The 115,343-nt window shown below is 59.9% G+C and carries 100 protein-coding genes and 4 tRNA genes (2 of these 104 cut by a window edge); 67 read left to right on the plus strand and 37 right to left on the minus strand.

Features of this window, described 5'->3' with window-relative positions; all coding sequences use genetic code 11:
• Positions 1-1,094, minus strand: partial view of a helicase-related protein gene (locus J8Z04_RS06180; protein ID WP_232086319.1) — the beginning only. It extends 1,513 nt beyond the left edge of the window; only the first 1,094 of its 2,607 coding nucleotides appear in the window; the start codon lies at positions 1,092-1,094; the stop codon falls past the left edge of the window.
• Positions 1,095-1,193: 99 nt separating this feature from the next.
• On the opposite strand from J8Z04_RS06180, the gene J8Z04_RS06185 reads away from it, so the two are divergent.
• The 4 genes from J8Z04_RS06185 (at position 1,194) to J8Z04_RS06200 (ending at position 4,801) form a co-directional block, all read left to right on the plus strand.
• On the plus strand, positions 1,194-2,600 hold the full coding sequence (locus J8Z04_RS06185) for a leucyl aminopeptidase family protein (RefSeq protein WP_192848069.1): 1,407 nt from the start codon (positions 1,194-1,196) through the stop codon (positions 2,598-2,600).
• 240 nt (positions 2,601-2,840) lie between these two features.
• Positions 2,841-3,242, plus strand: a complete 402-nt coding sequence (locus tag J8Z04_RS06190; protein ID WP_043561353.1) for a MarR family transcriptional regulator — start codon at positions 2,841-2,843, stop codon at positions 3,240-3,242.
• A gap of 4 nt (positions 3,243-3,246) precedes the next feature.
• Complete coding sequence (locus J8Z04_RS06195; RefSeq protein WP_227656582.1) at positions 3,247-4,401, plus strand: DegT/DnrJ/EryC1/StrS family aminotransferase; 1,155 nt, start codon at positions 3,247-3,249, stop codon at positions 4,399-4,401.
• Positions 4,385-4,801, plus strand: a complete 417-nt coding sequence (locus J8Z04_RS06200; RefSeq protein ID WP_043560501.1) for a hypothetical protein — start codon at positions 4,385-4,387, stop codon at positions 4,799-4,801. The genes J8Z04_RS06195 and J8Z04_RS06200 overlap by 17 nt, the downstream gene beginning before the upstream one ends.
• A gap of 12 nt (positions 4,802-4,813) precedes the next feature.
• Here the strand turns inward: J8Z04_RS06200 and J8Z04_RS06205 are convergent, their stop codons facing one another.
• Together J8Z04_RS06205 and J8Z04_RS06210 are read right to left on the minus strand one after the other, a co-directional pair.
• Positions 4,814-6,016, minus strand: coding sequence for an AI-2E family transporter (locus tag J8Z04_RS06205; protein ID WP_192848070.1), 1,203 nt, complete (start codon positions 6,014-6,016; stop codon positions 4,814-4,816).
• A gap of 70 nt (positions 6,017-6,086) precedes the next feature.
• Positions 6,087-8,003 carry an ATP-binding cassette domain-containing protein gene (locus tag J8Z04_RS06210; RefSeq protein WP_192848071.1) on the minus strand — a complete coding sequence of 639 codons (1,917 nt, stop codon included), beginning with the start codon at positions 8,001-8,003 and terminating at the stop codon, positions 6,087-6,089.
• Between the two features lie 112 nt (positions 8,004-8,115).
• On the opposite strand from J8Z04_RS06210, the gene ndk reads away from it, so the two are divergent.
• Positions 8,116-8,538, plus strand: coding sequence for a nucleoside-diphosphate kinase (gene ndk, locus J8Z04_RS06215; protein WP_043560494.1), 423 nt, complete (start codon positions 8,116-8,118; stop codon positions 8,536-8,538).
• A 96-nt stretch (positions 8,539-8,634) separates the two neighbouring features.
• Here ndk and purN read toward each other — a convergent pair whose 3' ends face one another.
• Together purN and purM are read right to left on the minus strand one after the other, a co-directional pair.
• The gene (gene purN / locus J8Z04_RS06220; protein WP_081563055.1) at positions 8,635-9,225 is read right to left on the minus strand and encodes a phosphoribosylglycinamide formyltransferase; all 591 of its coding nucleotides are present in this window, start codon (positions 9,223-9,225) and stop codon (positions 8,635-8,637) included.
• A gap of 7 nt (positions 9,226-9,232) precedes the next feature.
• Positions 9,233-10,291 (minus strand): phosphoribosylformylglycinamidine cyclo-ligase, encoded by a 1,059-nt coding sequence (gene purM / locus J8Z04_RS06225; protein ID WP_192848072.1) that lies wholly within the window; start codon positions 10,289-10,291, stop codon positions 9,233-9,235.
• Between the two features lie 171 nt (positions 10,292-10,462).
• On the opposite strand from purM, the gene J8Z04_RS06230 reads away from it, so the two are divergent.
• From J8Z04_RS06230 to J8Z04_RS06240, 3 genes are all read left to right on the plus strand, one after another.
• Positions 10,463-11,173, plus strand: a complete 711-nt coding sequence (locus J8Z04_RS06230) for a DnaA/Hda family protein (protein WP_081563056.1) — start codon at positions 10,463-10,465, stop codon at positions 11,171-11,173.
• Positions 11,174-11,425: 252 nt separating this feature from the next.
• On the plus strand, positions 11,426-13,543 hold the full coding sequence (locus J8Z04_RS06235) for an RNA degradosome polyphosphate kinase (protein ID WP_232086320.1): 2,118 nt from the start codon (positions 11,426-11,428) through the stop codon (positions 13,541-13,543).
• Between the two features lie 2 nt (positions 13,544-13,545).
• Positions 13,546-15,057 carry a Ppx/GppA family phosphatase gene (locus J8Z04_RS06240; RefSeq protein ID WP_081563057.1) on the plus strand — a complete coding sequence of 504 codons (1,512 nt, stop codon included), beginning with the start codon at positions 13,546-13,548 and terminating at the stop codon, positions 15,055-15,057.
• A gap of 203 nt (positions 15,058-15,260) precedes the next feature.
• Here the strand turns inward: J8Z04_RS06240 and J8Z04_RS06245 are convergent, their stop codons facing one another.
• From J8Z04_RS06245 to J8Z04_RS06265, 5 genes are all read right to left on the minus strand, one after another.
• Positions 15,261-17,933: a DUF4175 family protein gene (locus tag J8Z04_RS06245; protein WP_192848073.1), complete on the minus strand. Its 2,673-nt coding sequence runs from the start codon at positions 17,931-17,933 to the stop codon at positions 15,261-15,263.
• Between the two features lie 5 nt (positions 17,934-17,938).
• A complete protein-coding gene (gene lysA / locus J8Z04_RS06250) occupies positions 17,939-19,261 on the minus strand; it encodes a diaminopimelate decarboxylase (RefSeq protein ID WP_192848074.1) in 1,323 nt (440 codons plus the stop codon).
• A 149-nt stretch (positions 19,262-19,410) separates the two neighbouring features.
• A tRNA-Arg gene (locus J8Z04_RS06255) sits at positions 19,411-19,487 on the minus strand.
• Between the two features lie 31 nt (positions 19,488-19,518).
• Positions 19,519-19,595: transfer RNA gene (locus J8Z04_RS06260), tRNA-Arg, on the minus strand.
• Positions 19,596-19,693: 98 nt separating this feature from the next.
• Positions 19,694-20,071: a hypothetical protein gene (locus tag J8Z04_RS06265; protein WP_086441186.1), complete on the minus strand. Its 378-nt coding sequence runs from the start codon at positions 20,069-20,071 to the stop codon at positions 19,694-19,696.
• Positions 20,072-20,236: 165 nt separating this feature from the next.
• On the opposite strand from J8Z04_RS06265, the gene guaA reads away from it, so the two are divergent.
• The gene (gene guaA / locus J8Z04_RS06270; RefSeq protein ID WP_081563461.1) at positions 20,237-21,832 is read left to right on the plus strand and encodes a glutamine-hydrolyzing GMP synthase; all 1,596 of its coding nucleotides are present in this window, start codon (positions 20,237-20,239) and stop codon (positions 21,830-21,832) included.
• Positions 21,833-22,063: 231 nt separating this feature from the next.
• On the opposite strand, the gene J8Z04_RS06275 is transcribed toward guaA, so the two are convergent.
• The gene (locus tag J8Z04_RS06275; protein WP_192848075.1) at positions 22,064-22,345 is read right to left on the minus strand and encodes a hypothetical protein; all 282 of its coding nucleotides are present in this window, start codon (positions 22,343-22,345) and stop codon (positions 22,064-22,066) included.
• 315 nt (positions 22,346-22,660) lie between these two features.
• Between J8Z04_RS06275 and J8Z04_RS06280 the strand changes: the two genes are divergently transcribed.
• The gene (locus J8Z04_RS06280) at positions 22,661-23,380 is read left to right on the plus strand and encodes an SH3 domain-containing protein (RefSeq protein WP_227431355.1); all 720 of its coding nucleotides are present in this window, start codon (positions 22,661-22,663) and stop codon (positions 23,378-23,380) included.
• Between the two features lie 24 nt (positions 23,381-23,404).
• Positions 23,405-24,769 (plus strand): pyruvate kinase, encoded by a 1,365-nt coding sequence (gene pyk / locus J8Z04_RS06285; RefSeq protein ID WP_192848076.1) that lies wholly within the window; start codon positions 23,405-23,407, stop codon positions 24,767-24,769.
• 126 nt (positions 24,770-24,895) lie between these two features.
• Here the strand turns inward: pyk and J8Z04_RS06290 are convergent, their stop codons facing one another.
• Together J8Z04_RS06290 and J8Z04_RS06295 are read right to left on the minus strand one after the other, a co-directional pair.
• Positions 24,896-25,786, minus strand: coding sequence for a prephenate dehydrogenase/arogenate dehydrogenase family protein (locus tag J8Z04_RS06290; RefSeq protein WP_192848077.1), 891 nt, complete (start codon positions 25,784-25,786; stop codon positions 24,896-24,898).
• A 48-nt stretch (positions 25,787-25,834) separates the two neighbouring features.
• Positions 25,835-26,845 (minus strand): lysylphosphatidylglycerol synthase domain-containing protein, encoded by a 1,011-nt coding sequence (locus tag J8Z04_RS06295; RefSeq protein WP_192848078.1) that lies wholly within the window; start codon positions 26,843-26,845, stop codon positions 25,835-25,837.
• Between the two features lie 130 nt (positions 26,846-26,975).
• Here J8Z04_RS06295 and hpnA point away from each other — a divergent pair, with 130 nt between their 5' ends.
• The 12 genes from hpnA to J8Z04_RS06355 all read left to right on the plus strand — a co-directional run bounded on the left by hpnA (position 26,976) and on the right by J8Z04_RS06355 (position 41,638).
• Positions 26,976-27,983, plus strand: coding sequence for a hopanoid-associated sugar epimerase (gene hpnA, locus J8Z04_RS06300; RefSeq protein ID WP_081563071.1), 1,008 nt, complete (start codon positions 26,976-26,978; stop codon positions 27,981-27,983).
• A 25-nt stretch (positions 27,984-28,008) separates the two neighbouring features.
• A complete protein-coding gene (locus J8Z04_RS06305; RefSeq protein ID WP_043560465.1) occupies positions 28,009-29,163 on the plus strand; it encodes a glycosyltransferase in 1,155 nt (384 codons plus the stop codon).
• On the plus strand, positions 29,160-30,050 hold the full coding sequence (hpnC, locus tag J8Z04_RS06310) for a squalene synthase HpnC (protein WP_232086321.1): 891 nt from the start codon (positions 29,160-29,162) through the stop codon (positions 30,048-30,050). The genes J8Z04_RS06305 and hpnC overlap by 4 nt, the downstream gene beginning before the upstream one ends.
• A gap of 117 nt (positions 30,051-30,167) precedes the next feature.
• A complete protein-coding gene (gene hpnD / locus J8Z04_RS06315; protein WP_081563073.1) occupies positions 30,168-31,052 on the plus strand; it encodes a presqualene diphosphate synthase HpnD in 885 nt (294 codons plus the stop codon).
• The gene (hpnE, locus tag J8Z04_RS06320) at positions 31,049-32,353 is read left to right on the plus strand and encodes a hydroxysqualene dehydroxylase HpnE (RefSeq protein WP_212125593.1); all 1,305 of its coding nucleotides are present in this window, start codon (positions 31,049-31,051) and stop codon (positions 32,351-32,353) included. Before hpnD ends, hpnE begins: the two co-directional genes overlap by 4 nt.
• 102 nt (positions 32,354-32,455) lie before the next feature.
• Positions 32,456-34,384: a squalene--hopene cyclase gene (gene shc, locus J8Z04_RS06325; protein ID WP_192848342.1), complete on the plus strand. Its 1,929-nt coding sequence runs from the start codon at positions 32,456-32,458 to the stop codon at positions 34,382-34,384.
• Positions 34,384-35,022 (plus strand): phosphorylase family protein, encoded by a 639-nt coding sequence (locus J8Z04_RS06330; protein ID WP_043560452.1) that lies wholly within the window; start codon positions 34,384-34,386, stop codon positions 35,020-35,022. The genes shc and J8Z04_RS06330 overlap by 1 nt, the downstream gene beginning before the upstream one ends.
• Before the next feature lie 179 nt (positions 35,023-35,201).
• Positions 35,202-35,969 (plus strand): 30S ribosomal protein S2, encoded by a 768-nt coding sequence (rpsB, locus tag J8Z04_RS06335; protein WP_043560449.1) that lies wholly within the window; start codon positions 35,202-35,204, stop codon positions 35,967-35,969.
• 148 nt (positions 35,970-36,117) lie between these two features.
• Positions 36,118-37,029 (plus strand): translation elongation factor Ts, encoded by a 912-nt coding sequence (gene tsf / locus J8Z04_RS06340; protein ID WP_086441176.1) that lies wholly within the window; start codon positions 36,118-36,120, stop codon positions 37,027-37,029.
• Positions 37,030-37,108: 79 nt separating this feature from the next.
• Positions 37,109-37,879 (plus strand): DNA repair protein RecO, encoded by a 771-nt coding sequence (gene recO, locus J8Z04_RS06345; protein ID WP_043560446.1) that lies wholly within the window; start codon positions 37,109-37,111, stop codon positions 37,877-37,879.
• A gap of 41 nt (positions 37,880-37,920) precedes the next feature.
• Positions 37,921-40,131, plus strand: a complete 2,211-nt coding sequence (parC, locus tag J8Z04_RS06350; RefSeq protein WP_103765464.1) for a DNA topoisomerase IV subunit A — start codon at positions 37,921-37,923, stop codon at positions 40,129-40,131.
• Between the two features lie 85 nt (positions 40,132-40,216).
• On the plus strand, positions 40,217-41,638 hold the full coding sequence (locus J8Z04_RS06355; RefSeq protein ID WP_192848080.1) for a phospholipase D-like domain-containing protein: 1,422 nt from the start codon (positions 40,217-40,219) through the stop codon (positions 41,636-41,638).
• On the opposite strand, the gene J8Z04_RS06360 is transcribed toward J8Z04_RS06355, so the two are convergent.
• A complete protein-coding gene (locus J8Z04_RS06360; RefSeq protein WP_227431353.1) occupies positions 41,629-42,348 on the minus strand; it encodes an endonuclease/exonuclease/phosphatase family protein in 720 nt (239 codons plus the stop codon). The genes J8Z04_RS06355 and J8Z04_RS06360 overlap by 10 nt on opposite strands.
• 196 nt (positions 42,349-42,544) lie before the next feature.
• On the opposite strand from J8Z04_RS06360, the gene metC reads away from it, so the two are divergent.
• Positions 42,545-43,765, plus strand: coding sequence for a cystathionine beta-lyase (metC, locus tag J8Z04_RS06365; RefSeq protein WP_192848081.1), 1,221 nt, complete (start codon positions 42,545-42,547; stop codon positions 43,763-43,765).
• A 3-nt stretch (positions 43,766-43,768) separates the two neighbouring features.
• On the opposite strand, the gene J8Z04_RS06370 is transcribed toward metC, so the two are convergent.
• The 3 genes from J8Z04_RS06370 to J8Z04_RS06380 form a co-directional block, all read right to left on the minus strand.
• Positions 43,769-45,265 carry a YifB family Mg chelatase-like AAA ATPase gene (locus J8Z04_RS06370; protein WP_043560437.1) on the minus strand — a complete coding sequence of 499 codons (1,497 nt, stop codon included), beginning with the start codon at positions 45,263-45,265 and terminating at the stop codon, positions 43,769-43,771.
• Between the two features lie 94 nt (positions 45,266-45,359).
• Positions 45,360-46,625: a phosphoglycerate dehydrogenase gene (gene serA / locus J8Z04_RS06375; RefSeq protein ID WP_043560435.1), complete on the minus strand. Its 1,266-nt coding sequence runs from the start codon at positions 46,623-46,625 to the stop codon at positions 45,360-45,362.
• Between the two features lie 82 nt (positions 46,626-46,707).
• Positions 46,708-47,502: an inositol monophosphatase family protein gene (locus tag J8Z04_RS06380; RefSeq protein WP_192848082.1), complete on the minus strand. Its 795-nt coding sequence runs from the start codon at positions 47,500-47,502 to the stop codon at positions 46,708-46,710.
• 65 nt (positions 47,503-47,567) lie between these two features.
• On the opposite strand from J8Z04_RS06380, the gene J8Z04_RS06385 reads away from it, so the two are divergent.
• The 4 genes from J8Z04_RS06385 to smpB all read left to right on the plus strand — a co-directional run bounded on the left by J8Z04_RS06385 (position 47,568) and on the right by smpB (position 50,663).
• A complete protein-coding gene (locus tag J8Z04_RS06385) occupies positions 47,568-48,317 on the plus strand; it encodes a 3-deoxy-manno-octulosonate cytidylyltransferase (protein WP_103765468.1) in 750 nt (249 codons plus the stop codon).
• On the plus strand, positions 48,308-49,147 hold the full coding sequence (locus J8Z04_RS06390; protein WP_043560427.1) for a prephenate dehydratase: 840 nt from the start codon (positions 48,308-48,310) through the stop codon (positions 49,145-49,147). The genes J8Z04_RS06385 and J8Z04_RS06390 overlap by 10 nt, the downstream gene beginning before the upstream one ends.
• 104 nt (positions 49,148-49,251) lie before the next feature.
• Positions 49,252-50,151 (plus strand): 4-hydroxy-tetrahydrodipicolinate synthase, encoded by a 900-nt coding sequence (gene dapA, locus J8Z04_RS06395; protein ID WP_043560424.1) that lies wholly within the window; start codon positions 49,252-49,254, stop codon positions 50,149-50,151.
• 8 nt (positions 50,152-50,159) lie between these two features.
• Complete coding sequence (smpB, locus tag J8Z04_RS06400; protein WP_081563081.1) at positions 50,160-50,663, plus strand: SsrA-binding protein SmpB; 504 nt, start codon at positions 50,160-50,162, stop codon at positions 50,661-50,663.
• Between the two features lie 144 nt (positions 50,664-50,807).
• Here smpB and J8Z04_RS09435 read toward each other — a convergent pair whose 3' ends face one another.
• Positions 50,808-51,494: a cold-shock protein gene (locus J8Z04_RS09435; protein WP_081563082.1), complete on the minus strand. Its 687-nt coding sequence runs from the start codon at positions 51,492-51,494 to the stop codon at positions 50,808-50,810.
• Positions 51,495-51,773: 279 nt separating this feature from the next.
• A complete protein-coding gene (gene recG / locus J8Z04_RS06410; protein ID WP_192848083.1) occupies positions 51,774-53,876 on the minus strand; it encodes an ATP-dependent DNA helicase RecG in 2,103 nt (700 codons plus the stop codon).
• Between the two features lie 106 nt (positions 53,877-53,982).
• Here recG and mfd point away from each other — a divergent pair, with 106 nt between their 5' ends.
• Positions 53,983-57,477, plus strand: coding sequence for a transcription-repair coupling factor (gene mfd / locus J8Z04_RS06415; RefSeq protein WP_192848084.1), 3,495 nt, complete (start codon positions 53,983-53,985; stop codon positions 57,475-57,477).
• An 85-nt stretch (positions 57,478-57,562) separates the two neighbouring features.
• Here the strand turns inward: mfd and hmpA are convergent, their stop codons facing one another.
• Positions 57,563-58,777, minus strand: coding sequence for an NO-inducible flavohemoprotein (hmpA, locus tag J8Z04_RS06420; RefSeq protein ID WP_103765472.1), 1,215 nt, complete (start codon positions 58,775-58,777; stop codon positions 57,563-57,565).
• Positions 58,778-58,997: 220 nt separating this feature from the next.
• On the opposite strand from hmpA, the gene J8Z04_RS06425 reads away from it, so the two are divergent.
• Complete coding sequence (locus J8Z04_RS06425; RefSeq protein ID WP_043560415.1) at positions 58,998-59,462, plus strand: RrF2 family transcriptional regulator; 465 nt, start codon at positions 58,998-59,000, stop codon at positions 59,460-59,462.
• Between the two features lie 19 nt (positions 59,463-59,481).
• On the opposite strand, the gene J8Z04_RS06430 is transcribed toward J8Z04_RS06425, so the two are convergent.
• The gene (locus tag J8Z04_RS06430) at positions 59,482-60,345 is read right to left on the minus strand and encodes a glycosyltransferase family 32 protein (protein ID WP_192848085.1); all 864 of its coding nucleotides are present in this window, start codon (positions 60,343-60,345) and stop codon (positions 59,482-59,484) included.
• Positions 60,335-61,126, minus strand: coding sequence for an RlmE family RNA methyltransferase (locus J8Z04_RS06435; RefSeq protein WP_192848086.1), 792 nt, complete (start codon positions 61,124-61,126; stop codon positions 60,335-60,337). The genes J8Z04_RS06430 and J8Z04_RS06435 overlap by 11 nt, the downstream gene beginning before the upstream one ends.
• Positions 61,127-61,253: 127 nt before the next feature.
• Here J8Z04_RS06435 and J8Z04_RS06440 point away from each other — a divergent pair, with 127 nt between their 5' ends.
• The 8 genes from J8Z04_RS06440 (at position 61,254) to J8Z04_RS06475 (ending at position 69,871) form a co-directional block, all read left to right on the plus strand.
• Entirely contained in the window at positions 61,254-62,276 is a 1,023-nt protein-coding gene (locus J8Z04_RS06440; protein WP_192848087.1) for a DUF475 domain-containing protein, read from the plus strand.
• 69 nt (positions 62,277-62,345) lie between these two features.
• Positions 62,346-62,419: transfer RNA gene (locus tag J8Z04_RS06445), tRNA-Gln, on the plus strand.
• A 41-nt stretch (positions 62,420-62,460) separates the two neighbouring features.
• Positions 62,461-62,534: transfer RNA gene (locus J8Z04_RS06450), tRNA-Gln, on the plus strand.
• A 115-nt stretch (positions 62,535-62,649) separates the two neighbouring features.
• Positions 62,650-64,038, plus strand: coding sequence for an oxygen-independent coproporphyrinogen III oxidase (gene hemN, locus J8Z04_RS06455; protein WP_192848088.1), 1,389 nt, complete (start codon positions 62,650-62,652; stop codon positions 64,036-64,038).
• A 144-nt stretch (positions 64,039-64,182) separates the two neighbouring features.
• Positions 64,183-65,667, plus strand: coding sequence for an IMP dehydrogenase (gene guaB, locus J8Z04_RS06460; RefSeq protein ID WP_192848089.1), 1,485 nt, complete (start codon positions 64,183-64,185; stop codon positions 65,665-65,667).
• Positions 65,668-65,727: 60 nt separating this feature from the next.
• A complete protein-coding gene (locus J8Z04_RS06465) occupies positions 65,728-67,041 on the plus strand; it encodes an RsmB/NOP family class I SAM-dependent RNA methyltransferase (protein ID WP_192848090.1) in 1,314 nt (437 codons plus the stop codon).
• A 152-nt stretch (positions 67,042-67,193) separates the two neighbouring features.
• Positions 67,194-69,044, plus strand: coding sequence for a cation:proton antiporter (locus J8Z04_RS06470; protein WP_086431035.1), 1,851 nt, complete (start codon positions 67,194-67,196; stop codon positions 69,042-69,044).
• Positions 69,045-69,166: 122 nt separating this feature from the next.
• A complete protein-coding gene (locus J8Z04_RS06475) occupies positions 69,167-69,871 on the plus strand; it encodes a response regulator transcription factor (RefSeq protein WP_043560399.1) in 705 nt (234 codons plus the stop codon).
• A gap of 82 nt (positions 69,872-69,953) precedes the next feature.
• Here the strand turns inward: J8Z04_RS06475 and J8Z04_RS06480 are convergent, their stop codons facing one another.
• The gene (locus tag J8Z04_RS06480; protein WP_081563089.1) at positions 69,954-70,748 is read right to left on the minus strand and encodes an exodeoxyribonuclease III; all 795 of its coding nucleotides are present in this window, start codon (positions 70,746-70,748) and stop codon (positions 69,954-69,956) included.
• 103 nt (positions 70,749-70,851) lie between these two features.
• Here J8Z04_RS06480 and J8Z04_RS06485 point away from each other — a divergent pair, with 103 nt between their 5' ends.
• From J8Z04_RS06485 to rpmG, 5 genes are all read left to right on the plus strand, one after another.
• Positions 70,852-71,880 (plus strand): dipeptidase, encoded by a 1,029-nt coding sequence (locus J8Z04_RS06485; protein ID WP_232086322.1) that lies wholly within the window; start codon positions 70,852-70,854, stop codon positions 71,878-71,880.
• Between the two features lie 306 nt (positions 71,881-72,186).
• Entirely contained in the window at positions 72,187-74,064 is a 1,878-nt protein-coding gene (uvrC, locus tag J8Z04_RS06490) for an excinuclease ABC subunit UvrC (RefSeq protein WP_192848092.1), read from the plus strand.
• A gap of 45 nt (positions 74,065-74,109) precedes the next feature.
• Positions 74,110-74,673: a CDP-diacylglycerol--glycerol-3-phosphate 3-phosphatidyltransferase gene (gene pgsA / locus J8Z04_RS06495; protein WP_043560391.1), complete on the plus strand. Its 564-nt coding sequence runs from the start codon at positions 74,110-74,112 to the stop codon at positions 74,671-74,673.
• Between the two features lie 138 nt (positions 74,674-74,811).
• Complete coding sequence (locus J8Z04_RS06500) at positions 74,812-76,230, plus strand: hypothetical protein (RefSeq protein WP_192848093.1); 1,419 nt, start codon at positions 74,812-74,814, stop codon at positions 76,228-76,230.
• A 172-nt stretch (positions 76,231-76,402) separates the two neighbouring features.
• Positions 76,403-76,570 carry a 50S ribosomal protein L33 gene (rpmG, locus tag J8Z04_RS06505; protein WP_043561310.1) on the plus strand — a complete coding sequence of 56 codons (168 nt, stop codon included), beginning with the start codon at positions 76,403-76,405 and terminating at the stop codon, positions 76,568-76,570.
• 145 nt (positions 76,571-76,715) lie between these two features.
• On the opposite strand, the gene J8Z04_RS06510 is transcribed toward rpmG, so the two are convergent.
• Positions 76,716-77,039, minus strand: coding sequence for an FtsB family cell division protein (locus J8Z04_RS06510; RefSeq protein ID WP_043560387.1), 324 nt, complete (start codon positions 77,037-77,039; stop codon positions 76,716-76,718).
• A 198-nt stretch (positions 77,040-77,237) separates the two neighbouring features.
• Positions 77,238-78,524 carry a phosphopyruvate hydratase gene (eno, locus tag J8Z04_RS06515; RefSeq protein ID WP_043560384.1) on the minus strand — a complete coding sequence of 429 codons (1,287 nt, stop codon included), beginning with the start codon at positions 78,522-78,524 and terminating at the stop codon, positions 77,238-77,240.
• A 113-nt stretch (positions 78,525-78,637) separates the two neighbouring features.
• Here eno and J8Z04_RS06520 point away from each other — a divergent pair, with 113 nt between their 5' ends.
• Complete coding sequence (locus tag J8Z04_RS06520) at positions 78,638-79,120, plus strand: DUF3429 domain-containing protein (protein ID WP_086431032.1); 483 nt, start codon at positions 78,638-78,640, stop codon at positions 79,118-79,120.
• A 20-nt stretch (positions 79,121-79,140) separates the two neighbouring features.
• Here the strand turns inward: J8Z04_RS06520 and kdsA are convergent, their stop codons facing one another.
• The 4 genes from kdsA to tpiA form a co-directional block, all read right to left on the minus strand.
• Positions 79,141-79,965, minus strand: coding sequence for a 3-deoxy-8-phosphooctulonate synthase (gene kdsA, locus J8Z04_RS06525; RefSeq protein WP_103765486.1), 825 nt, complete (start codon positions 79,963-79,965; stop codon positions 79,141-79,143).
• Positions 79,962-81,605 (minus strand): CTP synthase, encoded by a 1,644-nt coding sequence (locus J8Z04_RS06530; protein ID WP_043560366.1) that lies wholly within the window; start codon positions 81,603-81,605, stop codon positions 79,962-79,964. Before J8Z04_RS06530 ends, kdsA begins: the two co-directional genes overlap by 4 nt.
• Before the next feature lie 73 nt (positions 81,606-81,678).
• Complete coding sequence (gene secG / locus J8Z04_RS06535; protein ID WP_192848094.1) at positions 81,679-82,008, minus strand: preprotein translocase subunit SecG; 330 nt, start codon at positions 82,006-82,008, stop codon at positions 81,679-81,681.
• An 18-nt stretch (positions 82,009-82,026) separates the two neighbouring features.
• A complete protein-coding gene (gene tpiA, locus J8Z04_RS06540; RefSeq protein WP_043560363.1) occupies positions 82,027-82,821 on the minus strand; it encodes a triose-phosphate isomerase in 795 nt (264 codons plus the stop codon).
• A 158-nt stretch (positions 82,822-82,979) separates the two neighbouring features.
• Here tpiA and J8Z04_RS06545 point away from each other — a divergent pair, with 158 nt between their 5' ends.
• From J8Z04_RS06545 to J8Z04_RS06600, 12 genes are all read left to right on the plus strand, one after another.
• The gene (locus tag J8Z04_RS06545; protein ID WP_192848095.1) at positions 82,980-84,947 is read left to right on the plus strand and encodes a peptidyl-prolyl cis-trans isomerase; all 1,968 of its coding nucleotides are present in this window, start codon (positions 82,980-82,982) and stop codon (positions 84,945-84,947) included.
• Positions 84,944-86,458 (plus strand): anthranilate synthase component I family protein, encoded by a 1,515-nt coding sequence (locus tag J8Z04_RS06550; RefSeq protein ID WP_192848096.1) that lies wholly within the window; start codon positions 84,944-84,946, stop codon positions 86,456-86,458. The genes J8Z04_RS06545 and J8Z04_RS06550 overlap by 4 nt, the downstream gene beginning before the upstream one ends.
• Entirely contained in the window at positions 86,455-87,054 is a 600-nt protein-coding gene (locus tag J8Z04_RS06555) for an anthranilate synthase component II (RefSeq protein WP_043560360.1), read from the plus strand. Before J8Z04_RS06550 ends, J8Z04_RS06555 begins: the two co-directional genes overlap by 4 nt.
• Positions 87,054-88,127, plus strand: coding sequence for an anthranilate phosphoribosyltransferase (gene trpD, locus J8Z04_RS06560; RefSeq protein ID WP_192848097.1), 1,074 nt, complete (start codon positions 87,054-87,056; stop codon positions 88,125-88,127). The genes J8Z04_RS06555 and trpD overlap by 1 nt, the downstream gene beginning before the upstream one ends.
• A gap of 48 nt (positions 88,128-88,175) precedes the next feature.
• Positions 88,176-89,123, plus strand: a complete 948-nt coding sequence (gene trpC, locus J8Z04_RS06565; RefSeq protein ID WP_212125596.1) for an indole-3-glycerol phosphate synthase TrpC — start codon at positions 88,176-88,178, stop codon at positions 89,121-89,123.
• A 117-nt stretch (positions 89,124-89,240) separates the two neighbouring features.
• Entirely contained in the window at positions 89,241-90,245 is a 1,005-nt protein-coding gene (pdhA, locus tag J8Z04_RS06570) for a pyruvate dehydrogenase (acetyl-transferring) E1 component subunit alpha (protein ID WP_192848099.1), read from the plus strand.
• A 3-nt stretch (positions 90,246-90,248) separates the two neighbouring features.
• The gene (locus J8Z04_RS06575; protein WP_043560347.1) at positions 90,249-91,622 is read left to right on the plus strand and encodes a pyruvate dehydrogenase complex E1 component subunit beta; all 1,374 of its coding nucleotides are present in this window, start codon (positions 90,249-90,251) and stop codon (positions 91,620-91,622) included.
• A gap of 5 nt (positions 91,623-91,627) precedes the next feature.
• On the plus strand, positions 91,628-92,875 hold the full coding sequence (locus J8Z04_RS06580; protein ID WP_192848100.1) for a pyruvate dehydrogenase complex dihydrolipoamide acetyltransferase: 1,248 nt from the start codon (positions 91,628-91,630) through the stop codon (positions 92,873-92,875).
• A gap of 2 nt (positions 92,876-92,877) precedes the next feature.
• The gene (lpdA, locus tag J8Z04_RS06585; protein WP_081563099.1) at positions 92,878-94,284 is read left to right on the plus strand and encodes a dihydrolipoyl dehydrogenase; all 1,407 of its coding nucleotides are present in this window, start codon (positions 92,878-92,880) and stop codon (positions 94,282-94,284) included.
• Between the two features lie 3 nt (positions 94,285-94,287).
• Entirely contained in the window at positions 94,288-95,268 is a 981-nt protein-coding gene (lipA, locus tag J8Z04_RS06590; protein ID WP_043560338.1) for a lipoyl synthase, read from the plus strand.
• The gene (locus tag J8Z04_RS06595; protein ID WP_043560335.1) at positions 95,268-95,717 is read left to right on the plus strand and encodes a type II toxin-antitoxin system RatA family toxin; all 450 of its coding nucleotides are present in this window, start codon (positions 95,268-95,270) and stop codon (positions 95,715-95,717) included. Before lipA ends, J8Z04_RS06595 begins: the two co-directional genes overlap by 1 nt.
• Before the next feature lie 163 nt (positions 95,718-95,880).
• Positions 95,881-96,159 carry a hypothetical protein gene (locus J8Z04_RS06600; RefSeq protein ID WP_192848101.1) on the plus strand — a complete coding sequence of 93 codons (279 nt, stop codon included), beginning with the start codon at positions 95,881-95,883 and terminating at the stop codon, positions 96,157-96,159.
• A 74-nt stretch (positions 96,160-96,233) separates the two neighbouring features.
• Here J8Z04_RS06600 and J8Z04_RS09460 read toward each other — a convergent pair whose 3' ends face one another.
• Positions 96,234-98,105, minus strand: a complete 1,872-nt coding sequence (locus J8Z04_RS09460) for a lytic transglycosylase domain-containing protein (protein WP_192848102.1) — start codon at positions 98,103-98,105, stop codon at positions 96,234-96,236.
• A 67-nt stretch (positions 98,106-98,172) separates the two neighbouring features.
• On the minus strand, positions 98,173-98,862 hold the full coding sequence (locus J8Z04_RS06610) for a TerC family protein (protein ID WP_212125598.1): 690 nt from the start codon (positions 98,860-98,862) through the stop codon (positions 98,173-98,175).
• A 172-nt stretch (positions 98,863-99,034) separates the two neighbouring features.
• On the opposite strand from J8Z04_RS06610, the gene purB reads away from it, so the two are divergent.
• From purB to J8Z04_RS06655, 9 genes are all read left to right on the plus strand, one after another.
• Entirely contained in the window at positions 99,035-100,366 is a 1,332-nt protein-coding gene (gene purB, locus J8Z04_RS06615) for an adenylosuccinate lyase (RefSeq protein WP_192848104.1), read from the plus strand.
• A gap of 107 nt (positions 100,367-100,473) precedes the next feature.
• Positions 100,474-101,235: a phosphoribosylaminoimidazolesuccinocarboxamide synthase gene (gene purC / locus J8Z04_RS06620; protein WP_043560324.1), complete on the plus strand. Its 762-nt coding sequence runs from the start codon at positions 100,474-100,476 to the stop codon at positions 101,233-101,235.
• The gene (purS, locus tag J8Z04_RS06625; protein WP_043560321.1) at positions 101,235-101,477 is read left to right on the plus strand and encodes a phosphoribosylformylglycinamidine synthase subunit PurS; all 243 of its coding nucleotides are present in this window, start codon (positions 101,235-101,237) and stop codon (positions 101,475-101,477) included. The genes purC and purS overlap by 1 nt, the downstream gene beginning before the upstream one ends.
• Positions 101,474-102,226, plus strand: a complete 753-nt coding sequence (locus tag J8Z04_RS06630; RefSeq protein ID WP_052349075.1) for a Rap1a/Tai family immunity protein — start codon at positions 101,474-101,476, stop codon at positions 102,224-102,226. The genes purS and J8Z04_RS06630 overlap by 4 nt, the downstream gene beginning before the upstream one ends.
• Positions 102,227-102,243: 17 nt before the next feature.
• The gene (gene purQ / locus J8Z04_RS06635) at positions 102,244-102,942 is read left to right on the plus strand and encodes a phosphoribosylformylglycinamidine synthase subunit PurQ (RefSeq protein WP_043560318.1); all 699 of its coding nucleotides are present in this window, start codon (positions 102,244-102,246) and stop codon (positions 102,940-102,942) included.
• Complete coding sequence (gene purL / locus J8Z04_RS06640) at positions 102,942-105,185, plus strand: phosphoribosylformylglycinamidine synthase subunit PurL (protein ID WP_192848105.1); 2,244 nt, start codon at positions 102,942-102,944, stop codon at positions 105,183-105,185. Before purQ ends, purL begins: the two co-directional genes overlap by 1 nt.
• A 31-nt stretch (positions 105,186-105,216) precedes the next feature.
• On the plus strand, positions 105,217-105,444 hold the full coding sequence (locus tag J8Z04_RS06645; protein ID WP_081563465.1) for a BolA/IbaG family iron-sulfur metabolism protein: 228 nt from the start codon (positions 105,217-105,219) through the stop codon (positions 105,442-105,444).
• 18 nt (positions 105,445-105,462) lie between these two features.
• Positions 105,463-105,798, plus strand: coding sequence for a Grx4 family monothiol glutaredoxin (gene grxD, locus J8Z04_RS06650; protein WP_043560315.1), 336 nt, complete (start codon positions 105,463-105,465; stop codon positions 105,796-105,798).
• 152 nt (positions 105,799-105,950) lie between these two features.
• Complete coding sequence (locus tag J8Z04_RS06655; RefSeq protein WP_043560313.1) at positions 105,951-106,268, plus strand: hypothetical protein; 318 nt, start codon at positions 105,951-105,953, stop codon at positions 106,266-106,268.
• Positions 106,269-106,353: 85 nt separating this feature from the next.
• Here the strand turns inward: J8Z04_RS06655 and J8Z04_RS09440 are convergent, their stop codons facing one another.
• The 5 genes from J8Z04_RS09440 to J8Z04_RS06680 form a co-directional block, all read right to left on the minus strand.
• Positions 106,354-106,851 (minus strand): YraN family protein, encoded by a 498-nt coding sequence (locus J8Z04_RS09440; protein ID WP_257788388.1) that lies wholly within the window; start codon positions 106,849-106,851, stop codon positions 106,354-106,356.
• Positions 106,745-107,740, minus strand: a complete 996-nt coding sequence (gene hemB / locus J8Z04_RS06665) for a porphobilinogen synthase (protein WP_043560310.1) — start codon at positions 107,738-107,740, stop codon at positions 106,745-106,747. Before hemB ends, J8Z04_RS09440 begins: the two co-directional genes overlap by 107 nt.
• A gap of 94 nt (positions 107,741-107,834) precedes the next feature.
• Positions 107,835-109,280 (minus strand): amino acid permease, encoded by a 1,446-nt coding sequence (locus tag J8Z04_RS06670; protein ID WP_081563106.1) that lies wholly within the window; start codon positions 109,278-109,280, stop codon positions 107,835-107,837.
• Positions 109,281-109,331: 51 nt separating this feature from the next.
• The gene (locus J8Z04_RS06675; RefSeq protein ID WP_103765499.1) at positions 109,332-110,774 is read right to left on the minus strand and encodes an APC family permease; all 1,443 of its coding nucleotides are present in this window, start codon (positions 110,772-110,774) and stop codon (positions 109,332-109,334) included.
• Positions 110,775-110,875: 101 nt separating this feature from the next.
• Complete coding sequence (locus tag J8Z04_RS06680; protein ID WP_212125600.1) at positions 110,876-112,339, minus strand: APC family permease; 1,464 nt, start codon at positions 112,337-112,339, stop codon at positions 110,876-110,878.
• 107 nt (positions 112,340-112,446) lie between these two features.
• Here J8Z04_RS06680 and glyA point away from each other — a divergent pair, with 107 nt between their 5' ends.
• Positions 112,447-113,742 (plus strand): serine hydroxymethyltransferase, encoded by a 1,296-nt coding sequence (gene glyA / locus J8Z04_RS06685; RefSeq protein WP_043560298.1) that lies wholly within the window; start codon positions 112,447-112,449, stop codon positions 113,740-113,742.
• Positions 113,743-113,800: 58 nt separating this feature from the next.
• Here the strand turns inward: glyA and J8Z04_RS06690 are convergent, their stop codons facing one another.
• Positions 113,801-114,958, minus strand: a complete 1,158-nt coding sequence (locus tag J8Z04_RS06690; RefSeq protein WP_192848107.1) for a DEAD/DEAH box helicase — start codon at positions 114,956-114,958, stop codon at positions 113,801-113,803.
• A 104-nt stretch (positions 114,959-115,062) separates the two neighbouring features.
• On the opposite strand from J8Z04_RS06690, the gene J8Z04_RS06695 reads away from it, so the two are divergent.
• Positions 115,063-115,343, plus strand: partial view of a mitochondrial fission ELM1 family protein gene (locus tag J8Z04_RS06695; protein WP_244978047.1) — the start only. Its footprint extends 634 nt past the window's final position; only the first 281 of its 915 coding nucleotides appear in the window; the start codon lies at positions 115,063-115,065; the stop codon falls past the right edge of the window.

The raw sequence follows: 115,343 nt of genomic DNA on the forward strand, positions 1-115,343 counted from the left end.
CGGGCCACCTCCCGGATGTCGTCCATCTGCATGAGGCCGGTCAGGACATCCAGATCGGAGGCCGTACGCCCGGTGATCAGGCCGGGGCGGGGAGGCTTGCGCATCAGGCTGTTGAGAAGCGTCTCGGGCGAGGTGTAATCCAGAGCCGTCTGCCGCCAGTAGACGGCCTTGATGGCCTCGAACTCATGGTCTTCCACCGCCTTGACGAGCTGCTGGCTCATGGGCGGGCAGGAGGCCGTCGTGCCGAAGGTACCATCCCTCATGCCCCGGCCAGCCCGACCGGTGATCTGGGCGACTTCCTGCGGCGTGAGGGCACGGGAGTTCTGGCCGTCAAACTTGTGCAGGGCGGCGAGGGCGACATGGTCCACATCCATGTTCAGCCCCATTCCGATGGCGTCGGTAGCCACGAGATAGTCCACATCCCGGTTCTGGTAGAGGGCGACCTGTGCATTGCGGGTACGGGGGCTGAGACGGCCCATGATGATGGCACAGCCACCCCGTTTCTGCTGGATGGCCTCGGCAATGGCATATACCTCCGTGGCGGAGAAGGCCACGATGGCCGAGCGTGGTGGCAGACGGGTGAGGTTGACCGGCCCGATGTTCGTCAGCCGGGAGAGGCGTTCCCGGGTCTCGATCGTGATGCCGGGAACCAGCTGCCGGAGCAGCCCCCGGATGGTCTCAGCCCCCAGAAAGAGCGTTTCTCCCTTGCCACGGGCATGGAGGAGCCGGTCGGTGAAGATGTGGCCACGGTCCGGGTCTGCGGCGAGCTGGATCTCGTCAATGCCGACAAAATCCACCTTCCGGTCCAGCGGCATGGCCTCCACCGTGCAGGAGAACCAGCGGGCCCCCGGTGGAATGATTTTTTCTTCCCCTGTCAGCAGGGCGACATGGCGCTCGCCTTTCAGCTTCACAAGGCGCTCGTAATTCTCCCGGGCCAGCAGGCGGAGGGGAAAGCCGATGATGCCGCTCTGGTGCGCCATCATGCGGGTCAGGGCGTAATGGGTCTTGCCGGTGTTGGTGGGGCCAAGTACGGCATGGATCACCCCCGATTGCCGGGAAGTGGCTGGGGCAAAGGCTGGATGTGGTCCCGTCATGGCTGGAATGATCTTGCCTGAATCGGATAAAAGCAAGACATTCCATGCAGTTTTTCAGGAAGGCCAGAGTCACGCTCTGGATGATGGGACGGTATCCATATGTCTGACGCTCCGTTTTTGCCCCTCTGTACCTCTGGCGATGGTGGGGTGGCTCTCCCCCTCCATCTGGTCAAGGCAGGTGATGAGGCGACCCTTGCCCACCTGCTGGGGGAGCATGAGGCCTTCCTGCGGCAGCAGGGCTTCGAGGGGTGTGCGGGGCAGTTCACCTTCCTGCCGGGTGGTTCCGGTGTGGCCGGGGCCGTGTTCTGCGTGGAGGAGGGGCGAGGCCCCATGCCTTATGGTGCCCTGCCTGCTCATCTGAAGGAAGGATACTGGCAGCCGCAGCCTGAAGGGCAGGAGGACGCCGCTCACGACGCCATGCTGGAGGAGCTGGTTCTGGGGTTCTGCCTTGGGGCGTATGATTATTCGCTGAAGCATGAGGGAGGCAAAGACCAGAAGACGGGGCCAAAACTCTGCATTCCGGCCAGCCTCGGGAGAGAGGCCCGGATTCTGGCCCGGGCTGCCTGGCTGGGGCGGGACCTTATCAACATGCCTGCCAATCTCATGGGACCGGCGGAGCTGGCTACTGCTGCCCGCAGGATGCTGGAGGAGCGGAAGGTTGCGGTTGAGCTGGTGGAAGGTGAGGCTCTGGAGAAAGCCTATCCCTGTCTGGCGGCGGTGGGTGCCGGGTCGGACAGACCAGCCGTGGTCGTGATCGGCCGCCGGGATGGCCGGAGCAAGGATGCTCCCCGCCTGTCCCTCGTGGGGAAGGGCGTCTGCTTCGATACGGGCGGGTATGACATCAAGCCCGGCTCCTCCATGGCGAAGATGAAGAAGGACATGGGCGGGGCTGCCCTGATGCTGGCACTGGCCTGTGCCCTGCTGGATGCCGGAACCGACATTGCGCTGGAAATCCGCCTCGGCTGTGTGGAGAACAGCGTCTCCGGCCATGCCATGCGCCCGGGGGACGTGCTGACAACCCGAAGGGGGCTGCGTGTCGAGGTGGGCAACACGGATGCGGAGGGTCGTCTCGTTCTGGCAGACCTTCTGGCAGAGGCTGCCGAGAGCCAGCCTGACGTCCTGTTGGATGCGGCGACGCTGACGGGGGCCGCCCGTGTGGCTCTGGGGCCTGACCTGCCCGCCCTTTTCAGCAATGACGAGGAGCTGGCGGACCATATCCTGGCCTCCGGCAGGGAAGCTCACGACCCGCTCTGGCAGCTGCCGCTCTGGGCAGATTATGACGGCTGGATGGACAGCTCCATTGCGGACTGCAACAACCTGTCATCCCGCCCGATGGCCGGGGCGATCACGGCAGCCCTGTTCCTCCAGCGTTTCGTTCCGGAAGGGCAGAGATGGGCGCATGTGGATACCTATGCGTGGAATGACACGGCCCGGCCCGGTCGTCCCGCAGGCGGGGAGGTGCTGGCCCTGAGGGCACTTTTCCGTGCGTTCTCGGAAAGTTTCTGAAAAGAAACAATTTGTAATCTTGTGTGCAGCAACCTGTTTTTTCTTGCCTTTTGCAAGGGAAACGGGTTTTGGAATGGCTGCCTTGCGCTGAGAGTGCTTGTCATTTCGATGTGAAAACGTCACAGAATGGATAGTAGAATGAAATCCCTATACAGGTGCGTCTGATACCACAGCCGGAAGGCTTGCTGGGCCGGCAGGATGATAGGGTGTGTGAAACCGGGAAACGATGGGGCTTTTGTTATGAGTCGGAATGCTGATAATCGCATGCTTCAGTTGCTGCGTGATACGATCGTTTCCACAGTACGTGGTGAGGGGCCGGATCTTTCTGCCCGTCAGCTGGCTGTGTTTCTGAGCTGCTATCTGGAAGATGGCGCCCATACGGTGCGGGGCCTTGCCCAGTCTCTCAATGTGTCCAAACCAGCTATTACCCGTGCGCTGGACCGACTGAGCGAGCTTGATCTGGCCCGCCGCAAGGTGGACCCGCTGGACCGTCGTTCCATTCTTGTTCAGCGAACCCTGAAAGGCTCGGCCTATTTGCGGGACCTGCGTGGCGTGATGGAAGAAGCCTGCGCTGATGATGTGGTTGTCCGTGCGCCTGTTCTTTCATCCGTGGCGTCTCTCCAGACCCGTCGGGCTGGCTGATTTCTTGTCCGGGCCTGTCTCTTTTCTCGACCTGCCCGCCCAGCAGAGGCGTCTTGGGGCGGCCCTGCGGGAGCGGCTGGATCGGGTTCTGGCTCATTGCCGTTTCGTAATGGGGCCGGAAGTGGCGGAGCTGGAGGAGCGTCTGGCCCGTCATGGCGGTGCCAGACATGCTGTTGGCGTGTCCTCCGGGACGGATGCCCTGCTGATGGTTCTGATGGCGGAGGGCATTGGCCCCGGCATGGCGGTTTTTCTGCCAGCCTTTACCTACACGGCCACTGCGGAGGTGGTGCTTCTGCTGGGGGCGGTGCCAGTTTTTGTGGATGTGGACCCGCATACCTTCCAGATCAGTCTGCCATCTCTGGAGCAGCGTCTGGCGGATGTCCGGCAGGATGGTCGTCTGAAACCTGTAGCCATCATGGGGGTGGATCTGTTCGGGCAGCCAGCCCCATGGGATGAGCTGAACGATCTTGCCACCCGGGAAGGGCTTTTTCTTGTTGCGGACTGCGCCCAGTCTTTTGGCGCTTCTTACAGGGGGCGCCGGCTGGGGCATGAGGCCAGAGCCACGACTTTGTCCTTTTTCCCTTCCAAACCGTTGGGATGTTATGGCGATGGCGGGGCCGTCCTGACGGACGATGACGACAGGGCCGCACTTTATCGCTCTCTGAGAAGCCATGGGGAAGGGCCGCAGCGTTATGACGTGCAGCGCATCGGGCTGAATGCCCGGCTGGACAGTCTTCAGGCAGCTGTTCTGTTGGCCAAGATGGATGTTTTTGATGAGGAGCTGAAGAGGCGTGAGGCTGTGGCCTGTGCTTATGATGCTGGTCTGCCGTCGCTGGTCCGTCCGCCAGCACGGGTGCCGGAAAGCCAGAGCGCTTGGGCTGTCTATTGCGTGACCCTGCCATCCCGTGCCCTGCGGGACAGTCTGCGGGCCCGCCTTGCCGAGGCGGAAATCGCCACGGCCATCTATTATCCCATGCCGTTGCATCAGCAGCCAGCGTACCGGGCGGTGCATGATGGCGTTGCCCTGCCTGTGGCAGAGAGGATAGGAGAGCATGTGCTGGCCCTGCCGATCCATCCTGATCTTTCTGATGAGGCGGTTGCGCATGTGCTGGCTGTGACTGGAACATGGGCGGAGGAGCAGGATGAGCCGCAACAATAAGTTTCTTCTGGTTTTTGCGGTGGCGGTGATCGTGCCGGTCGTGCTGATCTGGACGGTGGCGTGGCCCATTCTGCGCCCCTGGTCCCTGCCGGACATTGCCCGTGGGACAGTGCAGGAAGCTGGAGAAGAGCGGAACCTCATGGCCGATGAGATCACGGCCATGAACCAGTGGTTGCACCAGCACCAGACAGGCTGGGGAATTTCTGGCGAGGTCCCCCCCAAGGATACACCGGCGGAGGCTGTTTATCAGCTTTCCAGTGCCGATGGTCAGGCCGTCATTCTGTCAGCCTGGCACTTCCGGCATGGTGCCGATGTGGTGGGTATCCAGACAAAGGCAGGTGGGGCGTACCGGATGCGTTCTTTCGAACGTGGGACACTCCATCTGCCTGATCTTCCCTGAGGGGAAAGTCGCTCATTTTTTGGGCGGAGAGGCTGAGCCATCCGTCTCCTTTTTTGTGCTGTCAGATTGTTCCTGCCTGTTTCTGGCCATTTCCAGCTGGGTCAGCTCACTGGTTTCCAGCTGGGTTTTTGTAGCATCCGCCAGTGGTGGAGTCGCCTTGTCAAACACGGCCAGCAGAGCGGCCGTGATGGGGGACGCCAGCACAAGCCCTGGCACACCAAGGATGGAGCCGAAAACACTCTGTGACAGGATGGCCAGAGCAGGCGGCATGTGAACGGCCCGCCGCTGGATGAGGGGGGCCAGGATGTTCCCTTCGCAGAACTGGATGATGCTGTAGAGAATGGCCACGAAGAAAGCCTCTCGTGTGCCGAGGGACAGGCTGATGAGCAGGGCGGGCACAGCCCCCAGGATGGCCCCGATATAGGGTATGAAGTTGCAGAGCCCGGCCACGACGCCCAGAGCAAGGGCCAGCGGAATGCCGATCAGATACAGGCCGAGGCCGGAGAAAAGACCGACAGCCAGCATGTCCAGAGCCTGTCCGGCGGTCCATGCCCAGAGAGTGTTGCCTGCACTGTAGAGGAGGTTGCGTGCGGTTTCCCGCTGGTTGGGCGGTACGAGCCGAAGAAAGCCGTTGATGTAGAGGGACGGGGAGACGGCAAAATAGAAGGCTGAAATCAGCACGACAAAGAGCGTACCAACCAGACCGAAAGCGCTGCCCAGCAGGCCGGTGACGGACCCGGCAAGACCAAAGCCAAAGCTGCTGAGGGGGGTTGTTGCATCATTGCCGCCCAGCGAGACGGGCAGGTGGTCCAGCACCATCTGCCCGATGGTTGTCTGGGAGAGATGCTGGTGCATGTCACCGGACTGTGCAACCAGGGCGTTCTTGAGGGCAATGAACTGTTCCCCGATGGCCGGGCCGTTGCTCCAGACCAGAGCCGTCATGATGCCAATGACAGCGAGGGCGACAAGGCTGACAGCAACCGGATAGGGAATGAATTTCATGTGTCGCCGCAGGATGCGGGCCAGCCCGTGCAGAACAATGGCCATCAGCGTGGCAGCAAACAGGACCGCCAGTACCTCGCCCATGAGCCAGATGGCCAGCATGATGAGGGAAAGCCATAACGTCAGGCGAATGATGCCGTAGATACGGTCCAGCGCATTGGCGGGAGTCTGCTGTGCCGCAGGAATGGGAGGGCGGCTGAAGAAAAAAGACATCGGGCGGGGCAGTTCCTGTGAGGGGCGGCGAAGATGACGAAAGAGATAATGTGGCTTATTTCACGGCAGGTCAATTTGTGGCTTTTTCAAGTTCATCCTGCGCTTCCAGCCAGTGCATTTCCGTTTCGTCCTGTTTCTGGCTGACGAGGGCGAGATCGCTGTTCAGCGTGGCAATATCTTCTGCACGGCTGGACTGATAAAGGTCTGGGTCGGCCAGTTTGGCTTCCAGCTGGGTTTTGGCTTTTTCCAGCCGTTCCAGCCGTGTTTCCAGATCACGGATCTTGCGGCGGAGTGGAGCGAGCTGGCGGGTCTGCTCCTTGCGCTGGGCACGCTGCTGGTTCCTGTCCGGCTGCGGGATGTCATCATCCGTGTCTTTCCGGGACCGGGCTGCCTGACGCTGGTTTTCCTGCGTGGCCTGTCTGGCCCGTTCGTCCAGCCATGTGCGGTAATCGTCCATGTCGCCGTCAAAAGGCGTGATCGTCCCGTTTTCGGCAATCCAGAGCTGGTCAGCGACGGATTCCACCAGATGGCTGTCATGGCTGATGAGAATGACGGCCCCTTCAAACTCACCGAGGGCACGGATGAGCGCATCACGGGCATCAAGGTCCAGATGGTTGGTCGGTTCGTCCAGCAGCAGCAGATGGGGAGCGTGGCGGGTGGCCAGAGCCAGAAGCAGGCGAGCTTTCTCGCCACCGGAGAGGTTGCTGACAGGGGTTTCCGCCCGTTCTGCATCCAGTCCGAAACGGGCCAGCTGGGCACGGACCTGTGGCGGGGTGGCCTCCTTCAGCGTATGGGCCATGTGCTGGACGGGGGTTTCATCCAGAACCAGCTCATCCGTCTGATGCTGGGCAAAATAGCCGACCCGCAGGCGGGAGGAGGCCTGCACCTCGCCGGACATGGGAGACAGCTGCCCTGCCAGAAGTTTGGCGAAGGTGGATTTGCCGTGCCCGTTGCGCCCCAGCAGGGCTATCCTGTCCTCACTGTCCAGCCGGAGGGAGAGGCGGCGCAGGATGGCCGTCTCACCATAGCCGACGGACACGTCATCCAGTTTCAGCATGGGGGGGGGCAGGGCACCGGGGGCCGGGAAGGAGAAATGGGTGGGGGTGTCCTCCACCACCGCATCAATCTGCGGGAGGCGGGCCAGAGCCTTCAGGCGGGACTGGGCCTGCTTGGCTTTCGTGGCCTTGGCCCGGAAGCGGGCCACGAAGGCCTCCATCTTCGCCCGCTGGTCCGCCAGCTTTTCGGCCTGCCGGTTCTGCTGGAGCCTCTGTTCCGTGCGTATCTGCACGAAGCGTTCATAGCCGCCGGGGGTGAGAGAGAGTTTTTTCTGGTCCAGATGGGCAATGGCCTGCACGCTGTTGTCCAGCAGCGCACGGTCATGGCTGACGATCAGGGCCGCACCGGGGAAGCGGGCCAGCCAGTTCTCCAGCCAGAGCGTGGCCTCGATGTCCAGATGGTTCGTCGGCTCGTCCAGCAGCAGGAGGTCGGGGGCCAGAAAGAGCGCACTGGCTAGGGCCACACGCATCCGCCATCCGCCCGAGAAATCATTGACGGGACGCTGCTGCGCCGCCTGATCGAATCCCAGACCCGCAAGAATGGTGCTGGCCCGGGCTGGCGCACTGTGGGCATCGATGGCGAGCAGGCGTTCATGCACGTCCGCCAGATGGGTCGGGTCTGTCGTGCTGTCGGCCTCTGCCAGAAGGCGGGTGCGTTCCTCATGGCTGTTCAGGACCGTGTCCAGAAGAGAGAGGTGGCCGGAGGGTGTTTCCTGCTTCACCCGGCCCATCGTGGCACGGCCGGAAAGGGTGATGCTGCCGCCATCGGGAGAGATGTCCCCGGCAATGGCGGCCAGAAGGGTGGATTTTCCTGCCCCGTTATGACCGATCAGCCCGATGCGCCGCCCGGGTTCGATGGTGAGGGAGGCCTGGTCGAGCAGGGTACGGCCTGCGATGCGCAAGGTAAGATCGGTAATGGAAAGCAGACTCACGCAGGCCCTCGGACGATGAAAATACGAAAAAAGATGCCCCGAACACTACCAGAAACAGGTTTTTTCCTCTAGGGGAGGCTGATTATAGACGTCTATTACTGAGGAGGGTCTTATGGCTCTGGAACGTACACTGTCCATCATCAAGCCTGATGCCACACGTCGCAACCTGACCGGCAAGGTGAATACTGTATTCGAGAATGCAGGCCTGCGCATCGTGGCCCAGAAGCGCATCCAGCTGACAGAGAAGCAGGCTGGTGCTTTCTACGAAGTCCACAAGGACCGCCCCTTCTTTGGTGAGCTGGTGTCCTTCATGTGCTCCGCTCCGGTGGTCGTGCAGGTTCTGGAGGGCGAGAATGCTGTTGCCCACCATCGTGACGTGATGGGTGCCACCAACCCGGCCGAAGCCGCAGAGGGAACCGTCCGCAAGCTTTATGCCCAGAGCATTGGCGAGAATTCCGTTCATGGCTCTGACAGCCTCGAGAATGCAAAGCGTGAGATTTCTTTCTTCTTTGCCGAGACGGAAATCCTGCCCTGATCCCTCTCTGAATGGAGAGCGGCATGGGGCATCGGCCCCTATAAGAAAGGGAGCCGGAGACGGCTCCCTTTTCTGTATCCAGCTGGTGGATCCTGTTCAGGAAATCTGCCGTCCCTCGATGAACCGGCGCAGTGTTTCCGGGTAGAGGCGGTGTTCCTGCTCCAGAACACGGGCTGCCAGAGTGTCAGCATCATCGCCGGGCAGGACGGGGACATGGGCCTGGGCCAGAATGGGGCCTTCATCCACACCATCCGTTACGAGATGGATGGTGCAGCCATGCTCCTTGGCCCCAGCCTTAAGGGCGGCCTCATGCGTATGCAGGCCGGGGAAGGCGGGCAGCAGGCTGGGATGGATGTTGATCATGCGGCCCTGCCACTGCTGGACAAGCCAGGGGGTCAGCACCCGCATGTAGCCTGCAAGGCAGATCAGCTTCGCACCAGAGGCCCGGACGGCCTCGTCCAGTGCCCGCTCATGAGCTTCACGATCCTTGCCGTATTCCTTGTGGGGAATGCAGAGTGTTTTTATTCCAGCCCTGCTGGCCGTTTCCAGCCCGGCCGCATCGGCCCGGTTGCTGAGGACAAGAACGATCTCGGCAGGAAAGTCTGGCCGGGCACAGGCTTCCATCAGGGCGACCATGTTGCTGCCACGACCGCTGATGAAAACGGCGATGGGGGTCTTCTTCACCATTGGTTCCTCAGCTCAGATTCAGCGGGGAGGTGAGGCGGAACGGCGTGCTGCTGCGGACGACACGGCCAATCAGCATGGCTTCTTCATCACGCTGTTCCAGCTCTGCCATGACCTTCTCCGGCTCGCTGGTGACCAGCACCATGCCGATGCCGCAGTTGAAGACCTTCAGCATTTCATCCTCGCTGACAGGTCCCTGTTCGGCAAGCCATGAGAAGATGCCGGGGATCGGCCAGCTCTGCCCGTCCACTTCCACACCCAGCCCTTCAGGCAGGACACGGGGCAGGTTCCCGGGCAGGCCGCCACCGGTGATATGGGCGCAGCCATTGATCAGCTTCTTCTCATGCAGGGCAAGGACGGTGCTGACATAGAGGCGTGTGGGCGTCAGGAAGGCTTCGGCCAGCGTCTGCTTCGGGGAGAAGGGGGCAGGGTCGTTCCAGCTCAGGCCGGAGGCTCCCACGATGTGGCGGACGAGGGAGAAGCCGTTGGAATGGACACCGGAGGATGGCAGGGCGATCAGGCTGTCGCCTTCATGGATGGTGGCGGGCAGCATGGCATCACGTTCCACGGCACCAACGCTGAAGCCTGCAAGGTCGTAATGGCCCTTGCCATAGAGTCCCGGCATTTCAGCCGTTTCACCCCCCACCAGGGCGCAGCCGCTTTCCTTGCAGGCGTTGGTAATGCCCTTGATGATCCGTTCCGCCACGGCGACGGAAAGGCTGCCCGTTGCCATGTAGTCTAGGAAGAAGAGCGGCTGGGCACCCTGCACGATCAGGTCATTGACGCACATGGCCACGAGGTCGATGCCGATCTCATCATGCAGGCCGCTTTCGATGGCGAGCAGGAGCTTCGTGCCCACACCATCCGTGCAGCTGACGAGCACGGGGTCTTTCAGGCCCGCTGCCTTGGGGTCGAACAGGGCACCGAACCCTCCAAGCCCGCCCATGACACCGGGGCGTGTCGTGGCCTTGGCCGCCGGCTTGATGGCATCGACCAAGGCATCTCCGGCTTCGATGTCCACACCGGCTGCGGCGTAACTGGCACTGGGGGAGGAGGATGTCTTGGTCATGGGGGTATGATGTCCCTGCTGGTTGATGCTGGTGCCTTTATAGAGCATCCTGCGTGAAGACGGAATGTGCAGGACTGTCAAATCATTTCGGTTTTGTGAAAGAATGGGAAACCTTCTGCTCCCCGATGACAGGGGCAGGCAGGCTGAGGCAAGGGGGCGGATGAAGCGGGGATGACAGACGCACGGGTACAGCTGGTGTTGGATCTTCAGCAGGACCGTCCTTTCTCGGCGGAACGGTTCATTGCTGGTTCGTCCAATGCGTCGGCGCGTGCATGGCTGGCACGGGCCCGCTGGCCGGAAGGGAGGCTCTGGCTGTGGGGGCCTGCGGGTACAGGCAAAAGCCATCTGCTGCATGTCTGGGCGCAGCAGAATGGGGCTGTGCAGTTCGAGGCTGCGGCACTGTCCTGTGATGCAGATGGGGCCCTGCTGGTGGCGGGGCAGAAGCTGGAGCCGGGCGTGACCCCGTTCGTGATCGACCATCTGGAAGGGCTGGAGCAGAAACAGGAAGTGGCGCTGCTGCATCTGCTCAACCGTGCTCATGCGGCGGGCAGGCGGGTGCTCATGGCATCCCGGCACCCACCGGCACGCCGTTTTTTCCATCTGCCAGACCTTGCGAGTCGGCTCAGGGCGACCATGACAGCGGGGCTGGAAGAGCCAGAGGATGAGTTGCGGGCAACCCTGCTGCTGTCTCTCATGGCTGAGCGGCAGCTTGTCGTGCCACAGTCCGTCACGGACTGGCTCTGGCGTCAGCTGCCCCGGACAGGGGAGGCACTGGTCCGGGCGGTGAACAGACTGGATGATGCCGCCATGAAACGGGGCAGCGCCATCAGCCGTGCTCTGGCCATGGAGGTGCTGGCCGATCTTCTCAAAGAAGAAGACTGATGGAGCCTTGCATGGTCCAGGGGAAGAAATAAGAGGCGGTTTTCTGCCAGATCAGGAACTGTCCAGTCCCAATTGCATTTGTTACCTGCAAGGCTGAAATACTATCTTAATAATTGTCATATTGACGGAACCTCTGTCTTATTGAAGCAATAAAGAAGCGGGATTGTGCCTGCTGACCAGCCAGGTGAGGAGACTGTCATGTCCAACATAGGGAATATGGCGTTTGTTGAGACAAACATGGCGAGTGAAGCCATGACAAAGAAACATCAGACCCGTTTCATCAATCGTGAGCTTGGCTGGCTGGATTTCAACCAGCGTGTTCTGGATGAAGCTGAAAATCCGGCAGCGCCCCTGCTGGAGCGGCTGCGCTTTCTCTCCATCAGTGCGGGCAACATGGATGAATTCTACGCCGTCCGTGTCGCTGGGCTGGTGCACCAGCTGAAGGATGGTTCCGGCAAGAAAAGCCCCGACGGGCTGACCTCGGCCCAGCAGCTTGAAACGGTACGGCACCAGGCATGGCATCTCCAGGGAGAGCAGCAGCGCATCTGGGGTGACATGCTGAAGGAGCTGCGGGACGAGAATATTCTCATCAGGAATGTTGAGAAGCTCCATCATCACGATCAGGAGTGGCTTTCCAAATATTTTGACAGCCAGCTTTTTCCTGTACTGACGCCGCTGACCCTGAATCCCACCCATCCCCTGCCGTTCATCTTCAGTGGCGGGCAGGCGCTGGTGCTCTGTCTCAAGGACCCGAAGACGGATCATCACATGATGGATGGCATGGTTGTCCTGCCAGAGCAGCTGCCTCGTTTCATCCGTCTGCCGGACCAGGATGACACGATCCGCTTCGTATTGCTGGAGGATGTGATCTTCCGCTTTGCCAAACGTCTGTATCCGGGGCTTCATGCCAGCCGTTCAGGCATGTTGCGCCTTGTGCGTGACCTGGATGTGGAGCTGGAAGAAGATGCTGAAGACCTGCTGAACAGCTTCGAGAAGGCTGTGAAGGAACGGCGGCGTGGGGCCTGCATCCATCTGGAGGTGGATGGTCGCCTGCCCGGGCATCTTATCCGCAAGCTGGGCGTGGCCAAGGATGATGTTGTCCATCTGCCGACCATGGTCGGTGTGGGCGATGTCAAGCAGCTCATCGTGTCCGACCGGCCGGAGCTTCTTTTCAGACCGTATCATCCCAGTATTCCGCAGCGTGTCCTGAAGCATGACGGCGATTATTTCGCCACGATCCGGGAGGCTGACCTTGTCGTCCATCATCCGTATGAGAGTTTTGATACGGTTGTTCATTTCCTCCAGCAGGCAGCACGGGATCCGGATGTCCTGTCCATCAAGCAGTCCATCTACCGGACATCGCATGACAGCCCGATCGTGGATGCGCTGATCGAGGCTGTTGAGGCGGGTAAATCCGTTACGGTAGAGGTGGAGCTGCGGGCCAGGTTTGACGAAGAAGCCAATATCCGTCTTGCCCGGGCACTGGAGATCAGAGGCGTGCAGGTCGTGTATGGTCTGGCGGCTTACAAGACCCATGCCAAGATGATCCTGGTGGTACGGCGTGAAGGCGACCACCTCCAGTCCTATGCCCATTACGGGACGGGCAACTATCATCCCAATACAGCTAAGATCTATACGGACATTTCCTATTTTACCTGTAATCCCGTCCTGGTTGATGACTGTGCCCGGCTCTTCAACTGTATTACCGGCGCTGCGGTGCCGGAGCTTCATGCGGTGGCTTTTTCGCCTCTTACCATTCGCCCGACGCTGGAAAAGCTGGTGCGGGAAGAGATGGAGCATGTCAGCGCCGGACGGCCCGGGCAGATATGGCTGAAGATGAACAGCCTTGTGGACAGGAAGCTGATCGAGCTTCTCTACGAGGCATCACAGGCCGGTGTGAAGATCACCATTGTGGTGAGGGGGATGTGCAGCCTGCGGCCGGGTGTGCCGGGCCTTTCTGAAGGGATTGAGGTACGGTCCATCGTGGGGCGGTATCTGGAGCATGCCCGTGTCTTTGCCTTTGGCAACGGGTGTGAGCTGCCTTCCCGCCAGGCAAAGCTGTACATTGCATCGGCTGACTGGATGAAACGGAACATGGACCGCCGCATTGAGGCCATGGTGCCCATTACGGATACGGAGTCTCATGACCGTATCCTGGGCGAGATCATGGTGGTGAATGTTCATGATACGTTGCAGAGCTGGGTAATGCTGCCTGATGGCCGCTGGAAACGTGTCGAACCCGGCGAATCTCCCCTTTCCGCGCATGAGTATTTTATGGAAAAAGCCTCTGCGTCGGCTAAAGAAGCAGACACTCCAGCGAATCCCCGGCTGGACTCCGAGGATGGGGAAGGGCCTGCGAAGGAGGCGTAAGAATGGTGTATACGGCAGCGCAGTGGGGGGGACGGGAGTCCCGCCGGGCTGCAATCGTGGACCTGGGCTCCAACTCCGTGCGGATGGTGGTCTATGAGGGGGTTGCCCGCAATCCCGTTCCCATCTTCAACGAAAAGGCCACTCTGCGTCTTGGCGCAGGGCTGGAGGCCACAGGGATGCTGAGCGAGGAAGGCATCAACCGCGCGTTGGAGGTCCTTGCCCGTTATCAGGCCATTGGTCAGGCCATGAAGGTGGAACCGTTCGATGTTCTCGCCACGGCTGCCGTGAGGGATGCCCATAATGGGGCTGACTTTGTGAAAGCGGCCAAAGCCCGCATGCCGGAAGCCCGCTTCCGTGTGCTGAATGGAGAGGAAGAAGCGGATTATTCCGCCGCAGGGGTGCTGTGTGCCCTGCCGGATGCTGATGGTGTGGTGGCCGATATTGGAGGGGGCTCGCTGGAGCTGATCCGTGTCAGGAACGGGGCCTATTTCGAGGCTGGGACGACACCGCTTGGAGTGATCCGGTTGCGGGAGCGTTCGCAGGAGGACCTGGGAGAGGCCAGCAAGATTGCCAGAAAGACGCTGGCAGATGTCTCATGGCTGGAAACGGCGGCCGGCAAGCCGCTTTATCTGGTGGGTGGGGCCTTCCGGGCGCTGGCCCGCCTGCATGTGGCCCGTATGGAGTATCCTCTGAACATGGTCCATCTCTTCCGGCTCAGCCGGTCAGAGGCAGAGGAAATGGCAGGCTGGGTCATCGGGGCCAGCCGCAAGCAGATGGAAAAGATCGGCAATGTCCCACGCAAGCGGATGGTGGATGCGCCATTTGCAGCCCAGGTTCTGCTCGCCCTGCTGGCCCAGACGGATGCGCAGGAGGTCGTTTTCAGTGCGGAGGGTCTGCGGGAAGGCTGGTACATGCGTGAGGTTGCCTCCTCTGTCGCTGAGGAAGACCCTATGGAGGCTCTGGCTCGGGAGATGGCAGGGCGGCTTGGCCGTAATGCCTCCTTGGCCGAGCCCCTTATTACATGGGTGTCTCCTGTCTTCCTGACCGGACTGGACTGGGTAGAAGATTCTTTTCTGGCAGCACAGCTCCGGCTGGCCTGTACCATCTCCGATATCGGGTCATATGACCATCCGCAATATCGGGCAGAGCAGACCTATCGACGGGTCCTGTACTGTCATGGTGTTGGTTTTTCCCATGAATCGCGGGCCTTTCTGGCCCTCGTGCTGGCCGTGCGGTACGAGATCAACAGGGATGATCCCGTTCTGGAGCCGTCCCGCCGTCTGCTGAGCAAGGGACGCTACGAGGCGGCCGTGCAGCTCGGGCTGGTGCTGCGTCTGGTCTATACATTATGTGCTGGGACAGAGGTTCTTCTGGAAAGAACACACCTGGCCATGAAGGATGACAAGCTGGTGCTCAGCCTGCATGGAAGTCGACTGCGTTCTGGCGGCAGCGCCATTTCCCGTCAGCTGGAACGCCTGGCCGAGGCGCTGGGGATGAAACCGTCCCTGCGCTGACAGGCGGCTGTTTTCTGTACAAAGAGCCAGCATCCCCGATAGGATGGCTGGCTCTTTTTTTAATCTGACATGATCTTGCGGGCCTGGTCCTATTCCCAGACGTTTTGTCGTCTTTCAGGGGGGCATGTCAGACGGTTCAGCTTTTTCTCCATTCCACCCGATATGACGGGTTTCTGCCGGCTGGCTCCCGCCATCTGACAGGGTCAGTGCGACTGACGGAGGGGGGCAAGAAGCCGGTTGAGATAATCCAGCTCACTCTGGGGGCGGGTGCGGTCAGAGGCACGACGTTGCAGTTCACGCTCGATGTCATGGGCACGGTTGCGTTCATGGTCCGGGATGTGGGCATCAGAGTCCGGACTGTCATCCAGTTTCCGGCCCAGCGGGTCCTGATTCTCCGGCTGTTTTTCCTCATCATCATGTGTGTCCTCATCCTGCCCGCTGTTCGGGTCGTCATCGGGGGAGGCAGAGGGGGTGCCGTTCTGCTCATCTGGCGATGAGGAGGCAGAAGGAGGAGGAATGAAGCCAAGATGCCCCTTGCTTTCCTGACTGGATGCAGACTGGTTCCGGCTCATCTCATGACGGGACTGTGACAGATCATTCAGGACGGTCTGGATGTTCTTCACGCTTTCTTCGTCCTGACGGTTGGCGAGGCTCTTCAGGACAGCTCCCATATCTTTTTCTGCTTTTAGCAGATTGGACATTTTTTTCTTTGTCAGGGTTTCCCCACGATGGTTGAGCGTGCCGGCCAGAAGGCGCAGGGCATATTGGGTTGCATGGTCCTTTTGCCGTTCATCAGCATGGAGGAGAACGGCCTCCTGATCCAACTGTGATGTTGTGGAAGAACTGTCTGTTGAGGCGGAAACCATGCCAAGCTGGCTGAGCAGTTCGGCTGTGGACATCTGGGAGACATCCTTGTGCTGGGTGTCCTGATCATCCGTTTTGGGGCGCTCTGAGGCAAGACGTTTCTGGGCGTGGTTCAGAAGGTCGGTTTCCTGCCGTATCAGATCCCGCAGGGCGAGGCGCTGGGTACGGGCTTCAGCCTGCGCCTGCATGGAGGCGGCCAGCGACTGCATGTCTGGTAGGGTCGCCTGCCGGAGCTGTTCGGCAGGTTCCACCATATTGCGCAGGTGCTCCAAAGCCTGTTCTGTCCGTCCGGCCAACGCATCAGACTGGACCTGCCCGGCAAGGCGGATCCAGGGCATTCCCCGGCCACCGGGCATGGGCATGACGAGGCCGCTTTGGCTGGCCTTCTGGAAAACGAAGGCCATGTGGCCGTCCAGAGCAGTTTTCAGGCTTTCCAGTTCGTCATGCAGCGCTTGCTGTTCAGCTGGAGGCGGGGGAGCGGGATGCTGCCCGAGGGCGAGAAGATGCAGGCGAATCCCGTTCTGCAAGGCCCGTACATGAAGCATGGAGGCCGCAATGGCCTGCCCGGATTGTGAACGGTCTTCCGCATAAAGGGCTGTGAACCAGAGCTGTTCAGTCAGGGCCTGGAGGGGCAGGCCTGTCGTTGCCTGCTGCTGTAGCAGGGCGAGTGGCAGGCTGAGATCAGCCGGAAGAGGCAGGTCTGTCAGAAGGGCCAGCAGGTGGGCTGCCTGTGCTTCTGTTGTGCGCTTGAGAACAAGAGCCAATCGCAGGTCCAGCAGTGCGCGGCTCAGTGGATCGTGAAAGGAACGGTGCCCCAGGCGGAAGGTCTGGAGTTTGGAGCAGCGTTCTTTGCCAGAGCTGCTGCGGGCGCAGAGCTGCCCGGCAACTTCCAGCCCGGCGAAGGGGCTGTCGGAGAGGTCGAGCCGGGTGGTGCCCGTGGCTTTGGTCGGCTGTTTTTCCAGCGGCAGGGGAATGGTCAGACCATGAGCAGGGTCCGGCGTGTGCGCTGGTGGAATGATGGGGTGCAGTCTGGCCTCCAGGGAAGCGACACCATGGGGCTGGCTGACTGACCATGGAAAGCTGGTATACCAGTCCTGCGATATGGCACCGGCTTTGGCGGTCCATTGAATGTCTGGCGGTGTGTCGGCACTGACATGAAGCTGCCAGCGCCCCAGCCTGCGGCCCCGGACAGAAAGACTTATGGTGCCGCTCTTTCGCAGGGTTCCTTCAATCTGCCAGCTTCCTTTCTCCCGGGATGTCTGGCTGTGCTCGACAGTACCATGCAGGGCGGGGCGTCCTGATGTGGCGTCCAGCACGGCGTGGAGCCGTGCTCCTTCCGGTAGTGAGAGGGCGGGACTGTGTGCCGTCAGGAAAATGGGTGGGCCGGGTGAATAGGCGGGCTGGTCGATCCATGCCTGCATGGCAGGGAGCGGTGCGGCGTCATCATCCATGCCGGGGATGAAGCCAGCCTTCAGTCTCAGCCCGGCCTGTGGTCCCGCCAGCCCCCCAAGGACGAACAGGCAGAGTACGACAAGAGTGGTTGTCAGCCTGCCTGCCCAGTGTGGAAAGAGCCGTGGAAGACGCAGGCGGAGAGAGTCGAACGAGTCCAGAAGCCGTTGCCGGTGGATGGTCCAGAGCTGCCCTTCCCGGCGTATGTCTTCCTCGGAGAGGCCTTCAGGCAGAGCGGGGCGGTCTGTCAGGGCTGCCAGGGGCGGAAAAGCAAGCCCGGAATCGCTGGCGATACGCTGATCCACCTGTGCAGCGGAGGGACGGGGCAGGCGGTGGAGGCGCCGGGCTGCCAAGAACAGCACACTTCCGAAGGAGGAGACTTCCAGCAGGAGGTGCAGGCTGTCAGGCAGGGATTGTGGGAGATGAAGCAGGGCCGCACAGCCCCACAGGCCAGCAAGCAGCAGGGGCCAGCGGGCATGATGCCAGCACTGTTCCAGCCGGAGCCGACGGTAGGCCTGCCGCTGGATGTGGGCAAACCGGGGAGGGAGGGGGGTGGGCTTCACGGGGGTCAGGGGCGGGCCAGCCAGTCGGGGACGGCTTCCTGTGCCAGCAGCTCTTCAAGTGTCTGGCGTCTGCGGATGATGGCTTTCCGGCCGCCTTCAATCATGACCTGCGCAGCAAGGGGGCGTGAATTGTAGGTGGAGCTCATGACTGTGCCATAGGCTCCGGCATCCAGCAGAGCAACCAGATCTCCTTTCTTCAAAGGGGGCAGGGAACGCTGGCGGGCAAAGATGTCGCTGCTCTCACAGATGGGACCGACCACATCTACGCACTCTTCGGTGGTGGTGTCCGGTTCGTTCAGGGGGAGGATGCCATGCCAGGAATCATACATGGCTGGGCGGACGAGGTCATTCATGCCAGCATCAATGATGACGAAACGGCGGGCAGCGTCCTTCACGTCGATCACACGGGCCAGAAGAACCCCGGCGGGTGCCGCCAGCCAGCGGCCGGGCTCGACATGCAGCTGCACATCCAGGTCTCCCAGCGTCTCGGCAATGACATCAGCCAGCATGGCGGGGGGAGGTGCCTGCTCGTTCCGGTAGGCGATACCAAGGCCGCCGCCGCAGTCAATGTCGCTGACATGCAGCCCATCTTCCCGCAGGGTGCGGACGAGTGCGGCAATTCGCTCATAGCCTTTGCGGAAGGGAGCTGCCGTCACCATCTGGCTGCCGAGATGAACGGCAAGACCGACCAGCTCCACACCGTGCATGTCTGTCTGTGCCTTCCGGTAGAGGGCCGGGATGGCGTCATGGGCAATGCCGAATTTGTCTTCGGCACGCCCTGTCGTGATCTTGCTGTGTGTCTGGGCGTCAATATCGGGATTGACCCGGAAGGCGATGCGGGCCCGCTGCTGCATGTTTTGTGCCAGAGCGTTGAGCCGGTGCAGTTCTTCCACACTTTCGACATTGATCTGACCGATCTGATGATGAATCGCCAGCTCCAGCTCGTCATCCGTCTTGCCGATTCCTGAGAAGACGATGTCACGGGCCCTGATGCCCGCCGCAAGAGCCCGACGCAGTTCTCCACCGCTGACGACATCAGCCCCGAAGCCACATTGTGCCAGAACGGTCAGGCAGGCCTGATGATCCTGTGCCTTGACGGCAAAGTGGCAATGGATGGGCAGATTGCGGGCCCTGAATGCATCCTGAAGGGCATGGGCACGCTGGCGTAGCGTATCGGCGCTGATGACCCAGCAGGGTGTTCCGTGCTCTCTGGCAATATCCGTGAGAGAGGTGCCATCCATGACCAGCCCCTGTCTGCCTTTGTAGGACAGGTTGGGGTGGTTGTTCAGGAGGGTCTGGAATGTCGGGTCGGGATGTGTCGAAGTCATGACCGCATGATTACAGACCAGCAGCCAAAATGGGAAGGTGTAACCCGCAGGAAACAGGGGCGCAGCCGCAGACAGTACGGAACACCCTGACGCTCTTCCCAAGCAGCTATGGAAGCGCTTCAATCCTGTATTCTGGATGAGGAGATATGTGGTGCACCCGAGAGGACTCGAACCTCTAACCCCCAGATTCGTAGTCTGGTGCTCTATCCAATTGAGCTACGGGTGCAGACCTCGGAAGACCCGAGTATATGATGACATGGTGCACCCGAGAGGACTCGAACCTCTAACCCCCAGATTCGTAGTCTGGTGCTCTATCCAATTGAGCTACGGGTGCGCCGTGTTGAGGAGGCTTCTATCCGGTCTGGGGCAGTGGTGCAACCCCACTGGAGAAGTTTTTTTAAATATTTTCCAGTGGGATGTTCCCGGCGTTTTTCAGCGGCGAATCAGCGAAACATGGGCACGGCAGCGTGGTGACGTGTAGGTCCCACCGATGGCCGTACCAACCGGATAGCCGTTGAATGTCTGCCTGTAGGGGGTATCGTTCATTCCCTTGTCGGTCAGTTCGGCCAGGTAGTGCTGCTGGCCTTTTTCATAGGTGCCCCGGAGAGTGGATGTATTCATGCCGGGGTTGAAAACGACCTCATGCCCACGGATGCGAAGGGAGGATATGTCCCCGGTCGGGCAGATTCCCTGCTCGGTAACGAGCTTGCCCGTCCACAGGCCATAGGGGTCGGAAGCCGGGTCGGGAAGGGAGGAGCAGGCCCCCAGAGTGCAGAGGCTGACCAGACAGGTGAGAAAAGCGGGACGCATTGCGCAGTTCCTGAAAAGCATGTTCGAGTAATGTGAACCGCCGCGGAAATCTTTGCCGGAAGGTAAAAACCGGTGGAGAATAAGGATGACGTTGGCGGTCGATCGTCCTATAGAGACTAGCACGAATTGAGCATTGTGCCATATCCAGCAGGCGAGGCCCGGAACTTGACGCAGAAAAACGCAGACACCCTTCAGCAGCTTGATGAAACCCTCCATGAAGACCGTATCCTGATTCTGGATTTCGGCAGCCAGGTGACCCAGCTGATCGCCCGCCGCGTGCGGGAAAGCGGGGTGTATTGCGAGATCTGGCCGTTCACTTCCCCGCTGGAGAAAATCCGTGAGTTCAACCCGCGGGGCATCATCCTGTCCGGCAGCCCGGCCAGCGTGCATGACGACAATGCGCCGACCCTGCCGGAAGGGCTGCTGGAGCTGAAGCGCCCCATTCTGGGTATCTGCTACGGCCAGCAGGTTCTCTGCCATACGCTGGGCGGGCGTGTGGAAACCCATGACCACCGTGAATTTGGCCGTGCCTATATTGATGTCGCCGAGGAATGTGCGCTGTTCCACGGTCTCTGGGCACAGGGTGGGCGTGAGCAGGTCTGGATGAGCCACGGTGACCGTGTGGCGGCCCTGCCGCCGGGCTTCAGGGCCGTGGCCTATTCCGAGGGGGCACCGTTTGCCATCATCGCCAATGAAGAACGCCGCATCTATGGCGTGCAGTTCCACCCGGAGGTGGTGCATACGCCACATGGGGCGGAGCTGATCCGCAACTTCACGCATGGCGTGGCAGGCTGCTCCGGCACGTGGACGATGGCCGGTTTCCGTGATCTGGAAATTGCCCGCATCCGCAAGCAGGTGGGTGATGGCAAGGTGATCTGTGGTCTCTCCGGCGGGGTGGACAGCTCCGTGGCGGCCAAGCTGATCCATGATGCCATCGGGGACCAGCTGACCTGCATCTTTGTCGATCCGGGCATCCTGCGTGCCGGTGAGGCTGACGAGGTGGTGAAGACCTTCCGTGACCGTTTCAACATCCATCTGGTCCATCGTGATGCCTCCGACCTGTTCCTTGGCGAGCTGGCCGGGGTGACGGACCCGGAGGTGAAGCGCAAGACCATTGGTCGCCTCTTCATTGAGGTCTTCGAGCAGGAAGCGGCCAAGCTGGGCGGGGCGCAGTTCCTGGCGCAGGGCACGCTGTATCCGGATGTGATCGAGAGTGTCAGCTTCAATGGCGGGCCGTCCGTGACCATCAAGTCCCATCACAATGTGGGCGGTCTGCCAGAACGGATGAACATGGAGCTGGTCGAGCCGCTGCGTGAACTTTTCAAGGATGAGGTCCGTGCGCTGGGCCGTGAGATCGGCGTGCCGGAGCATATTGTCGGGCGGCATCCATTCCCGGGGCCGGGACTGGCCATCCGTATCCCCGGTGACATCACACGGGAGAAGCTGGACCTCCTGCGGAAGGTGGACAGCATCTATCTGGAGGAAATCCGCAAGGCTGGCCTGTATGATGAGATCTGGCAGGCTTTTGCGGTTCTCCTGCCTGTCCGCACAGTGGGCGTGATGGGTGATGACCGTACCTACGATCAGGCCTGCGCCCTGCGTGCCGTCACCAGCACGGACGGCATGACCGCCGAGGTCTATCCCTTCACTTTCGAGTTCCTCAACCGTGTTGCCGGCCGCATCGTGAACGAGGTGCGTGGCATCAACCGTGTCACCTACGACATCACCTCCAAGCCACCGGGCACGATCGAGTGGGAGTGAGACTGCAGAACATTATGGGGAATGATGGGGAAGGCCTGCAGGAATGCAGGCCTTTTTTGTGCCCTGATGATGGTCAGGAAGATGTCAGTCTGTACAGAAAGGTCATGAGATATGAAAGCATGTCCTATGAGGGAAAAGATGAGTGAATAGAGACTGCCAGGCGGTTGGATTTTATTGCATTTCCTTTCTTTCCTGGGAGGAGTGGTGTGCAGTCCGGGTAAGGGATGGCTTTCACAAGCAGAGTTGAACCGGAGACAAAGAGGATGTTCCAGCCATTGCTCCCAGTATGAAGTCGGCCCTCCGCCTCAGTCTGCCCATGAGGATCGAAGCTCCAAAAGTTGTCAGGCAGGCCACGAGCGTGATGAGGGAGTAAGGGAGAGTGGCCAGTGTCTGGTCAGGCGTCAGCTGATAGCCGGCAATCCCTGTCAGGGTCAGATCGACTGAGAATGAAGCCGTGAAAAGCAGCTGCCCCAGAAACAGGATCATGAGGCGGCCTCTGGTGGTCTGGGACATGATCAGGACTCCCTGATGCCTCATTGTTGGTCCTGATTTGTGGTATGAGTGTGTTCTGGTTCGCATGGGCGGACAGAAGCGTGGCGTGACCATGCCACGCTTTTCTGGCAGGGCAGGGTTGCTGTACATGAGCGGATTTTTTGGACATGAGAGGGGGAATACGGCTTGCCCAAATGGCTGTCCCTTGGCAGGGATAAAGGGATGAGAGTACCTGTTTCATTTTCCTGTAGGCTGCCCGTGCAGGGGGCGTTACCGATTATGGTGATGGCCCTGTTTGCAGCTTGTCCCGCCCGTGGGGCGGAGGGAGAGCAGGCTATGTCTCATGCTTCCCATCATCATGGTAAGCGGCATGAAAAGCACCACGCCGCCGTGCATGAGCCAGCCCATGCGGCAAAAGCTCATGGGCGTGTCCACCATGGGCGCACCACCCCTCACAAGGTCGCTCCTGCGGCTCCGACGACGCAGCCAGCTCCGCCTCCTGTTCCCGACAATGTCGGTACGGAGACAAAGCTGCCACTGCCCCGCTATGCCGCCATGCGGGCGGACCGTGTTTACATGCGGCGTGGCCCCGGTGAGCGGTATCCGATCGACTGGGTCTATCATCGCCGTGGATATCCGGTGCTGATCGAGCGGGAATTCGGGGTCTGGCGTCTTGTGGAGGACCAGGATGGCCAGAAGGGCTGGGTACATCAGGTGACGCTGCATGGCAGCCGTTCCTTTATCATACCCGGTTCCGTGTCCTATGATGGGGATGCGTCTAAAGTTTCGACCACGGGTCATGCTGATTCCCGCATTGTGGCATACGTGCCGGCGGGGGAGGTGGCACGGGGCCAGAATCATGACGTCCCTCTGATGAGTTCGGACAAGCCGGATCGGACCGTCGTCGCCCTGCTGGAGCCGGGGGCGATCGGAAAGATCAAGGCCTGTCCACAGGGCTCATCATGGTGTCATGTCACAGTCAGGGGCTATGACGGGTGGATCGAACGCCGCCTGTTATGGGGGGTGCAACCCGGTGAAATCATTCAGCCTGACTGAACAAATGAAAAGTCGAGGAATGTTATGACAGCCAACATCCATCATCGCCGCACTCGGATTGTTGCGACCCTCGGGCCGGCATCAGAAACCGCTGAGCAGATTCTCCATCTTGCCAAGACCGGTGTGAATGTTTTCCGCCTGAACTTCTCCCACGGTGCCCATGATGAGCACGCCGCCCGTCACAAGGCCGTGCGTGAGGCCGAAGCCAAGCTGGGCCGCCCTCTGGCCGTCCTGGCCGACTTCCAGGGGCCGAAGCTGCGTGTTGGCGTGTTCAAGGATGGCCCGGTCCAGCTGAAGGTCGGCCAGAAATTCACGCTGGATCTGGACAAGACCCCCGGCGATGCCAACCGTGTCAACCTGCCGCACCCGGAGATCATCGCCGCTGTTGATGTCGGTCACCGCCTCCTGCTGGATGACGGCAAGCTGGCTCTGCGCGTCACGAAGAAGCACAAGGAAGCGCTGGAGACGGAAGTTCTCGTGGGGGGCAAGCTCTCCGAGCGCAAAGGTGTGAACGTTCCTGACGTTGCCCTGCCGATCCCGGCCCTGACAGAGAAGGACCACAAAGATCTCCAGTTCGCCCTATCCATTGGTGTGGATCTGATCGCCCTGTCCTTCGTCCAGCGTCCGGAAGACATTCAGGAAGCCCGTGACATCGTCAAGGGCCGTGCATGGATCGTCACCAAGCTGGAGAAGCCGCAGGCTGTTGAGTGCCTCGATGAGATCATCCGTCTCTCCGATGCGCTGATGGTGGCCCGTGGCGACCTGGGTGTCGAGCTGCCGGCCGAGGATGTTCCTGTCATCCAGAAGCGTGCCATCACTGAGGCCCGTCGTCAGGGACGTCCGGTCATCGTGGCAACGCAGATGATGGAAAGCATGATCAGCAGCCCGGTGGCGACCCGTGCGGAAGTCTCCGACGTGGCCAATGCTGTTTACGATGGTGCTGATGCTGTCATGCTCTCCGCTGAGAGTGCTGCCGGTTCCTTCGGGCCTGAAGCCGTGGCCACGATGGCCCGTGTCACCGCCCGTGTGGAGCAGGACCCGGAATGGCGTGCCCGCATGGACCGCATGCGCCCGGCCTCCGAGCACACGATCCAGGGTGCACAGGCCAAGTCAGCCTTCGATGTGGCCCGCAACGCCCGTGCAGCCGCTCTGGCCGTGCATACGGAGAATGGCCGCAGTGCCGTGCTGGTTTCCCGGGAGCGTCCGCATGAGCCGGTCGTGGCCCTGACGAACGAGACGACCTCCCGCCGCCTGTGCGTGGTCTGGGGCGTGTTCCCGAAGGTTGTTTCCAGCAAGGATGATGTGAAGGCCGTTGGCGAGTTCGCCAAGGGCGGTGAGCATGTCGTTCTTCTCGACAGCTCCAAGAACCTGCGCATCGTCAAGGCCTGATCCTTCGCTGATGCGTTGTCTGCATCCCTGGAGGCTTCGGCCTTCAGGGACGCAGGGAGAAAAGAAGAAGCCCGGCAGACTGATCACCTGCCGGGCTCCTTTTGCATGGGGTTGAAGAAGAAACGGTCAGGCCTGCTTGTTCTCGATCAACCCCTGCCGGATACGGCGTCCACGCCTGATGCGCTCCGTGATGGCCTCGGAATCGCCATTACGTATGGCCTCGACCATGAGGTGGGCATCCTTCTCGAAACGCTCGAACGTGGCGAGCAGGACGTCCCTGTTTGTCAGGAAGATGTCTCGCCACATGGTCGGGTCGGACGCAGCGATGCGGGTGAAGTCCCGAAAGCCCGAAGCGGCATATTCCAGCACATCGGCCCGGAGGTCGGCGGAAAGACGGTCCGCAGTATCGCATATGGTGAAGGCCAGAAGATGCGGGAGATGGCTGACCATGGCGCATATCTGGTCATGATACTGGTCGGTAATCTGTCGGGTGCGGGCCCCACAGCGCTGCCAGAAAGTTTCCATTGTGGTGATGGCTTCAGAGGGTGTTCCCGCAGGGGGGACGAGCAGGGTCCAGCGATTCTCGAACAGGGTGGCGAACCCGGCATCTGGGCCGGAATATTCCGTACCAGCCATGGGGTGAGCCGGAACATAGCTGACATCTTCTGGCAGCAGAGCGCTGATGTCCGGCCCCAATGTGCTGCGGACGGAGGCGACGTCACTGAGGATGCTCCCGGGCCTCATGTGGGGAAGGATGGCCGCAGCGACCGGCCGGATGGCCCCCGTGGGAATGCAGAGGATGACAGCATCGGATTTTGCGGCTGCCTCTGTCAAGGAGGCTGTGACTTCATCCGCCAGGTCCAGCTCTCTTGCCCGCTGGAGAACAGCCGGGGCGCTGTCGGCTGTGATGAGGCGGCGGGCAAGGGGGCCTGTCTGTCGGGCACGGCGGAGGATGGAAGAGCCAATCAGCCCCGGGCCGATGATGGTCAGGGTGTCAAAGAGGGGGGCATCAGCCATGGAGATATCCGTTTCATCCTGTAAAGCGCATGTGGGCCAGTGTGTTGTTCAGGACCGGTGCAGCTGGCGGAACTCATAGAGCTGCCAGAGCAACAGGACAGGCACGCCGATGACGATGTCCCGTCCCCGTCGCAGCAGGGAGATGCTGATGGAAATGTCGGCACTGATGCCGAACAGATGCCCCAGAGCCACATAACCTGCTTCCTGCACCCCCAAGGCACCGGGCACCAGAAAACCGGCGGACATGATACCACAGACGGCCCCTTCAATGGCCAGTGCATTGAGAAAAGAACAGTGTGCGCCCAGCAGGATAAGGGACAGCCATGTCAGCAGGGCGCTACCAATCCAGCAGAGCAGATGCAGCGCTGCCCCCAGGCCGATGCGGACCGGTTGGTCCCAGAGGCTTTCAATATAGCTCTGGAAATTTTCGCTGTTTTCAGCCAGCGCATCATGCCAGTCGGCAGAGATGTGCTTGGAAAGAAAACGGGCCAGCGCCTGGAGGGCATTGCCGCTGCGCTGCTGTGTCCAGATGAAACCCGCCATGCCGACGCTCAGCAGAACGATGCCAATGGCCAGCGGCCAGACAAATCGCCCGGCATCGGCCTGGCCGACAAGGCAGAGCAGGGCGATGATGATGAAAGCGAGCTGCCCCAGAACTTCCGTTGTGATGTCAACAATGTTGGCGGCAACTCCCTCTGTCCAGCTGATGGGCTGTCCATCCGTCGTGTGGCGGGGGTGGCCCGCCGTGGTGGCCCGTATGCCGATGAGCATTCCGCCAAGCTGGGAAAAAGGCAGGCACGCTGCTGCAGCATCCCGGACAAACCGGGAAAAGGTCAGGCGGAGGAAGCTGATGCTGGCGATGCTGCTTTTCCAGGCGACGCCGAGGAGAACGTTGACGGCCAGCTGGCTGAGGATCAGCAGGATGAACCCGCTGAGGCCGATCTTGGCAAGTGAGGCCAAAATCGGGTGTATGCCAGTACGCAGGGTCAGAAAACAGAAAAGGACGACACCTGTAAGGGAAAGAACAAAGGGAAGTATTTTTTTCAAGGTGCCCGCCATAGTGTTAAATTCATGTTCATGTCCTTCTAGGCCACTCCGTAGTGCACGTCCAATCAGCAGGGCTTTACCCGCCATGATGACGGGGCCTATATCCGGCAGAACAAGGCGCTGAAGTGAAGAAGGAGCGGAGATGTCAGAAGATGTGACCCTGGTGACCGGGGCAACCGGTTTTGTGGGATCGGCCGTCGCACGGGCTTTGCTGGAGCGTGGTCATCGTCTGCGCCTTCTGGTCCGGCAGACATCGGATCGCCGCAACGTGGCCGACCTGCCCGTGGAATTTGTTGTCGGAGACCTGGCAGACCCTCAGAGCTTGGCTGAGGCGCTGGAGGGCGTGACCTATCTTTTCCATGTAGCGGCGGATTATCGCCTTTGGGTACCAAACCCTGAAGTGATGATGAAGGCCAATGTCGAGGGAACCCGGCGCCTGATGCTCGCCGCCATGAAGGCGGGTGTAAAGCGTATCGTGTATTGTTCCTCCGTTGCGGCACTGGCCACGGCCCATGATGGCATTCCGGCCACGGAGTCTTCCCCCGTGACGGAGGATCAGATCGTGGGCGTTTACAAGCGGTCCAAATATCGGGCGGAGCAGGAAGTTCTGCGCCTTGTCCGGGAGGAGGGCCTGCCGGCTGTCATTGTGAATCCATCGACTCCGGTGGGACCACGGGACATCAAGCCGACACCGACCGGGCAGATGATTCTGGACTGTGCGACAGGCCGTATGCCGGCTTATGTCGAGACTGGGCTGAATATTGTCCATGTTGATGATGTGGCAGAAGGCCATGTGCTTGCTTTTGAGCATGGTACGATTGGCGAAAAATATATTCTGGGCGGCGAAAATCTCATGCTGGGTGATCTTTTTCGCATGGTGGCGGAGGTCGCCCATCGCCGTCCGCCCCGTATCCAGCTCAGGCAGTCATGGCTTTATCCGGTGGCCTATCTTTCCGAACTGTTGGCAAAAGGCTTTGGAATTCAGCCTCGTGTCACGAAAGAGATGCTGGACATGTCCAAAAAGTTGATGTTTTTTTCTTCGGCCAAGGCGGAGCAGGAGCTGGGGTACCGCCCCCGTCCGGCCCGTCAGGCCGTTGCCGATTCCGTGGCCTGGTTCCGCCAGCATGGGCGGGGACATTTTTTATCTTGAGAGGTAGTAGCAGGCTGGCACGGTGATGGTTTTTGTGATGGCGTTGTTTTCCTTGTTGGCCTGGCTGGGGCTGACATTTTTTCATGGTCAGTTCTGGATTGGTGGCCCCTGGCTCAGGAGGGGGCTGAAGGCCAGACGTTGGAAGAATGGCCTTCCAGCCGTGGCTGTCATCGTTCCAGCCCGTGATGAAGCAGCCTCCATCAGTGCCTGCCTGTCTTCCCTGCTGGGGCAGGATTATCAGGGGCGCTATCATGTTTTCCTTGTGGATGATGAAAGTACTGATGGTACGGGGGATATTGCCCGCCGTGTGCCAGACCCGCAAGGACGCCTGACCGTTCTGGATGGGAAGCCCCACCCGGCGGGGTGGAGCGGCAAACTCTGGGCCGTTGGGCAGGGGCAGGAAGAGGCTCTGGAGTTCCTTCCTGCTGATGGCTATGTCCTTCTGACAGATGCCGATATTGTCCATAAGGAAGACCATGTTTCCTCTCTGGTGGAGAGAGCCCAGAGCGAAAATATCGACATGGTTTCCGAGATGGTGAAGCTGAACTGCGCCTGTTTCTGGGAAAAGGTTTTTGTTCCGGCCTTCGTCTATTTCTTTGCCATGCTCTATCCTTTTCGAAGGATCGCCGACCCGCAGTCTCCAGTGGCTGGAGCTGCCGGGGGGACGGTGCTGATCCGCCGCAAGATGCTGGAGATGATAGGGGGAATACAGACCCTCAGGGATGCCTTGATCGACGACTGTACGCTCGGTGCCCGTGTCAAGGAGGCCGGAGGGCGGCTTTATCTTGGGTGCAGCGAACAGGCATGGTCCATCCGCACCTATCAGACCTTGGGCGAGATATGGCACATGATCGCCCGCAACGCTTATGTCCAGCTCGAATTCTCCCCCTGGAACCTTCTGAAAGCCTTGGCCGGCATGGTTCTGATATGGTTTCTGCCGGTTCGCCTTCTTCTGTTCGGCCGTGGTAAAAACCGCGTGGTGGGTGGCTGTGCATATGCGCTCAGCTGCATTACGTTCATGCCGACCCTGCGCTGGTTCAACCTGTCATGGTGGCGCGTCCTCTCATTGCCGCTGGTGGCTGCCTTCTACATGATGGCAACCGTCGGCTCCGCAGTGAATCATTATCGGGGCAAAGGTGTCAGCTGGCGCGGGCGGTCGTATGAAGGAGCAGAATCATGATGCCACAGTCTGGTGGGGCCATGGCGCAGGAGGATGCCCATATCTGGGGAAAACAGGACGTTTCTTCCAGCAAGGGCATGAAGGATGAGAACTTCCCCGTCGGGTCTTTCCTGATATCTCCGGGACACAGGCCCGCCGTCCATGCCTATTACAGGTTTGCCCGTGTGGCGGACGACATGGTGGACAATACCCGGCTGTCTCCCGCTCAGAAGGTGGTCCGGCTGAAAGCCCTGCGTGAGGTCCTGCACGGCGAGCGGAAGCCCCCGCCTGGCCGGGCTGATGCTTGGAGTGCGGTCATCCTCCGGACGGTTCTTCAGGAGCGCAACCTGCCGTTGGAGCTGGGAAGCGACCTGATAACGGCCTTCATCATGGATGCGGAAAAGACACGCTATGAACACTGGTCGGAGCTGCTGCATTACTGCCGCTATTCGGCCAATCCCGTAGGGCGCTTCCTGCTGATGCTGCATGGTGAAGGGGAAGAGACCTTCGGTCCGTCAGATGCGCTCTGCACGGCATTGCAGATTGTCAATCACATGCAGGATGTCAGCAGTGATCTGAAGCAGCTGAACCGCTGTTATGTGCCTCTCCCGTGGTTGCAGGAAGAGAATGTCCACCTGAAGGACCTCATCCTTGCCCGCAGCAAGCCGGGTGTACGGCGCGTGTTCGATCGCATGCTGGCCCATGTTGATGCCCTGAATGAGGAGGCCGCACGTCTTCCCGCACTTGTGAAAGACCGTCGCATGAGGCTGGAGGCCGCCGTGATCGTGGCACTCTGCCGCCGCCTGACAGAGCGTCTGCACCGGCAGGACCCGATAGCCGAACGGGTGGCGCTGACAAAGTCTGATGGTCTGCGGGCGTTGGGCTGGGCCATGCGTTACCTGCGCTGAGGCGGGTTTCATGCTGGCCCTTTGCCACGGCAGACTTTGCCGCTAGAAGAGGACAGGCTGTGATCGGCCTGTGGTTACGGTTCTGGCTGCGGCCATTGAAGGGATATGAGGAAGGTTATGGTCTCTGTTCGTCACAATACGTCTCAGGGTCTGCCATGTGCTCCGTCTGACCTGAGACAGGTGGAAGAGATCGTCAACCGGTCAGGGACGTCGTTTGGACGGGGGATGAAAATCCTGCCTCCCGGGCGGCGGGATGGCATGTTTGCCATCTATGCCTTCTGTCGTGTCGTGGATGACATCGCCGATGGCGACACCCCTCATGATGACCCTGCTTCCGCCCTGGAGAGCTGGAAAGGTCGTATTGCCGCCCTGTATGAGGGGCAGGCCGATACGGCGCTGGAGCGTGTCCTGCTTGAGGCCATCAGGCAGTTCGGGCTCAGGCAGGATGATTTCATCGCCATCATTGATGGGATGCTCATGGATTGTGGGGAACCGGTCGTGGCTCCTGATGAGGCTACGCTGGACCTGTACTGCGACCGGGTGGCGTCTGCTGTGGGCAGGTTGTCCGTGCGCATCTTCGGCACGCCGGAGGAGCAGGGGGACAGGCTTGCCTACCATCTGGGCCGTGCCCTTCAGCTGACGAACATCCTGCGTGACATTGCCGAAGATGCAGCCCGTGGACGGCTGTACCTGCCAGCCGAACTGCTGCGGCGTTACAGCGTGCCGGCTGATCCCGCCGAGGCTCTCTATGCCGTTGGGCTGGATGGGCTGTGCCGTATCCTCGCAGGACGGGCAAAAGATCATTTCCGCCGGGCTACGGCCCTGATGAAACAGTGCCCGGCAGCCACGGTGCGCCCGGCCCGGATCATGGCGGCCTCCTACCGGGTCACGCTGGCCGCTCTCTGTCGCCGTGGCTGGCGCAACCCGGAGGCCCCCCTGCGGGTTTGTTCCGTCCGCAAGAAGCTGGCCATGCTGCTGGCGGCGGCTGGAGTGTCATTGTGAGCCATGTTCATGTCATTGGTGGAGGACTTGCGGGTCTTTCCGCTGCTGTGGAGCTGGCACCCCAGGCGCAGGTGACCGTCTATGAGGCTGGTCCGGCCTGTGGGGGGCGGGCCCGGTCCTTTCATGACAGGGCGCTGGACACGGTCATCGATAACGGCAATCATCTGCTCCTTTCCGCCAATCCTGCCACGTTCCGCTATCTCGACCGTCTGGGTGCCCGGGATACGTTGCAGGGGCCGGGGGCTCCCATTTTTCCGTGGCATGATCTGGAGGCGGGCCTTTCCTGGACGTTGCGCCTTTCACCGGGGCGTCTGCCTTTCTGGCTGCTGCGGCGGGGCAGCCGTGTGCCCGGTATGCGTCTTGGGGAGGTGAGGGCTCTGTTCCGCCTGATGAAGGCTGGTGATCAGGCCAGCGTGGCAGACTGTCTCCTGCCGGGGCAGTTTGCCCGGCGCCTGCTGGAGCCGCTGGCTGTCTCCGGCCTCAATACGGGCATAGACCGGGGAAGTGCCCGTCTGCTGGGTAACATCGTACGGCGGACGCTGGCCAAAGGGGGACAGGCCTGTTGCCCGTGGATGGCCGCCAGAGGGCTTTCGGAAAGTTTTGTGACCCCCGCACTGCATTACTTGGAGCAGTTTCATGCTCAGGTGCTTACGGGTACGCGCGTCTCTGCCCTTGCGTTTGAGGACGGATCAGGGCGTGTGAGTGCGCTGGAGACATCCAGTGGCCCTGTGAGACTGGGGGCAGAAGATGCGGTCATCCTTGCCGTTCCGTCACCGGTGGCGGTCGGGTTGCTGCCGGGGCTGGAAGGGCCGGATGAGTTCGAGAGCATTGCCAATGCCCATTATCGCCTCCAGCAGCCTCTGCGGCCTCGTGGTGCTCTGAAGCAGGCTGGTTTTCTTGGGCTTGTTGGTGGTGTGGCGGAGTGGGTCTTCCTGCATGATGAGGTCCTGTCCGTCACGGTCAGTGCGGCCAACCGCTATGCGGACTGGCGCCAGGACGAGATGCTGGCGCACATATGGGCGGAACTGCATCAGGCCCTGGACCCGCTGGTTGAGACCCCGCTGCCGCAGGACATGCCGGCTGCCCGGTTGATCCGGGAGAAGCGGGCCACCTTTGCAGCCACACCGGAACAGGATAAAACGCGGCCGGGAGCAAAAACGGCTCATCCCAATCTTGCTCTTGCCGGTGACTGGACGGATACTGGTCTGCCTTCCACAATCGAGGGTGCCATACAGTCCGGGCTGGTGGCGGTGGGAGCGCTTGGTTTTCGCACGGCGTCTGCCGGAGCGGCGTGTACCTGAAGAACTGGTTTATGGTCTCCGCACATGCTGGACAGGCACAAGCCCTGTTGTGCGAGGATTTTGGAGGAGAGGTCAGTGAACAAGACGTTGTTCCATCATAACATGGATGCCACGGTGGTGGAGCAGGCTGTCAGGGCTTCCCATACTGCCTTGGGCAAGCGTCAGAAGAGTGACGGTCATTGGGTCTTTGAACTGGAAGCCGATGCAACCATCCCGTCGGAATATGTTCTGCTGCGCCATTTCCTTGACTGCATCGATGTGGAGCTTGAGCAGAAGATCGGAGTCTATCTGCGACGGACACAGGGTGAGCATGGGGGCTGGTCTCTCTATACGGATGGCCGGTTTGATCTTTCTTCCAGCGTGAAGGCCTATTTCGCCCTGAAGATGATCGGGGATGATCCGGAGGCCCCCCACATGCGCAAGGCCCGTGCGGCCATCCTGCATCATGGCGGGGCAGAGCGGAGCAACGTCTTCACCCGCACCCAGCTGGCCCTGTACGGGGAGGTTCCGTGGGATGCCGTGCCCGTCATGCCAGTGGAGCTCATGCTGCTGCCCCGCAAGGCGTTTTTCTCGGTCTGGAACATGTCCTACTGGTCCAGGGCGGTCATAGCGCCGCTGCTCATTCTGGCAGCTTACAGGCCGCTGGCCCTGAATCCCCGTGGCGTGCGGGTGCAGGAGCTGTTCAGGAGACCGCCAGCCACCATCAGGGACTGGATACGCGGTCCGTACCGGTCGGTCTGGGGGCGGGTATTTACTGGTCTGGACAGGCTCATCCGGCCGCTGGTTCCGTTCATTCCCCATTCCGTTCATGAGAAGGCCATCCGTGTCACGATCGACTTCATCGAGAAGCGGCTGAGTGGCGGTGGACTGGGTGCCATTTATCCTGCCATGGCGAATGTGATCATGATGTACCGGACCCTGGGGGTGCCGGATGATGATCCACGGGTTGTCCAGGCATGGGAGGCGGTACAGGGCCTGCTGGTAGTGAAGGATGATGAGGCCTATTGCCAGCCCTGCGTGTCGCCTGTGTGGGATACGGGGCTTTCCGGTCTTGCCATGCTGGAGGCTTCGACCGGTGCCAGGGGCGTGATGCCGGCCGAGACGGCGACTGCCCTGAAGAAGGCCGCTGCCTGGCTCAGGGAGCGCCAGATTCTGGATGTCAGAGGGGACTGGGCCATCAATGCGCCGACCCTGCGTCCGGGAGGTTGGGCTTTCCAGTACGAGAATGATTATTATCCGGACGTGGATGATACGGCTGTTGTCGGCATGTTGCTGCACAGGATCGACCCTGAAGAGAACCGTACGGCCATCGAGCGTGCCCGGGAATGGATCATTGGCATGCAGAGCAGCAATGGTGGTTGGGGTGCCTTCGATATTGACAACAACATGGAGGTGCTGAACCACATTCCATTCTCCGACCACGGTGCGTTGCTGGACCCACCGACGGTGGATGTCTCCGCACGCTGCATTTCGTTCCTCTCCCAGTTGGGTCATCCGGAAGATCGTGAGGTGATCCGTAAGGGGCTGGATTATATCCGCTCCGAGCAGGAAAAATCCGGCAGCTGGTTCGGCCGCTGGGGGACGAATTACATTTACGGCACGTGGTCCGTTCTCTGTGCCCTGAACATTGCTGGCATCAGTCATGATGACCCGATGGTGCGTCGGGCCGTCGCCTGGCTGGAGAGCGTACAGAATGATGATGGCGGCTGGGGTGAGGACTGCGCCAGCTATGAGGGGGCCCCACAGGGCCTCTACAAGGAGAGCCTGCCGACCCAGACGGCCTGGGCAACGTTGGGGCTGATGGCTGTTGGTCGCCACGATAGTGAGGCTGTCCGCCGTGGCATGGCCTATCTGATGCAGGCGCAGGATGATCAGGGTGAATGGCACGAGGCGCCGTATAATGCCGTTGGTTTCCCCAAGGTTTTTTACCTGCGCTATCATGGCTACAAGCAGTTCTTCCCGCTCATGGCGCTGTCCCGGTACCGCAATCTGGCTGATAGCAATTCCGGGCAGGTGGAGTTCGGTTTCTGATGCTGGGGGTCCTGGCAGGGCTCAGGCAGGAAGCACGGCTGGCCCGCCGTTTTTTCCCCGGGGCGAAGATCGCCCTGAGCCATGCCTGTGAGACCGGGGCACGGCAGGCTCTTCAGGTTCTTCAGGATGAAGGTGTGACGGCATTGCTGTCTTTTGGCTGCTCCGGGGCGCTGGATGCCGTCCTGCCACCGGGGAGTGTGCAGGTGGCTGAATATGTGCAGGCTGATGGTGAGCATTACAGGGCTGATCCCGCCCTGAGTGCCCGTTTCGGTGCGGCCCAGGCGGCTGTCCGGGGTGGCATCCTGCACAGTCCGGTCATGATTGGCACGGCCAGAGAGAAAGCTGACCTTTTTTCCCGGACGGGGTGCCACGCCGTGGATATGGAGAGTGGTCTCGTAGCCCGGTCTGGCCTGCCCTTTGCGGTTCTGCGGGTGATCTGTGACGATGCGGGCAGGGACCTTCCCCCCGCTGCCCGGGAAGGTCTGAAGGACGGGCGGGTCCACGTGCCGGCTTTGCTGGGGTCCATCCTGAGGCATCCCGTGCAGATTGGCGCCTTGATCGGCCTGGGGCGTGATGCTGCCCGTGCCCATCAGGCCATGGCTGATTTTCTGGAAACACTTCCGCTCGCACGGGTCTGAAAGGCGTCGTCGGAGTACTTGCGTTTCCGTCCGGCCTGTTCTAGAGAAGGGCCGTATTTGCCGCTTCCATGTGGGGCGGGAGGTATATTTCGCACGCATGGCCCGGATTGCCTGGTGTCCCTTGCCACCAAGGGGCGTTGCCATGCGGAGGACAAACCAGAGAAAGAAAGTTTCAGACTATGGCAATGCCACAGTTCACGATGCGCCAGCTGCTTGAGGCTGGTGTTCATTTCGGTCATCACACACGTCGCTGGAACCCGGCCATGGCACCGTACCTGTTCGGTGTCCGCAACCAGGTGCACATCATCGACCTTCAGCAGACCGTTCCGCTGCTGGACCGCGCCCTGAAGCAGGTGCGTGACACCGTGGCTTCCGGTGGCCGTGTTCTGTTCGTCGGCACGAAGCGCTCCGCTGCCGATCTGGTGGCTGATGCAGCACAGCGTTGCGGCCAGTACTACGTCAATCACCGTTGGCTCGGTGGGATGCTGACGAACTGGAAGACCATCACCGGCTCCATCAAGCGTCTGCGTGGCATTGACGAAATGCTGGCTGGCGACACGACCGGCCTGACCAAGAAGGAAGTCCTCGACATCACCCGTGACCGCGAAAAGCTGGAACGCTCCCTCGGCGGTATCAAGGATATGGGTGGCCTGCCGGACCTGCTGTTCGTGATCGACACGAACAAGGAGAAGCTGGCTGTTGAGGAAGCCAACAAGCTGGGCATCCCCGTGATTGCCGTGCTGGACAGCAACTCCGACCCGAAGGGTGTCACTTTCCCGATCCCGGGCAATGATGATGCCATCCGTGCCATCGCCACATATTGCGACCTGGTCTCCGGTGCCGTGCTGGATGGCATTTCTGCCGAGCTGGCTGCGTCCGGGCAGGACATTGGCGCTTCCGCAGAGCTGCCGGTTGAGGAAACCGTTGTGGCAGAGAAGGCTGAATAAGCCTCTCCGGCTTTTGGCCACAGGGCCATGCGGACAGTCCGGCCCGTCTTTCATGGAGTGGCCGGACAGTGGATATTGTGACATGAACAGCTCATGCAGCCGTGGAGACTTTCCGGCTGCATGGGTGTTTTATCGGGGATGAAGAGATATGGCAGAAGTTACTGCTGCAATGGTGCGTGAGCTGCGCGATACAACAAGCGCAGGCATGATGGACTGTAAAAAGGCCCTGACGGAAGCCAATGGCGACATGCAGGCTGCTATCGACTGGCTGCGCAAGAAGGGTCTGTCCCAGGCTGCCAAGAAGTCTGGCCGCGTTGCGGCTGAAGGTCTGGTGGGTGTGGCCGTTGATGGCAAGAAGGCTGCCATGGTGGAGGTCAATGCCGAGACGGACTTCGTGGCTCGCAATGATGCCTTCCAGCAGGCTGTGGAAGACATCGCCAAGGTGGCTCTGCAGGTTGGTGGTGATCTGGAGGCCGTCAAGGCTGCCAAGATGCCGTCTGGCCGCACCGTTGCTGATGAGCTGACCCATCTGGTCGCCACCATTGGTGAGAACATGAGCCTTCGTCGCGTGGACGTGCTGAGCGTGCCGTCTGGTGTCGTGGCCAGCTACGTTCACGGTGCCCTGCGCCCCAGCGTAGGCCGTATCGGTGTGCTGGCTGCTGTCGAGGCTCCTTCCGAGAGTGAAGCTCTGCTGACACTGGGCCGCCAGATCGGTATGCACGTTGCTGCCACCAGCCCGACGGCTCTGGATGTGGATGGCGTGGACGCTGCGTCCGTTGCTCACGAGCGCAAGGTGCTGGAAGACCAGGCCCGTGCCTCCGGCAAGCCGGAAGCCATCATCGAGAAGATGGTGGAAGGCCGTATCCGCAAGTTCTACGAGGAAGTGGTTCTGCTGGAGCAGGTCTGGGTGCATGACGGTGAGAGCCGCGTGAAGGAAGTCGTCAAGAAGGCTGGTGCCAAGCTGGTTGGTTTTGCCCGCTACAAGCTGGGTGAAGGCATCGAGAAGGCTGAGACGGACTTTGCTGCCGAGGTGGCTGCGGCTTCTGGCCAGAAGAAATAAGCCTTTAACGGTTTCTTGCTAGAAGAAAGGGGCTTCGCCAATATGGCGGGGCCCCTTTTTCTGTCTTGAGGGTAACGGTATGGAGTGGGAAGACCCGGCCATCATCCTGCGGCTTTCTCCTCATGGGGAAAGCAGTCTGCTGGTCCGTGCACTGACCCGGCATCGGGGGGTTTTTCATGCTCTGGTGCGTGGCGGGCAGTCCCGGCGGCAGGCGGCGCTCTGGCAGGAGGGCAGTCTGGTCGTGGCCCGCTGGAAGGCCCGCCTGCCAGAACAGTTGGGTTACATGACAGCGGAGCTTGTGCGGCCCACAGCGTCTTTCCTCCTCGACCATCCTCTATCTCTGTCCCTGCTCGGGAGTGCCTGTGGCCTGTGTAGTGAAGCCCTGCCAGAGAGGGAGCCACATGAGGCGCTGTTTGCGTCTCTGGCCCATTTCATGGGGGTGATGAGCGTGTCCGCCGCCCTGCCACCCGTGGCGCTTTATCTGCGTTGGGAACTGCTTCTTCTGGAGCAGCTGGGGTATGGCCTGACGTTGGACCAATGTGCCGTTACGGGCGTGCGGGAGGGGCTGGCCTATGTGTCTCCCCGCACGGGGCGTGCCGTAAGTGAGGAGGGAGCTGGGGAGTGGAAGGATCGTCTTCTTCCTCTGCCGTCCTGTCTTCTGGATGATGAAGAGGAAGGAAAGCCGGCAGACTGGCTTGCTGGGGCAAGGCTGAGTGGCCATTTTCTTCAGCGGGCTGTTTTTGCTGCCTGCCATCGTCCTTTGCCCGCTGCACGGGACCGGCTGATGACAGCCCTGTATCGACTGGCTGAGGATGCGGCCTCTGGACAGGAGGAAGAAGAGCGTGTCTAACCTGTCTCCATCCGAGAGGCGAACATGAAGCAGGAGACCTTATGACGGGCGATCTCGCCGGGCATATCGAAGATACACGGCTGGCTGAGGCACTGAGTGAGCGTTATCTGGCCTACGCCATGTCCACCATCACGTCACGCTCTCTGCCGGATGTACGGGATGGGCTCAAACCGGTGCATCGCCGTTTGCTCTATGCCATGCAGCAGCTCAAGCTGGACCCGAGTTCCGGCTTCAAGAAATGTGCCCGTGTGGTGGGTGATGTCATCGGTAAGTTCCATCCTCATGGGGATGCGTCCGTCTATGATGCGCTGGTGCGTCTGGCGCAGGATTTTGCCGTGCGTTATCCGCTGGTGGAAGGACAGGGCAATTTCGGGTCCATTGATGGCGATGGTGCGGCTGCCATGCGGTACACCGAAAGCCGCATGACCGAAACGGCCCGCATCATGCTGGAAGGAATCAGCGATGATGCGGTCGATTTCCGTCCGACCTACGACAATGAGGATCAGGAACCGGTCGTCTTGCCGGGGCTTTTCCCCAATCTTCTGGCCAATGGAGCGGCCGGGATTGCCGTGGGTATGGCCACCAGCATCCCTCCTCATAATGCCGCCGAACTCTATCAGGCGGCCCGGTTACTGATCGAGAAGCCGGACTGTAGCACGGAGGAGCTGCTGGATGTCGTGCCGGGGCCGGACTTCCCCACCGGTGGCCTGCTGGTTGAGGACCGCCAGACGCTCGTCCAGGCCTATGAGACAGGGCGTGGCAGCTTCCGCATCCGGGCACGCTGGGCGGTCGAGAAGGGCCGTGGTGGCGCATGGACCATCATCGTCTCGGAAATTCCCTATCAGGTGCAGAAGGGTAAACTGATCGAAGATATCGCCAGGAAGATGGAAGAGAAGAAACTTCCTCTCTTGGCTGATGTACGGGATGAAAGCACAACGGATATCCGGTTGGTTCTGGAACCCAGAACCCGCAGTTGCGAGCCTGATGTGCTGATGGAAACGCTCTTCCGGCACACCATGCTGGAAAGCCGCTTCAGCCTGAACATGAACGTTCTCAGCCAGGGGAAAATCCCCGGCGTGCTGTCTCTCAAGGATGTTCTGAAGGCATGGCTGGAGCATGTGCATGATGTACTGGTCCGCCGCACGCAGCACCGTCTGGATGCCGTCCTGAAAAGGCTGGAAATTCTGGATGGTTTCCTGAAGGTCTATCTCAATCTTGATGAGGTCATCCGCATCATCCGGGAAGAGGATGAGCCGAAGCCTGCCCTCATGAAAGCGTTCTCCTTGAGTGAGCTTCAGGCGGATCATGTGCTGAACATGCGTCTGCGGTCCCTTCGACGGCTGGAAGAAATGGAAATCCGCAAGGAATGGGACGGTCTGGGCAAAGAGCAGGCGTCACTGGAGGCTCTGCTGGGGTCTGAAAAGCGGCGCTGGAGCCGGATCGGGAAAGATCTCCAGAAGATGCAGGCCCTGTTTGAAGGTGGACCCTATGGCCAGCGTCGCACGGTCATGGGTGAGGCCCCGGTCAGCATTGATACCTCTGCCGCTCTGGCGGTGGAACGGGAACCTGTCACGGTGCTTCTTTCACAGGAGGGCTGGGTTCGTGCCGTCAAGGGGCATGGGCATGATGTGGAGAACCATCGCTTCAAGGAAGGGGACGGACTGGCCTGGCATGTCGAGTGTCAGAGTACGGACCGTCTCTGTCTGATGGCAGCCGGGGGGCGGGCTTTCACGCTGAAGGTGGCGGACCTGCCCCGGGGGCGTGGCTTTGGTCAGCCGGTGCGGACACTGGCTGATCTGGCGCAGGATGATCAGGCTGTGGCCCTGTTTGTTCTTGGTGAGGATGATGCCCGGTATTTTCTGGCCAGTACCGATGGCCGGGGGATGCAGGTGGCCGCCAGCAATCTTGCAGCAGAGAAGAGAACAGGGCGGCAGGTGTTCAACGTGCGGGATGGAGCGCAGGTATGGCTTGCCCTGCCCGCTGAGGGGACGCATGTTCTCTGCCTGACAACAGCCAGACGTGCGCTCATTTTCCCGCTGGAGCAGGTGGCCGAAGTGGCGAAGGGAGGGGGTGTCAGCCTCCAGAAACTGGCTGATGGCGTAGCGATCAGCCATATCCGTCTCTTCTCTCTGGAAGAGGGCCTCGTCTGGCAGGAGGGGCAGAAGGTCCGGTCCCCGGCTGATCTGGCCCCGCTGGTTGGCCGCCGGGGCGCTGTCGGGCGGGCAGCACCACAATGGATGCTGCGCCGATAGGCGGGACAAGCCTGAAACAGCCTGCCGCCCGTCTCCGCCTGCAGGTGGGGTCGGGCTGATTATGGGACCATGCTGAGGAGAGGACATGGCAGCGCTTTTTTCATACACCTTCCTGCTGGGGCTGCTGCATGTCAGTCTTTCCCTTCTGGTAACAGGCCATATCCTGCTCACCAAACGGGATACGGCTGCTGCCGCTGGCTGGATAGGTTTCTGCTGGGTCATGCCCTATCTGGGGTCGCTGCTTTATCTCTGCCTGGGGATCAATCGTGTCCATCGCCGGGCGCAGAAGCTGCGGGAAGATGTCAGCCCGGAGGAGACGGCCTTTCTGGCGACATGGACCCATGATGCTGCCGACAGTTTCATGGCACCTCTGGTAAAGATGCTGGATGGACTGACTGGCCTGCCCCTGCTCAAGGGGAACAGCGTGACCTGCCTGCATGATGGCGACCATGCGTATCCGAGGATGCTGGAAAGCATTGCCCGGGCAAAGCACTCCATTCTGCTCTGTTCCTACATTTTTCGGGATGATGGAATCGGCAGGAAATTCGTGGCAGCTCTGGCGGAGGCCCGGCAGCGTGGGGTCGAGGTCCGTGTACTGGTGGATGGTATCGGCAGTGGCTATCTCTACAGCCCGATCATCCAGAGGTTGAAGCGGGAGAACATACCCTGTGCCCGGTTCATGCATTCTCTCTGGCCGTGGCGGATGCCGTTCATCAATCTGCGGGACCATCGCAAGATATTGGTGGTGGATGGCCGGACAGGCTTCATGGGTGGGTTGAATATTGGAGCGGAAAATCTGCTCAGCCAGCCCAGAGGGCGGCGCATCCCGGTGGCGGATACGCATTTCCAGCTGGAAGGCCCCGTGGTCCAGCAGTTTTCCGAGGTCTTCGTGAGGGACTGGGCCTTCACGACTGGGGAAACCCTGGAAGGGGAGCGTTATTTTCCGGTGCCCGTGGCGGGTGGCAGTATTCCGGCCCGTGTCGTGACGTCAGGGCCGGACATGGATGTTGAGAAGATTGAATATACCATTCTTCAGGCTGTCATTCTGGCTCGCAGCCATGTCTGCTTCATGACCCCTTATTTCATCCCGGATAACCGGTTTGCCACAGAGCTTGGGCTGGCTGCCCTGCGTGGGGTGCGGGTGGATATTGTTGTTCCCCGTCACAGCAACCATCCGGTGACGGATTATGCCCGCAATGCCCGCCTCAGGAACCTGGTGCTGGCGGGTTGCCGGGTCTGGCTGGGGGATCCGCCTTTCAACCATTCCAAGCTCATGACAGTGGACCGGGCCTGGAGCCTTGTTGGCAGTGCCAATCTGGACCGGCGTTCCCTGCGTCTCAATTTCGAATGCAATCTGACCCTGCATGGTGCGGAGACGGCAGGTCATCTGGAAGAGTTCATCCTTGGCCATTGCAGCCATCAGCTGACGCTTGCTGAAATTGATTCATGGTCCCTGCCGGTCCGCCTGCGGAATGCGGCCTGCTGTCTCTTCCTGCCTTATCTCTGATCAGGAAGGGTGAGGCTGCTGCTTACGGCCTCTGGTTGCAGGGTGACGGCAATGGGGCGATGGTCTGATCCGAAACGGGGATAGACCCGCCGTTCCATCAGGGAGAAACCGCGGACAAGGCAGCGGTCCAGCCGCAGGGGCACCCTGTCGAGCATCCGGTGGGTCTGCTCCCGTGGTCCCACATCCCTGAAACCCCGCAGCATGGCGGGGCCTACCTGATTGAAGTCTCCGATGATGATGGCCCGTTCCGGCAGTTCCTCCCGGATGAGCCGCAGCTGACGCCGGTTGAGGATGGGACCGTGGGAGAGATGGACATTGGCGAGGCCGAACGGCCCAAACCCTGTATCAAATTCCAGCAGCTGGGCAGAACGGTGGGCAGCCAGACCGGGCGGCAGCATGTGCAGCCGTGGGGAGGAGAGAAAGGGATGGCGGCTCCAGCAGGCGGTGCCATGGACCCGTCCCTCTGAAGCCAGACGGCTGAAATGCCCCCCTATGAGGTCGGGCAGACGGTTGATGAAGGGGCGGCATTCCTGCATGAGCAGTATGTCGGGCTTCGTAACCCGCAGCAGGAGGCGGATATCCTCCAGCGTGGCACCATCCTCATGAAAAAGGTTCCAGCTCACCAGCCGGAGGGCATGGGGGACTGCAAACGGCAATGTCGGGTCCTGCATTGTTGTAATGACCTGATAATCAACAGAAACAAGACCCATCTGCACAGGCCTGAAAGGGAGAAGGCAGTCTATACCGTTTTGGCGGTAAAGAACATCATGGAACCTTCATGCCAGATACCGGCCTTCTTTACAGGAGAAAGCTGTACGGCAGGGGGCTTCATGAAGGGGGGTTGCGTCTCTTCGTGAAGAAGGGAAAATGTCTGTCCGACCCGCATGGATAGCAGGAGTGACAGGTATGAAGAGCAGGACCATAGGGGCAGGGTCTGTCATTGGTGAGGGCTGGCAGAAATTTGCGACGTTTCTGACCCACGCCGGGCGTCAGCAGCCGGGTCGGGAAGGTGGATTTGTCAACATGCCGGTTGAGCGTGGTTCAACGGTCGTGTTCCCGACGGTTGAGGACATGGAGGCCCAGGGCGTTCATGCCTACGATCACAGGCTTGTTTATGGCGCCATGGGCAACCCCGTCCAGCACAGGCTGGAACAGGTGATTGCAGCCCTGGAAGGCGGAAGCCATACGCAGGTTGTCAATTCCGGTCTGGCAGCTTGTAGCGTGGCTCTGCTGGCGTTCCTGAAGAGCGGGGACCATCTGCTTCTGCCAGATTCCGTCTATGGTCCGACACGGCGTTTTGCGTTGGGAATGTTGGCCCGTTTTGGGGTTGAGACCGGCTTTTATCCGCCCCGTGCGGATGAAGCCACCCTGCGGGCGCATCTCCGGCCCAACACGGCCGTGGTTTTTGCCGAAAGCCCGGGCAGTCATACGTTCGAGGTGCAGGACGTTCCCCGGATCGCCCGTCTGGCACACGGAGCCGGGGCACGGCTGCTGCTGGACAATACATGGGGGATCGGGGCGTTCCAGCCCTTCACGCATGGGGTGGATGTGTCCATTCAGGCCCTGACGAAATATCCCAGCGGCCATGCGGATGTGATTCTTGGGTCCATCACGGTCCAGCGGCAGGAACACTGGCAGGCCCTGCGCCGTGCCGCCATCGAGCTGGGAGCCTGCGGTGCCCCGGATGACTGCTGGCTGACCCTGCGGGGCCTGAAGACCATGGCTGTCCGTCTGGCCCAGCAGGCTCGCTCCGCTTATGAGCTGGCCCTCTGGCTGGAGAGTCGCCCGGAGGTCGCCCATGTGCGGCATCCAGCCCTGCCGGGCTGTCCGGGGCATGAGATATGGAAGCGTGATTTCACGGATGCCAGTGGTCTGTTCGGTGTGGAGCTGGTTGAAGGGATCACGCAGGAAGCCATGGTCGCCATGCTGAACGGACTGAACCTCTTCAGCATTGGAGCCAGTTGGGGGGGGTATGAAAGTCTTGTCCTGCCGACATCCGGGGGACTGACACGACATCATGAAGAGGGTTTGCCGAAGGGCGCAGCCTTCCGTATTCAGGTCGGGCTGGAGGACGTGGCGGATTTGAAGGCTGATCTGGCCCGTGGGCTGGATGGACTGTCTTCCTGATCTTCAGAGCGGGGTGCGGTAGGAGAGAGCTTCTGCCGCATGGTGTTTCTGCACGGTTTCCGTGCCGTCCAGATCGGCAATCGTGCGGGCGACACGGAACATGCGTGTGATGCCACGGTGTGAAAGTTTCATCCGCAGGGCTGCCTGTTCTGCAAGAGCCAGGGCGTCCGCTTCGAAGAGGAACCCATCGGGGGGCATGGTGCTGTTGCAGGTTCCCTGTCGTTCCATCTGCCGATCATAGGCCTTTTGCACTCTGGCCCGTACCTCTGCGCTGCTTTCTCCTGTGGGGGCACGGCTGATGGCCAGAGGTGAAAGGGAGTGGATATGAACGCACAGATCCATGCGGTCCAGCATCGGGCCGGAGATGCGGGCCGTATAATCCTGTGCGCAGCGTGGTGCCCGGTTGCAGGAACGCTCGGCATCATGGACATACCCGCAGCGGCAGGGGTTCATGGCGGCAACAAGCTGGAAACGGGCCGGATAGTGTGTATGCCGTGCGGCACGGGAGATGGTGACCTCACCTGATTCGACAGGCTGGCGCAGTCCTTCAAGACAGTTGCGGGGAAATTCAGGGAGTTCATCCAGAAACAGGACGCCATTATGGGCGAGGCTGACCTCGCCGGGCATGGCTTTTGGACCGCCACCGACCAGAGCAGGCAGTGTCGTATTGTGGTGTGGCGCCCGATAGGGGGGACGGTTGACAAGCTGCCCGGCAGGCAACAGGCCACCAATGCTGTGGATGCGGCTGGTCTCCAGGATTTCCGTCGCAGAGAGATCAGGCAGGATACCGGGCAGACGGCTGGCCAGCATGGATTTTCCAGACCCGGGCGGGCCAGACATGAGCAGGGAGTGACGACCTGCGGCGGCAATTTCCAGCACACGACGGGCCTGCATCATGCCCTTCACATCCCGGAGGTCGAGGCCATAATCGGGAGGCTGGGGGGTAGGAGGGGGTTCATCCGGCAGGGGCTGTTCTTTGCGGAGATGGCCGATCAATGCCGTGAGGGATGGCGTGGCGATGATCTCAAGGGCCGGATGGCCCCAGCGTGCCTCTGCCCCCTGCGATGCTGGGCAGATCAGCCCCTGGCCCTGGGTCGATGCTGTCAGGGCGGCGCAGAGGATGCCGTTTACAGGGGTGACCGTTCCATCAAGGGCGATTTCACCCAAAGCGGTCAGGGCCGTGATGGAGTCGGCCGGGATGACACCCATGGCGGCAAGCAGGCCCAGAGCGATGGGGAGGTCGAAATGGGCTCCTTCCTTGGGGAGGTCGGCCGGGGTGAGATTGACGAGGATCCGTTTCGGAGGGAGGGCCAGCCCCATGGCGGAGAGTGCCGCACGGACACGCTCCCGGGATTCGGCAATGGCCCGGGCGGGCATCCCGACAATGATGAAGGATGGCAGCCCGCTGGAAATCTGAACTTCCACCATGACAGGCAAGGCATCGATTCCAGAGAAGGTGACGCTCTGGATGCGGGCAAGAGCGGGCGGGGTGGTGGCCATGATCAGAAGTCCTTGTGGGTCGGATATGAAACCGCCCGACAGTGGACCTGCCGGGCGATTGTCAGAAGCAGACCGGACAGGGCAGCAGGACGGCTCAGTCTTCAGCCGGGACCGGACGGATGGAGCGGGCCCGCAGGGTTCCTTTCAGGCTACGGAGCTGTTCCAGAAGCTCTTTTTCCAGTTCGGCGACATTCTGGCCTTCCTGTGCTTCGGCTTCGGTCACGACGTAGCCAAGCTCACCATCTGTCTGGAGGAACTGGGCCGTCAGGTTGCAGGCGGCTTTGGCAAAAATGTCGTTGATCTGCCCAAGGATGCCCGGCTGGTTGGAGTGGACATGCATGAAGCGCATCCCGCCGGGGCGCTCACCCAGCTGAACCTGTGGGAAGTTGACAGCCCCGATGGTGGAGCCGACATCAGAATAATCCACCAGCTTCTGGGCGACTTCGACACCGATGCGCTCCTGTGCTTCCATGGTGGAGCCACCGATGTGTGGGGTCAGCAGTACGTTTTCCAGCCCCTGGAGCGGAGAGGTGAAGCGCTCCTGACTGCTCTTCGGTTCCACGGGGAAGACGTCGATGGCCGCACCCATCAGGTGGCCGTCCTTCAGGGCACGGGCCAGGGCTTCAATATCCACCACCGTGCCACGGGCGTTGTTGAGCAGAATGGAGTTCGGCTTCATGGCCCGGATTTCAGCCTCGCCGATCATGTTCTGCGTTTCCGGTGTTTCAGGAACATGCAGCGTCACGATGTCGGACTGGCCCAGCAGCTCTTCCAGAGAGCTGACGGCAATGGCGTTGCCGTGTGGCAGGCGGGGGGCGATGTCATAAAAGAGCACCCGCAGGCCGAAGGATTCGGCCAGAACGGACAGCTGGGACCCGATGGAGCCGTAGCCCACGATGCCGACCGTCTTGCCGCGGACTTCCCACGCATTGTTGGCGGACTTTTCCCAGCCCCCCTTGTGGCAGGCCTCCGAGCGGGACGGAATGCGGCGCAGCAGCATCACGATCTCGCCCATGACCAGCTCGGCCACGGAACGGGTGTTGCTGAAAGGCGCATTGAAGACGGGAATCCCGGCCATCCGGGCAGCCTTGAGGTCCACCTGGTTGGTGCCGATGCAGAAGCACCCAATGGCCATGAGGCGGTTGGCAGAGTTGATGATATCAGCTGTCAGCTGCGTCCGGCTGCGAATGCCGACCATATGGACACCCTGAAGGGCTTCCTTGAGGGCATCGCCTTCCAGGGCGCCTTTCAGCCGGGTGACAGAGGCGTAGCCCTGCTGTTCCAGATAGTTGACGGCACTGTCATGGATGCCTTCCAGCAGAAGAATGTTGATTCTGTCTTTGGCGAGGGAGAGGGGCATGGCGGGTAACCTTCATCGTGGGAACCGGGTCAGCAGGCGTGACCTCGTGAAGAATCGTTATCTATGTGTAATGGACAGATCGTCAGGTGGAAAGGGCTTCCATGGCCTCATCACGCAGGGGTGTGCTGGCACAGGCCAGTACGGTGCCGTCACTTTCCAGTGTCAGCGGGGCGCCGGACCAGTCCGTCAGGCTGCCACCGGCCCCCCTGATGATGGGGGCCAGTGGTCCCCAGTCCCATGGTTTGAGCGTATCTTCCGCAATGAGGTCGATCTGTCCCAGAGCCAACAGTCCGTAAGCGTAGGCATCTCCTCCCCATGAGGTCCGGCGGACTTTTTGCTGAAGTGCCTGAAACTGCCGGAACCGGGCAGGACGGAAGATTTCCGGTGCCGTGCAGGAAAGCTCAGCCTCTTTGAGGCGGACAGTTTGCCGGGTGCCGATGGTGCCGGGCATGTGCGGGGCGACATAGCGGCTGGGTTCGCCATCTAGCCCCAGCCAGCGTTCATTGGTGACGGGCTGGTCGATCAGGCCCAGTACGGGACGGCCTTCATGAAACAGTGAGATCAGTGTCGTGAAGCTTGGTCGGCCCGTTACGAAGGAGCGTGTGCCGTCAATGGGGTCCAGCACCCAGAGCCAGTTTTTCCCCGGAGTGCCAGAGGCACCGGCCTCTTCGCCCAGGATGGCATGATGGGGAACATGCTTTTCCAGAATGGCCCTCATGGCAGATTCGGCTTCCCGGTCGGCCAGGGTGACGGGGCTGTCATCGGCCTTGGAGATGATGGTGAGGGACTGGCGGAAATACGGCAGGATGACCTGTCGGGCAGCATCGGCGCAGCGCTGGGCAAGGGCCAGATGGGAGGAAAGATCAGACTGACGCATGAGGATTGTGCCTTTTTCCTGCTGAGTTGATTGACGTGGACAGGACCGCACGGCAATCAGGGATCATGCAACCGATTATTGTCATTCCCTCCAGAATTGCCTCCACAAGGCTTCCACGCAAGGCTCTGGCCGAGATTGATGGCGAGCCCATGATCGTTCATGTCGCCCGCCGGGCTGTGGCGGCCGGGTTGGGGCCTGTCCTCGTGGCGGCCGGAGATGAGGAAATCCGGGACGCTGTGGCAGGCATGGCGGGGGTGAAGGCCATTCTGACAGACCCGGCCCTGCCAAGCGGATCGGACAGGGTGCAGGCGGCGATTGAAGCTCACGACCCGCAGAGGCGGCATGACTGCGTGATCAATCTTCAGGGTGACCTCCCTCTTGTGGAGCCGGAGACCCTCCAGCAGGCCTTGCGCCCACTGGCAGAAGGGCGGTTCGACATCGGGACACTGGTTGCCCCGGTGCAGGGTCCCGAGGAGCGTGACGCCGAGTCGGTCGTGAAGGTGGCCTGTAGTTTCCAGAGTGACGATGACGTGGCCCGGGCACTCTATTTTTCCCGGTCCGTGATTCCGTGGGGTGAGGGCGTGTACTGGCATCATGTGGGTGTCTATGCGTGGCGTCGTGAGGCCTTGGCCCGGTTCGTTACCCTGCCGCCCTCCGGGCTGGAAGAGCGGGAAAAGCTGGAGCAGCTCCGTGCGCTGGAGGCGGGCATGACGATTGGCTGTGCCCGGATTGCCACGGCTCCCTTGGGGGTGGATACGCCGGAAGACCTTGCGAGAGTCCGGGCCAGAGTGGGGGAGCAGCCATCATGCCGGTAATTGCGTTTCAGGGGCGGCCGGGAGCTTATTCCGATCTGGCCTGCCGGGCCACACGTCCGGGCTGGGCCACGCTGCCCTGTCGCAGCTTTGCCGAGACGATCGAGGCCGTGCGGGATGGTCTGGCGGATGAGGCCCTTCTGCCATGCGAGAATTCCCTTGCCGGTCGTGTGGCAGAGATCCATGCGCTGCTGCCGGAAGCGGGATTGAAGATCGTGGGGGAGCATTTCCAGCGGGTGGAACACTGTCTGTTGGGTGTGAAGGGGGCACGGCTTGAAGATGTGAAGCGTGTCCATACGCACCCTGTGGCGATGGCGCAGGTCCGGGGTCTTCTGGCACGGTATGATCTGGAGCCGGTAACGGAGTTTGACACGGCGGGAGCCGCCGAGCTTGTGGCAGGCTGGGGGCGCAGGGAAGAGGCGGCGGTGGCGTCCTCCCTAGCTGGAGAGCTGAACGGGCTCGAAGTTCTTCTGCGCAATGTGGAAGATGCCGCCCACAATACCACCCGTTTCTACCGTGTGGCCCCTCCGGACGCTGTGGTGGAATCCGTGGCAGGCCAGCCGATGATGACGACGCTGATCGTTCATGTCCGGCATGTGCCGGGGGCATTGTGTGATGTTCTGGCCTGTTTTGCACGGCATGGGGTCAACATGACACGGATTGAAAGCTACATGCTGGGAGGCTCTTTTGAGGCATCCCGTTTTCTGATGGACATTGAGGGGGCGCCGGATGACAGGGGAGTTCGGGAGGCTCTTCTGGAGCTGGCAGGGGTGAGCCAGGATCATCACGTGCTGGGCACCTACCGGCGGAGTTCGTTTCGGGATGAGATGTGACCTTTCTCCAGCGGAGAGGTCTCATTATAATGGCAGCAGAATGTCGGCTGGCGAGGTCAGCCCACGGATTTTTATGAGCAGGGACAAGGGTGGAGAGTAAAGAGATGGCACAGAATATCAATGAGCGGTACCACAGCTCGCTGACCGCCCTGATCACCCCCATGAAGAAGGACGGCACGCTGGACGAGCAGGCCGCTACCAGGCTGATCGAGCGTCAGATCCAGGGCGGGACGACAGGCCTCATTCCGTCCGGGACAACGGGGGAAAGCCCGACGCTCTCCCATGCGGAACATGGCCGTGTCGTGGAGCATTGTGTGGAGGTGGCTGCTGGCCGTGCGCTCGTGATGGCCGGAGCAGGCTCCAACAGCACACATGAGGCTGTGGGTATGGCTCGTCATGCTCACAAGGTGGGGGCCGATGCCCTGCTGGTGGTCGTTCCCTATTACAACAAGCCGACGCAGGAAGGGCTGTACCGCCACTTCATGACGGTGGCTGACGCCACGCCGCTGCCGCTCTGGCTGTACTGCATCCCGGGCCGTTCCGTTGTGGACCTGACGCCGGAGACCCTGGGGCGTCTGGCCAAGCACCCGAACATTGTCGGTACGAAGGATGCTACGGCCAATCTTTCCCGTCCGCTGGCCGTGCGGCGGGAGGCTGGGGCGGACTTCAACCAGCTTTCTGGTGAGGATGGGACCATCCTGTCCTTTCTGGCCGCCGGAGGGCACGGCTGCATCAGTGTGACGTCCAACGTGGTACCGGATCTCTGCTCCCAGCTCCATCGTCTCTGGCGGGAAGGGAAGGTGCAGGAGGCCATTGCTCTTCAGGACAGGCTGCTGCCGCTGCATGATGCCCTGTTTGCCGAGACCAGCCCAGCCCCGGCAAAGTACGCCATGTCCCGTCTCGGGTTGTGCGAATCCACGCTGCGCCTGCCAATGGTGGAGCCGACGGAAGGAACGAAGAAGCGTGTGGACGAGGCTCTGCGTTTGCTTGGCCTTCTGGATTAAGACGGACCATGGCAGCCAGCAAGAAAAAAACAAAAGGTGGGCTCATTTCCCATGGCATCGCTGCGCAGAACAGGAAGGGCCGTTTCAACTATACCATTCTGGAAACGGTTGAAGCGGGTCTTGTTCTCAAGGGGCCGGAGGTCAAGAGCCTTCGCATGGGCCGAGCAACACTGACCGAGGCCTACGCCGTAGAACGGAATGGTGAGCTGTGGCTCATCAATTCCTATATTCCGGAATATCAGGGAGGGGTGCTGTCCCGGTTTGATACACGGGCTCCTCGTAAGCTGCTGCTGCACCGCAAACAGCTGGCCAAATATATTGGAGAGGTCACCAGAGCCGGGGCTTCACTGGTCCCGCTGGACATTCACTTCAATGCCCGTGGTGTAGCCAAAGTGACACTTGGTCTTGGTAAGGGGCGCAAGAAGGAAGACAAACGCCACGCCATTGCAGACCGTGACTGGCAGCGAGACAAGGCCCGTCTGCTCCGTAACAAAGGGCGTGGAGATTATTGAGGGGAATTCCCCGTTAAAGCTGCCCCGGGGCCAGTAGTAGCAGGATGGGATGCCCGTTTCTGCTGGTTGTGGGCAGAGGATACAGAAAACCCCACGTTCCTTACGGGCCGTGGGGTTTTTCTTCAGCGGATGCGGAAGACTGTCTTATTCGGCTGTAATCTCTACAGCCTCAGGGCCTTTGTGTCCCTGAACAACCTTCATGCCGATCTGCTGGCCATCAGCCAGACCATGCAGGCCAGAGCGCTCCAGAGCAGAGGCGTGGACGAACACATCCTTGCCACCTGTCTCAGGCGTAATGAAACCGAAGCCCTTCGTGGTGTTGTACCACTTGACGATTCCACGCATTTCCTCGGCCTGGGACAGGTCCGGAGCAGGATGGAAACGTTCCTGGCGCATGGGGGCAGGGCGACGGGGGGCTTCTGCTGTGGCCGTGCTGGCATCGACAGAAATCACCTCAGCCACCTGGCGGCCTTTCGGCCCCTGGCCGACACGGACAACAACGGTCGTTCCCGGTGCAGGCTCAGCATGGCCGAGGGCGCTGATCGTGTTGGCATGGAGGAAAACATCGCCACTGCCATCGCTCAGGCCAACGAAGCCAAAGCCACGCTCGGTGTTGAACCATTTGACGGTACCGGTGATCTCCGGACCTGTCGGGGTGATCTGCGGGCCACCACGGCCACCGCCACGGCGGGCGCCACCGCCAAAACCACCGCCACGCGGGGCATCGTAACTGCCGCGATCATCAAAATAGGAAGGCTGGGTCATGAAATCGCGGTCAAAACCGCCGCGGCGAGAGGAAAAGGAGCTGCGGTCGGATCTATTATTTCTCAAGGGTCTCGTCCCGTACTGGGGTCATCAGGGAGGAAGCGGTCGATCCGCTCCCTCAGGGTCATTATGTTGGAAACATGCCTGCATGTTCCACTTCTGACGGTAGCATGTTTTTTCAATTAAGCCACAAGGAAAAAGATGAAATTACGATAATTTTTTCTGCCGTTATTATGCTGCGTCGTCTGGAAGTCTAATTGTAGGCCACTCCTTCGTAGAGATGACAATAATGTAAGTTTATGGCTGAACAAATATTGTTAACAATTTCTGTGACAGTCTTTTATTTCAGCCAGATACAAGCAGTCTGTCCGGTATGGCCCGGTCGAACAGATGCAGGAGGTCCTGGAGGGCCTCTCCCCTTGGCCCTGTCAGGTCGGGGTTGCGGGTGAGTTCACGCTGGCTGTCCTGCCGCATGGCTGTCAGAAGCAGGGAGAGGCGGGTCGGGTCGGCCAGCCGGAAGCCCGGCAGGCCGGACTGTCGGTTGCCTGTCAGGTCGCCACCACCACGGATGCGGAAATCTTCATCGGCAATCAGGAAGCCATCCTCCGTATCCCGCAGGAGGTGGAGGCGACGCTGGGCTGTGAAGCTGGTGCCTTCACTGTGCAGCAGCAGGCAGAAGGATTTCTGTGCTCCCCGGCCGACACGGCCACGCAGCTGATGCAGCTGGGCCAGACCAAAGCGTTCGGCCTGTTCGATGACCATGATGGTGGCATTGGGAATGTCCACGCCGACCTCGATGACCGTGGTGGCGACCAGCAGGCGGGTCTGGCCTTTCTGGAAGGCCGTCAGGGCGTTCTGTCTCGTGTCGATGTCCTGCCTGCCATGAGCCAGCCCGATGATGGGGCCGAAACGTTTTGTGAGCTCCGCCCAGCGTTCTTCTGCCGCTGCGGCACTCTGCGTTTCACTCTCCTCGATGAGGGGGCAGACCCAGAAGATCTGCTTCCCCTGGTCCAGGGCCCGTTTCATGCCGGCGAAGATGTCGTCCAGCTTGCCCATGTTGTGCACGGTCGTATGGATGGGCTGGCGGCCGGCTGGCTTGCTGTCCAGCCGGCTCACGCCCATTTCGCCCCATTCCGTCAGTTGCAGGGTGCGGGGGATGGGGGTGGCGGTCATGACGAGAAGGTCGGTGGCTGCCCCCTTGCTGGCCAGCCTCATGCGCTGCTCCACGCCGAAGCGGTGCTGCTCGTCGATGACGGCCAGGCCGAGGTCGGCAAAGGTGACGCCATCCTGAAAGAGTGCATGGGTGCCTATGGCGATCTTCGCATGGCCATCGGCCAGTTTCGCCAGTGCGACCCGCCGTGCTTTCCCCTTGACGGAGCCGCTGAGAAACACGAACGGCACCGGGCACAGGGCCTCGCACGTGCTGGCATGCTGCTGGGCAAGGATTTCCGTCGGGGCCATGAAGGCGGCCTGTGTTCCGGCCTCGACGGCCTGGAGCATGGCCGTCAGGGCGATGAGCGTTTTTCCGGCGCCGACATCACCCTGGAGCAGGCGCATCATGGGGGTGGGACGCTCCATGTCAGCTGCGATTTCGGCCATGACACGCCGCTGCGCCGGTGTGGGTTCATGGCCGAAACGCTCAAGCAGGGTACGGCGCAGGGAGCCATCGCCCACCAGCGGGCGGCCCGTGCGTGTCCGGGCCTGCATCCGGGCCAGCCCCAGGCAGAGCTGATCCGCCAGAACTTCATCGGCTGCCAGCCGGGCACGGGCACGCTCCAGAATGGGGGTGGGGTCGTCGTCGGAAGGCAGTGTTTCGGGGAAGTGCATCAGCCCAAGAGCCGTGGCGAAGCTGGGCCAGTTCCGTTTTTTCACCAGGGGCGGGTCCAGCCATTCCGGGAGGTCGGGCGGGATCAGGGCCAGGGCGGCCTGCATGGCTTTCCGCACGATGGAGGGAAACAGCCCGGCCGTGAGAGGCCAGACCGGTTCCAGCCACGGGAATCTGTCCTTCTTTTCCCAGGCCATGATGTGGTCCGGGCGGGAGAGGGTCAGCCGGTCATGGTAATGCCCGACCTTGCCGGAAACGAGGATTTCTGCCCCCTCTGGGGGGAGGAAGAGCCGCCCCTTCTGGAAGAAAGTGATCTCCAGCGTGCCGGTGCTGTCTCTGGTGGTCAGGATGGTGGGCTGGGAGGAGCGGACGGGGCGGCGGATGCCTGTCACACGGACACGGCTTGTCAGGATGTCGCCCGCTGGCAGTTTCCGCCCCTCGGCGACGCTCATGAGCCTGCGCCGGTCGATCAGCTTTTCTGGCAGGGTGAAGAGCAGGTCGATGATCCGCCTGCCGCCGCTGATCCGGCCCAGCATCGTGGCGTGGCGGGGGCCTGTGCCCGGCAGGCTGCTGATGGGAGCCAGAAGTGGCGCAATCCGTGCGGAAGGGGGAGCTAGGGGCATGGCATCGGGGGCGGGTGGCTTCCGGGCTGACAGGGGGGCTGTGGAGGGCTATAGGGTAGCAGAACCGGCCGATAATAAAAATGTCCTTAGTGGAGAGCCCGCCCTGATGCCTGTTGATCGTTCTGCCGTTGCGTCCTTTGGTCCGACAGTCTGGGGGGTGCCTGATGGGGCGGTGGCATTCCTGCTCCGTCAGCGTCTGGCGGAACATGAGGAGACGCTTGTTCATGTGGCACATGATGACGCTGCCCTGGCGTCTCTGGCGGACATGCTGGGCTGGCTGATGCCGGAAGTCACCGTCCTGCGCTTTCCGGCATGGGACTGTCTGCCTTATGACCGGATTTCCCCCAATCCTTCCATCGTGGCCGAGCGTGCCGCCACGCTGAGTCACCTTCTGGAGCCACGGCCCAAGACGGGCCGCATCGTGCTGACGACCATCCATGCCATGCTCCAGCGTGTGCCGCCCCGTGCGGCCTTTGCGGGGCAGACCATCCATGTGAAGGTCGGTGATACGCTGGATGCGACCAGTCTGGCGGAACGGCTTGTGGGTAACGGCTACAGCCGTGTGGATACGGTGATGGAACGTGGCGAGTTCGCCATGAGGGGCAGCATTTTCGATCTTTACCCCGCTGATTCCGGGGAGCCTGTCCGGCTGGACCTCTTCGGGGATGAGGTGGACAATATCCGCAGTTTTGATGCCGCCACCCAGCGGTCCACGGACCAGCGGACGGAGTTCAGCCTGACGCCGGTTTCGGAATATGCGCTGGACAAGCCCAGCCTGAGCCGCTTCCAGACGGGCTGGCGGGATGTGTTCGGCGTGGGAGCGATGGAGGATGTTCTCTACCGCCAGCTTCTGGAAGGACGCAGGGCCAGTGGAGCAGAGCATTATCTGCCACTGTTCCATGACGGCGACGGCCAGCATATGGAAACCCTGCTGGATTACCTGCCGGATGCCGCCCTGAGTTTCGAACGGGACACGCCGGAAATCCTGACGGCACGGCTGGACATGATCGCCGACCATTATCAGGCCCGCTGTGCCGCCGGGCATGAGGGGGAGCTGCCCTATCGGCCCCTGCCACCGCACCGGCTCTATCTGAACCGTCATGGCTGGGACGGGATGCTGAAGGGTCACCCCACCGTCCTGCTGTCACCTTTCGCCCAGCCCGATGGCGCAGAAGGCGTGGATGCCGGGTACAGGCCGGGTCCGGTCTTTGCCAGCATGGGCGGTGCCGGACGGGAAGGGGTCTTCCACCAGTTCTCCACCCATGTGCAGGACTGGGCGAAGCAGGGACGGCGGACCTATCTGACGGCCTGGAGCAACGGCTCCCGGGAGCGGATCAGCAGCCTGCTGCGGGACCATGATATTCCCTGCGAGAGTTTCGATGACTGGGCGCAGGCGGCGGGCATGGCCCGTGGGGCTGTCGGGCTTGTCGTGCTGGGCATGGAACGGGGCTTCACCGGGGAGCGTCTGGCCTTCGTGTCCGAACAGGACCTGCTGGGGGAACGTCTGGCCCGTCCGCCCCGGCGCAGGCGCAAGGGCAATGACTTCATCACGCAGATCGGCGAGATTTCAGAGGGCGATCTCGTCGTGCATGAGGAATACGGCATTGGCCGTTATGTCGGGTTGGAGACGGTGCGGGAAGGGCGTGTGGCCCATGATTATCTCTCCATCCTGTATGATGGTGAGCAGCGGCTTCTTCTGCCCGTGGAAAATATTGATCTGCTGAGCCGTTTCGGCTCCGAGCAGGGGGCGGTGCAGCTCGACCGTCTGGGCGGCAGCTCGTGGCAGGCCCGCAAGGCGAAGATGAAGACCCGCCTGAGGGAAATGGCCGGAGAGCTGATCCGCACGGCGGCGGCCCGTGCCATGAAGGAAGCTCCCATCATGGCCCCGGCTGAAGGGATGTGGGATGAATTCTGCGCCCGTTTCCCCTTCATGGAGACGGAAGACCAGTCACGGGCCATTGCGGACGTTCTGGAGGACCTGAGCAGTGGCAAGCCGATGGACCGGCTCGTCTGTGGTGATGTGGGCTTCGGCAAGACGGAAGTGGCCCTGCGGGCGGCCTTCGTGGCGGCCATGTCCGGGATGCAGGTGGCGGTGGTCGTACCCACGACCCTTCTGGCCCGGCAGCATTATATCGGCTTCAGGAAGCGGTTCGAGGGGCTGCCCGTGAAGGTGGAGCAGCTTTCCCGCATGGTCACGGCCAAGGAAGCCACGAAGGTGCGGGAGGGGCTGGCCGATGGAACGGTGGACATTGTCATCGGCACCCATGCGCTGCTCTCGAAAGCCGTGTCGTTCGAACGGCTGGGAATGCTCATCATTGACGAGGAACAGCATTTCGGCGTGTCCCACAAGGAGAAGCTGAAGGCCCTGCGGGAAGACGTGCATGTGCTGACGCTGTCCGCCACGCCCCTGCCACGGACGCTTCAGCTGTCCCTTTCCGGCGTGCGGGAAATGAGCCTTATCGCCACCCCGCCGACAGACCGTCTGTCCGTACGCACCTTCATCACGCCTTTTGACCGGGTGATGATTCATGAGGCCATCCAGCGGGAACGCTTCCGGGGAGGGCAGGTCTTCTGCGTGGTGCCCCGTCTGACGGACATGCGGCACATGGCCGACCGGCTGCGGGAGATCGTGCCCGATGCCCGCATCACGGAGGCTCATGGCCGCCTTACTCCCACCGAGCTGGAAACGGTGATGACGGAGTTCTCGGAGGGGAAATACGACATCCTGCTTTCCACCAACATCGTGGAGAGTGGGCTGGACATGCCCCGGGTCAACACGATCATCATTCATCGGGCGGACATGTTCGGCCTTGGGCAGCTTTACCAGCTGCGGGGCCGTGTGGGGCGGGCCAAGCAGCGGGGCTATGCCTATCTGACCTGGCCGCAGACGCATGTCCTGTCGGCTTCATCCGTCAAGCGGCTGGAGATCATGCAGACGCTTGATTCCCTTGGGGCGGGCTTCACGCTGGCATCTCATGACCTTGACCTGCGAGGGGCAGGAAATCTGTTGGGGGATGAGCAGTCCGGCCATATCAAGGAGGTGGGAATCGAGCTGTACCAGCAGATGCTTCAGGACGCCGTGACGGACCTGCGCCGGATGAGGAACGAAGGCGAGGAGGAAGATACGGGCTGGACGCCGAACATCATCCTCGGCCTGCCGGTGCTGCTGCCGGAGGACTATGTGAAGGATCTGCCCGTCCGTCTTGGCCTGTACCGCCGCATTGCCGCGCTGAAGGATGAAGCGGATGTGGACGCCATGCGGGTTGAACTGGTGGACCGTTTCGGTCCTCTGCCGCAGGAGGTGGAGAACCTTCTGGATGTCGTGATGATCAAGAAGCTCTGCCGTGAGACGGGCGTGGAGCGGCTGGAGGCAGGCCCGAAAGGCATGGTCCTCCAGTTCCGCAGGAACAGGTTCGGCAACCCTGATGGTTTGATCCGCTGGGTTGCCCGCAATGAGAAGGCCGGTGTGAAGATACGGCCTGACCACAAGCTGGCCATGGTGCGGGAAATGACCAATGCCGTGCGCATCAGCATGGCCCGGAAGATTCTGGCTTCTCTGACCAAGCTGCTGGAGAAGGTTCGCCCGGCCGAGGCAGGCTGAAGGTTGCTTTCAACCCGCAAGGCAGGAATGGGGCGGCAATAATGGTGCCGCCCCATTTTTCATGTTGTTGCGGTGTCGGACAGGTTCAGGCCTGTGTGACGAGATAGGGGGTGGATGCAGAGCCGAACATTTCATAATGGATGCGATCCATGGGAATATCCTGCTCCCGCAGGGTGTGGATCATGCTGACCATGAACTCTGTCGGGCCACAGATATAGAAATCAGCCTGTCTGTCCTTATGCGCTTTCAGCCATGAGGGTGTGAGGCGTCCAGTATGGCAGTTCAGGCCATCTGTCCGTTGTGGAAGGCTGTTCATCTGGCTGTAGAACAGGTCTGCCGTAATGGCTCCGCAGGCAGCCAGCCCATGGGTTTTGCGGGCAAAAATTTCGTTGTCTGCTGTCTGGGTGCCATGAATGAAATGGATGGCCGGATGTGAAGTGCGGGTGGTCAGTGCTTCCATCATGGACATGACAGGCGTGATGCCTGCACCGGCAGAGATGAAGCACAGCGGCCTTTCGGAGGAAGATTGCAGGAAGAAATCACCGGCTGGAGCAGAGACATCCAGAGTATCACCTGCCCGGACATCGTCATGGAACCAGCGGGACACGACGCCGTCTTCCTGTTTCCTGACAGTGATGCGGTAATGGTCATCTGCCGGGGCTGATGAAATGCTGTAATTGCGGCGCTCCGGGCCATGGCCAGGGATGTCCAGCCGGAAGCTGAGATACTGGCCCGGCTGGTGCTGCATGACGGGCTGGCCATCCACCGGCTGAAGGATGAAGGAGACGGTGTCAGCCGTTTCCTCATGCCGATCGGCAATGCGGAAGGCACGCCATCCTGTCCAGCCGCCTTTTCTGGCGGCGTGGTCCTCATATATCTGCCGTTCCCGGTTGATCAATACGTCAGCCAGAAAACCATAAGCCTCTTTCCATGCTTCCATGATCTCAGGTGTGGCCTGCTCTCCCAGGACATGGGCAATGGCCCCAAGCAGCGCTGTGCCAACATGGGGGTAATGTTCTGGCAGGATGTTCAGCCCGACATGTTTTTCGGCAATACGCTCGATCATGTCCTTCAGGGCCGTGGGACCGTCAATATGGCGGGCATAAGCGAGGACGGCATAGGCCAGGGCCCTGGGTTGGTCACCATTTTTCTGATGGGAGATGTTGAAGAGGTCTCGGATGTTTTCATCACTCAGAAGGCGGCGATACATCTCTCTGGTGATGTCGACGCCATGAGCCTCCAGGGCAGGAATACAGGCTTTGACGATGGTACGGGTCTGTGGGGTGAGGGAAATGGACAAGGATCACACTCTCTAAAAGATGTATAAAAAATACACCTTTAAAATAGGTCGATACCAGCCGTTGTCAAGCCGGAAGAGACGAGGCAAGGAAACAGGTTGGCAGATGTCATCTTTCTGTTAGTTTCGGAGAAGGAGCCACTGCCACCACGTCTCCTCTTTTGCATGCAGGCTTGGAGTGACGCCGGATCATCTGAAACACGACCGGAAGGAAGCTCCCGGAATGCGTCTGACCCTCTATACCGACTATGCCTTCAGGTCCCTGATCTATCTGGAGACACAGAAGGAGCGTCTCGTCTCCATTGGCGAGATTGCCCGCGTGTACGGCATATCAGAGAATCATCTGGTCAAGGTCGTGCACAGGCTGGGGCGGCACGGCTTCATCAAGACGCTGCGTGGCCGCAATGGTGGGCTGCGTTTGGGCAGGAATGCTGAGGAGATCTATCTGGGAGACATTGTCCGCTGCACGGAGGATGATCTCGCCCTTGTCGGCTGCATGGGCAGGGAGGAGGGAGCCTCTGGCTGCATTCTGGTTGGTGGCTGCCGTCTGAAACAGACGCTGCTGAAAGCCCGATTCGCTTTCATGGATGTGCTGGATGAAGTCACGCTGGCCGATGTCACGGCCCCTCATGAGCGAAGTGTCCTGATGCAGGCCGTGCAGGAAATGATGACTGGAGCGGAACGGTGATGGATGCTGCTGTCAGGGATCAGGGGGTGTTGCTGTCAGGCCACTTCATGAATTTTCGCCAGTTGGCATTGGTGCTCTGGTAGGCAAAGTGTGAGCAGGTATCGAGTGTCTGCTCGACCTGACGATGGGCAACAAAGGCGATTCCTGCTGCCATCAGGAACTGGCTGATCTCATGGAATGGAACTTTCTGGTTTTTCAGGGTGTGGGCGATCCAGCTCATCGTGCCGACAACCATGGCGCCGGGGCCGGTCGAGACCCAGACATTTTCAAAATAGCCGGTTTCCAGAATGTGCCGGACCCGTTGGAACATGGTTTCCATGATATGCTGCATGAGAGGGTTGCCAGCCTCCTGGATGAGCACGTCGTTGTCGAGGCACCATGGTTCGCCGACGGAATAAGGTAACAGCGTCCTGAAATGTGTGCCTCTAGTTATGTCTGTCAGAGGGGCACGGCTTGTTACATCCGCATCAATATAGACGCCGCCTTTTACATGCAGGTAGCAGAGCCGCCAGAAGTCCGACCGCATGGCCGGGTGAGGGCAGACGTCATAGAGGGCGGTGACGCTGGCGCCATAGTGGTCATGGATGAACGCCCGGGCGGAGGCATCACATTCCAGATGGTAGGAGAAAGCCGGGTTGTCATTCCGGATGCCTTTCATGGCAGCCTGGACGTCTTCCGGCGGTTCAGGGCTGTCCCAGAACTGGGCAATGTGCTTCGGAATGTTCCGGGGGAATTCCTGTGGAACGCAGCGGGACAGGACCGGAAACAGGGACTGTTCCAGACCGATCGGCAGAAGGGCAAAGCAGGCGTCCTGATGGCCGCAGAGCGCCCCTATGAAGAGGTTCCGAATCGGTTCTGGATAGTCGTTGAACTCACGGCTCACCACGGAAACCCGTGGCAATGACGTAAAGCTCGCTCGATTCCTTGCGGGAGGCAGGGGGTTTGACGTGCCTGACGACGGCAAAATTGCGTTTCATCAGGTCCAGCATGTCTTTTTCGGACCCTCCCTGAAAGACCTTGGCGATGAAGGCTCCGTCCTCGGCCAATATCTTCAGGGCGAAATCCAGGGCGTTTTCGGCCAGGGCCATGATGCGGATATGATCGGTTGCGGCATGGCCGGTCGTGTTCGGTGCCATGTCGGACATGACGAGATCAGCCCGCCCGCCCAGCATGGCCTGGAGCCGCTCCGGCATGTCGGCCTCCATGAAGTCACCCTCGATGATCTCGGCCCCCGGCACCGGGTCCACCGGCAGCAGGTCCACGCCGATCACCTTGGCAGCTCCACGCTTGACGGCAATCTGTGCCCAGCCTCCCGGGGCGGCCCCGAGGTCCACCACCCGGCTTCCGGGCCTGATGAAGTGGAAGCGGTCATCCATTTCCAGCAGCTTGAAGGCGGCACGGGAGCGCCAGCCCTGCTGTCGTGCCGCTGTCACGTAGGGGTCGTTCAGCTGGCGGTTCAGCCAGCGCTGCTGCGCCGGCGTGCGGCCCCGTGCCTTGCGGAGTTTTACGGTCTGGGTTCGCAGTGTCTGGGAGGTGGCCGCGTCATCCGCCGTATCCCGGGTGCCGGGCGTGCGGGAGTGGCGCAGGGGTTTGCCGGGGATGCGGGGTGGCGTGGCACCGCCCTTTGGCCGGCGGGAGGAAGGAGGCGTGTGTTTCGGACTCATGGAGGGAAAGATAGGCTCTTCCTGTCGCCCTGCAAAGCCTGTCCGTTGCTGCCTGCCCCTTTTTGCCTGTAAGGGATGAGGGATCATGAGCAGAAAGGCTCATCATCTTGAGAAACAGGTACAGCTCTTGAGACAGTTTTACGCCGCTTTTGTTCTGGCCGCTTTGGCCCTGTGTGCTGGTGCCGCTCTGGGGTACGGACATACGCCCAGCCTGTACGGTGCTCTCATGGGCGTGGAGGGCGTGGCCATTCTTGCCCTGATGGAAACGGCTGAATCCATGGATAATGCCATCGTGGATTATGGCATCCTCAAAACCATGTCGCCACGCTGGCAGAAGCGGTACATCAGCTGGGGGATGCCTCTTTCCGTACTGGGGATGCGGTTCCTGTTCCCCGTGCTTCTGGTCGCTCTGGTGGCCGGGCTGTCACCATGGCAGGCGGCCCGTCTCGCCATCATGGAGCCGCAGCGTTATGCCGCCATCATGCTGGGGGCAAAGGACATGATTTCCGCTTTTGGTGGGTCGTTCCTTCTGTTGATTGCGCTGAACTATTTTCTGGATGATGACAAGACGCATCACTGGCTCTCATGGCTGGAGCGTCCGGCAGCCCGTCTGGGCGGGGTGTCAGCCCTGCCGGTCGGGCTGACACTGGCAGTTCTCATGCTCATCACCCGCCTGACAGGGCAGGGGCATGACCCGATGGCCTTCCTGTTCTGGGGCTGCGGGGGGATTGCGGCCTATATTCTGGGCAAGGAAACGCTGGTCTGGCTGATAGGCGAGCCGGGGGCGTCCCGCATGGCGGCTGGCGGGGGGCTGCTGACCTTTCTGTATCTGGAATTCATTGATGCCAGTTTTTCCTTTGATGGTGTCATCTCGGCCTTTGCGATCACGACGGACCCAGTTGTCATTGCGCTGGGGCTGGGCGTGGGGGCGATGTTTGTCCGTTCCATGACACTCTCCATGCTGAAAACGAATGCTCTGGCCGAGTATGTCTATGTGGAGCATGGGGCATTTTACACCATTTTCATCCTTTCCCTCCTGATGCTGGTCAGCGTGCTGGTGGAGGTGCCGGAGTGGGTGACGGGGCTTGTCGGGCTTGTCCTGATTGGTGGAGCATTTCTGGCCAGCGCACTCCGGCGTCCGGTAAAATAAGGAAAAACTTTCCCATCCCCCTTGCGTCGTGGGGGGAATGGGGCTAGAACCCCTCCAGCAAACGCCGCTTGGGAGATAGTTTAGCGGTAGAACTACCGGCTCTGACCCGGTCAGCCCTGGTTCGAATCCAGGTCTCCCAGCCAGTCATGTGGTGTGTTTGCTCCAGGGGGAAGCCCCGACCGCTTGGGAGATAGTTTAGCGGTAGAACTACCGGCTCTGACCCGGTCAGCCCTGGTTCGAATCCAGGTCTCCCAGCCATTTTTCTCAGACAGGTTAATCGTTCCGTTACATTCTGCCCATGGGGTGGTTTGCGTAACAGGGTGCGCCGCTGTAAGCAGAAGCTCCCTGACCGAGACTGGATTATGGTGAGACTGTGGCTGCAAATATTTCTCCTGACCTGATCGCCCGTTATGGCGGCAACCTGCCACGCTATACCAGCTATCCTACGGCGGTCAGTTTTTCTGATGCCATCGGGCCGCAGGAGGTGGCAGACTGGCTGAAGGCCCTGCCGCCAGAGCAGTCCGTCTCCCTGTATTTTCACGTCCCGTTTTGTGACGAGCTGTGCCGCTTCTGTGCCTGCAACACGGCAGTGATGCGGCAGGAAGAGGCACGGGCAGCCTATGGTGACATTCTCTTGGAGGAGATGCACCGTATCGTTGCACTGGTTGGGCAAGGGCGTGTGGTCCGGCATCTCCATTTTGGTGGCGGCACACCGACAACCCTGCCAGAAACGGCCCTGCGTAACGTAATGTCCGCAGTGCGGGAACAGTTCCGGCTGGCTGATGATGCTGAAATCGCCATGGAGATGGATCCCCGTCATGTGCCGGAGGGCATGCTGCCCCTGTTGGCCGAGCTGGGCTTCAACCGCATCAGTTTCGGTGTGCAGGACCTTGATCGTATTGTGCAGGAGACCTGTGGGCGTGTGCAGTCTTACGAGCAGACGCTGGCCTGTGTGGAGCAGGCCCGTGCGGCAGGGGTGAATGGGGTGAATATCGACCTGATCTATGGCCTGCCCTATCAGACAGTCGAGAGCGTACAGGACACGGCCCGGCGTGTTGCTGGAATGAGGCCAGACCGTCTGGCTGTTTTCGGCTATGCCCATGTCCCGTGGAAACAGAAACGCCAGCAGCTCATCCCGCAAGACTCTCTCCCATCTTCGGAAGAGCGGTTGCAGCAGGCGGACAGGATCGACCGTGTTCTGGTTAAGGAAGGCTACAAGCCCATCGGGCTGGACCATTATGCCCATCCTGAAGATGCCATGGCCCATGCCTATGAGGCCGGTACACTGCATCGCAATTTTCAGGGCTATACGATCGATTCATCACCCGTCCTGCTGGGGATGGGAGCATCGGCCATTTCCATGACACCTGACGGATTCTACCAGAACATTCCGTCTACGGCGGCTTATATCCGGGCATTGAAGGAGCATGATGGCCTTCCCGTTGCCCGGGGGGTGTTCCGTACGGAGGAGGACCGCTGGCGGGGGAAGCTGATCGAGACCGTCATGTGCCTTTCGGGCGTGGACCTGACACCCTACATCCCGTCAGGACAGGGTCTGGAACAGGCTTTTGCAGAAGAGCTGGAAGCCCTGCGTCCTTTCGAGGAGGACGGGCTGATCCGCTGGGAGGGCAACCGGGTGAGCCTGACAGAAAAGGGCGGCCCCTTCCTGCGGCATCTGGCGGCCGTATTCGATACACGGCGCAAGGAACTGGCCGCAGCAGGCGAGGGGAAACCAGTCCCCCGTTTTTCTTCCTCCCTGTGAGGAGAGCAGGCTGCAGTCTGTTTTCCTTTGCCTATGGTTACAGAGTGCGTTATGAGACCCTGCCAACAGCTTAATTACCCTTTCAGTGGTGGTAGGCTGACCTAGTTGTATTGAACAGGACGCACGAGCGAGGGCGTAGGCATCATGACCAATTTCCAGAATGACAAACTTTACAGCCGTGTGCGTGATGCCCTGGCCTTTGATGACGTGCTGATCGAGCCGGTTGAATCATCGGTTCTTCCCGGTCAGGTCAGCACGAAGACACGTCTTACCCGCAAGCTGGAGCTGAACATTCCGCTGCTCTCTTCCGCCATGGATACGGTGACGGAAGAGGAAATGGCCATCTCCATGGCGCAGCAGGGCGGCATGGGTGTCATCCACAAGAATCTGACGCTGGAAGGACAGGCCGAGCAGGTCCGTCGTGTGAAGCGTTTTGAGGCTGGCATGGTGGTCAATCCCGTTACGGTGGGGCCGGACCAGACGCTGAGCGATGTTCATGAGATCATGGCCCACCATGGCATTTCCGGCCTCCCGGTCGTGGAGACGGATGGCAGGCTGGTTGGTATTCTGACCAACCGTGACATGCGCTTTACCGAAGATAAAAATACCCGTGTGCGGGACCTGATGACGCATGAGGGGCTGGTCACGGTCCGGCACGGGGCATCCCCGGATCAGGCCCGCCAGCTGCTGCATGATCATCGGATCGAGAAACTGCTGGTCGTGGACGATGCGGAACGCTGCATCGGTCTGATCACCGTCAAGGACATGGACAAGGCCATGACCCATCCGCTGGCCGTGAAGGATGCGGAGGGGCGTCTGCTCTGCGCTGCGGCCATCGGCGTTGGGGAGGATGGTCTCCGCCGTGGGGCGGCTCTTGTCGAGGCGGGCGTGGATGTGCTGGTGGTCGACACGGCCCACGGTCATTCCCGTGGCGTGCTGGAGACCGTGGCCCGCCTGCGTGACAGATATGCCGACGTGCAGCTGATCGCCGGCAACGTGGCCACGCCAGAAGCTGCCAGGGCGCTGATCGAATCCGGTGCAGACTGTGTGAAGGTCGGCATCGGTCCGGGGTCCATCTGCACGACCCGTGTCGTGGCCGGTGTGGGTGTGCCGCAGTTCTCCGCCGTGCTGGAAACGGCAGCCGCCTGTCATGAGCTGGACATTCCTGCCATCGCCGATGGTGGCATCCGCACGTCCGGTGACATCGTCAAGGCCATCGGGGCCGGTGCTGATGTCGTGATGGTCGGCTCCATGCTGGCCGGATGTGAGGAAAGCCCCGGCGAGAGTTTCCTGTATCAGGGGCGGACCTACAAGGCTTATCGTGGCATGGGGTCCATGGGGGCCATGGCCCGTGGTTCGGCAGACCGTTACTTCCAGGGTGAGGTGAGGGACACGCTGAAGCTGGTGCCGGAAGGGATTGAAGGGCAGGTGCCGTACAAGGGGCCGATGGCGGCTGTCGTACACCAGCTGATCGGTGGCCTGCGGGCTGGCATGGGCTATACCGGCTCCGCCACGATTGCCGATCTTCAGGCCCGTGCCCGCTTCCGCAAGATCACCAATGCGGGTCTGCGGGAAAGCCATGTGCATGATGTGACCATTACCCGGGAAGCTCCCAACTATCGGCTTTAATTGGCTTTGAAAGGTCATTTTTTCCTTTCCTGATGAAAGGAAACGGAGTAGGCGGGGGCCATGACCCCCGCTGCTCGTCTTTCTGGTGCGATTGATCTGCTTTGTGCGATCCAGAACGCACCGCACCGTCCGGCTGATGCCGTTGCCAACAATTTCTTCCGTGAACGCCGCTATATTGGTGGTGGTGACCGCCGGGCCATTTCCACCCTTGCGTGGGACGTGCTGCGGGCATGGCGTCGGCTGCACTGGCATCTGCGAGCGGACCTGCGCTACCGGCATGAGGATGTTTCCCCGAGGCTGCTCTGTGCGGCCATGCTGCATTTTGTCGGGCAGCCCCTTTCATCCATCCAGTCCCTTTTCAGCGGGGAGCGTTACGCTCCAGCCCCGCTGAGCGAGCGTGAAATGGTCATGCTGGAGGCTCTGGAAGGGCAGGACATCAGCAGCGAAAAGCAGCCACTGCCGGTCCGGCTGGAATATCCCGACTGGCTGCACCCTTATCTGGTGGAAGATTTTGGTGACAGGCTGGAGGAGGAAATGCGGGCCCTCACGGGGGCACCCTCCCTGGACCTGCGGGTCAATCTTCTGAAGGGAACACGGGAGGAGGCCCTGCGCCGTCTCCGGCGGGAAGGTTTTCAGGGGGAGCCGACGGCTCTCTCTCCGTGGGGCATCCGGCTTGAAGGGCGTCAGCCCGTTACGGCGGCGGCTCTTTTCCGGGAAGGGCTGGTAGAGATACAGGATGAAGGCAGCCAGCTGATCGCAGCAGCCGTGGATGCCAGACCGGGGCAGAGGCTGCTGGATTACTGCGCCGGTGCTGCCGGAAAGACGCTGGCTCTGGCCATGACGATGGAGAATAAAGGGCAGATCGTGGCCTGTGATGTCTCCCGGGTCCGGTTGGATGGTGCCACGAAGCGTCTGCGCCGGGCGGATGTCCATAACGTGACACGGCATCTGCTGAGTGAAGGCGACAAATGGGCGAAACGGCGGGAAGGCCAGTTTGACACGGTACTGGTGGATGCCCCCTGTTCCGGTACCGGGACATGGCGGCGCAATCCTGATGCCCGCCTGCGTTTGACAGAGGAGGACATCAAGGAACTCTGCGCCAAGCAGGCAGCCATTCTGGACATTGCAGCCCGTCTCGTCCGGCCGGGTGGGAAGCTGGTCTATGCCACCTGTTCCCTTCTGGGGGCGGAGAACGGAAAGCAGATTGAAGCCTTCCTGAAGAGGCAGGAGGCTTACACCCTGCTGCCTGCGGAGAAACGTTCCATCCTTCTGCCGGAAGAACTGCGGCAGGAGGCACTTTTCTCCCTGACGCCTCATGGTTTCGGGACGGATGGTTTCTTCGTGGCGGCCATGGAAAAAATGTCCCAGGGCTGAGACGCATGCAGGGACGGGCTATCCGGTCTCCTGTCTGTCCCTGCGGCGGATTTGTGCATCTGTCATGAAAATGGCTAATATTTGGACAATGGCCAGCCTGTTCCTGCTACGGGGCCGGGCGGTCCTGTCTGACTGGAGGAAACAGATCCCCTATGGCCTATGATGTTCTCTTCGGTGTGGTGCTGACATTCGGGGCAGGGATGCTGGCACAATGGGTTTCCTGGCGCCTGCGGCTCCCAGCCATTGTTCTGCTCTTTGCCATGGGGCTGCTTTTTGGCCCTGTTCTGGGGTGGTTGCATCCATCAGAAACATTGGGTCATGCGTTCCGTCCACTGGTCTCCATGCTGGTGGCCCTGATCGTCTTTGAGGGTGGAATGGTGCTGGATATCCGCCAGCTCCGGGAGGCCGGGCAGGGCGTTGCCCGCCTGACGATGGTGGCCCTGCCAATCAACTGGATACTGGGAGCTCTGGCAGCCCATTATGTTGCCCATCTGGAATGGGGAACATCCTTTCTCTTCGGGGCCATCATTGTGGTGACGGGGCCGACGGTCATCCTGCCCCTGTTGCGGAGTGCCAAACTCCAGCCCCGTGTGGCGGCCTTCCTGCGGTGGGAGGCCATCGTCAACGACCCGCTGGGGGCCATTCTGGCTGCCGTCGTCATGCAGATCATGCTGTTGCATGTGGACCTGCACAAGCAGATTTTCTTCGTTCATACCCTGCCGGACATGCTTCTGGCTGGGGCTGTTTCCGTGGCGGCGGGCATTTTGCCTGCCTATCTGCTGCGTTACCTTTTTACCCGGGACCTGATGCCGGAGCTGTTGAAGGTACCCATCATGGTCACGCTGGCGCTGATCATTTTCGAGGCCTGCACGCTGGTGATGGAAGGGGCCGGCCTGATTGCCGTGACCGTCTTCGGCATGATGCTGACCAACCTGCATATCCCGGGCCTGAATGAACTGAAACGGACCAAGGAATCTCTGGTGGTCCTGATGGTATCCGTTCTGTTCATCCTGCTGACGGCCGACCTGCACCGTGCCGTGCTGGCCAGACTGTCCATTCCCATCCTGCTTCTCACGCTGGTTGTGCTGTTTGTCGTTCGCCCCCTGTGCATTTTCCTGGCCACGCTGGGGACAAGCATCAGCTGGCAGGAACGGATTTTTGTCGGATGGATCGCTCCACGAGGGATTGTTGCGGCGGCTGTGGCTGGTGCGGCGGGGATCAAGCTTTCGGAGGCGGGGTATGCCTCTGCCGATCTTGTCATGCCGGCCGTGTTCTGCGTGATTGCCGTGACGATGATCTGCCACGGTTTTTCACTCGGCCCGCTGGCACGAAGGCTGCATCTGACTCTCTCCAATGAGCCTGCTCTGGTCATTCTTGGTGGTAATGCCTGGTCGACCGATCTGGCGGCCTGCCTGAATGAGGAGAAGGTACCTGTTCTGCTGGTGGATACGACAGCGCAGGAACTCATGCCCGCAGCCCGGCGTGGGGTGCCGGTCCTCAAGGCGGAACTTCTCTCCGCAGCGGGGCAGGAGGCTCTGGAGGAGCGCCCGGCGGACTACCTGATCGCCACGACCGGGGATGCCATCTATAACGGGATGGTCTGCGGGCACATGGCTCCGCATATGGGGCGGGAGAGGGTCTATCAGGTCAGTCCCGGTGTGGCCCGGCTGGACCTGTATCGTGGCCTCTCACGTGATGCCCGGGGGAAGGTGCTGGGAGAACCGGGCTGGAACTATACGTTCTTTGATACCTTGTTCAGTCGTGGCTGGCGTTTTGTCTGTCAGAGCGTGACGGATGCCACGGTGGATCTTTTCGGGAAAGAAGAAAACCGGTTGGATCTGCTCATCGTTCGCCGGGGTACGGGCATCTTCATTCGCTCGGCAGAAGATCGGGCCTGGACCATGCCGAGCATGGGGGATCTTGTCATTTCCATGAGGGCGCCGGAAAGCCGTGATGAGGGGGCAGATGTAAAAGAGGAAGCAGAACTGCGTGCAGGGGCGTAGTGCTTGGCCGTCATTCGGGCTAGTGTAGTGCCCTATCAGAAAGACAGGTCCTCCCTGTCTGCCCATCCGGCATGGGCGGAGAGGCGGGGTTTTGAGTGCATTACGGACGGGATTTTTGGGATATGAATGCTCATCACTCAATACTGATTGTTGACGATGATGATGCCTTGCGCCTTCTGCTGGCTGAACAGCTGGGAGAGGAGGAAGCGTACCGCGTTGAACAGGCTGCCACCATTGCGGCTGCACGGGAGGTGATGGATCACTCTTCTGGAGGCAGGACAGACATTCTTCTGCTGGATGTGAACCTGCCAGATGGTGACGGGCGGGATTTTTGTGCCGGGTTGCGGGAGAGGGGCATTCATATCCCCATCATCATGATGACGGGGTCGCATGATGAAGATGACGTGATTCGTGGTCTGGATGCTGGAGCGAATGACTATGTGGCCAAACCGTTTCGCATGGGCGAGCTGAAGGCCCGTCTGCGGGCGCAGCTGCGTCTTTTCGAGAACAGTGAGGATGTTGTTTTCGATATCGGTCCCTATGTTTTCCATCCGGCCAGGAAACAGCTGGTGGACCAGAAAAAGGGGCAGCGCATCCATCTGACGGAAAAGGAAACGGCAATCCTGAAATATCTCTACCGTGCCGGTGGGCAGCCAGTGGAGCGGGACGTGCTGCTGCATGAGGTCTGGGGCTATCACGCCTCGGTGACGACCCACACGCTGGAAACGCACATCTACCGTCTGCGGCAGAAGATCGAGCCTGATCATGGCCGGGCCGGGATCCTGCTGACGGAAGGTGGTGGGTACTGCCTGAATCCTGATCTCTGACGGATGGTGCCCTGAGGGCGGACAGAAGAAAGGCTGGCAGGAGGAAGTCCTGCCAGCCTTTCTGCCATCTGGTCCAGTCTGGTCAGACGGCCAGATCCATCATGACGGGAACGTGGTCGGAAGGGGAGGTCCAGTCCCGCATGGGGCTGAGGACATTGATTGTCTTCAGGCCGGGGAGAAGGTCCGGTGTTGTCCAGATATGGTCCAGACGGCGCCCCCGGTTGGATTTTTTCCAGTCACGATTGCGGTATGACCACCATGTGAAGAGCTTTTCCGGTTCTGGAATGGCCTTCCGCATGGCGTCTTCAAATCCGGCATGAAGCCATTCGGTCAGGCGTGTCGTTTCCGGTGGCGTATGGCTGACGATTTTCAGAAGCTGACGGTGGCTCCAGACATCATGCTCCAGCGGAGCGATGTTGAGATCACCGACCAGAATGCTCCGCTGTGGCGGATTGGCCCGGAACCATGCTGTAGCCTCCTCAAGGAAGGCGAGTTTATGGGCGAATTTTTCATTTTCCTGCGGGTCGGGAATATCGCCACCGGCGGGCACGTAGAAATTGTGGAGCGTTACCGGCCCGGTTTCTGTCTGGATGCTGGCAGCCACATGGCGGCAATCCTCCCGGCCACACCAGTCCGGCGTGCCGGTAATGGGCTCCAGCGGTGTGCGGGAGAGAATGGTGACCCCATTATAGCTCTTCATTCCACGATAGAGCTGATGGGGAAAACCCAGCTCTGCCAGTGCATCACGGGGGTAGAGAGGGTCCGGCACTTTGGTTTCCTGAAGGCAGATGACATCAGGGGCCTGTTCCTCAATCAGACGCTGGAGCAGGGGTAGCCGGAGGCGGAGTGAATTGATGTTCCATGTAATGAGACGCATGTTTTCTGATCTCCTCTGGAGCGGGAAATTTCAACGGATGATCTTGCGATGAACAGGGTTTACCCCAATCTGGGGGGGAATGAATAAGGAAAGTCTCCCGCATATGCCCATCCTGATGATCGACAGCCATATTGATATTCCATGGAACGAAAAAACGGCGGCAGGTCTGCCCTGCTGGCATAAGCGGGACCAGGCGGATGTTGCCATGCGGGATGTGGAACGCCGGTTTACCGTTCCCAAGGCGCAGGCCGGTGGGATGGGGGTGGCCTGTCTGGCTGCCTATACACCGCAGGCTGGTCTGGATGACGCAGGGCATGAGGCAGCGTGGCAAAGAGCACGGGCCATGCTGGAGGCGATGGAAGAGATGGTTCCGCTTCATCTTTCCGGGCAGGCTGTGCTGTGCCGGAGAGTTCCGGATATCCGGCGGGCTACGGAGGCCGGGCAGGTGGCTTTGGTGCCTGTCATGGAAAATGGCTACCCCTTGGCGGATGACCCGGCCCGGATCGGCTATCTCGCCCGGCGGCATGGCGTGCGTTACATGACCCTGACCCATAATGGCCATAACCTTCTGGCGGATTCGGCGGTTGTCCGGCAGGGGCCGGCAGAAGTGCATGGCGGTCTGTCCGCTCTGGGGCGGGAGGTTATTGGTGAGATGAACCGGCATGGTGTGCTGGTGGATGTTTCCCATGCATCCCGCAAGACCATGATGCAGGCGGTGGATGCATCCTCAGTTCCTGTTTTTGCCAGCCATTCCTGTGTGCGGGCTTTGTGTGATCATCCCCGCAATCTGGATGACGGACAGCTTGATGCACTGAAGGCCAGTGGTGGCCTGATCCAGATTACAGCCATGGGGCCATTCCTGCGCCGGGGTGGTGGTGGAACGCTGAAAGATTTTGTGGAGCATGTGCTGTATGTGGCCCGCAGGATTGGTGTCGAACATGTGGGAATTTCGTCCGACTTTGATGGCGGAGGCGGGATAGAGGGCTGGCAGGATGCCAGTGAGACTCACCATGTGTCCGAAGCGCTGGCTGTTGCTGGTCTGGATGCCGGGGAGATTCGGGCCATATGTGGAGAAAACATGCTGCGCCTGTTGCAGAGGGCAGAAGATAAAATTTCGAAATGTCAAACCTGATTTTTACTTTTTGAGAAAATTCGTGGTATTTTTTGCACAGTAATTTTTTCAGAAACGGGATTGACAGCCCACACCGCCATCAGGGGGCAGGAAAGGGGAGGATGCAGGGATAAAATCTTTTATAATTCCTTATTTTTCAGATGGTTATATTCTTTGCCTAAAAAATGGGCAATCTATGAAAAAAGAAGAGAAACCCTATGCTGTGTGCTTTTACCCTTGGAGTATTCACAGCTTTGTCCACAGGAATGGTGGATGAGTATGAAAGGCGCAGCATGATCATGAAAAACTGGCGGAAAACTAGGACATATGCCTGAAAGACCCCACGGCGCCCCTGCGATTCGGAAAGCCCTGAAGACGATTCCTGAAAGTCCCGGCGTGTATCGCATGATCGGTGTGAAGGGGGAGGTGCTGTATGTCGGCAAGGCGCTGAACCTGAAGAAGCGGGTCACGTCTTACACGCATGTCGCCCGTCTGCCGGACCGGTTGAAGCTCATGGTCTCCCTGACGGCCAGCATGGAAATTGTCGTGACACGAACCGAGGCCGAGGCCCTGCTGCTGGAGGCCAACTACATCAAGCGGATGAAGCCCCGCTTCAACATCCTTCTGCGGGATGACAAGAGTTATCCGTGGCTTCTGCTGAGCGGGGATCACGCTTATCCCCGCCTGATGCGCCAACGGGGGAAGCCCGTCAAAGGGGCAACCTATTGGGGGCCTTTTGCGTCATCCAGAGCAGTGGACCAGACAATTCAGGTCATTCAGCGGGCCTTCATGCTGCGGACCTGTACGGACAGCGTTTTCGAATCCCGGACCCGCCCCTGCCTGCTGCACCAGATCAAGCGTTGCTCTGCTCCCTGCGTGGAGCGCATCAGCCCGCTGGAGTATCAGAGGCTGGTGGAACAGACGAAGGAATTCCTGAGTGGAGGCGGCCGGGAGCTGCAACAGCGCCTGACCCTGGAAATGGAACAGGCTTCCGAGGAGCTGGCTTTCGAACGGGCTGCTCTCATCCGTGACCGTATCCGGGGGTTTGCCAATCTACGGGCCTCAGGAGCCATCAATCCGGCCAGCATCCAGGAGGCGGATGTCGTTGCGCTCTGGCAGCAGGCGGGGCAGAGCTGCATCCAGGTCTTTTTCATCCGTGGTGGTCGCAACAATGGCAACAGGGCTTTCTATCCCCGGCATGAGACAGATGAGCCCGCGGCTGATGTTCTTGCGGCGTTTCTGCTCCAGTTCTACGAGGACAAGCAGCCTCCTTTACAGGTGCTGACAAGTTCTGAGCCTGCTGAACAGCCTCTGTTGACTGAAGCGCTGAGCCTGCAACGGGGGCAGAAGGTGCAGATTCTCCAGCCGCAGCGGGGTGAAAAGAAGGCGGTGTTGGACCACGCCATTCTCAATGCTCGTGAAGCTCTGGAGCGTCGGCTTGCAGAAACGGCCGGGCAGGCCGTTCTGCTGGAAAAGGTGGCCGAGCTTTTCGACCTGCCCGGGCCACCGAAACGTATTGAAGTTTATGACAATTCCCATCTGATGGGACAGGCTCCCTATGGCGCCATGATTGTGGGCGGCCCGGAAGGTTTCGTGAAGCGGGCTTACAGGAAATTTGCCATCCGTGGTCCCGTCGCTCCGGGTGATGATTTTGGCATGATGAAGGAGGTCATGACCCGTCGCTTTGCCCAGCTGACACCGGATGATTCAGGGAGTGAAAACTGGCCGGACCTGCTGCTGATTGACGGCGGTAAAGGGCAGGTACGAGTCGTCCGGGAGATTCTGGCGGAGAGGGGCCTGTCCTCCATTCCTGTAGTGGGTATTGCCAAGGGGGTGGACCGCAATGCAGGGCGGGAATGGTTCTTTGTGGAGGGGAAGGAACCGTTCCAGCTGCCCGTCAATGATGCTGTCCTCTACTATCTTCAGCGGTTGCGGGATGAGGTCCACCGTTTTGTCATCACGACACACAGGGCAGGACGTTCCAGAGCGTTGACCCGTTCCGGCCTCGACGAGATTCCCGGTGTTGGCCCAGCTCGCAAGAAGGCTCTGCTGACCCGTTTCGGCTCTGCACGCCATGTCGGGCAGGCGGCTCTGGAAGAGCTGGAGCATGTACCGGGAATTAATCGCGAAATGGCACAGGTCATTTATGGATATTTCCATCCAGAATGGGTAAGAGAACAGAGTGACGTCCTCAAAAAACCCTGACTGAGCACCGTGTTGGGGGGTGGCCTTCCATATTAGGGATATCAGGTGATCAATCTTCCCAACCTTCTCACTCTGTTCCGTATCCTTGTCATCCCGGTGCTGATCGGGTGTCTGGCAGGTGGTGGCCTGTGGGCTGATATGGCGTTTCTGCTGTATGTTGGCGCCTGTGTGACCGACTATCTCGATGGGGCTCTGGCCCGTCGGCAAGGCCTGACATCAGACCTTGGCAGGATGATGGATCCGATCGCAGACAAGCTCCTTGTCGGGGGGCTTCTCCTGGCACTTGCAGGGATGGGAGGGCTGCGGTTCTGCTCGTTGTATGCAGCCATTCTCATCATGCTTCGGGAAATCATGATCAGCGGGCTGCGGGAGTATATGGCCTCCCGCAATGAGACGATTCCGTCCACCCGTCTGGCCAAATGGAAGACAGGCACACAGATGGTGGCCATCGGTTTCCTGATTCTGGGGGAGGGGGCTTCTACCTCCTTTCATGACGTGACATGGTGCTTTGGTGTAATTGGCGCTGCGCTGCTCTGGCTGTCTGTCATTCCGACGCTTCTGACGGGGACAGGCTACCTCAAGGCGACCGTGGCGCAGATGCGGAGATAGACTTGGTGTGAGGTATCTGGCAGCTCGAGATGATGGTGGCAGAAGGTGGGCTGAGCCTTCCTGGGGACAGGTGGCGATGGTTGTAAAGGGTAGGGAATGAAAAGCAGGGAAGGAAAGCTAAAGAGGGTAGGCGCTGTCATGTCCTTCTTTGCGGTGGGGTGTACCAGTTTTTCGGTCAGCTGCACGGGTCTGGACAGGCATCTGGGCAGTACGATCAATCCTTTTGGCAATCCGAACATGCCAGATGCCCGGAGCGAGACGGCGCAGCGTGTCCGGGGAGTGAAGCTGAGCACAATGCCTGTTCTTCCCGAGGAGGGGGATGTCTGGCCGGGTCAGCCGGAGCCTGTGCCCAGTCTTCAGGATGTCAGCCGGTCTGACAGGAATTTTGTTGAGAAATGGCAGAAGGCGCGACCACAGCTTGATGCGGATCTCCAGCAGCAGCTCAATGATGGCCAGGGCATGAGTGTCGGGGAAGATGTCGGGCAGCGTTATGGGTCCGGTAAGGGCGTGATGCCCATAGGCAAACCCATTCCATCCCATGTCAAGGATAATGCGCGGCCTTACATGGAGCCCGCAGGGCGGGGTGTGGTTACCATTCCCAATGGTGATGGAACGGATACGCTCATTGCTCCTGATGGCAGTGTGAAGGTTGTCAGTGCGGGCAAGGCGTCCCTGTACGCACATGCCAGAACATTCGGGCATGTTCATTCTTCTGAGGAATCGCGGCAGGAGGCTCAGGCCGAGCTCCAGAAGGCACCGCCGGTAGAACCGCTTTCCCATCTGGAGCGCAGGGCTGGCGGGGGTGCCGTATCCCGGCAGCCAGCCTACAGGGAGCCGACGATTACGGAAGCGCCCCGTCCGCAGCCCAGGGTCGAGGTTCTTCCCGAACCGCAGCGTCCTGTACGTCAGGCGCCAGCCGTTACGGAAGCGCCCCGTCCGCAGCCCAGGGTTGAAGTTCCTTCCGAACCGCAGCGTCCTGTACGTCAGGCACCAGCCGTTACGGAAGTGCCCCGTCCGCAGCCCAGGGTTGAGGTTCCTTCCGAACCGCAGCGTCCTGTACGTCAGGCACCAGCCGTTACGGAAGTGCCCCGTCCGCAGCCCAGGGTTGAGGTTCCTTCCGAACAGCAGCGTCCTGTACGTCAGGTACCAGCCGTTACGGAAGCACCCCGTCCGCAGCCTGAGACTGGTGTCGTAGCGGCTCCTCTTCCACAACAGTCTGGAGCTGATGAAGAGATGGGCAGACAGCATAGGTCCAAGGGCAAGGCTGGAGCACATCACAGGCATGAGGCTGTAGTGGTGGATGCAGCACAGCCGGTTGTGGAGCCGCACTGGACGCATAGGCGCACGCAGGCCCGTCAGCATGAGGTGGTGGTTACCGAGAAGGAGCATCACACGGTCGCCGGACGGCATGTGGAAGCACACGCCCAGAAGGAGCGTCATCATCCGAGCAGAAAACGTGATGATGATTACGTGGATGCTCTGGGCTTTGAGGCTCCTGCGAGGTCCCATCATTCTCATAAGGGTGAAAGGGTTTATCAATTTGACTGGGACAAATGAGACCAATCTTGTGAGAAAAAGAGCATAATCTGTCTCAATGAGGGTATCGTGGGCTGGAAAGGGCTTGACCTGAAAGGCTCAAGGTATCATTGTCCCGCTCAGGTATAGGGGATGTGCTGCTCCGACACTGATGAAGCAGCGTCCCATCATGCGGCAGCAGTCCGAGGGTAGTATGGCCAAGACAAACGTAATCATGATCCGTCTCGTTTCTTCTGCAGATACGGGTTATTTCTATGTCACGAAGAAGAATGCCCGTACGGCAACGGGGAAGATGGAAGTACGCAAGTACGACCCGGTTGTGCGCAAGCACGTTGTCTTCCGTGAAGCGAAGATCAAGTAATCGTCATTTCATTTGACGAAAAAGAAAGGCGGCCTTTGGGGGCCGCGTTTTTTTATGTGTCATTGCCCCCAAGCGTGTAAAAACGCCTTGATGGTTTGCAGAGAAACGTGAGGTGAGCGGGGGCAGAGCCCGCTTATCCTGTCTGTCAATAAAGAGAATTTTTCTCACCGTAGGGAATGACCAGATCGCCCTTGCGGCTGCTGTTGAGCATCACTCGGCTCCGTTCATCCAGCATGTCCGGGTCCAGGGCTCTTTCATTCAGCGCCATGACGCGCCGACGCCAGATGTCCTGCTCCTTATGGGCATCCAGCAGGGCGGACTGTGCCTCTGCCTGAAGTTTCTTCTGTCGTTGATAGGCCTCAATACCAAGAGTCCCATGCAGGGCATTCCAGATGAAATAGGCTGTCAGAAGCAGAAAGAGGAGCGGAGCGAATACAGCACCCAGTCCACGCCGTAGCAGAGCGATCATGCAATGGCTCCTCGGTCTTCATGTTGATCAGGTTGAAACGGTTATCACCTTATAAGCGGTTGGCGGGAGAGGCAAGGTATCTGCCGGCCATGCCAGAGAGAAAATCTGAAGGGAGGTATAAAAAAAGCCTCCACCCGTTTCCAGGTGGAGGCCTTTCTGCAAGTTCAGCCGGGAGAACCGGCTGAACTGCTCCCGTAATTACTTGCGAGCTTTTTTCAGGATGCTGTGACCAGCATACTTGGCGCTCTTGCCCAGCTGCTGCTCAATGCGGATCAGCTGGTTGTACTTGGCCATGCGATCGGAGCGGGAGAGGGACCCGGTCTTGATCTGCCCCGTGTTCACGGCGACGGCGAGGTCGGCAATGGTGCTGTCCTCTGTCTCACCAGAACGGTGGCTCATGACAGTGGTGTAGCCAGCGCGCTGGGCCATTTCCACAGCGTGCAGTGTCTCTGTCAGGGAGCCGATCTGGTTCACCTTCACGAGCAGGGAGTTGGCAACACCCTTCTCGATGCCTTCCTTCAGGCGGGCCGGGTTGGTCACGAAGAGATCGTCACCGACCAGCTGGATGCGGTCACCCAGACGCTCTGTCAGCTCTTTCCAGCCTTCCCAGTCATCTTCAGCCAGACCATCCTCGATGGAGACGATCGGGAACTTCTTGGTCAGTTCCTCAAGGTAGGAGACCATCTCGCTGGAGGAGAAGCTCTTGCCTTCGCCCTTCATCTCGTAACGGCCGTTCTTGTAGAACTCGGTGGAGGCACAGTCGAGAGCGATGGTGATGTCCGTACCGAACTTGTAGCCGGCATCGGCAACGGCCTTCTCGATGTACTTCAGGCCTTCCTCTGTGGACTTCAGGTTCGGAGCAAAACCACCTTCATCACCAACGTTGGTGTTCAGGCCGTTCTTGTGCAGCTCTTTCTTCAGACAGGCGAAGATTTCGGAGCCCATGCGGATGGCTTCAGCAACGGAAGAAGCCCCGACCGGCTGGATCATGAATTCCTGGAAGTCGATGGCGTTGTCCGCATGCTCACCACCGTTGATGATGTTCATCATCGGGACCGGCAGAACATGGGCGAATGTGCCGCCAACATAGCGGTACAGCGGCAGGTCCAGCTCTTCAGCTGTGGCACGGGCCACGGCGAGGGACACACCGAGAATGGCATTGGCGCCAAGGCGGCCTTTGTTCGGTGTACCATCAAGGTCGATCATGGCCTGGTCGATGGCGATCTGGTCTTCAGATTCCATGCCACGCAGCTTGTCGGCGATCTCCGTGTTCACGGCGTTGACGGCCTTCAGGACACCCTTGCCGTGGAAGCGTTTTTTGTCGCCATCACGCAGTTCTACAGCTTCGTGGGCACCGGTGGAGGCACCGGAAGGAACAGCGGCACGACCGGTAACACCGGAGGCCAGTTCAACATCTACCTCAACAGTCGGGTTACCACGGCTGTCCAGAATTTCGCGGGCAATAATATCAACAATAGCGCTCAAGGGACTTCTCCTGACTCTATGCGGCGGACCCCGAACGGCCTATTATCAGCTCGCAGACCGGATCCGCTTTCGCTCTATTCCAGTCTCAAAATCCGCGCCCGAGGTCAATTAAGATGCGACAATTTCCTGTCACGGCTGCCATGCTTGTTGCGCTTGGCGGCGTTTTTCCCTTTCTGGTGGGGGGCTGGCTGTTTCTGGCGGGTGTGCTGACATCCCTGCCACATCTCAGCCAGATCCTTCTGGCCTATGGGGGATGCCTCCTGCCTTTTTATGGGGCTGTACAGTGGGGGTTGCTGGCCAGCAAACCCACGATCATTCCGCCAAAGGGAGAGAGCCTGCGGGACAGGCGGGCGCTTCTTTCAGGGACGTTTGCGTTTCTCTGGGGGTGGCTTGCCCTCTGCGTAGGCCTGTTGGGGAATCTGCGCACAGGCTTCGGGCTGGAGGCAATCGGCTTTGCAGGAATTTTTGCTCTGGAACGAATCGCCAACCGGCATGGTGACCTGCCGCAGGGATATATCATGGTCCGGGCCATCAGCACCGGTCTGTGCGTGATTGGCTTCCTGTTTGCCCTTCTCTCACCGCAAGGCCAGTTTTGAGAGGGAGGAAGGGCCTCTGATCAGAGGCCCTCAGCTTTCACGAGTTCGTCAATCTTTTTGAGTGGGGTCAGCAATGACCGCATTTCAGCAAGGGGGATCATGGTCGGGCCATCACTGGGGGCCGTATCCGGTTCCTGATGGGTCTCGATAAACAGGGCGCTGACACCTGTCGCCAGGGCGGCCCGGGCCAACGGAGCAACGAATTCACGCTGCCCTCCGGTGGCTGTACCCAATCCGCCCGGCTGCTGCACGGAGTGGGTGGCATCGAAGACGACGGGATAGCCGGTGCGCGCCATGATGGGGAGGGCCCGCATGTCATTGATGAGTGTATTGTAGCCGAAGCAGGTGCCACGTTCGCAGAGCAGGATACGCTCATTGCCGGTAGATTTCAGCTTGTCGACAATGTTCTGCATGTCCTGCGGAGCGAGGAACTGCCCTTTTTTGACATTGATGGCCCGTCCTGTCCGTCCAGCGGCCAGAAGAAGGTCTGTCTGACGGCAGAGAAAAGCCGGAATCTGGAGAACATCCACAGCTTCAGCTGCAGGAGCACACTGTTCCGGTGCGTGAACATCCGTCAGCACAGGAATATTGAAGCGGGACCGGATGTCGGAGAGGATTTTCAACCCTTCCTCCATACCGACACCACGGGCAGCATGGACGGAACTGCGGTTGGCCTTGTCGAAACTGCTTTTGTAAATCAGCTTGATATCCAGCTCCTGACAGAGCCCATGCAGGGCTTCGGCCATGAAGAAGGCGTGATCACGGGATTCGATCTGGCACGGGCCAGCGATCAGCCGGAAGGGCTGATCCTGACCAATGATAAATTTGCCCAGAGGGACGCTCATACATCCTGTTCCCGTGACAGATGTTCTTTTTTTGCAGCGCCGACAAACCCTACGAAAAGCGGGTGCGGGTCGAACGGCTTGGAAAGCAGCTCTGGATGGTACTGCACACCGATAAACCAGGGATGGTCTGGATATTCCACCACCTCGGGCAGAACGCCATCGGGAGACATGCCAGAGAAGCGCAGGGACGTTTTTTCCAGCACGTCACGGTAATGGACGTTGACTTCCCAGCGATGGCGGTGGCGCTCACGGATGTCCGTCCGGCCGTAGACCTCTGCAACACGGGAGCCTTCAACCAGTTTGGCCGGATAGGCACCGACACGCATGGTTCCGCCAAGGTCGCCTCCTTCACGGCGGCGCAGCAGTTCCGTGCCACGGGCCCATTCGGTCATCAGGCCGACCAGTGGCTCATCTGTCGGGCCGAACTCCGTGGAGGAGGCCTTCTTCAGGCCTGCGAGGGAGCGGGCACATTCAATAACGGCCATCTGCATCCCGAAGCAGATTCCAAGGAACGGAATCCGGTTTTCACGGGCATAACGGACAGCGTTGATCTTGCCTTCAGACCCACGTTCGCCAAAGCCGCCCGGCACGAGGATGCCATCCATGCCACGCAGCTGCTCTTCAAGACTGGAGGGGTCTTCCAGTTCTTCTGCATCAATCCAGTTCATATGGACACGGACATCCTGCGAGATGCCACCATGCAGAAGGGCCTCGGCAAGGGACTTGTAGCTGTCCAGCAGGGCCGTATATTTGCCGACGATACCGATGCGGACTTCGCCTTTTGGCTCCCGAACGCCACGGACGATTTTCTCCCAGCGGGAGAGGTCTGGCGCTGTTTCGAACGGCAGGCCGAAATAACGCAGAACTTCACGATCCATGCCCTGCTCGTGATAGGCGATAGGGCAGGCGTAGATTGTATCGACATCCAGCGCTGCAATTACGGCTTCGGGACGGACATTGCAGAAGCTGGCAATTTTCTGCCGCTCTGTCTGCGGAATGGGACGGTCGGAGCGGCAGAGCAGAATCTGCGGCTGGAGGCCGACATTCTGGAGTTCCTTGACGGAATGCTGGGTCGGCTTGGTTTTCAGCTCACCAGCGGAGGGAATGTAAGGCAGGAGGGTCAGGTGAACACACATGGTGTTCTCATGCCCCAGATCATTGCGGAGCTGGCGGATGGCTTCCAGGAAAGGAAGACTCTCAATGTCGCCAACCGTGCCGCCGATTTCAACCAGGACAAAATCGTAGCCATCCGTATCGGTAACCACGGCTTCCTTGATGGCATCCGTGATGTGCGGAATGACCTGGACCGTAGCCCCGAGGTAATCGCCCCGGCGTTCCCGGGCGATGACATCGGAGTAAATACGGCCCGTCGTGGTGTTGTCGGAGCGACGGGCATGAACACCCGTAAAACGCTCGTAATGACCGAGATCGAGGTCGGTCTCGGCACCGTCATCAGTGATGAACACCTCACCATGCTGATACGGGCTCATCGTGCCCGGATCAACATTCAGATAAGGGTCCAGCTTCCTGATGCGGACCTTGTGCCCACGAGCCTGGAGGAGGGCAGCCAGAGCCGCCGAAGCGATACCTTTACCGAGGGAGGATACAACCCCACCCGTCACAAAAACAAAGCGCGTCATGGGAGGCCCTTATATAGTGAAGAGGGGGGGAAGGGGAAGCAGATTATGTGCTCCGCTTCCCCCAAAAATGGCCTCAGGGATGCTGTGGCTGGGACGGTGCTGTCGGAGCCGCTGGAGCTACTGGTTGGCTGGCAGGAGGATGGGCCAGAATGTCCCGCGTGTTGCCACCGCTGGAGGCCCCACGGTTCAGCACGGCCAGACATAGGCAGAGAATCATGAAAATGGCAGCCAGAACGGCCGTACCGCGGGTCAGCAGGGTGGCTGTCCCCCGGCCGGACATGAAGGAGCCAAGTCCCTGACTGCTGCCAACGCCGAGACCACCGCCTTCGCTACGCTGGATCAGGATAATGCCGATGAGGGCCAGGGCAACCAGAACAGTGAGGATAAGCAGTAATGTGGTCATGCAGTCAGGTCCAACAGGTTATGGGGAAGGCTGAGGCGTTGTTGCTTCAGCCGCAGCGCCAATGATGTCCAGGAAGCTTCGTGCCTCGAGGCTGGCACTGCCGACAAGCACCCCATCCACTGCCTCTATGGACATGATGGAGGGAGCCTGCACGGAAGTTACAGACCCGCCATACAGGACCGGAACACGAATGTCATCCGTCATGAGTCTCATTGGCAGCAGGGCACGGATCAGCTGGAGCTTTCTCTGGAGCTCTTCCCGGGAGGGTGTGATACCACTGCCGATGGCCCAGACAGGCTCATAGGCCACGATTCCACGGAAGCCCCGTGTTAGGGAGCCCTCAATCTGTGTGGAAAGTACGCTGGCGGCCCGACCTTCGTTCCGTTCAGCCAGATGTTCGCCAATGCAGACGATTGGCGTCAGTCCGGCTGCCGTGGCGGCCTTGACCTTCTGACGGATGACTGCGTCCGTCTCCCCATGGTTCTGGCGCCGTTCGGAATGCCCCAGGATGACATAGCGTGCTCCCATGTCCCGGATCATCGGGGCGGAAATATCCCCCGTGAAGGGCCCGGAGGAGGCCGGGTAACAGTCCTGTGCCCCCAGGGCCAGCTGCTCGTGGGGCAGGCAGACTTCCTTCAGGGCCTGATGGACACCATCGAGCTGCGTGAAAGGCGGACAGATGATGGTGTGAAGGTGGGCTGGCGGCGGGGCTTCTTTCATGCCATGGGCAATGTCCCGTGCGAGCTGTAGGCCGTGCTCGTGGCGAGCCTGCATTTTCCAGTTCCCAATGACGAATTTGGGTACGGTGGTCATTCTGCTCTCCCCGGTCGGCACGATGCATCCACTGCGCATGAGCAGAGAAGGGACACGCCGTGCTGGTCAATCTGTGTCGGCATCTCTATGCTGGGGCAGCTTAGCGGGTTTTCCCGGCTAATGCTATTCTGCCATCAGTAAAGTGATATGCGTCTTCGATGATTACTGCCCTGCGTCATTTCCTGGTTGACTCCTGGCTCGGCCGGGTGATCGCCTTAATGGTTTTCGTGTCTTTTGTTGTACTGGGAGGCACCTTTTTTGGGCTGGGCGGCGGCATGGCCGGTCTGGGCGGTGATACCGTGGTGCAGGTCGGAGCACACAAGGTCACCCCTGCCGAGTTTCAGAAAGCCATCCAGAATCAGGTTGCCTCTGTCATTCAGCAGACGGGTGGTTCGGCTGAATTCCTGAAGACCCCGCAGGGACGGCAGGAGATCGGTCATACGGCCCTGCGCAGTCTCATTCTGGTGCATGAGGGAGAACTGGCTGGCAGGCGGAATGGCCTCAATCCTGGGGATGAAACGATTCGTGGGGTTGTTTTTGCCATGCCGGATTTCCAGGATCCCAGTGGCCGCTTTGACCCGCAGAAGATGGAGGCGGTGCTCGGGCGTAACAATATGAGTCATCAGGATCTGACGCAGGAAGTACGGCGCATGCTTTATGGTAGTGCCACTCTGCTTGCATTCGGTAAAACCGTGCAGCCCCCGGCGCAGGAGCTGGATTGGTTGATGAACTATATCGGTCATGGCGCCGTGGTGGATATGGTGCGTCTGCCGTTCTCTCTGGGAGAGGTGTCTGCCCAACCGACTGATGGGCAGCTGAAGCGTTATTATCAGAACCATCTCTGGCAGTTCCGGCAGCCGGAGTACCGTCATGCCCGGATCGTGATCATGACGGCAGGCAGTGTCGCAAAGACGATCCAGATTTCTGATGAGGACCTCCAGGCGGTATACAGGATGAAGATGCAGGACCCCGCCGAGGCGGCCCGGCATAACAGTCCGGAACTGCGCTCCATTGAGGTGCTGGCCGTGACGGATGAGGCTACGGCAAAGAGTCTGGCGGCAGCATGGCGGGGAGGGCAGTCTTGGGCGGCTTTGCAGAAGCAGCACCCCAAAGCCATTCCTGCCACGTTGAATGACGCCCGTCTGACCGATCTGCCTGATGAGGCCTTGGGCAAGGCAGCGTTTGCCACGCCGGAGGGTCATGTTTCCGCACCTGTTCGTACGGCCGCTGGCTGGAGCGTGGTACATGTGCTGTCCGTCAAGCCTGCGAGACATGCCAGTTTTGAAAGCCTGAAGGACAGTCTCCGTGAGGATCTGGCCAATGAACGGGCGGCGGCCATGCTGAAGGACCGTCAGAGAGCCTTTGAGGAGGCCGTGGCCGGGTCTGTCACGCTGGACAAGGTTCCGGCAGACATTGGTGCTTTCCCTCTGGAAGGCAGTCTGGATTCCCATGGTAATCTGCCGGGCGGGGAGCCTGCTCCTTTGCCGGGTGATGCTGCCCTGCGTCAGGCTCTGATAGAGCAGGTCTTCAGTCAGAAGAAAGATGAGCCGCCGCATGTCGTGACCGGACCGGATGGCAGTGCTTTTGCCGTGCTGGTGGATGGTGTCACGCCGGGCAGGCAGGAGCCGTACGAGGCCGTGCAGCAGGCCGTCAAGGATGCCTGGCTGGCGGATGCCCGGAAACACGCCACTGAGCAGAGGGTCACCGCCTTGTATCAGCAGGCGAAAAAAGAGGGGCTGCGTCAGGCTCTGGCAGGACAGAAAGAGGAAGCCATGCTCCAGAAGGATGAGCATTTTTCTCGCCTCCAGCTGCGGAACGATGTGCCCGCCCTCATTCTCAGGGCGGCGCTTGAGCAGAAACAGGGACAGACAGCCATGCTCCAGGAGGGAGATGGCTACTGGCTTGTCAATGTGACAGGGCAGTATGCGGAATCACCGACCATGATGCAGGCCATCCGGCAGCGTCAGGCAAGCCTGATAGCCGGGGCTTACCGCAATGATCTTCAGGAGACGCTGGGCATGTCCTATACCCGGGAGGCTCCTCCCCGTCATTTCAATGCAGCTCTGTTCAGTGATGTGAACGAGAGGGTGCTGAGCATGATTTCAGGAAGGTTGGGCCAGCAGTGAGCAGGATATTACATAGGGTAGAAGCAGCCGATCTGCTGACACCGCTCTCGGTTTTTCTCCGTCTTTCCCGTCTGGTGGATGATCCGTACCGCCTCTTTTTCGAGAGTGTGGAGGGAGGCGCTGCCAGAGGGCGGTATTCCATCATAGCCCTGCTGCCGGATACGATCTGGCGCTGCAAGGATGGTCAGGCATTCCGTGATGGAAGGCCGGAAGAGGCGGCTCCATTGGTGTCGCTGAAGGCTCTGCTTGATGAGAGCCGTATGGACCTGCCGGAGGGGTTGCCCCCGATGATTGGGGGTGTCTTTGGCGTGCTGGGCTATGACATGGTCCGGCAGATGGAAGACCTTCCCAACCCGCCGCCGAATGACCTGGACCTGCCAGAAGGGGTGATGATCCGTCCCCGGCTGTTTGCTGTGTTCGATACGGTGCGGGACGAGCTGATTCTGGCCACCCCGTTGCGTGATGGCATGGCCAGGGCAGAAGGGGAGGCGCTGCTGGAGAAGGCTGTGGCCGCTCTGCGGCAGCCCGTTGCTGACCCGGCAGAGACCCTGCCAGAGGGAACCCGGCTGGCGGAGCCTGTTTCCAACATCACGCATGAGGCTTTTCTCCAGAAGGTGAGGACGGCGCAGGATTATATTGCAGCGGGTGATGCCTTCCAGATTGTTCCGAGCCAGCGTTTCACGACAGCGTTTCCCCTGTCGTCACTGGCCCTGTATCGCAGTTTGCGGCGCATCAATCCGGCACCGTTCCTGTTTTTGATGGAGCTGGGTGAATTCACCCTCGTAGGGTCGTCCCCGGAGATTCTGGTGCGGATGCGGGATGGTATCGTAACGGTCCGTCCTCTGGCCGGAACCCGGCCCCGCGGGCGGGATCGGGCCCATGATCTGGCACTGGAGAAAGAGCTGCTCGCTGATGGCAAGGAGCTTGCCGAGCATCTCATGTTGATCGACCTGGGCAGGAACGACGTGGGGCGTGTGTCCCAGCTCGGGACCGTGGAGGTGCCCGACCGTTTCGTGGTGGAGCGCTACAGCCATGTCATGCATATTTCATCGACCGTGACGGGCCGGGTGAAGCCGGGGTGCGGGGCGCTGGATGCTCTCTCGGCTGCTTTCCCGGCGGGAACGCTGACCGGGGCGCCGAAGATACGCACCATGGAAATCATTGACGAGCTGGAGCCCACCCGGCGTGGCCCTTATGCCGGGTGTGTCGGCTATTTCGGAGCGGATGGTGACATGGATACCTGCATCGGTCTGCGCATGGCCCTGCTGAAGGATGGCCAGATGCATGTGCAGGCCGGTTGCGGTGTCGTGGCGGAATCTGACCCTGAGGCGGAATATCAGGAGACGAGAGCCAAGGCCCGGGCGCTCTTCACTGCTGCGGAGGCGGCCATTGGTCAGGCTGTTCATAATGGGCAGCAGGCGTTTTCTGGGGAAGGGGGGTGTAATTCCTTATCCCGCACATCATCTGAGAAAGCAGATATGACCTCTGGATGTGAGGAGAGAGTCAGATGATCCTGCTGATTGATAACTATGACAGTTTCACTTTCAATCTGGTGCATCATTTCGGAGCACTGGGTGTGGAATGTGCGGTGAAACGGAATGATGCGCTGACCGCAGACCGGGCGCTGGAGATGAATCCTTCTGCCATTGTGCTGTCTCCCGGCCCCTGTTCTCCCGATGAAGCGGGTATCTGCTGTGAGCTGATTGAAAAAGCAGCGGGGAAGGTCCCCGTGCTGGGTGTCTGTCTGGGCCACCAGTCCATTGGGCAGGTCTTCGGGGCGAAGGTCGTCCGGTCTGCCGTGCCGATGCATGGCAAGATCAATGCCATCCATCACGATGGCAGCGGGGTCTTTGCCGGACTGCCCGACCCGGTGGATATGGTGCGCTATCACAGCCTGACGCTGGACCCGGACAGCATACCGGATTCGCTCATCGTCAATGCAAGGACGGAGGATGGTGTTATCATGGGGGTCCGTCACCGGGAGCATCCGATCCATGGTGTGCAGTTCCACCCTGAAAGCATTGCCTCCAATTCCGGGCGTGACCTTCTGGCCAACTTTTTGCGACTGGCCAATGTTCTTCCGCAGAAAGAGGGTGCAACTGGCTGATGGGCGGGCAGGAGAAGCCATTTGCGTCTTTTCTCAGGAAAGTCGCCGCCAGAAAGGAGCTGGATGTTTCTGAGGCGGAGCAGGCTTTCAGGCTCATCATGCAGGGAGCCGTTTCGGATATTGAACTTGCCGCTTTCCTGATGGCCCTTCAGATACGGGGAGAGACCGTTGAGGAGCTTTCAGGTGCTGTGCAGGCCGTGCGGCAGAGTATGCAGGCCTTGCAGAACGTGCCGGATGACACGGTGGATGTCTGCGGCACAGGGGGCGATGGCCTGGGAACATTGAATGTCTCCACAGCCACGGCCTTTGTTCTGGCTGGGCTGGGCGTGCCCGTGGCCAAGCACGGGGGGCGGGCCCTGTCTTCCAGGGCCGGGGCAACGGATGTTCTGGAAGCTCTGGGGATTCCTGCCGATGCGGACCATGCCCGGCAGGAAAAACGTCTGAGGCAGGAAAATCTCGCTTTTCTGGCAGCGCCGTTCCATCACCCGGCCATGCGTGTGGCTGCACCTGTTCGCAAACAGCTTGGTTTCAGGACACTCTTCAACCTTCTGGGGCCGCTCTGCAATCCGGCGCGGGTCCGGCGGCAGCTGGTGGGCGTGTTTGATGAAGTCTGGTGCCGGCCAGTGGCCCGGGTGCTGGGTGAGCTGGGGGCTGTTTCCGCTTGGGTTGTGCATGGTCATACGGATGAAGGCGGAATTGATGAACTGACTCTCGCCGGCCCAACACACAATGATGTGTGGGAGAATGGGGAGATCATTTCTTTTGACCTGACACCGGAAATGGCCGGTCTGCCGCATTACGGCATTGCCGCCCTGAAGGGGGGAGACCCCATCTGCAATGCCCAGCGCATGAGGGCTCTTTTTGCAGGAGAAACAGGCTGTTATCGGGATACGGTGCTGTTGAATGCAGCTGTTGGCCTGCATGTTGCCGGGCGGGGGAATCTGCTTGAGAGTGGCCGTCTCTCTGTTCCCGCTCTGAGGCGCAACGTGGCCGAGGCAGCCCGCTCCCTTGATGAAGGGCTGGCCCGGAAGGCTTTAATCCGGGCTCAAACGGGTGTAAGTGCTCAGGACTGAACGCTAGAACCGTTCGGTAATGTTCCAAGGTAAAGATTCAGGACGATCATGATTTTTTTGCCACAGCGGTCGATGGCTGCTTTTGCCCCTGCAGAGGATGGTGGACAGGTTCCGGCTTCTGATGTCCCTTCAAATGGTGATGCACAGGAGGCGGTAGCGTCGGAAGTCCCCCAGCCTGCCACACCAGGTAGCGGGGAGAGCGGCGGTGATGTGCTGGAGCGCATCTGTGCCCGGACCCGCCTTGATGTCGAGCAGCGGATGCAGGTGATGCCGCTGAAGGAGATTGCTGCCAAGGCAAAGGAAGTCTCCATGCCGACCCGTGGGTTTGGTCAGGCCCTTCAGCATATTACGGCTGACAGGCGTGTGGGACTCATCGCAGAGGTGAAAAACGCATCTCCATCGGCAGGAATCCTGCGGCCTGAGTATGATCCGGCGCAGATCGCCCGGTCCTATCAGAATGCTGGGGCAAGCTGTATTTCCGTTTTGACGGAAGGGTCCTGTTTCCACGGGAGTGCGGAAGACCTTCAGGCCGTCCGTGCTGCATGCAGCCTTCCGATCCTGCGGAAGGATTTCATCCTTGAGCCATGGCAGGTTCATGAGAGCCGCCTCATCGGGGCGGACTGCATCCTGCTTATCATGGCCGCCCTGAAGGAAGATGAGGCTGTTGAGCTGATCGCTCTGGCCCGTGGTCTGGACATGGATGTGCTGCTTGAGGTGCACAACGAAGAAGAGCTGAATCGAGCGCTTGCTTATGACAGTTTCCTGATCGGCATCAACAACAGGAACCTCAAGACATTGAAGACGGACATTCAGACGACGCTGGACCTTGCTCCGCAGGTTCCGCCGGATCGTCTTGTCGTGTCCGAGAGTGGCATTGCCACGCCGGATGATCTGGCCAAGGTTGGCGAGGCAGGGTGCAGTGCCGTTCTGGTCGGAGAATCACTGTTGCGTGAGGAAGATCCGGGGCTTGCAGCCCGCAGGCTGCTTGGTTTCTGAAAAGAGTACCGGTCCGGTATAAAAAATGGTTGGAGGGGGTCTCGGATAGCTAGCTTTTGGAAGGGACTGTTGTTACAAGTCCGCCCTATCTGAAATCGTCAACCGCGGGAGAGTGTCATGGGTTCTATGACGGACGCGCCGAACCGGCAGAATGGCCCGGCGCTATCACGGGAGGAAATGGAGCGTGCCTACAGGGAAATGCTCCTTGTGCGTCGCTTCGAGGAAAAGGCCGGCCAGCTGTATGGCATGGGGCTGATCGGTGGCTTCTGCCATCTTTATATCGGTCAGGAAGCTGTTGTGGCTGGTATCGGTCTCGCCATGAAGAAGGGCGACCGTTCCATCACCTCCTATCGTGATCACGGGCAGATGCTGGTGGCTGGCATGACGGCCCGTGGCGTCATGGCGGAGCTCACAGGCCGTTCAGGGGGGTATTCCCACGGCAAGGGTGGCTCCATGCACATGTTTTCAAAGGAACAGGAGTTCTACGGAGGGCATGGTATTGTCGGAGCGCAGGTGGCCATCGGGACCGGCCTTGCCCTGACGAGTGCCTACAAGAAGGATGGTGCCGTTTCCATCGTGTATTTCGGTGAGGGTGCGTCCAATCAGGGGCAGGTTTATGAGAGCTTCAATCTCGCCGCCCTGCACAAGCTTCCCTGCCTTTATGTGATCGAGAACAACCGTTACGGCATGGGGACTTCCATTGAGCGCTCCTCCGCCTCCAAGGACCTCTCGAAGAATGCCGCTCCGTGGGGAATTCCATCCCGTAAGGTGGATGGCATGGATGTGGCCGCCGTTTATCAGGCCGCCAAGGAAGCCATGGAGCATTGCCGCTCCGGCAAGGGGCCGTTCCTGCTGGAGATGGAAACTTACCGCTATCGTGGCCATTCTATGTCCGACCCGGCGAAGTACCGCCAGCGGTCCGAGGTGGACGAGATGCGCCGGACACGTGACCCGATCGAAACGCTGAAAGCAGAAATGATCAAGCACGGGATTGATGAAGCCTTCTTCAAGGCAGTGGAACAGGATGTGAAGGCCACTGTGAAGGATGCTGCCGAATTTGCAGAAACCAGCCCTGAGCCGGATGCATCCGAGCTCTGGACCGACGTTCTGGTGGGGGAATAACTCATGGCCTCTCCTATTCTCATGCCTGCTCTCTCCCCGACGATGGAGGAGGGAACACTGGCCCGCTGGGTCAAGAAAGAAGGTGATGTGGTCAAGCCCGGCGAAGTGATCGCCGAGATCGAGACCGACAAGGCCACCATGGAAATGGAAGCCGTCGAGGAAGGCGTTCTGGGGCGTATCCTCGTCACCGAGGGAACGGACCACGTGGCGGTGAACACGCCCATCGCCGTCCTGCTGGAGGAAGGTGAGGACGCTTCTGCAGCGGACGGGCTGGACCTCGGTCCCAAGGCTGGCTCTGCTTCCAAGGTGGAAAAGAACGTTCCTGCCCAGACGCCCGCACCACAGGCTCCGGCCAGCACCTCCACGACCGATCTGGTCGAGCCTGAATGGGGGGAGACGGCCGAGATCACCGTGCGTGAGGCTCTGCGTGATGCCATGGCTGCCGAGATGCGTCGTGATGAGGACGTGTTCCTGCTCGGTGAGGAAGTGGCCCAGTATCAGGGTGCCTACAAGGTCAGTCAGGGCCTTCTGGATGAATTCGGTGCAAAGCGTGTCATGGACATGCCCATCACGGAGCATGGCTTCACCGGCATGGCCGTTGGTGCCGCCCTGTCCGGTGTGAAGCCGATCGTCGAATTCATGACGATGAACTTCTCCCTTCAGGCTGTGGACCACATCATCAACTCTGCCGCCAAGACACGTTACATGTCCGGTGGTCAGATGTCCTGTCCGATCGTGTTCCGTGGTCCCAACGGAGCAGCGGCCCGTGTCGGGGCGCAGCATTCCCAGTGCTTTGGCAGCTGGTATGCCCACATTCCGGGCCTGAAGGTCGTGGCCCCGTGGTCTGCGGCAGATGCCAAGGGCCTGCTCCGTGCCGCCATCCGTGATCCGAACCCGGTCGTGGTTCTGGAAAACGAGATCATGTACGGCAAGAAGTTCCCATGCCCGGTGGATGAGGATTTCATCCTGCCGATCGGCAAGGCCAAGATCGAGCGTGAAGGCAAGGACGTGACGCTGGTCGCTTTCTCCATCATGGTTGGCGTGGCTCTGGAAGCTGCCGAGCTTCTGGCCGAGCAGGGCATTGAGGCCGAGGTGATCAACCTGCGGACCCTGCGTCCGCTCGATACGGAAACGATCATCAAGAGCGTGAAGAAGACGAACCGCATCGTGTCGGTGGAAGAAGGCTGGCCGGTTGCGGGCATCGGGTCCGAAATCTGCACGGTTGCCGTCGAGCAGGCCTTTGACTGGCTGGATGCCCCTCCGGCCCGTGTCTGCGGGCTGGATATTCCTCTCCCTTATGCAGCAAATCTGGAGAAGCTGGCCCTGCCCAAGCCGGAATGGATTGTTGAGGCTGTGCGCAAGCAGTTTGGAGACTGAAACCGATGGCAATCAATATTTTAATGCCGGCCCTGTCTCCGACCATGACGGAAGGCACTGTCGCCCGTTGGCTTAAAAAAGAGGGTGACATGGTCCAGTCCGGCGATGTGATCGCCGAGATCGAGACCGACAAGGCGACCATGGAAGTGGAAGCGGCGGATGAGGGGATTCTTGGGAAGATCCTCATTCCGGAAGGGACCGAGCATGTGGCCGTGAAAACCCCGATCGCCATTCTGGTGGGTGAGGGGGAAGATGTTCCGGAGGCTCCGGCTGCCGGGACAAAGCCGGAACCGGAAAAGAAGGCCGGGGTAAAGGACGAGACTCCCGCCCCGATTGAGATTTCCTCTTTCGACCCGGACAAGAAGCCGGCTGCACCTGAAAAAGGCAAAGGGGAGCGCATCTTCATTTCTCCTCTGGCCCGTCGCATTGCCAAGGAGCATGGGGTTGATATTGCCAGCCTGGCAGGGACAGGCCCCAATGGCCGCATCCTGCGGCGTGACGTGGAGAAGGCGAAGGGGCAGAAGCCTGCTCCGGCTGCGTCGTCTGCGACAGCTCCGGCAGCTGGTCATGTGGAGCATGTGAAGCATTCCGGGATGCGGAAGGTGATTGCCCGCCGCCTGACGGAATCCAAGACACAGGTGCCGCATTTCTATGTCTCTGTTGATATCGAGCTGGATGCCCTGCTGTCCCTGCGCAGCCGCCTGAACAAGGCTCTGGAGGCAGAGGGCTGCAAGATTTCTGTCAATGACATGATGATCAAGGCCGTGGCTCTTGCCCTGAAGAAGCTGCCGGGCCTGAACGTCCAGTTCACCGAGACCGAGATGCTGCATTTCGAGGATGTGGACATTTCCATGGCCGTCTCCGTGCCGGATGGGCTGGTGACGCCGGTCATCCGGCAGGCTGACCGCAAGAGCCTCAGGGAGATCAGTCAGGAGGCCCGCAGTCTTGCGACCCGTGCCCGTGACGGCAAGCTCTCGCCTGAGGACTATCAGGGTGGAACATTCTCCATCTCCAACATGGGCATGTTTGGCGTGAAGGACTTCGCCGCCATCATCAATCCGCCGCAGGCTGCCATCCTTGCGGTTGCTTCGGGTGAGAAACGCCCCGTGGTGCGGGATGGTGAGCTGGCCGTGGCAACCGTCATGACGGCCACGCTCTCGGTGGATCATCGTGCCGTGGATGGTGCTCTTGGTGCGCAGTGGCTCAATACGCTGCGTGACCTCATTCAGAACCCTTATTCTCTGGTGCTTTGATCATGTCCGACCTTTTTGATCTTGTTGTGATCGGTGGTGGCCCGGGGGGCTATGTGGCCGCACTGCGGGCCAGCCAGCTTGGCATGAATGTGGCTCTGGTGGAGAGTACCCACATGGGTGGCGTGTGCCTCAACTGGGGCTGCATCCCCACCAAGGCCCTGCTGCGCTCCGCCGAGGTGTATCATACGCTCGGCCATCTCCAGGAGTACGGTCTTTCTGCCAACCAGCCGTCCTTTGACCTCGCAGCCATCGTGAAACGGTCCCGTGGCGTGGCGGAGCGGATGGGGAAGGGCGTGGCTCATCTGCTGAAGAAAGCCAAGGTCACGACCTTTGATGGCCGTGGCAGGCTGGCCGGTCGTGCTGGTGAGGCGCATAAGGTCTCCATCACGAAGGATGGCAAGGAAACGGCCCAGATCCGTGCGCCTCATGTCATTCTGGCCACCGGGGCACGGGGGCGTCAGCTTCCCGGGCTTGAGACGGACGGCAAGCTTGTCTGGGGTGCCCGTGAGGCCATGACGCCGGATACGCTGCCCAAGCGGCTTCTGGTCATCGGTTCTGGTGCCATTGGCATCGAGTTTGCCTCTTTCTATCGTGATCTTGGCTGTGAGGTCACGATTGCTGAAGTGGCTGACCGTATCCTCATGACCGAGGATGCCGAGATCAGCGCACAGGCGCACAAGGCGTTCGAGAAGCGTGGCATGACCATCCATACGGGTGCGAAGGTTGGTCCGCTGAAGAAGGGGGCCAATGAGGTCTCCACCACGATCGAGACGGCAAAAGGCAAGGTTGACCTGACGGTGGATCGTGTGATCTGCGCCGTGGGCATCGTCGGTAACGTGGAAGACCTCGGCCTCGAGGGGACGAAGGTCAAGGTGGACCGTTCGCACATCCAGACGGACGAGTTCTGCCGCACGGGTGAGCCGGGCATCTATGCCATCGGTGACGTGGCGGCTCCGCCGTGGCTGGCCCACAAAGCAAGCCATGAAGGTGTGATCTGCGTCGAGAAGATCAGCGGACGCTCTCCGGAGCCTCTCCATGCTCGCAACATTCCGGGCTGCATCTATGCCCGTCCGCAGGTGGCTTCCGTGGGGCTGAGCGAGGAGAAGGCCAAGGCAGAGGGCTACAAGGTCCGTGTCGGGCGGTTCCCCTTCCTGGCCAACGGCAAGGCCGTGGCCATGGGTGAGCCTGAAGGCATGACCAAGACGGTCTTTGACGCCGAGACGGGCGAGCTGCTCGGTGCCCATATGATCGGCTCCGAAGTTACGGAGATGATCCAGGGGTATGTCATTGCCCGTACGGGCGAGCTGACCGATGCCGAGCTTATGGAAACGGTCTTCCCGCATCCGACCATCTCGGAGACGATGCACGAAGCCGTTCTTGCCGCTTATGAGGGTGCTCTGCACATCTGATTCATGGTCCAGCGTATCGTCATCAATCATCAGCGGGAGCGTATGGCGGCCATACGGCATCCTGAGAAGGCTCACCGGCCGGACAACCCCATCCAGAAGAAACCTTCATGGATCAGGGTGAAGGCTCCGGGGAGCAATCCCGTCTATGATGAGACAAGAGAGCTGATGCGCACGCATGGCCTGGCGACCGTCTGCGAGGAAGCAGCCTGCCCGAATATCGGGGAGTGCTGGTCCCAGCGCCATGCGACCATGATGATCATGGGTGAGATATGCACGAGGGCCTGTGCCTTCTGCAATGTCACGACGGGCCTTCCCAACCGGCTGGACCCTGATGAACCTGCCCATGTGGCGGAGGCTGTGGCCAAGCTGGGGCTGAAGCATGTGGTCATCACATCGGTGGACCGTGATGACCTGCCTGATGGCGGGGCGCAGCATTTTGCCGATGTGATCGCTGCCATCAGGGCTGCGTCGCCCGGTACGACCATAGAAATCCTGACACCCGATTTCCTGCGGAAGCCGGGTGCGCTGGAGGTGGTCGTGGAAGCCCGGCCGGATGTGTTCAACCACAATATCGAGACGGTGCCCCGGCTCTATCCGGGGATACGCCCGGGGGCCCGTTATTATCAGTCAGTCCGTCTTCTGGATGAGGCCAAGAAGCTTGATCCGTCCATCTTCACGAAGTCCGGCATGATGCTGGGGTTGGGTGAAGAGAAGATGGAGGTGGCGCAGGTGATGGATGATTTCCGGATTGCCGATGTCGATTTTCTGACACTGGGTCAGTATCTCCAACCCACTGTCAAACATGCGGCAGTGAAAGCCTTCGTCACGCCTGATGAATTTGCTGATTACGGTGCCATGGCCCGGGCGAAGGGGTTTCTTCAGGTCAGCTCGTCTCCGCTGACCCGGTCCTCCTATCATGCGGACCGGGACTTTGCCGAGCTGCGTGAGGCCCGGGAACGTCGTTTGAAAAAGGGTCAGGGCTGATGCCGACACACGCTGAACAGAGAGTGATTCCCTATTCTGCTGAGCAGCTTTTTGATCTGGTAGCTGATGTTGGCAAGTATCCCGAGTTTCTGCCCTGGTGCGTGCGATCGGTCGTTCGGTCACGTACGGAAGACGAGCTGCTGGCCGACCTGACAATCGGCTTCGGGCCGTTCAGGGAAAGCTATACGAGCCGTGTGCGGCTGGAGCGTCCCCATCGTATCGTCGTGGGGTATGAGCGTGGTCCTTTCAAACATCTCAAGAATGTCTGGACCTTCACACCGGAGGGGCAGGGCTGCCGTGTCGATTTCTTCGTGGATTTTGAGTTCCGGTCCCGCCTTCTGAGGAATGCCATCGGCATGGTCTTCAATGAGGGGGTCCGCTTGATGGTCAAGGCTTTTATTACCCGGGCCGGGGCAATCTATGGGCCTCCCGGAGGGAATGCAGGCTGACAGGACCAGCAGACGAAAGATCTGTTGCCCGGTCTGGATGGGGTGGACTTACAGACCTGTTTTTTATGTAATATTTCTTTTAGTGCTGTGTGGATTGTTTTGCAGAAGTATTCGTCCTACACTGCCCCCATCGTCACATGGAAGGACGATTGAGGAGGATTTTATGAAGAAACTGTCTCTCTCTGCTGTCGCTCTGATCGGCCTGACAGCTGCTGCTGCTCCGGCTTTTGCTGCTGATGCCCATCATGCTCGCCATCACCATCATCATGGCAAGAAGTGCAACATGAAGCATGGCCAGAAGAAGGAAGACGGCAAGGCTCCGCAGGCTACTGAAGATCTGAACGCATCTTCCCTGCAGAAGTCCCAGCCTGCTGCTCCGGCTCTGGAAGCCACTCCGGCCCAGCCTGCTGCTCCGGCTCCGGAAGCTGCTCCGGCCAACTGATCCAGGCCTGTTTCTGGCAGTGGAAAAGCGGTCCCGTCTGGGACCGCTTTTTTTTATGATTCGTCCCTAAAAGATCAATGGGTCAGGAGAAGTGCATAAAGGGACATGTCTGTCATGATGTGCTCGATATAAACCCGTGTTTCCTTATAGGGGATGAGGAGAATCCAGCGCAGCAGACTGTCTTCATCTTCAAGTGTTGGAGACGTGGGGCTGCCTATTTCGTCCTGCCACCGCCTGGAGCGGCCAGGCCCGGCATTGTAGGCGGCCAGTGCGTAGGGCAAAACCTGACCGAACTGGGCCTGAAGGTCCTCCATGAAAAGGCTGCCGATCGTCGTGTTGATGTTGGGGTCCAGCAGGTCGGCAGGGGATGTCAGCTGATACGGTAGAGCATGGCGTTTTGTTGTCCGGATGGCTGTTGGCAGGAGAAGCTGCGTGAGGCCAAGTGCATGGCGGGGGCTGACGGCGTATTCATCCATGCTGCTTTCCTGGCGGATCAGGGCTGGCATGAGGCTCTGGGGCAGGGAAGTGGGAACCATGACACGGGGTGACGGATAGCCTCCCGGATAGAAGGCGATACCCTGCCGGGCCAGCTGTCGGGCCACGAGGATGGCGGGCTTGGGCAGGCCAAGTCTGGTTGAAAGGCGTGCTATGGCTGGCTGTCCCGCCCGGTCATCCTGTGTCCTGCCCTGAAGATAGGTCAGGAACAGGGTAGCATTCTGGTTGTCACCAGCCTGTTGCAGCCGTGTTGCTGCCGCCATCAGATCAGGTCGTGGCGACTTTCCTGCTGGTGGCATGGGGGGCAGAGCAGCCAGTTGCTGTTTCAGCAGTGCGAGGAAACGCATGTCCCGGTTGGTGGCCGAGAGAAATGCTGTGTGCGTCAATCGTGCCAGAGCCATTTGGCCGTAAAAGGTGGTCGGCAGGGCTGCTGCTTTCCTGAAGAGTGGTCCGGCCTGGTCCGGGTGCTGGCTTTCCAGACTTCGGGCCTGCCAGTAGAGCCCTGCGGCCCGGTGGTTCAGGTCTGTTTCTGCTGCCAGCGCCTTGAAATGTGGCGCAGCCCGGTTGGGGTCATGCAGCAGCATGAGGGCGATATATCCGGCCATCATGTGGCTGTCTTCGGTCTGGCTGGAGGCAGGTATGGTGTCCAGCAGGGCAAAACCCGTCAATGCGGCATCATGTCTGCCGGAGCGTAACAGGGCCCGGACAAAATTTGTACGTTCGTCCTGCCATTGTGTGACCGTCGGCAGGGAGAGGGCACCGACGGACGTTGTGGGAAGCGGTTGCTGCCAGAGCTGGATGGCTTCATCCAGCCGGTCGTGAAGGCGCAGATATTTCAGTCGATAATAAACCAGCATGGCATCGCTGGAGGCATCCGTATTCTGGAAGGCAGCATCGGCGTCAGCCGTGGCAAAACGGTTGGCCAGCCGTGCTGTGAGGACAGGACGCAGAGCAGGAGGTGTTCGTCGAAGCTGCTCCCTGGCAAGGGTGACCGGGCCGTTGCGTTCCAGCCGCTCGTAGCGTTTCAGTTCATCATCGGCTGTCAGATGGGCTGAAAAACGGGTAAGGAAAAGCCCCTGTTCTGTCGGACCCATGTCTGTTTCCCGCCAGAGCCGACGTGCCTGGGTTGGGAGGTCCGGCAGAAAGGAGGCACAGGCGGCGAGAAGATCACTGCGCATGATGGGGAAGGCAGGACACAGGGCCTGACGTGCCTGCGCCGACGTTTCCATCAGCATGGCCCGTTCATACCGGCTTTCGATGCGTTTCTGCAACGGCCAGGCGGGTTGCTGGCGGAGAAAAGCCGCATAACGCTGGGCTGGGTAGGCCGTGCCTCCCGGGGCCGTCAGCGCTTTCCATTCATCCAGCCGGGATGGAGACGACGCGGATGGAACAGAAGGGGAAAGGCCGAGCTCTGCTTCCAGTGATCTGGAAGTGTCGCCCCATGCTGTCACGGTTGGAGCAGAACAGGCGAGGGCCAGAACGCATCGGAGGATTGTCCGCCCCGGTCTGCCTGGCGGTTTAATGGACGTTCGGAAAGCGGATATCATGATAGCCTTGGTAAAGAAGGTGCAGGCTGAGGCCGAGCATGATCAGGACGCCAACCCAGCCCAGCCAGCGCATCCGCAACAGGAGGGTGGGCGTATGGATGACGCCGACCGTGATGATCACGAGGGAAATGACGAGCCCGACAATGAGGATGATGTGGTGATGGATGGACATACAGGCGATGGCGAGAATATTGTCCAATCCGAGGGCGAGGTCCGCAATGATGATCTTGGGAATGGCCTCGGCCAGGCTGGTTGAGTGGCTGCTTGTCTCTTCCGGGACGGGGGACGTGAGGGCACGGTACAGTGTCCAGCTTGTCCAGAACAGCAGAACGCTGGCTATAAGTTTCGTGTAGGAAAAAATGAGGAGATCACTGAGGATCAGGGTCAGCCCGATCCTGAGAAATGCAGCCAGAGCCGTGCCGAAGATCAGAGCCTGCCGCCTGTAGCGCCGTATTTCTGCCTGTGTCTCGGAGGACTGGAAATTCTCATCGGTTCCGGTTGGTCTGATGCTGTCTATGATCCTCTTGAGGATGATCACGTTATAGCCGCTGAGGGCCAGATTCAGGAGGATGGTCAGACAGACCATCACGATGAAATGGAAAAGAGACATGATCACACGATCGTATTTGCAGTGTCCGGCCTGCCTTTGTCGGCCCTCCATTATAGCCAGAAATCTTTTCTGATGCAGTAAAATGATTTCTCCGGAGAAGATTGATAAAGACGGTTCTGCTTCCCTTCCTGTAAAAGCCGGTCTCTTTTCGCTGTCGGCTCTGGCAAGAGGGTACTGTTTGGGGTAAGCAGGGCTGGATTGCTTTTTCTGCAGGAGTTACGTCATGGTTCCCCGCTATTCGCGTCCTCGGATGACGGCCATCTGGTCACCGGTCAACCGTTACCGCATCTGGTTCGAGATTGAGGCTCTGGCCTGTGAGGCGCTTGCCAAGAGAGGGGAGATTCCGGAAGAAGCTGCCAGGATCATCCGCACGAAGGGTGATGAGGCCATGGCGGCCTTCTCCGAGGCTGATGTGGCCCGGATTGATGAGATTGAAGCCGAAACCCGCCATGACGTCATCGCCTTCCTGACATGGCTGGCAGAAAAGGTCGGACCGGAGAGCCGTTTTGTCCACATGGGCATGACATCTTCTGATGTCCTGGATACCTGTTTAGCCGTGCAGCTGACGCAGGCAGCCGATATTCTCCTGGAGGACATGGACATCCTTCTGGCTGCACTGAAGAAGCGTGCCCATGAGCACAAACATACCGTCACCATCGGGCGCAGTCACGGCATCCATGCTGAACCGATGAGCTTCGGTCAGAAGCTGGCCGGGCATTATGCCGAGTTTGCCCGCAACCGTCGCCGTCTTGAGGTGGCCCGTGAGGAAATCGCCGTCTGTGCCATTTCCGGTGCTGTGGGTACCTATGCCCATATCTCTCCCGAGGTGGAAGAATATGTGGCCAATCACCTGGGGCTGAAGGCGGAGGCCGTCTCCACGCAGGTGATCCCCCGTGACCGTCATGCGGCTTTCTTCTGCGCTCTGGGCGTGATCGCCAGCGGGATCGAGCGTCTGGCAACGGAAGTACGGCATCTCCAGCGCTCTGAGGTGCGTGAGGCAGAAGAATTCTTCCATGCCGGGCAGAAGGGCAGCTCGGCCATGCCCCACAAGCGGAACCCGGTCCTGTCCGAAAACCTGACGGGCCTGGCCCGTCTCATCCGCTCTTATGTCACTCCGGCGCTGGAGAATGTGGCCCTGTGGCACGAGCGTGACATCAGCCATTCCTCTGTGGAGCGGAACATCTGCCCGGATGGGACGGTCACGCTGGACTTCGCCCTGGCCCGCCTGTCCGGGATGATGGAGAAACTGGTGGTCTATCCAGACCAGATGCTTGCCAATGTGGAAAGCCTTGGTGGCGTGGTCCATTCTGGCGAGGTGCTGCTGGTTCTGGCCCGTGCTGGCATTTCCCGGGAGGATGCCTACCGGATCGTCCAGCGTGCCGCCATGGCAACATGGACGAAGCTCGGTACGCCAGAAGGCCGGACATTCCGTGAAAATCTGGAGGCTGATCCCGAGGTGGCCGGACGGGTCGAGAAGGCCGTGCTTGATGATGCTCTGGATCCCGCACGGCATCTCCGTGCAGTGGACCAGATATTTGCCCGCGTTTTTGGCTGAACAGCAGGGCCGGAGCTGCCGGCCTGATCTCAGGCTCGTCTAAGGGCGTCCAGCTGTGCTAGGCTGCCCGGACGACCTGTAGGTGCATCGATTAAGGATTGAATGACATGGCTCGCCGTCGTCAGATTTATGAGGGAAAAGCCAAGATCATTTTTGAAGGGCCGGAGCCGGGAACGGTCGTCCAGTACTTCAAGGATGATGCAACGGCAGGCAATGGGGCCAAGAGTGGCGTCATTACGGGCAAGGGTGTTCTCAACAACCGGATCAGCGAATATCTGATGCAGCGTCTGGGGGAGCTGGGCATTCCCACCCACTTCATCCGCAGCCTGAACATGCGCGAACAGCTGGTGCGGGAGGTGGAGATCATTCCGCTGGAGGTCGTGGTCCGCAATGTTGTGGCGGGGTCCCTTTCCAAGCGTTTTGCCCTGCCTGAAGGTGAGCGTCTGTCCCGGACCCTTGTGGAATATTATTACAAGAATGATGCGCTGAATGACCCGCTGGTTTCCGAAGAGCATATTGCCACATTCGGCTGGGCGCATCCGCAGGAGCTTGAGGAAATCCAGAGCCTCGCCCTGCGGGTGAACGACTTCCTGTGCGGCCTGTTTACGGGTGTCGGGATCACGTTGATTGATTTCAAGCTGGAGTTCGGTCGTCTCTGGCAGGGGGACGAGATGAGGATAGTCCTGGCTGACGAGATTTCACCAGACAATTGTCGTCTGTGGGACAGCCGGACACAGGAGAAGATGGACAAGGACAGGTTCCGTCGGGACATGGGTGGCGTCGGTGAGGCCTATCAGGAAGTGGCACGTCGTCTGGGTATCCTTCCGGAACATGGCCAGGCTGAAAGCGTAGCTGCGGAGAGTGTGTGATGAAGGTTAGGGTGTTTGTTTCTCTGAAGGACGGTGTGCTGGATCCGCAGGGCAAGGCAGTAGAGCATGCGTTGCATTCTCTCGGGTTCGAGGGGGCATCTGATGTGCGGATCAGCCGTGTGGTGGATCTGTGCGTGAAGACTGACAGTGCAGAGGCGGCCAAGGAGAAGGGAGCTGAAATGGCTCGTGCTCTTCTGGCCAATGAGGTGATTGAGGATTTTCGGGTAGAGGTGGTTGGATGAAAAAGTCTGTTCGGCAGACAGGGCTTGCCCTGTTTTTCAGCATGGCATGCGTGTTCTTGGGGACTGCGGCTCACGCTCAGCGTATTTCATCTCTTTCAGGTGCTGAGCTGGAAAAGTTCTGCCAGAAAGAGTCCAAGCGGGCTGCCTGCGGGTCCTATCTGGCCGGTGTGGTCGATGGTGCTGCCTGGTCGCAGAGTTTTGGGGCTCTGGTCGGGGCACGCCCTGCGACGGCTTTCTGTCTGCCTGCGGGGATCAAGGGTATTCAGGTCCGGTCGCTTGTTGTCGGCTGGTTGGCTGGTCATGATGGCGTGGCCGCCCAGCCTGCCGGACGGGCCGTCTATCAGGCCCTTCATGCCAACTATGCCTGCCCTACGGGCATGGCCGGCATGTATGTTGAACAGAGGGCTGAAGCGCAGAATATTTCCTCCCTGCCGGGACGTGGCCTCGTCTCCATGTGCACGCATGAGAGTGGCCTGCTCGCCTGTGACGGCTATCTGGCCGGAACGATGGACAGTGAGGTCTGGGCCCGCAATTATTCCACGGTCGAGGGAGTCCATACACCGGTGGCTTTCTGTGTCCCGAAGGAAATCCGGGGAGCCCAGCTCCGGGCTTTGGTTGTCGGGTGGTATGCTGGTCATGAAGATGCCATGAACGAACCCGCCGGGCGTGGCATCTACCGGGCCCTGCATGACAACTATCCGTGCTCTTCCACGATACGGCCCATCGCCTCGGCACCAGCGGCTCAGTAGAGGACAGTAGACAGTCAATGAAAACAGGTATCGTCGTTTTTCCGGGCACCAATCGGGAGCGCGACATGGCTCAGGCCTTCCGGGTGGTATCCGGCCGGACACCTCAGATGCTCTGGCATCAGCAGGACAGTGTCGAAGGGTTTGACCTGATCGTCCTCCCCGGTGGGTTCAGCTTTGGGGATTATCTCCGCAGCGGTGCCATGGGGGCTCATTCACCGATCATGAAAGCCGTGCGCCAGTTCGCCGAGAAGGGTGGTTATGTCCTTGGTGTCTGCAATGGTTTCCAGATTCTGACGGAAGCTCAGATGTTGCCGGGGGCGCTCCTGCGTAATGCGGGGATGCGCTTCCTCTCGCAGGACTGTCACCTGAAGGTCGAAGGCCGTGACAGCATCTTCACGTCTGGCTGGAAGCATGGTGATGTTTTCCGTGCACCCATGGCCCATGGGGACGGCAACTACACGGCTGCGCCAGACGTGTTGGACCGTCTGGAGGGAGAAGGCCGTGTCGCTTTCCGTTACTGCACCGCAGAGGGGCAGGTGAAGGACGGGGACGAGCACGTAAACATGAATGGCAGTGCCCGGTCCATTGCCGGTGTGCTGAGTGAGAACCGCCGTGTCTGTGGTCTCATGCCGCACCCTGAAAATCTGACAGAGGAGATCCTTGGCGGCACGGACGGCTTGCCGCTCTTTAACGGGATCATGGAGGCACTGGGCTGATGACAGCAGCACCTGTTGATATCGAGCTTGCACGTTCTTTCGGCCTGAAAGATGACGAATATGAGACGGTGCTGAACATCATGGGACGGACGCCGAGCCTGACAGAGCTTGGCATTTTCTCCGTCATGTGGTCGGAGCACTGTTCCTACAAGTCATCCCGTCTTCACCTCAAGACATTGCCCACCAAGGCTCCATGGGTCATCCACGGTCCGGGTGAGAATGCCGGTGTGATTGATATTGGAGAAGGCTTGGCCGCCGTCTTCAAGATGGAAAGTCACAATCATCCGTCATTCATTGAACCCTATCAGGGAGCCGCAACGGGTGTTGGTGGTATCCTGCGTGATGTGTTCACCATGGGTGCCCGCCCCATAGCCAACCTGAATGCCCTGCGCTTTGGTGATGCCTCCCACAAGGATACCAAGCGTGTGGTGGATGGTGTCGTGCGCGGTATTGGTGGCTATGGCAACTGCATGGGGGTACCGACTGTTGGCGGTGAGGTGAACTTCCATTCTTCCTATAACTGCAATCCGCTGGTCAATGCGATGACGGTCGGGATTGCCCGGCAGGACCGTATCTTTCTTTCAGCTGCGGCAGGTGTAGGTAATCCGGTTGTTTATGTCGGCTCCAAGACGGGGCGTGACGGGATTCATGGTGCCACCATGTCTTCAGCGGAGTTTGATTCCGAATCAAGCTCCAAACGTCCGACCGTGCAGGTGGGGGACCCCTTCACCGAGAAACTTCTGCTGGAGGCGTGTCTGGAGCTGATGGCCACCGATGCGGTGATTTCCATTCAGGACATGGGGGCAGCGGGCCTGACTTCATCTGCCGTGGAAATGGCCAGCAAGGGTGGTGTCGGGATTGATCTGGAGCTGGATCATGTCCCGCAGCGTGAGCCCAACATGCATGCCTATGAGATGATGCTTTCCGAGAGTCAGGAACGCATGCTCATGGTGCTGCGTCCTGACAGAACGGAAGAAGCTCGCCGGATTTTCGAGAAGTGGGAACTGGATTTTGCCATTGTCGGAAAGCTGACTGACAGTGGACGCATCATCGTGCGGCATAATGGAAAGGTTGAGGCGGATATTCCTCTCGGTCCGCTGGCCGATGAGGCTCCGATCTATGACCGGCCTACGGTGGTGTATGAACGGCAGCCTGCTCTGGTGGCGCCTGCTGATCCATGTGGAATAGAGGCAGGACTCTGCCGCCTTCTGGCGGGTGCCAATGGGGCCTCCCGTGCATGGATATGGAACCAGTATGACAGCGGCGTGGGCGGGCAGACTGTCCAGCGTCCCGGTGGGGCTGATGCGGCCATCGTCCGGGTGGAAGGGACTGACCGTGCTCTCGCCATGACGACCGATTGTACACCACGGTACGGTCAGGCTGATCCGTATGTTGGGGGAGCTCAGGCCGTGCTGGAAGTGTGGCGGAACCTGACAGCCACAGGTGCCACACCATTGGCCATGACGGACAATCTCAATTTTGCCAGCCCGGAAAATCCACGTATCATGGCGCAGTTCGTCGAGGCTGTGAAAGGGATTGGCGATGCGGGGCGTGCTCTGGACTTCCCGGTCGTCAGCGGCAATGTCTCCCTGTATAATGAGACCCGTGGTGATGATGGTTCGGTGACGGCCATTCAGCCAGCTCCTGTGATTGGTGGTGTCGGTGTTCTGGATGATGTCCGGAAGGCCGTTGGTCTGGCCATGCCGCAGGACGGTGAGCTTCTTCTGGTTGGTGAGACCAGGGGGGAGCTGGGTCAGTCCATCTGGCTGAAGGAAATCCTGGGTCGTGAGGAAGGAGCCCCGCCGGCTGTTGATTTTACGGCAGAGCGGCGCAATGGCGACTTCGTGCGTGAGCAGATCCAGAAAGGTCTTGTCGACGCCTGTCATGATGTGTCAGACGGCGGCCTGATCGTTGCTTTGGCTGAGATGGCCATGGCAGGTGACAGGGGATGCATCCTTGAAAAAGGACCGGCCGGACTGGCGGAGCATGTCTACTGGTTTGCTGAGGATCAGGCCCGGTATGTATTGGCCACGAAGCAGGCTGATGCAGTGCTGGAGGCTGCACAGGCGGCTGGTGTACCGGTATCCCGCTTGGGCCGTATCGGCGGTGATGTGTTGAAGCTTGATGGCGTCATGGCGGTATCGGTTGAACATCTCCGTAAGCAGCATGCCTCTTTCTTCCCCCGTTTCATGGGGCAGAAAGAGGAGGATGCTCCGGTCGTGCATCTGGATGAAATATCCTGAGGAAACGAAGAGTAAGGAGGCTTCGGCCATGATGACAGCAGAAGAGATAGAGAAGACCCTCCGGGCTGCTTTTCCTGATGCCGAGATTGTGGTTGAAGACCTCGCAGGTGATGGCGACCATTTTGCCTGTGAGGTCGTCAGCGAGGCATTTCGTGGTGTGCCACGGGTAAAGCAGCACAAGCTGGTTTATGAAGCTTTCGGGGACCGTGTCGGAACAGAGCTTCATGCTCTGGCCGTCAAGACACGTATTCCTGGTTGATCGAGAGGACATGATCAAATGAATGAGGCTGTTTTTCAGACCATCCAGTCCCTGGTGGACAAGAATCCCGTCATGCTCTTCATGAAGGGCGACAAGCAGTTTCCGCAATGTGGGTTCTCTGCTCGTGTTGTGCAGATTCTTACCCATGTGGGTGTGGATTTTGAAACGGAGAATGTGCTGGAAAGTCCGGAGATGCGTCAGGGTATCAAGGATTTTTCCCAGTGGCCGACAATTCCACAGCTTTATGTGAAGGGTGAGTTCATTGGCGGGTGTGACATCGTGACGGACATGTACCAGAGCGGTGAGCTGGAGAGCCTTCTGGCAGAGAAGGGCCTGCTGAAAAACGGGGACTGATTTCAGAGCAGGATGGTCCTCATTAAATAAAGGTCAGCGTAGGCTTCCAACGTTGCTTTCTTCATCCTGTTGTGATTAGAGTTGCCCATTATTTGTAGAATGAGGTCCATCCCTGTTGTAGCGGCTTGGGGTAAAGGTGGAGGGTTGATGACATGGTGAAATCCCTTAAGGGAGGGGTTCTTTTTGGGCTTCTGGGGTTTGTGGGGCTGGCCTCTGCTCCTTCTGCCCATGCAGATCGTATCCTGACAGAGCATGAGGCGAGCAAGCTGACATTCAGTGCGCTCATCGCCCCGCCATCGGCCTTTCATCATGTGACGGTTGCCCGTCGGGCAGCGTTCCATGCACGTGGCGCTGTGCCGACCCGTCTGGCCGCTTCACATTATCATCGGGCTGTTGCTGTCCGGACCGTGGCTTTCCATGGCCATGTTGTCAGCAGGCATCAGCGGAATACGCATCATCGCCGCGGGTGAGCCTGTCTCCCTGTGAGCATGAAAATGGGAAACCCCGCAGGCTGAATTGGCCTTTGTGGGGTTTCTTTTTGTTCGGATGAAGTGGTCAGTATAGACGGAGGGCATCCTCTATCTGTTCAATGCGTCCCGTCTTATCGATGACCAGCACATCCAGCCGGGTATTGGGGCGCTGCCAGTCTGGTCTTGTCTCGAGAATGAAGGCAAAAGCCCGGAGCAGGCGTTGGCTCTGTTGGGGCGAAAGAGCGTACCGGGCTTCGCTCAGGGTTGTGCGTTGCTTGACCTCAATGGCAAGAAGCCACTCATCATTGGCGACAAGGAGGTCGATTTCTCCGCAGGGAGTTCGTAGCCTTCTTGCCAAGGGGGTATACCCTTGTCTGGCCAGAAATTCTGCAGCAGCATCTTCAGCCTGTTTACCTGCCTGATAGGCCAAGCTACCCCGCTTCCTGCGGTGAGGAGGCGGGGTGAGAGAAGATGGTTTAGCGGGCACGCAGCAGACGGGCTGCTTCGACAGCAAAATAGGTGAGGATGCCGTGGCAGCCGGCACGACGGAAGGCCATGAGACTTTCCAGAATGGTCTTCTCACGGTCCAGCCAGCCATTCTCAATGGCGGCCATGATCATGGAATATTCACCGGAGACCTGGTAGGCGAATGTCGGTGCGGCAAAACTGTCACGCACCCGGCGGATGATGTCCAGATAAGGCATCCCTGGTTTGACCATGATCATGTCGGCCCCTTCTGCAAGGTCCATGGCAACTTCGCGCAGGGCTTCATCACTATTGGCGGGGTCCATCTGGTAGCTTTTCTTGTCTCCGCCGAGCAGGGCATCGGAGCCCAGAGCGTTGCGGAACGGACCGTAGAATGCAGATGCATACTTGGCTGCATAGGCCATGATGCGGGTTGTCTGGTACCCATTTTCATCCAGCGTGGAGCGGATGGCCCGGACGCGCCCATCCATCATGTCGGAGGGAGCAATGATGTCGATGCCGGCCTCTGCCTGGTTGAGGGCCTGTTTGCGAAGAACCTCAACGGACTCATCATTCAGAATCTGTCCATCCCGTACTAGGCCATCATGCCCGTGGGAGGTGTAGGGGTCCAGAGCCACATCCCCGACGAGAGCAAGCCCGGGATAGGCGGCTTTCAGTATCCGGGCAGCACGGCACATCAGGTTGCTGGGGTTCAGGGCTTCCGTTCCCATCTCGTCACGTTTTTCCATGGGCGTGACGGGGAAGAGAGCGACAGCTGGTATGCCCAGCTCGACAGCAGGGCGGACATGCTCCGCTAGCAGATCGAGACTCACACGTTCCACGCCCGGCATGGCCTGTACTTTCTGACGCTGTTTTTCGCCCTCACAGACAAAAATTGGCCAGATCAGATTATCGACATGCAGGTGTGTTTCGCTGACAAGGCGGCGTGTGGCGTCATCGTGACGATTGCGACGCAGGCGGGTGTGGGGAAAAGAATGTATCATCATGCAGGCATGATGCCTGTTGAAATCCCGTATGACCAGACCCCTTAAAAAAAGCCACCCTCGCAGGAGGGTGGCTTCATGGAGGAGATGGTGGCTTTCAGTGGTGTGTATGTTTGAGGCGGCTGCGGTGCAGACCATAAACGGCGTAGATTCCAAGGCCGACCAGGAGCCAGAGGGCCAGCCTGATCCATGTCATGATGTCCATGGAAAGCATGACGGTTCCGCAGGACAGGATACCGAGGATGGGGACGAGGAATGGCCCCCCCGGTGTCTTGAAGCGACGCACTGCATTCGGTTGACGGAGGCGCAGGACCATTACACCGAAACAGACAATGATGAAGGCGAGCAGTGTCCCGATGGAGGTCATCTTGCCAAGGATGTCGATGGGCAGGCAGGCTGCCAGAATGCTCGCCACCACGGCTGTGATGATATGTGAGGACCACGGTGTCCGGCTGCGTCTGTTCAGGGTTTCGAAGAGGGAGGGAAGAAGGCCGTCTCTGGCCATGGAGAGACAGATGCGGCTTTGGCCCATGAGCAGCCCATAGATGACGGAGATATACCCCAAGGCTATGCCGAAGGTTATCAGGGCAGAGAACCAGGGGATATGCAGGCTGTGCAGGACCGTGGCGACCGGGTTGGGGTCATGCAGCATGGCCCGGTAATTGACGACACCGACAATCACGAAGGAAAAAATGGCGTAGATGACAGCGGCCAGCACCAGGCTGCCCAATACGCTCAGGGGGATGTTGCGCTGGGGGTTGTGGCTGTCCTGCGCCGCTGTGGAGACAATATCAAAACCGATATAGGCGAAGAAAATGAGCCCCGCAGCCCGCATCACGCCACTTGCGCCGAACTGTCCGAACTGCCCTGTATTGGCCGGAATGAAAGGGTGCAGGTTGGCAGCGCTGATGTGTGGCAGGCAGATGACCGTCACGCTTCCGATAATCAGCAGCTTGAGAGCCACGATGGCCATGTTGATCTTGCTGGAGCCCCTGGTGCCACACATCAGCAGGCAGGTGACGGCGCAGATGATGAAGACGGCAGGAGCATTGAACCAGGCGCGGACGAACTGCCCGTCCGACGTCATGATGGAGGCACCGGTAGGGGCCAGCAGGCGGGGATCCAGCGAAATGCCGATTTCATGCATCAGGCTGGCAAAATAGCCTGACCAGCTGGCTGCTACCGTGGAAGCGTTTACTGTATATTCCAGGATAAGATCCCAGCCGATGATCCAGGCGATACCTTCCCCCATGGAGGTATAGGCGTAGGTGTAGGCGGACCCGGCCTCGGGAATCATTCCGGCGAGTTCGGCATAGCAGAGACCGGCAAAAGCGCAGGCGATGGCGGCGATCATGAAGGAAAGCGTCACGGCAGGGCCGGCATACTGCCCTGCGGCCACGCCCGTCATGGAGAACAGGCCAGCACCGACAGTGACACCAACACCCAGGGCAATCAGCTGCCACGGCCCCAGTACACGATGTAGCCCTGTTTCGGGGGCTGCCGCCTGGGATATTGGTTTGGTACGCCAGAAAGGCCGTCTCATGTACTTTGCTCCACGATGTTTCGGTGTCGTCCAGAACAGGAGGACGGCCGTTCAGCCGTTCGTCCTGAGATGACTGTGCCGTATGCTATAAGCGAAATAGATGACAGCACCAATGACCAACCAGATAATTAGACGCATCCATGTGATCAGGCTCATGGAGAGCATGACACTGCCGCAGGAGATGATGCCCAGGCAGGGGATCAGAAGCGGCCCTCCGGGCAGGCGAAAGGTGCGGGGCGCATCGGGAGATGTGAAACGCAGGGCGATGACACCTGCGCAGACAATCACGAAGGCTGTCAGGGTTCCGATGGATGCCATGTTGGCCAGCACATTGATGGGCAGGCAGCAGGCCAGTACGCCACTGACAAGGAAGCTGAGCATGTGGCTGGGCACCGGCGTATGGCTTTTCGGGTGCATCCGGCGGAAGAAGGTGGGCAGCAGGCCATCCTGGGACATGCTCATCAGGATGCGGCTCTGGCCCATCAGCAGGCCATAGACGACAGACACATAGCCCAGACAGATGCCGCCTTTGATGAGCAGGCTGAGCCACGGGATGTTGACGACATCCATGACGGTAGCCACGGGGCTGGGGTCATGGGCGAAGTGGTGGTAGTCCACCACGCCAACCAGCACGGCCGATACGATGACATAGACGGTTGCACAGATGATCTGGCTGCCCAGGATGGCGAAGGGCATGGAACGCTGGGGGTTCTTTGTGTCCTGCGCCGCCGTGGAGACGATGTCGAACCCGATATAGGCGAGAAAGGCCATCCCGGCTGCCCGCATGACACCACTGAAGCCAAAATCCCCATAATGTCCTCCGTTGGGGGGAATGAAGGGATGAAAATGTGCCAGTTGGACATAGGGGATGCAGGCAATGGTCAGGCCGACCAGCACGCAGATTTTGATGCCCACGATGAGCGCATTCATCCAGGAGGATTCTTTCATGCCCCGTGTCAGCATGATGGTGACCAGCCAGAGGATGAACAGGCAGGGAGCATTGAACCACGCATGGGCCTTGTGGCCGTCGGGCAGTTCAACCAGCGTCATGGGCGGGTTCAGGAGCCGTGGATCGATGACAATGCCCCAATCCCGGAGGAAGGAGGTCATGTAGCCGGACCAGCTGGAGGCGACGGCCGCCGTGCTGACGGTATATTCAAGGATCAGGTCCCACCCGATGACCCAGGCAACGAATTCACCGAGGGCGGCATAGGCGTAGGAGTAGGCCGATCCGCCAGAGGGGATCATGCCTGCCAGTTCGGCATAGCAGAGACCGGCAAAGCTGGCGGCAACCGCAGCGATGAGGAAGGCGAGCGGAATGGCCGGGCCGGCATAAAGTCCTGCTGCCACACCTGTGAGGGAAAAAAGACCGGCCCCTATGGTTACACCCACTCCAATGGCGATGAGCTGCCACGTCCCGAAGATGCGCTTCAGTCCGGTGGATGGAGGAGTGGAAGAGGTGATGGCCTTTTTGCGCCACAGGGATGACATCATGGGGAAGAAGATCTCATGTCCGGTCGTTTCTGGTCTGCCCCGGATGCGGTATCCTTTGCGGGGAACCGCATCCAGGGTGATCTCTCTTCTATGGAAGAATATTATAAATTTACACCCTGTTTTGTAGAATTATTGCGTAGTCTACTTTTCCTGATGCCATAAGCGAAATAGACGCAGAAGCCGACTGCCAGCCAGAGGATCAGACGCATCCATGTGAGCGGGCTCATGGATCCCATGACGATCCCGCAGGAAATGATCCCCAGCAGGGGCACGGCGAACGGCCCGCCCGGCACCTGGAAGCTGCGTGGTGCCTCCGGTGCCCGGAAGCGCAGGGCCGTCACGCCGGCACAGACGATGACGAAGGCGAGCAGGGTGCCGATGGAGGTCATCTCCCCCAACGTGGCGATGGGGACGCAGCCCGTCAGCACGGCGGCCGTTGCCGCAGTGATGATATGGGCTGTCCAGGGTGTGCTGGTGCCTTTGTGCAGTCTGGCAAGGAAGGGGGGCAGAAGGCCGTCATCGGCCATGTTCATGGCAATCCGGCTCTGCCCGATGAGCAGGCCGAACAGCACGGAGATGAAACCGAAGGTGATGCCGATTTTCACCAGCACGGCCATCCATGGCATATGAATCTTGTCCATGGCCGTGGCAACGGGGCTGGGGTCATGGGCGAGGGCACGATAGTCCACCACACCAAGAAGGATGGTGGAGAAAACGACATAGATGACAGCACAGGTCAGCAGGCTCCCCAGAATGCCGATCGGCATGTTGCGCTGGGGGTTCTTCGTGTCCTGTGCGGCGGTGGACACAATGTCGATGCCCACATAGGCAAAAAAGGCCATGCCAGCAGCCCGCATGATGCCGCTGATCCCGAATTCTCCGAATTTCCCCGTATTGGCCGGGATGAAGGGGTGGAAATTGCTGGTATCGACAAAAGGCGTGCAAACGATGATCAGGCCGACGATGACGAGAATCTTTACCAGCACGACCAGCGAGTTGAGACGGACGGAGAAGTTTGTGCCCCGCATCAGCATCAGGGTGATGATGAAGAGAAGCAACATTCCCGGTGCGTTGCACCACGCATGGGCGGTGTGACCATCCGGCATGACGACATCCGTCATTGGTGGTGCAAGCAGTCTCGGGTCAATGATGAGGTTCCATCCCTTCAGCAGGGAGGCGATGTAGCCCGAAGCACTGGAGGCGACGGCCGCCGCCCCGACCGTATATTCCAGAATCAGGTCCCAGCCGATGATCCAGGCGACAATTTCACCCAGTCCGGCGTAGGCGTAGGCATAGGCGGACCCGCCGGAGGGCAGCATCCCGGCCAGCTCGGCATAGCAGAGCCCAGCGAAGCTGGCGGCGATGGCGGCGATGAGGAAAGAGATGATGACTGCCGGGCCGGCATTCTGTCCGGCAGCAACGCCTGTAAGGGAAAAGAGACCCGTGCCAACGGTGACGCCAACACCCATGGCGATGAGACGCCAGGGGCCGAACACCCTTTTCAGTCCACTGTTCTGACTTTCTGGAGGGGGGACTTGTTTGGTCTGCCAGAAGGGCAAGGTCATTGGTGGGTCTCTCGCATTTTTTAAACGTAATTAACCTGCAACGATAGACGCGCTTAGCTCTCGCGCCTATAGAAAGAAAAGAGTTTTTTTGCGGGAGATGGATGACAATGTCCAAAAGCACCAATCAGGCCGGTCTGCATTCTTTCTTTCATGCCCCCCTCAAGGAGAGGGATCATGAAGTCAGTGCGTTCCTGAATGCCGAGCTTGAACGCCAGCAGGATGGCATCGAGCTGATCGCTTCTGAGAACATGGCGTCTTTCGCCGTAATGGAGGCTCAGGGGTCCGTCCTGACCAACAAATATGCCGAGGGTCTGCCGGGTCGCCGCTATTATGGTGGCTGCGTTGATGTGGACAAGGTCGAGAATCTTGCCATCGACCGTCTGAAGAAACTTTTCGGTGCTGAATTCGTCAATGTCCAGCCCCATTCCGGTGCCAACGCCAATCAGGCGGCCTTCATGGCACTGGCAAAGCCGGGTGACACCATCCTCGGCATGAGCCTTGCCGCCGGTGGCCACCTGACCCACGGTGCAGCCCCGAACTATTCCGGCAAATGGTTCAAGGCTGTGCAGTACGGTGTGCGTGGCGAGGACGGCCTGCTCGATTACGAGGAGATGGAGCGTCTGGCCCGTGAGCACAAACCCCGCATCATCGTGGCGGGCAGCTCGGCCTATCCCCGCGTGATCGACTTCCCCCGTTTCCGCAAGATTGCTGATGAGGTCGGTGCCTATCTGATGGTGGACATGGCCCATTTCGCCGGGCTTGTGGCGGCTGGCCTCTATCCCAGCCCGGTTCCTCACGCTGATATCACGACTTCCACGACACACAAGACGCTGCGTGGCCCCCGTGGCGGCATCATCATGACCAACGATGCGGAGATCGCCAAGAAGATCAACTCTGCGGTGTTCCCTGGTCTCCAGGGTGGCCCATTGATGCACGTCATCGCCGGTAAGGCTGTAGCTTTCGGTGAGGCCCTGCAGGGTGAGTTCAAGGAATATCAGCAGCGTGTGCAGGCAAATGCCCGTGCGCTGGCTGACGAGCTGCTGAAATGTGGGTTCGATATCGTGACGGGTGGTACGGATACTCATCTTGTGCTGGTGGACCTGCGCCCCAAGAAGGTGACCGGCAAGAAGGCCGAGGCCCTTATGGAACGTGCTGGCATCACCGCCAACAAGAATGCCGTGCCGTTCGATCCGGAAAAGCCGTTCGTCACCTCTGGCGTGCGTCTGGGCAGCCCGGCCGCCACGGCCCGTGGTTTCGGTGAGGCAGAGTTCCGTCAGGTGGCTCGCATGATTGATGCCGTGCTGAGCGCTGATGAGAATGATGACGCTACCTTCGAGCGTATCCGCAAGGATGTGAAGGAGCTGTGTGCTCGCTTCCCGATCTATGATCGTGCGTCTGCCTGATCATGTTCAGTTCTGCCGGGGGAGGGCGTGCAAGTCAGCCCCCGGCAGGAAGGCCGTTCTATAGCGTTTCCGTCGTGATGATGCGGATGCGGTACTGGATGTGCTTCTCAATATCCCGCAGGCGGGTCCGTTCTTCCAGCGTGGCGAACGTGACGGCCCGCCCCTGCTTTCCCGCACGGGCTGTCCGGCCGATGCGGTGAATGTAGAGTTCTGGCGTCTGGGGCAGGTCCATGTTCACGACGAGCTGGATGTCGTCAATATCAAGTCCGCGGGCGGCAATGTCCGTTGTCACGAGGATGGACCCGGTCTGATTCTGGTAGCGGTCCAGAGTCTTTTTGCGGTCTCCCTGCGTCTGCCCGCCATGCAGGGCAATGGCCCTGTATCCGGTTTTTCTCAGGAGTTTTGCGACGGAATCGGCTTTCTGCTTCGTCTTCGTGAAGATGATGCTTCGACCCGTTCCGTCTTTTACCTGTGCTCCTGACCGTTCCAGAAGTGTCAGGAGCAGGGTGTCTTTCTGCGCCTCGGTGATGAACAGGGCCTGCTGGCGGATGCGCCGTGGCGTGACCTCTTCCTCGCCGGGTTCCACCCGCACGGGGTCTTTCGTAACCTGTTTTGCCAGTGCCATGACAGGTTCCGGCAGCGTGGCGGAACAGAAGATGGTCTGGGGCCGATCGGCGATGTAGGGCACGAGAGCCGTCATGCTGGCGGAGAATTCTTCATCCAGAAGACGGTCAGCCTCATCCAGCACCAGATAGATGATGTGTTCCAGCGACAGTTCGCCTTTCTCCACGAAGTCCAGAAGGCGGCCATGTGTGGCGACGATGATGTCGGCTCCCTGTTCCAGTGAGCGTGCCTGCTGATCACGGGGCACGCCGCCACAGATGACCCGCGTGCGGAGGGGAAGTTGACGGCCCAGCTGACGGCAGACCCCGGCTGTCTGCATGGCGAGGTCACGGGTTGGCTCTAGGATCAGGACCCGTGGAATGGACCCGGCAGTTCCGTCCTGTTTGAGGCTGGCCAGTTTCTGGAGGGCGGGCAGGACAAAAGCTGCCGTCTTGCCCGTGCCGGTCTGGCCGGGCAGGAGAACGTCACGCCCCGCCAGGAGGGGGGGGATGCCCTGCTGCTGTATGGGGGTTGGTCTGGCCATGCCTGCTTTCCGGGCGGCCTGTGCCAGCTCGTCTGAAAGGCCGAGGTCTGTAAAATCTGTTTGTGTCATGAATGCTGTTCTTGCCAGAAGAGGGATGTCGATGTGATGCACGGGACCATACCCGCAGGAGATCAGGAATGCATGCAGCCATCATAGCTGAAGATTTCGCCGGAATGAGATCCCAGGGGCGAGGGCTGGCAGAGCGGACGGGTTTTTCGTGGGAGTTCCATCCTGTCATCACCAACAGGGGAAGGCTGGTCTCACGTCTGTCCGTCCGTTTCTGGCCGCATTCTCTGGGTCTTTTTGCCCCATTCAGCCTTTCTTCTGCAACCCGTCTCATCATCAGCGTGGGTGGAAAGGGCGGCGTGGCCGGGGCGGCTCTCGGAAAACGGTACGGTCTGCCAGTAGTGCAGATACAACACCCACGAGTGAAACTCTCTCCCTTTGCTCTTGT

Source organism: Bombella apis (genome assembly GCF_018221685.1).
Taxonomy (GTDB): domain Bacteria; phylum Pseudomonadota; class Alphaproteobacteria; order Acetobacterales; family Acetobacteraceae; genus Bombella; species Bombella apis.

Excerpts from the sequence above, each read along its gene's own strand:
- J8Z04_RS06185 (WP_192848069.1), top strand. The coding sequence starts at position 1,194 with ATGTCTGACGCTCCGTTTTTGCCCCTCTGTACCTCTGGCGATGGTGGG.
- J8Z04_RS06190 (WP_043561353.1), top strand. The coding sequence starts at position 2,841 with ATGAGTCGGAATGCTGATAATCGCATGCTTCAGTTGCTGCGTGATACG.
- J8Z04_RS06200 (WP_043560501.1), top strand. The coding sequence starts at position 4,385 with ATGAGCCGCAACAATAAGTTTCTTCTGGTTTTTGCGGTGGCGGTGATC.
- J8Z04_RS06205 (WP_192848070.1), bottom strand. The coding sequence starts at position 6,016 with ATGTCTTTTTTCTTCAGCCGCCCTCCCATTCCTGCGGCACAGCAGACT.
- ndk (WP_043560494.1), top strand. The coding sequence starts at position 8,116 with ATGGCTCTGGAACGTACACTGTCCATCATCAAGCCTGATGCCACACGT.
- purN (WP_081563055.1), bottom strand. The coding sequence starts at position 9,225 with ATGGTGAAGAAGACCCCCATCGCCGTTTTCATCAGCGGTCGTGGCAGC.
- purM (WP_192848072.1), bottom strand. The coding sequence starts at position 10,291 with ATGACCAAGACATCCTCCTCCCCCAGTGCCAGTTACGCCGCAGCCGGT.
- J8Z04_RS06230 (WP_081563056.1), top strand. The coding sequence starts at position 10,463 with ATGACAGACGCACGGGTACAGCTGGTGTTGGATCTTCAGCAGGACCGT.
- J8Z04_RS06235 (WP_232086320.1), top strand. The coding sequence starts at position 11,426 with ATGACAAAGAAACATCAGACCCGTTTCATCAATCGTGAGCTTGGCTGG.
- J8Z04_RS06240 (WP_081563057.1), top strand. The coding sequence starts at position 13,546 with ATGGTGTATACGGCAGCGCAGTGGGGGGGACGGGAGTCCCGCCGGGCT.
- lysA (WP_192848074.1), bottom strand. The coding sequence starts at position 19,261 with ATGACTTCGACACATCCCGACCCGACATTCCAGACCCTCCTGAACAAC.
- J8Z04_RS06265 (WP_086441186.1), bottom strand. The coding sequence starts at position 20,071 with ATGCGTCCCGCTTTTCTCACCTGTCTGGTCAGCCTCTGCACTCTGGGG.
- J8Z04_RS06275 (WP_192848075.1), bottom strand. The coding sequence starts at position 22,345 with ATGTCCCAGACCACCAGAGGCCGCCTCATGATCCTGTTTCTGGGGCAG.
- J8Z04_RS06280 (WP_227431355.1), top strand. The coding sequence starts at position 22,661 with ATGTCTCATGCTTCCCATCATCATGGTAAGCGGCATGAAAAGCACCAC.
- pyk (WP_192848076.1), top strand. The coding sequence starts at position 23,405 with ATGACAGCCAACATCCATCATCGCCGCACTCGGATTGTTGCGACCCTC.
- J8Z04_RS06290 (WP_192848077.1), bottom strand. The coding sequence starts at position 25,786 with ATGGCTGATGCCCCCCTCTTTGACACCCTGACCATCATCGGCCCGGGG.
- J8Z04_RS06295 (WP_192848078.1), bottom strand. The coding sequence starts at position 26,845 with ATGGCGGGCACCTTGAAAAAAATACTTCCCTTTGTTCTTTCCCTTACA.
- hpnA (WP_081563071.1), top strand. The coding sequence starts at position 26,976 with ATGTCAGAAGATGTGACCCTGGTGACCGGGGCAACCGGTTTTGTGGGA.
- J8Z04_RS06305 (WP_043560465.1), top strand. The coding sequence starts at position 28,009 with ATGGTTTTTGTGATGGCGTTGTTTTCCTTGTTGGCCTGGCTGGGGCTG.
- hpnC (WP_232086321.1), top strand. The coding sequence starts at position 29,160 with ATGATGCCACAGTCTGGTGGGGCCATGGCGCAGGAGGATGCCCATATC.
- hpnD (WP_081563073.1), top strand. The coding sequence starts at position 30,168 with ATGGTCTCTGTTCGTCACAATACGTCTCAGGGTCTGCCATGTGCTCCG.
- shc (WP_192848342.1), top strand. The coding sequence starts at position 32,456 with ATGGATGCCACGGTGGTGGAGCAGGCTGTCAGGGCTTCCCATACTGCC.
- J8Z04_RS06330 (WP_043560452.1), top strand. The coding sequence starts at position 34,384 with ATGCTGGGGGTCCTGGCAGGGCTCAGGCAGGAAGCACGGCTGGCCCGC.
- rpsB (WP_043560449.1), top strand. The coding sequence starts at position 35,202 with ATGGCAATGCCACAGTTCACGATGCGCCAGCTGCTTGAGGCTGGTGTT.
- tsf (WP_086441176.1), top strand. The coding sequence starts at position 36,118 with ATGGCAGAAGTTACTGCTGCAATGGTGCGTGAGCTGCGCGATACAACA.
- recO (WP_043560446.1), top strand. The coding sequence starts at position 37,109 with ATGGAGTGGGAAGACCCGGCCATCATCCTGCGGCTTTCTCCTCATGGG.
- parC (WP_103765464.1), top strand. The coding sequence starts at position 37,921 with ATGACGGGCGATCTCGCCGGGCATATCGAAGATACACGGCTGGCTGAG.
- J8Z04_RS06355 (WP_192848080.1), top strand. The coding sequence starts at position 40,217 with ATGGCAGCGCTTTTTTCATACACCTTCCTGCTGGGGCTGCTGCATGTC.
- J8Z04_RS06360 (WP_227431353.1), bottom strand. The coding sequence starts at position 42,348 with ATGGGTCTTGTTTCTGTTGATTATCAGGTCATTACAACAATGCAGGAC.
- metC (WP_192848081.1), top strand. The coding sequence starts at position 42,545 with ATGAAGAGCAGGACCATAGGGGCAGGGTCTGTCATTGGTGAGGGCTGG.
- J8Z04_RS06370 (WP_043560437.1), bottom strand. The coding sequence starts at position 45,265 with ATGGCCACCACCCCGCCCGCTCTTGCCCGCATCCAGAGCGTCACCTTC.
- serA (WP_043560435.1), bottom strand. The coding sequence starts at position 46,625 with ATGCCCCTCTCCCTCGCCAAAGACAGAATCAACATTCTTCTGCTGGAA.
- J8Z04_RS06380 (WP_192848082.1), bottom strand. The coding sequence starts at position 47,502 with ATGCGTCAGTCTGATCTTTCCTCCCATCTGGCCCTTGCCCAGCGCTGC.
- J8Z04_RS06385 (WP_103765468.1), top strand. The coding sequence starts at position 47,568 with ATGCAACCGATTATTGTCATTCCCTCCAGAATTGCCTCCACAAGGCTT.
- J8Z04_RS06390 (WP_043560427.1), top strand. The coding sequence starts at position 48,308 with ATGCCGGTAATTGCGTTTCAGGGGCGGCCGGGAGCTTATTCCGATCTG.
- dapA (WP_043560424.1), top strand. The coding sequence starts at position 49,252 with ATGGCACAGAATATCAATGAGCGGTACCACAGCTCGCTGACCGCCCTG.
- smpB (WP_081563081.1), top strand. The coding sequence starts at position 50,160 with ATGGCAGCCAGCAAGAAAAAAACAAAAGGTGGGCTCATTTCCCATGGC.
- recG (WP_192848083.1), bottom strand. The coding sequence starts at position 53,876 with ATGCCCCTAGCTCCCCCTTCCGCACGGATTGCGCCACTTCTGGCTCCC.
- mfd (WP_192848084.1), top strand. The coding sequence starts at position 53,983 with ATGCCTGTTGATCGTTCTGCCGTTGCGTCCTTTGGTCCGACAGTCTGG.
- J8Z04_RS06425 (WP_043560415.1), top strand. The coding sequence starts at position 58,998 with ATGCGTCTGACCCTCTATACCGACTATGCCTTCAGGTCCCTGATCTAT.
- J8Z04_RS06435 (WP_192848086.1), bottom strand. The coding sequence starts at position 61,126 with ATGAGTCCGAAACACACGCCTCCTTCCTCCCGCCGGCCAAAGGGCGGT.
- guaB (WP_192848089.1), top strand. The coding sequence starts at position 64,183 with ATGACCAATTTCCAGAATGACAAACTTTACAGCCGTGTGCGTGATGCC.
- J8Z04_RS06465 (WP_192848090.1), top strand. The coding sequence starts at position 65,728 with ATGACCCCCGCTGCTCGTCTTTCTGGTGCGATTGATCTGCTTTGTGCG.
- J8Z04_RS06470 (WP_086431035.1), top strand. The coding sequence starts at position 67,194 with ATGGCCTATGATGTTCTCTTCGGTGTGGTGCTGACATTCGGGGCAGGG.
- J8Z04_RS06475 (WP_043560399.1), top strand. The coding sequence starts at position 69,167 with ATGAATGCTCATCACTCAATACTGATTGTTGACGATGATGATGCCTTG.
- J8Z04_RS06480 (WP_081563089.1), bottom strand. The coding sequence starts at position 70,748 with ATGCGTCTCATTACATGGAACATCAATTCACTCCGCCTCCGGCTACCC.
- J8Z04_RS06485 (WP_232086322.1), top strand. The coding sequence starts at position 70,852 with ATGCCCATCCTGATGATCGACAGCCATATTGATATTCCATGGAACGAA.
- uvrC (WP_192848092.1), top strand. The coding sequence starts at position 72,187 with ATGCCTGAAAGACCCCACGGCGCCCCTGCGATTCGGAAAGCCCTGAAG.
- J8Z04_RS06500 (WP_192848093.1), top strand. The coding sequence starts at position 74,812 with ATGTCCTTCTTTGCGGTGGGGTGTACCAGTTTTTCGGTCAGCTGCACG.
- rpmG (WP_043561310.1), top strand. The coding sequence starts at position 76,403 with ATGGCCAAGACAAACGTAATCATGATCCGTCTCGTTTCTTCTGCAGAT.
- J8Z04_RS06510 (WP_043560387.1), bottom strand. The coding sequence starts at position 77,039 with ATGATCGCTCTGCTACGGCGTGGACTGGGTGCTGTATTCGCTCCGCTC.
- J8Z04_RS06520 (WP_086431032.1), top strand. The coding sequence starts at position 78,638 with ATGCGACAATTTCCTGTCACGGCTGCCATGCTTGTTGCGCTTGGCGGC.
- kdsA (WP_103765486.1), bottom strand. The coding sequence starts at position 79,965 with ATGAGCGTCCCTCTGGGCAAATTTATCATTGGTCAGGATCAGCCCTTC.
- J8Z04_RS06530 (WP_043560366.1), bottom strand. The coding sequence starts at position 81,605 with ATGACGCGCTTTGTTTTTGTGACGGGTGGGGTTGTATCCTCCCTCGGT.
- secG (WP_192848094.1), bottom strand. The coding sequence starts at position 82,008 with ATGACCACATTACTGCTTATCCTCACTGTTCTGGTTGCCCTGGCCCTC.
- tpiA (WP_043560363.1), bottom strand. The coding sequence starts at position 82,821 with ATGACCACCGTACCCAAATTCGTCATTGGGAACTGGAAAATGCAGGCT.
- J8Z04_RS06545 (WP_192848095.1), top strand. The coding sequence starts at position 82,980 with ATGATTACTGCCCTGCGTCATTTCCTGGTTGACTCCTGGCTCGGCCGG.
- J8Z04_RS06555 (WP_043560360.1), top strand. The coding sequence starts at position 86,455 with ATGATCCTGCTGATTGATAACTATGACAGTTTCACTTTCAATCTGGTG.
- trpD (WP_192848097.1), top strand. The coding sequence starts at position 87,054 with ATGGGCGGGCAGGAGAAGCCATTTGCGTCTTTTCTCAGGAAAGTCGCC.
- trpC (WP_212125596.1), top strand. The coding sequence starts at position 88,176 with ATGATTTTTTTGCCACAGCGGTCGATGGCTGCTTTTGCCCCTGCAGAG.
- pdhA (WP_192848099.1), top strand. The coding sequence starts at position 89,241 with ATGGGTTCTATGACGGACGCGCCGAACCGGCAGAATGGCCCGGCGCTA.
- J8Z04_RS06575 (WP_043560347.1), top strand. The coding sequence starts at position 90,249 with ATGGCCTCTCCTATTCTCATGCCTGCTCTCTCCCCGACGATGGAGGAG.
- J8Z04_RS06580 (WP_192848100.1), top strand. The coding sequence starts at position 91,628 with ATGGCAATCAATATTTTAATGCCGGCCCTGTCTCCGACCATGACGGAA.
- lpdA (WP_081563099.1), top strand. The coding sequence starts at position 92,878 with ATGTCCGACCTTTTTGATCTTGTTGTGATCGGTGGTGGCCCGGGGGGC.
- lipA (WP_043560338.1), top strand. The coding sequence starts at position 94,288 with ATGGTCCAGCGTATCGTCATCAATCATCAGCGGGAGCGTATGGCGGCC.
- J8Z04_RS06595 (WP_043560335.1), top strand. The coding sequence starts at position 95,268 with ATGCCGACACACGCTGAACAGAGAGTGATTCCCTATTCTGCTGAGCAG.
- J8Z04_RS06600 (WP_192848101.1), top strand. The coding sequence starts at position 95,881 with ATGAAGAAACTGTCTCTCTCTGCTGTCGCTCTGATCGGCCTGACAGCT.
- J8Z04_RS06610 (WP_212125598.1), bottom strand. The coding sequence starts at position 98,862 with ATGGAGGGCCGACAAAGGCAGGCCGGACACTGCAAATACGATCGTGTG.
- purB (WP_192848104.1), top strand. The coding sequence starts at position 99,035 with ATGGTTCCCCGCTATTCGCGTCCTCGGATGACGGCCATCTGGTCACCG.
- purC (WP_043560324.1), top strand. The coding sequence starts at position 100,474 with ATGGCTCGCCGTCGTCAGATTTATGAGGGAAAAGCCAAGATCATTTTT.
- purS (WP_043560321.1), top strand. The coding sequence starts at position 101,235 with ATGAAGGTTAGGGTGTTTGTTTCTCTGAAGGACGGTGTGCTGGATCCG.
- J8Z04_RS06630 (WP_052349075.1), top strand. The coding sequence starts at position 101,474 with ATGAAAAAGTCTGTTCGGCAGACAGGGCTTGCCCTGTTTTTCAGCATG.
- purQ (WP_043560318.1), top strand. The coding sequence starts at position 102,244 with ATGAAAACAGGTATCGTCGTTTTTCCGGGCACCAATCGGGAGCGCGAC.
- purL (WP_192848105.1), top strand. The coding sequence starts at position 102,942 with ATGACAGCAGCACCTGTTGATATCGAGCTTGCACGTTCTTTCGGCCTG.
- J8Z04_RS06645 (WP_081563465.1), top strand. The coding sequence starts at position 105,217 with ATGACAGCAGAAGAGATAGAGAAGACCCTCCGGGCTGCTTTTCCTGAT.
- grxD (WP_043560315.1), top strand. The coding sequence starts at position 105,463 with ATGAATGAGGCTGTTTTTCAGACCATCCAGTCCCTGGTGGACAAGAAT.
- J8Z04_RS06655 (WP_043560313.1), top strand. The coding sequence starts at position 105,951 with ATGGTGAAATCCCTTAAGGGAGGGGTTCTTTTTGGGCTTCTGGGGTTT.
- hemB (WP_043560310.1), bottom strand. The coding sequence starts at position 107,740 with ATGATGATACATTCTTTTCCCCACACCCGCCTGCGTCGCAATCGTCAC.
- J8Z04_RS06670 (WP_081563106.1), bottom strand. The coding sequence starts at position 109,280 with ATGAGACGGCCTTTCTGGCGTACCAAACCAATATCCCAGGCGGCAGCC.
- J8Z04_RS06675 (WP_103765499.1), bottom strand. The coding sequence starts at position 110,774 with ATGATGTCATCCCTGTGGCGCAAAAAGGCCATCACCTCTTCCACTCCT.
- J8Z04_RS06680 (WP_212125600.1), bottom strand. The coding sequence starts at position 112,339 with ATGACCTTGCCCTTCTGGCAGACCAAACAAGTCCCCCCTCCAGAAAGT.
- glyA (WP_043560298.1), top strand. The coding sequence starts at position 112,447 with ATGTCCAAAAGCACCAATCAGGCCGGTCTGCATTCTTTCTTTCATGCC.
- J8Z04_RS06690 (WP_192848107.1), bottom strand. The coding sequence starts at position 114,958 with ATGACACAAACAGATTTTACAGACCTCGGCCTTTCAGACGAGCTGGCA.